The following is a 93,251-nucleotide window of genomic DNA, read 5'->3' on the forward strand; positions in this document are numbered from 1 at the left end:
AAGAAGGTGTTGGTCGCCAGCGTGAGCGCTGCGGCACTGGCGCTGACCCTCGCGGCCTGCGGCGGCGGCGACGACGACGGTGACAACGGGAACGAGAACTCGTTCACCGAGACCGACTCGTCCGCGGGTGGCAAGGACCCCGAGGCTCAGGGGCCCGCCCCCGAGGTCGAGGGTGCCAAGGCCGGCGGCGAGCTGAAGGTCCTCGCTCCGGACCCGGACGACGGCCCGGACACGCTCGACCCCGCCGCGCTGTGGTCGGTGACCGACAACGCCATCGCGCAGGACCTGCTGCTGCGCTCGCTGACGACGTTCCGCCAGAACGACGACGGCGCCTACGAGCTGGTCCCCGACCTCGCCACCGACCTCGGCACCCCCAACGAGGACTTCACCGAGTGGCGCTTCACCCTGAAGGACGGCATCAAGTGGGAGACCGGCCAGCCGGTCACCGCTGAGGAGGTCGCCTTCGGCATCAAGCGCACCTTCGACGCCGACACCTTCGCGACCGGCCCCGGCACGTCGTACTCCAAGCCCTACTTCGAGGGTGGCGAGGAGTACAACGGTCCCTACGTCGACGGCGACAACTACCCCGCGGTCACGACCGAGGGCAACGAGATCGTCATGAAGTTCAGCACCCCGTTCCCGGAGATGGACTACTACTCCATCTTCCCGGCCATCGGCCCGGTGCCGCTGAACGCCGACAAGACCGACTACGGCCAGAAGCCGCTGTCGACCGGCCCCTACAAGATCGAGAAGTTCGTCCCGAACCAGTCCCTCACGCTGGTCAAGAACGACCAGTGGGACCCGGCCACCGACCCGGCCCGTCGTCAGCTCGTCGACAAGTACACCTTCGAGTTCGACGTCCAGCCCCAGGTCGCGGGCGAGACCGTCCTCAGCGACGCCGGCACGAACACCGTCGTGACCGCACTGCAGGGCACGGACTACAACAAGGCGCGCCAGGAGGGCAAGGACGACAACATCCTCGTCGGTCCTCAGCCGTGCACGAGCTTCGTGATGCCCAACTACGAGAAGATCCCCGAGCTCGAGGTGCGTCAGGCGCTCGCCTTCGCCTACGACTACGAGAACGTCTGGTCGGCTGCCGGCGAGGTCGCCGGTGTCACCCGCGCCAACGGAGTCACGGACGAGTCGCTGGGCTACGGCCTGCTGCCCCCGGGCATGGCCGGACGCATCCCGTGGGAGGGTCCGATCGACGACGAGCAGATCACCTACGACCCCGAGCGGTCCAAGGAGCTCCTGAAGGAGGCCGGCTTCGAGCCGGGCGAGTACGAGGTCCAGTTCGTCTACGACGCCTCCACGCCTGAGGGCGAGGCCGGCGCCAACCAGCGCAAGCGCGGCTACGAGGAGTCCGGCTTCAAGGTGGAGATGTACCCCTACACGGGTGGCAGCCTCTACGACGTCTGGACCAACCCGGACAGCAAGCTGTACAAGCAGATCAACCTGCTCGGTACCGCCTGGTGCCAGGACTGGCCGTCTGCGGCGACGTTCCTGCCCCCGATCCTCGAGACCGGTGCCGCGTACAACACCGGCGCCTTCTCCGAGAAGGCCGTGGACGACCGCATGGAGGAGATCCGCAGGCTGCCCGTCGACGAGCAGGCCGACGCCTGGGGTGAGCTGGAGAACGAGGTGATGACGGAGTACATGCCCGTGATCAACTCCGGCTTCTACCAGAACATCTTCGGCATCGGCAGCACCGTCGGTGGGTTCGCCAACGACACCTCTGTCGGCGGCGCTCCCGACTACCGGTCCATCTACATCAAGTAGATCCGCGTAGCCCGGTAACACCACCCAGCGGGCCGGGTGGGGTCCACGGACCCCACCCGGCTCCCGCAAGTCATAGTTGGAGGAGCTCGATGCTCTCGTTCCTGGTCAGGCGGATCATCTCCGGATTCCTGATCGTCGTGATGGTCTCGATGTTGGTCTACCTGCTGTTCTGGTACGGCCCCAAGAGTCCCGCGCTCGAGCTCTGCCGCCGCGACACCAACGGCCGGTGCGGCGAGACCTCGCCCCGGCTCGCCGAGTACGAGGAGCGTCTCGGCTACAACAACCCCGTCTACGTCGAGTACGGCAAGTGGGTCAAGGGCCTGGTCACCGACCGGGAGATCCAGCTCGGCGCCGCCACCTACGACTGCGCGGCGCCCTGTCTCGGTCTCTCCTACCGCGACAAGAGCCAGGTCACCGAGCAGCTGAAGGAGCGGTTCCCGGTCACGGTGAGTCTCGCGATCGGCGCCGCGTCCCTCTATCTGCTCGTCGGCGTCACCATCGGGGTCCTGGCCGCGCGAAGACGCGGCACCGTGGCGGACAAGATGCTGGTGGCCTCGACCCTGGTCTTCAGCTCCATCCCGTACTACCTGGTCGCGTTGCTGAGCTTCCTGCTGCTCACGTTGAGCACGTCGCTGTTCCCCGAGGTGACCTATGTGTCGTTCTTCGACAACCCCCTGAAGTGGGCCTCGGGACTGCTCCTGGTGTGGCTGGTCATGGGCATCTACGGCGCCACCTCCTACACCCGCTACTCCCGAGGGGCCATGGTGGAGGCGCTCAACGAGGACTACGTCCGCACGGCGAGAGCCAAGGGTCTCAAAGGCCGCACGGTGGTCGGCAAACACGCGCTGAGGTCCGCCCTGGTGCCCGTGGTCACGATCTTCGGCCTGGACGTCGCGTTCCTGCTGTCCGGCACCGTGTTCACCGAGCAGATCTTCTCTCTCGAAGGCATCGGCAAGTGGGCGATCGACGCCACCTACATCAAGGACCTGCCCGTGGTGCAGGCCACGTCTTTGGTCCTGGCTGTTTCAGTGGTCATCATGAATATCGTGGTCGATATCGTCTACAGCTGGCTGGACCCGAGAGTGAGACTCGCATGACCGCGTTGGACACCGGCCTGGACTCGCGCGGACGCGCCACCGGCGCGCCGTACCTCCAGGTCGAGAACCTCACCGTGCGCTTCCCCACGGCCGACGGCCTGGTGCAGGCCGTCACCGACCTGTCCTACTCCGTCGAGCTTGGCAAGACGCTGGGCATCGTGGGGGAGTCGGGCTCGGGCAAGTCCGTCTCGAGCATGGCCGTGCTCGGCCTGCACGATCGCCGCTCGGCCCAGATCGAGGGCTCGATCCGGGTCGGTGGCACGGAGGTCGTCGGCCTCTCGGAGGACAAGCTCCGTGAGCTGCGCGGCAGCTCGGTGGCGATGATCTTCCAGGACGCGCTCGCCGCACTGCACCCGTTCTTCCGGATCGGCAAGCAGCTCAGCGAGGCCTACCTGGTCCACCACCCCCACGCCAGCAAGCGCGACGCCCGCCGGCAGGCCATCGAGATGCTCGACCGCGTGGGCATCCCGCAGCCCGACAAGCGCGTCGACGACTACCCGCACCAGTTCTCCGGCGGCATGCGTCAGCGCGCCATGATTGCGATGGGCCTGATCAACGACCCGTCGCTGCTGATCGCCGACGAGCCGACCACGGCGCTGGACGTGACGGTGCAGGCGCAGATCCTGGACCTCCTGCAGGACCTGCAGCGGGAGTTCAACTCCGCGGTCATCATCATCACCCACGACCTCGGGGTCGTGGCGGAGATGGCCGACGACGTGCTGGTGATGTACGCCGGCCGCGCGGTCGAGTACGGCAGCGCCAAGGACATCCTCACGCACCCGGAGATGCCCTACACCTGGGGGCTGCTCTCCAGCATCCCGGACGTCCACGCCGACACGAGCGCCCGGATGATCCCCATCCCGGGCAGCCCGCCCAGCCTGCTCGACCCGCCGAGCGGCTGCCCGTTCCACCCGCGCTGCACGCACGTGGACAAGGTGCCCGGCGACCTCTGCTTCACCACGACGCCCGAGCTGCTCCCGGGCCGCAGCCCGGCGCACCTCAAGCGCTGCCACCTGGTGGATCCGGACGAGATCTACGCACGCGAGGTCCTGACCGTGATCGCCCCCGACCTGGCCGAGGAGACCCCCGATGCCCGAGAGTGACGCCGTGACCGAGAGCCTCCCGGAGGACCCGGTCGCGCTCGAGGCCGAGCCCGAGGCCATCACCTTCGAGGAGCAGGCGGCGCTCGCGCACTCGGCCTCCGAGCTCGACGTCTCGCGGGGCTCGGTGCTCGAGGTGGACAACCTCAAGATGTACTTCCCGGTCCGCTCCAAGGGCCTCCTGCGCCGCAAGGTGGGCGACGTCCAGGCGGTCGACGGCATCTCCTTCGAGGTCCCGCGCGGCGGCTCGCTGGGACTCGTCGGCGAGTCCGGGTGCGGCAAGTCCACCACCGGGCTGCTCGTGACGCGGCTCTACGACCCCACCGGCGGCAAGATCCTCTTCGAGGGCCGCAACATGGCCGAGCTGAAGAAGCGTCAGCTCAAGCCGCTGCGCCGCGAGGTCCAGATGATCTTCCAGGACCCCTACAGCTCGCTGAACCCGCGCCACACGGTCGGCTCCATCATCGCCACGCCGCTGCAGGTGCACAACGTGCTGCCGCGCAACAAGATCCTGCCCCGTGTGCAGGAGCTCCTGGAGATCGTGGGGCTCAACCCCGAGCACTACAACCGCTACCCCAACGAGTTCTCCGGCGGCCAGCGTCAGCGCATCGGCATCGCGCGGGCGCTGACGCTCAACCCGAAGCTGCTCGTGGCCGACGAGCCCGTCTCCGCCCTGGACGTGTCCATCCAGGCGCAGGTCATCAACCTGCTCCAGGACATCCAGAAGGAGTTCGACGTCGCGTTCCTCTTCATCGCCCACGACCTCGCGGTCGTGCGGCACTTCTGCCCCGAGGTCGCGGTGATGTACCTCGGCAAGATCGTCGAGATCGGCGACCGCGACAGCATCTACGAGAACGCCCGCCACCCCTACACCCAGGCGCTCCTGTCCGCCGTGCCCGACGTCAAGCAGGCCGCCATCGGCGGTCGCCGCGAGCGGATCCGCCTGCAGGGCGACGTGCCGAGCCCGATCAACCCGCCCTCGGGCTGCCGGTTCCGCACCCGCTGTCCGATCGCCCAGGAGATCTGCGCCAAGCACGAGCCGCCGCTGCTTCAGATCGGCGCGCGCCACAAGGTCGCCTGCCACTTCCCCGGACGTATCGGGCAGCACCCGGACACGCCGATCACGGCGCGCCTGCTCGGCACCGACGACACGGGCAGCCCCGACCCGGGCGCCAGCCCGAGCCCGCTGATCACCAACAAGCCGGGCTACGACGACACGTGGTTCGACCTGGATGCGAAGGCGCTTGGACGAGCCTGAGGGACTGTTCGGACCGCCCGCGACCTCCTCGTCGGGAGGACAGCGCTCCGGGGCCGGCTCCCTGGCCGGCAACACGCATGCCTCCGCCCCCCTGGCGGTGCGCATGCGTCCCCGGACGCTGGACGAGCTGGTGGGTCAGGCCCAGCTTCGCGCCCCCGGCTCCCCCCTGCGTCAGCTGATCGAGGGCGACCAGTCGATGTCGCTGCTCCTGTGGGGGCCGCCGGGGACCGGCAAGACCACGATCGCGGCGATCCTCAGCCAGCAGACCGACCGGCGCTTCGTCGAGGTGTCGGCGGTCTCGGCCGGGGTGAAGGAGGTCCGTGCGGCCATCGACGCCGCCCGCGCCGAGCTGGTCAACGCCCAGCGGGAGACCGTGCTCTTCGTCGACGAGGTGCACCGCTTCAGCAAGGCGCAGCAGGACGCACTGCTGCCGGGGGTCGAGAACCGCTGGGTGACGCTGGTCGCGGCCACGACGGAGAACCCGTTCTTCTCGGTCATCTCGCCGCTGCTGTCGCGCAGCCTGCTGCTGCGGCTGGAGTCACTGACCGACGACGACGTACGCCGGGTGCTCGACCAGGCGATCACCGACGAGCGTGGCCTCGCCGGCCGGTTCAGCGTGGAGCCCGAGGCACTGGACCACCTGGTCCGCCTGGCCGGGGGCGACGCCCGCCGGTCGCTGACCTACCTGGAGGCCTCGGCCGGCGCCGCGGCGGCCCGCGGCTCCGACGTGGTCGACCTCAGCACCGCGGAGACGGCCGTCGACCAGGCCGCGGTGCGCTACGACCGGCAGGGAGACCAGCACTACGACGTCACCAGCGCCTTCATCAAGTCCATCCGCGGCTCCGACGCCGACGCCGCACTGCACTACCTCGCGCGGATGATGGAGGCGGGGGAGGACCCGCGCTTCATCGCGCGGCGCCTGGTCATCCTCGCCAGCGAGGACATCGGGCTCGCGGACCCGACCGCGCTGACCACGGCCGTGGCGGCGGCCCAGGCCGTCCAGCTGATCGGGATGCCGGAGGCCCGGCTCAATCTCGCCCAGGCCACGATCGCCCTCGCGGTGGCGCCGAAGTCCAACGCGGTCATCAAGGGCATCGACGCCGCCAGCGCCGACGTACGGGCCGGCAAGATCGGCCCCGTGCCCCCGCACCTGCGCGACGCGCACTACGCGGGCGCGAAGAAGATCGGGCACGGCAAGGCCTACAAGTACAGCCACGACGAGCCCTACGGGGTCGCCGAGCAGCAGTACGCTCCGGACGTCGTCAAGGACGCCGAGTACTACCGCCCGACCGGCCTGGGCGCCGAGGCGGCGGTCAAGGAGCGCTGGGACCGCATCCGCCGCCTCATCCGAGGTGGAGGCCCGACACCGTCGCGATAGGGTCGACGACTGTGAGCGAGGACTGGACCGTGCCGGCGTGGACCATCGTGTCCGCGCTCGTCGTCATGCTCCTGGTGGTCGGCGCCCTCGCCGTCGCCACCGTGCGCGGGCGTCGCCGCGCGCTCCGCGACCGGGCTGCGGCGCAGGCCGAGGCCGAGGCCCTTCGGACGCAGGTGGCGGAGATCGAGCGGCGCTTGGACACCGCGGTCGCCACCGCCCCGGTGACCGCCCCGGCGGACGACACCGACTACGTCATCACCCGGATCGGGGAGCCGGCGGCGCTCTCCACACCGGTGCCCGCCGTCGCCGCGCCGCTGTTCGCCGACCTGGTGCTGCGCGAGAGCGTCGTGCAGGCGGCGTCCCTGGTGTCGGGGCTGCGCCGAGCGCTCGCCCCCGAGGCACGCCACCGGATCCGCTTCGAGATGAAGCGCGAGGTCAAGCGCTCGCGCAAGCAGCGCCGCGCGGACCTCAAGGAGGCCAGGCGGGAGCGGGAGGCGCGTCAGCGCGCCGGCCTCGACACCGAGGACCCCGCCGCATGAGGCGCGGCCTCTGGTTCGTCGCGGGGGCCGGGGCCGGGGTCTACGCCATGGTGCGTGGGCGCCGCGCCGCCGAGGCCCTGACCGCCGACGGACTGCGCGACCGGGTCGGCGCCGCCGTCGTGGGCGCCCGGATGTTCCGCGACGAGGTCGCCCAGGGCAAGGCCGACGCGGAGTCGGACCTGCGCGAGCGACTCGGTCTCACCCCCCACGGGACCCCCGAGCTCACCGGCCCGGCACCGCACGACTCGACCACTCAGATCACCACCCAGGACAAGGAAGGCACCAGCTGATGGACACCGCGGAGATCCGCCGACGGTTCGTGGCTCACTTCGAGCGCAACCAGACCGTGGGGGCCCACCAGGCGGTGGCATCGGCGTCGCTCCTGCTCGACGACCCGAACCTGCTGTTCGTCAACGCCGGCATGGTGCCGTTCAAGCCGTACTTCCTCGGCCAGGAGACCCCGCCGTACGACCGCGCGGTCAGCGTCCAGAAGTGCGTGCGGACCCCGGACATCGAGGACGTCGGCAAGACCACGCGCCACGGCACCTTCTTCGAGATGTGCGGCAACTTCTCCTTCGGCGACTACTTCAAGGAGGGCGCCATCGAGCTCGCCTGGGACCTGGTCACCAAGTCCCAGGCCGACGGTGGCTTCGGCTTCGACGAGGGCGTGCTGTACCCCTCGGTGCTCGACGGCGACGAGGAGGCGGTGGCGCTGTGGAGGCGGATCACCGGCCTGCCCGACGACCGGATCGTGCGCCTGCCCCCCGCCGAGAACTACTGGAGCATGGGCGTGCCCGGGCCCGGCGGCCCGTGCAGCGAGATCCTCATCGACCGTGGCCCCGCCTACGGCGCGGAGCGCGACTGGGACGCCGGTGACCGCTACCTGGAGTTCTGGAACCTGGTCTTCATGCAGGACGAGCTCAGCGCCGTGCGCAGCAAGTCGGACTTCGACATCTCCGGCACCCTGCCGAAGAAGAACATCGACACCGGCATGGGCCTGGAGCGGGTCGCGTACCTGCTGCAGGGCAAGGACAACATGTACGAGATCGACGTCATGTTCCCGGTGATCGAGCGGGCCATGGCCCTGACCGGTCGCACCTACGGCACCAGCCACGAGGACGACGTCCGGTTCCGGGTCGTCGCCGACCATGTCCGCAGCTCGATGATGCTCATCGCCGACGGCGTCACGCCCGGCAACGAGGCGCGCGGCTACGTCCTGCGGCGACTGCTGCGCCGCGCCGTCCGGTCCATGCGCCTGCTCGGCTACGAGGACCCGGCGCTGCCCGAGCTGCTGCCGATCAGCCGGGACAAGATGGGGGAGACCTACACCGAGCTGCACCGGGACTGGGACCGCATCGCCCGCGTCGCGTACGCCGAGGAGGAGGCGTTCCGCAAGACGCTGCAGGCCGGCACCCAGATCTTCGACCTCGCCGCGGGTCAGGTGAAGGCCAGCGGCGCCACCACGCTGTCCGGAGACCGCGCCTTCGCGCTGCACGACACCTACGGGTTCCCGATCGACCTGACGCTGGAGATGGCCTCCGAGGCCGGGCTCAGCGTCGACGAGGCCGGCTTCCGCGCGCTCATGACCGAGCAGCGCGAGCGGGCCAAGGCCGACGCCCGTGCCAAGAAGGGCCAGCACGCGGACACGACGGTCTACCGCGGCATCCTCGACGCCCACGGCCCCACCGAGTGGCTCGCCTACGAGACCGACGAGACGGAGTCCAGCGCGCTGGCGCTGCTCACGGGCGGCGCTCCGGCCACCTCGCTGGCGCAGGGCGAGGTGGGCGAGCTCGTGCTCGACCGCACGCCGTTCTACGCCGAGTCCGGCGGTCAGGTCGCCGACGCGGGCACCATCGAGTTCGACGGCGGCCGGCTGGAGGTGCTCGACGTGCAGCGCCCGGTGCGCGGGCTCGTCGTTCACCAGGTGCGGGTCGTGGACGGGGAGTTCACCCCAGGCTCGCTGCTGCACGCCAAGGTCGACCGCGACTGGCGCGTCGGTGCGCGGCAGGCGCACTCGGGCACCCACGTCGTGCACGCCGCGCTGCGCCAGGTGCTCGGCCCCAGCGCGCTCCAGTCGGGCTCCTACAACCGTCCGGGCTACCTGCGGCTGGACTTCGGCTGGACCTCCGGTCTCTCGCCTGCGCAGGTTCATGACATCGAGCAGGTCTCCAACGAGGCGCTGCGCGCCGACCTGCCGGTGCACTGGCAGTACATGACCCTGCCCGAGGCCAAGGAGTGGGGCGCGATCGCCCTGTTCGGCGAGACCTACGACGACCAGAAGGTCCGCGTGGTCGAGATCGGCGGCCCCTGGTCGCGCGAGCTCTGCGGCGGCACCCACGTCTCGCACGCCTCGCAGATCGGCACCATCGTCGTCACCGGTGAGTCCTCGGTCGGCTCCGGCAACCGCCGCATCGAGGCCTTCACCGGCGTCGAGGGCTTCGCCTACCTCGCGCGTGAGCGCGACGTGGTCGACCAGCTGACCGGCCTGCTGAAGACCCAGCCCGACGACCTGGTGGGTCGCGTGAGCGACCTGGTCGAGCGCCTGCGCCAGGCCGAGAAGGAGCTGGAGCGGGGCCGGCTCGCCCAGCTGCTCGCCGGCGCCGGGCAGCTCGCGGCGTCCGCGACCAAGGTGGGCGACGTCAACGTCGTGGCGCAGCGCGCCGACGGTGCCGGCGGAGCGGACGTGCGCACGCTCGCCCTCGACGTCCGCAGCCGGATGAGCCCCTCGGAGCCCGGGGTCGTCGTGATCGTCGGCTCCACCGGCTCCGGGGCGGACGCCAAGGTCGCGGTCGTGGCCGCAGTCAACGACGAGGCCCGCGCGCGGGGGCTCTCGGCCAACGCGCTGGTGCGGGCCGTGGGGCCGCTGCTCGGCGGCCGGGGCGGCGGAAAGGACGACGTGGCCCAGGGCGGCGGCACCGATGCGTCGCGCATCGACGAGGCGCTGGCCCTGGTCCCGGTCGAGGTGGCTCGCAGCTGATGCGCTCCGGCGTACGGCTCGGCATCGACCCCGGGGACGCCCGGATCGGGGTGGCGCGCAGCGACCCCTCGGGCTTCCTGGCGACGCCGGTCGAGACGGTACGGCGCGGCAAGGGGGACCTGCGCCGGATCGCGCAGATCCTGGCCGAGGAGGAGGCCGTCGAGGTGGTCGTCGGCCTGCCCCGCTCGCTCTCCGGCGGGGAGGGCCCGGCGGCGGCCAAGGTGCGCGAGTTCGCGGCGCGGCTGGCCCGCGCGGTGGCGCCCGTCCCCGTGCGGCTGTGCGACGAGAGGCTGACCACCGTGTCGGCGGAGGCTATGCTGCGCGACCGTGGCCAGAAGGGCCGCAAACGGCGTGCCGTGGTGGACCAGGCGGCCGCCGTCCTGATCCTGCAGCACGCGCTCGACACCGAACGCGCCTCGGGGCTCGCACCGGGTGAGATCGTGGAGGAGACCCATGAGTGAGCCGATGAACCAGTCCGCGGCCGACCGGGCCGACGACCCCGACCTCGACGAGGGCTCCTTCGTGGACGACGTCTACGAGCCCCGGCCGGGCGGCCGGCGCCGCAAGCGACGCGGGGTCTCGGGCTGCCTGCCCGTGCTGATCGTCCTGGCCGTGCTCGGCGGTCTGCTCTACGTCGGAGTCACCCAGGGCGTGGACTTCGTCAAGGACCAGTTCGGCGAGGCCGAGGACTACCCCGGCCCGGGCTCCGGGCAGGTGAGCTTCGAGGTCAGCTCCGGCGACACCGCGACCGACATCGGCCGCAACCTCAAGGACCAGGGCGTCGTGGCGTCCGTGGACGCGTTCGTCAGCGCGGCCAACGGCGAGCCCAAGGCGGGCGGGATCCAGGTGGGCTTCTACTCGCTGAAGAAGGAGATGGCCGCCGAGGACGCGCTCGCGATCCTGATCGAGCCCGGCAACCTGGTCACCAATGCCATCACCATCCCCGAGGGCCTGCGAGTCGTCGACATCGTCGACATCCTCGCGGAGAAGACCGACTTCAAGCGCGGGGCGTTCGAGAAGGCGCTGGCCCAGCCGGGCAAGCTCGGCCTGCCCGGCTACGCCGAGGGCAACCCGGAGGGCTACCTCTTCCCCTCGACGTACTCCTTCGGTCCCAAGGACACCCCGGCGTCCATGCTCAAGGCCATGGTCGACCGCTGGAAGCAGGCTGCCGAGGACGCGAACCTCGAGGCCGCCGCTGCGGAGTTGGACCTGACCCCCCACGAGCTCATGACCGTGGCCAGCCTGGTTGAGGCCGAGGGCCGCGGCGACGACATGCCCAAGATCGCGCGCGTGATCTACAACCGGCTGGCCGACCCGAGCGGGCCGACGGTCGGCAAGCTGCAGATCGACGCGACGGTCAACTACGCCCTGGACCGCTCGCTCGTGGCCATCCCGACGTCGGAGGACCTGAAGGTCGACTCGCCGTACAACACCTACGAGGTGGTCGGCCTGCCGCCGGGGCCGATCGAGGCGCCCGGCGACGCGGCGATCCAGGCGGCCAGCAAGCCCGCCGACGGAGACTGGCTGTTCTACGTCACGGTCGACCTGGAGACCGGCGAGACCAAGTTCACCGAGAGCTACGACGAGTTCCTCGCCTACAAGCAGCAGCTGCGCGACTACTGCGCCAACGAGTCCGACCGCTGCTGAGCGGCCGCCGTCATGAGGTGTGCCGTCCTGGGCGACCCGATCGCCCACTCGCTGTCGCCGGTGCTGCACCGGGCCGGCTACGAGGCGCTGGGTCTCGACTGGACCTACGACGCGGTGCGGGTGGGGCTCGGCGAGCTCGCGGCGCAGCTGCGCCCGGAGGCGGGCTGGCGCGGGCTCTCGCTGACGATGCCGCTCAAGCGGGAGGCCATGGGACTGGCCGACGAGGTCACCGAGCGGGCGCGGCTGGTCGGTGCCGCCAACACGTTGGTGCTCGGTGACGGCCGGATCTCGGCGGACAACACCGACCTGCCCGGCGCCGTGGCCGCCGTCCGGGAGCGGTACGACGGTCCGGTACGGGCCGGCACCGTGCTCGGCGGCGGCGCGACGGCCGCGTCCACGGGCCTGGCCCTGTGTGAGCTGGGAGCCGGCACGGTGACGGTGCTCGCCCGGTCGCCGGAGCGGGCGCAGGAGACGCTCGACGCGATCGGCAGGCACCCGACCGCCCCCGAGGTGCGGGTCGGCTCGCTCGACGACGTACCGACCGGCGACGTGCTGGTCTCGACCATCCCCGCCGGGGCCCAGACGCCAGAGCTCGTGGGGCGAGCCGCGGGGATCCCGGTGTTGTTCGAGGTGCTCTACGACCCGTGGCCGACCCCGCTCGCGGCCAGCGCCGGGTCGCGACCGCTGGTCGGCGGCCTCGACCTGCTCGTGCACCAGGCGGCCGTGCAGTTCGAGCTCTTCACCGGACGGCCGGCCCCGCTCGACGCGATGCGCGCCGCGGGAGAGCGGGAGCTGGCCCAGCGGTCCAGCGCGTGAGCGAGGTCCCCGCGGGCCTGCTCCTGGCGATGGCCGCCTGCGGTGTCCTCGGGCTGCTCGTGCCGGAGCTGGTGCGCCGGGTGCCCGAGCCGGCCGTCGCCGACGACGCAGCGCCCAAGGAGACCTACGCGGCCATCGGGGACCGCCCCGGCCTGGCCGGCAGGGCCGCGCTCGCCTCCGCCGTCGCCGGCGCGGTGATCGGGGCAGCGGTGGGCGCGCAGTGGCCGCTGCTCTACCTGGTGCCGCTGGTCCCGATCGGCGTCGCGCTGGCGGTCATCGACTGGCGCACGCGGCTGCTGCCCACGCGGGTGATCGCGCCGGCGTACGTCCTCACCGTCGCGCTCGTGGCGGTGGCCACCGCCGTCACCGGGGACGTCGACGACCTGGCGCGGGCCGGCTGGGGGTGGGCCATCAGCGGCGGCTCGTTCCTGCTGCTGTGGTTCGTGCACCCGCGCGGGCTCGGCTACGGGGACGTGCGGCTCTCGGGCGTCCTCGGGATCGCGCTGGGCTACCTGGGCTGGGGCGAGCTGGTCGTCGGGATGTACGCCGGCTTCCTGCTCGGCGGGGTCGGCGGGGGTCTGCTGGCGCTGCTGCGGGTCGTGGAGCGCCGCGCCTTCCCGTTCGGGCCGTTCATGCTCGTGGGCGCCCTCGTCGGCGTCGCCGTGGGCGACCGGGTGCTCCGCAGTCTCGTCGGGGGGTGACCGGCGCGGGCGTCGGGGTCGTCAATGAAAGACTGACCCCATGCTGCGTTGGCTCACCGCGGGCGAGTCCCACGGCCCCTCCCTGGTCGCGATCCTCGAGGGGCTGCCCGCCCATGTCCGGGTGACCTCCGACGACATCGCCGACTCCCTGGCCCGGCGACGCCTCGGCTACGGCCGCGGCGCTCGGATGAAGTTCGAGCAGGACCAGGTCACGCTCACCGGAGGGGTGCGCCACGGGCTCACCCAGGGCGGTCCGGTCGCCCTGCAGGTGGGCAACACCGAGTGGCCCAAGTGGGAGAAGGTCATGTCCGCCGACCCGGTGGACCCCGTCGAGCTCGAGGCCATGGCCCGCAACGCCCCGCTGACCCGGCCCCGCCCGGGCCACGCCGACCTGGCCGGCATGCAGAAGTACGACTTCGACGACGCCCGCCCGATCCTGGAGCGGGCCTCCGCCCGCGAGACCGCGGCGCGCGTGGCGCTCGGTCGGGTCGCGAGCAACTTCCTCGAGCAGGCCACCGGAGCCCGCATCGTCTCGCACGTCATCGAGCTCGGCGGTGTCCGCGCTCCCGACGGGTTGTGGCCCGAGGCCGACGACGTGGCGCGCCTCGACGAGGACCCGGTGCGCTGCCTGGACCCCGAGACGTCCGCCGGCATGGTGGCCGCCATCGACCAGGCCCACAAGGACGGCGACACGCTCGGCGGGGTCGTCGAGGTCGTCGTGCACGGGCTGCCGCCGGGCCTCGGCTCGCACGTCCACTGGGACCGCCGTCTCGACTCCCGCCTGGCCGGGGCGCTCATGGGGATCCAGGCGATCAAGGGCGTCGAGGTCGGGGACGGCTTCGCGCTCGCGGCCACGCCGGGCTCGCTGGCCCACGACGAGATCGTGCCGACCGAGGAGGGCATCCGGCGTACGTCGGGCCGCTCCGGTGGCACCGAGGGCGGCATGACCACCGGCGAGGTGCTGCGCGTGCGCGCGGCGATGAAGCCGATCGCCACCGTGCCGCGTGCGCTGCGCACCGTCGACGTCGCGACCGGGGAGGCGTCCGTGGCGCACCACCAGCGCTCCGACGTGTGCGCGGTCCCCGCCGCGGGGATCGTCGCGGAGGCCATGGTGGCGCTGGTGCTGGCCGACGCCGTCGTGGAGAAGTTCGGCGGCGACTCGGTGCAGGAGACCCGCCGCAACGTCGCGAGCTACCTCGAGACGCTGAGGTTCCGGTGAGCGTCGTCCTGGTCGGGCCCATGGGGTCGGGCAAGTCGACTGTCGCGCCCCTGCTCGCCGAGGCGCTCGGGGTGACCGTCCGCGACGTCGACTCCGAGATCGAGGCCCGCGAAGGGCGCTCGATCTCCGACATCTTCGTCGACTCCGGCGAGGATCACTTCCGTGAGCTCGAGCGGGCCGCCGTCCGCGAGGTGCTGGCCGAGCACGACGGGGTCGTGTCGCTCGGCGGGGGAGCGGTGCTCGACCCCGAGACCCGCGAGCTCCTGGTCGACCACCGGGTCGTCTTCCTGCGGGTCGGGCTGGCCGAGGCCGTCAAACGTGTGGGCCTGGGCACCGGACGCCCGCTGCTGCTCGGCAACGTCCGCTCGCGGATCAAGGCGCTGCTCGACGAGCGCGCGCCGGTCTACGCCGCCGTCGCCGACCTCACCGTCGACACCGATGAGCGCACTCCCGAGGACATCGTCGCCGAGATCGAGAAGGCCCTGCCATGAGCGCCACCACCAGCGACCGCGTCCTCCACGTCGGCGGCGCCTCGCCGTACGACGTCGTGGTCGGCGCGGACCTCGCCGGACGGCTCCCCGCCATCCTGGGCGAGGAGGTGCAGCGGGTCGCCCTGCTCTGCGCCGGGGAGCTCGTCGAGCACGCGCAGCCGGTGCTCGACGCGCTGCGCGAGGAGTACGACGTGCTCGTGCTCGGCCTGCCGGAGGGGGAGCGCGCCAAGACCGCCTCGGTCGCCAACGACTGCTGGGAGGCGCTCGGCGAGGCCGGCTTCACCCGCTCGGACGCGGTGGTCACCTTCGGCGGCGGCGCCACGACCGACCTCGGCGGCTTCGTGGCCGCGAGCTGGCTGCGCGGAGTCCGCGTCGTCCACGTGCCCACCACGCTCCTGGCAATGGTCGACGCCGCCGTCGGCGGCAAGACCGGCATCAACACCGGCGCCGGCAAGAACCTCGTCGGTGCGTTCCACGAACCCGCCGGCGTCCTGTGCGACCTGCGGCTCCTGGAGTCGCTGCCGCGCGAGGAGCTCGTCGCCGGGCTGGGTGAGGTGGTCAAGTGCGGCTTCATCGCCGACCCCGAGATCCTGCGGCTGGTGGAGACGACCGATCCGGCGGCGCTGACGCCCGGCTCCGAGGTGCTGCGCGAGCTGGTCGAGCGGGCGATCGCGGTGAAGATCGACATCGTCGTCGCCGACCTGCGCGAGACCGGCGGGACCGAAGGCCACCCGGGGCGCGAGGCGCTCAACTACGGGCACACCCTCGCCCACGGCATCGAGCGCGCCGAGGACTACGCCATCCGGCACGGCGAGGCGGTCGCGATCGGCTGCGTCTACGTCGCCGAGCTCGCCCGCGCCGCGGGGATCCTGGCCCCCGAGGTCGCCGACCGCCACCACACCGCCTTCGCACGGGTCGGGCTGCCGACGACCTACGGTGGCGGCGACTTCGACGAGCTCCTGGCCACCATGGCGGTCGACAAGAAGGCGCGCGGCTCGCAGCTGCGGTTCGTCGTGCTCGAGGACATCGGGAGGCCGGTCGTCCTGGCCGGCCCCTCGGAGCAGGACCTGCGCGCGGCCTACGACGTGGTCACCGGCGGCCGGTCGTGAGGACGCTGGTGCTCAACGGCCCCAACCTGGGACGGCTGGGACGGCGCCAGCCCGAGATCTACGGCACCACCACGCACGCCCAGCTGGCCGAGCAGTGCCTGGCCTGGGGTGCGGCGCTGGGCCTCGAGGTCGAGGTCCGCCAGACCAACCACGAGGGCGTGATGCTCGACTGGCTCAACACCGCGGCCGACGACGGGGACGCCGTCGTCCTCAACGCCGCCGCGTGGACGCACTACTCCTACGCGCTCCTCGACGCGTGCGCCCAGCTCACCGCGCCGCTCGTCGAGGTGCACATCTCCGACCCGCTTCAGCGCCCGGAGGAGTTCCGGCACACCTCCGTGGTGACTCCCTACGCGGTGGAGGTCATCGCGGGGCACGGCATCGACGGCTATCGCCTCGCGCTCGAGGTCGTCGCGCGGGGCTGAGCGGGATGGACGGCGGGGCTCCGATAGGAGGGGTGACGGGGAACCACTAGACTCGTCGGCTGTTGCCCGCGAGATCTCCGGGCGGCGTACCGAACCCCCGAGCGAAGGCTGACACGCGCGCATGGCATCGACCAACGACCTCAAGAACGGCATGGTGCTCAACATCGACGGTCAGCTCTGGGCTGTCGTCGACTTCCAGCACGTGAAGCCGGGCAAGGGCCCCGCGTTCGTGCGGACCAAGCTCCGCAACGTCGAGTCGGGCAAGAACGTCGACAAGACCTTCAACGCCGGCACCAAGGTCGAGACCGCCACGGTCGACCGCCGCACGATGCAGTACCTCTACAACGACGGCACGTCGTTCGTGTTCATGGACACCGGCACCTACGACCAGATCGAGGTCCCGCCCGAGGTGCTGGGCGACGGCGCCAACTTCCTCCTGGAGAACCAGGAGGCCATCGTGGCGACCAACGAGGGCCGGGTGCTCTTCGTCGAGCTGCCCGCGTCGGTGGAGCTGGTCATCACGTTCACCGAGCCCGGCCTCGCCGGCGACAGCGCGACCGGCCGCACCAAGCCCGCGACGCTCGAGACCGGCCACGAGATCCAGGTCCCGCTCTTCATCAACCAGGGCGAGAAGGTCAAGGTCGACACCCGCGACTCGTCGTACCTGGGTCGCGTCAAGTCCTGATGGCGGTCGTCTGATGGGGGCCCGGTCCAAGGCCCGCAAGCGCGCTCTCGACCTGCTGTACGCCTCGGAGATGCGCGGGGAGTCGCCCACCGAGGCGCTCGACCGCGCCATCGCCGACGGCGAAGGCCCGACCAACGACTACACCGCCACCCTGGTGCGCGGCGTGGTGGCGCACCAGAGCGAGATCGACGAGCTGCTGGCGACCTACTCGGAGGCCTGGACGCTAGACCGGATGCCGGCCGTCGACCGCAACGTCCTGCGGCTGGGAGTCTGGGAGATGCTGTACGCCGAGGACGTGCCCGACACCGTCGCGGTCTCCGAGGCGATGGCGCTGGTCCGTGAGCTCTCGACCGACGAGTCGCCGCCGTTCGTCAACGGGATCCTGGGCGCTATTCAACGCAGCCGCTCGGCCTGACATGCTGCGGTCCATGAACGCCGACCGACACGACGCCATGGACACTGCGGGACGCATCGGGCTGGTGGCCTACGGGGTCGTCCACCTCATGGTCGGCTGGCTGGCGCTGCAGCTCGCCTTCGGTGACCGCTCGGGCGAGGCCTCGAGCAGCGGCGCCGTGCAGGAGCTGTCGGAGCAGCCGCTGGGCGGCTTCCTGGTCTGGGCGGTGGCGATCGGGATGTTCCTGCTGGCCATCTGGCGGATCCTCGACGGAATCCTCGGGCACGCCACCGACGACGACTCCGACCGCCTCAAGGCAGGGGCGGTGGGAGTCGGCAAGGCCATCCTGTACATCGCCGTGGGCATCAGCGCGGTGCGGGTGGCCACCGGCTCCGGCGGCGGCAAGGGCGGTGGGACCGACTCCACCACCGCCAAGGTCATGGATGTCACCGGAGGGCAGCTGCTCGTCGGCGCCGCCGGCCTCGCCGTCATCGGCTACGGCGCCTGGCTGATCTACACGGCCTGGTCGGAGCGCTTCTTGAAGAAGATCGACGGCGAGGACCAGACCGGCAACACCGGCACGGCGTTCAAGTGGTTCGGCAAGTCCGGCTACGCCGCCAAGGGGGTCGCGATCGGCGTGGTCGGCGGGCTCTTCGTCTACGCCGCCGCCACGCACGAGCCCCAGAAGTCCGGCGGCCTGGACCAGGCCCTGGTCGAGGTGCTGGACCAGCCGTTCGGGCCGGTGCTGCTCACGCTCGTGGCGCTCGGCATCGCCGCCTACGGGCTCTTCGCGTTCGCGCGGGCCAAGCAGGACTCGCCCAGCTGACGTTGACTCGCATGGCAGGCTGAGCGCATGGCTGCCACCGAGGTCGATGTCGTCGTGCTCGGGCTCGGGCCCGGCGGGGAGTACGCCGCCCAGAAGCTCGCCGAGGCCGGCCTGCGGGTCGTGGGCGTCGACAAGGGGCTGGTCGGTGGGGAGTGCCCGTTCTACGGCTGCATCCCCTCGAAGATGATGATCCGGGCCGCCGACTCGCTCGCCGAGGCGCGGCGTGCCGTCACCCTCGGGGGCGAGGTCGAGGTGACGCCGGACTGGCGGCTGGTCGCCGAGCGCATCGACAAGCAGGCCACCAACCACTGGGACGACAGCTCCCACGTCGAGCGCCTGACCGACGCCGGCGTCGAGATCCTGCGCGGCACCGGTCGGCTGGACGGCCCGGGCCGGGTGCTGGTCACGGGCACCGACGGGTCCACGCACGAGCTGGTGGCCGCGCGAGGCGTCATCCTGAACGTCGGCACGGTCCCCGCCACGCTGCCCATCGCCGGCCTCGAGGGTACGCCGTACTGGACCAACCGGGAGGTCGTGCGGCTCGCCGAGCTGCCGGAGTCGATCGTCGTCATCGGGGCCGGGCCGATCGGCTGCGAGCTGACGCAGGCGTTCGCGCGCTTCGGCGTGCGGGTCACCCTGCTGGAGGTGGCCGACCGGATCCTGGGTCCCGAGGAGCCCGAGAGCAGCGAGGTCGTGCACGGCGTCCTCACCGTCGAGGGCGTGGACGTGCGTGCGGGGGTGCGCATCGACAGCGTCGCCCACGACGGCGGCTTCCGGGTCGCGCTCGCCGGCGGCGAGGTCGTGAGCGCCGACCAGCTGCTCGTGGCCGCGGGCAGGCGCACCCAGCTCAGCGGGATCGGTCTGGAGACGGTCGGCCTCGCCGACGACCTCAAGGTCGTCGAGACCGACAAGCGGCTGCGGGCGGGGGAGCGACTGTGGGCGGTGGGCGACATCACCGGCAAGGGCCAGTTCACGCACGTGTCGATGTACCAGGCCGCCGTCGCCGTGCGCGACCTCCTCGGTGAGGACGGTCCCTGGGCCGACTACCGCGCCGTCAGCAGGGTGACGTTCACCGACCCCGAGGTCGGCTCCGTCGGGATGACCGAGCGACAGGCCCGCGAGGCAGGGCTGAACGTGGTCGTCAGCGTGGCCCAGATCCCCGAGTCCAGCCGCGGCTGGATCCACCAGGTCGGCAACGAGGGCATCATCAAGCTGGTCGGCGACGCCGACCGGCGGGTGCTCGTCGGCGCCTCCGCCGTGGCCCCGTCCGGTGGCGAGGTCCTGGGTCTCCTGGCGGCCGCCGTGCACGCCGAGATCCCCCTCGCGACGCTGCGGACGATGCACTTCGCCTACCCGACGTTCCACCGCGCCATCGAGGTCGCGCTCGCCGGGTTGGACAGCTGAGACCGATGTGGTTTGAGGGGCGGTCGGGTGGACACACTTCGCCCATGACCGTGACGTGGCGCGCCCTTGCCCTGGGCCTCGCCCTCGCGCTCTCCGTCAGCTCCTGCAGCAGCGACGCGGGGGAGCCCCAGGCCGCGCCCGAGACGCCGCAGCCGCCGACCCCGAGCAGCGAAGCCGTACCGTGCACGGTCGCGGGCTTCAGCCCCGAGGAGAAGACGGTGCTCCACCGGCGGAGCGCCGTCGTGCTCTACGCCGCGACCCACGAGATGTCGCCCGGCACCGCCGCCTCGGGCAAGGAGATGCTCAGCCGCTACGACCTGGCCCCCGTGCGGGTGACCTCCTCGTCGAGCGAGGTCCCCGAGGAGCTGCGCCGCGCGGTGCTCGGCGCGGCGGGTCCGGCCTGGCCGAGGTCCGGCCCGCCCCAGGAGTCGGGGCCGTTCTCCTACGACGTCAGCAACGACACGGCGAACCAGTTCCGACGGTTCGTGCGGTACCAGGGAGCCGGCGCGCTCCACGGCTCCTGGTCCGCGACGCGGTGCGGTGCGCCGTACAACGACGGCAGCCAGGTCGTGCGGCTGACCGGGAAGTTCAGCACCGTGTCGGTCCCTCAGCGGCCGCGCACCCACGTCTGCGGATCTGTGACGAGGGACGAGTACGACCGAGCCGCGACCCGTGCCTGCCGGCTCTGACCCCACCCAGCCTCACCCGAGACCCCTCGGCCCGAAACGGAGGAACCAGATGACCCAGCAGGACCCGCCGGTCCCGGAGGACTACGACATCTCCGACACCAGCGACCGTCTCTACACGCCCGAGGAGCTGAGCGCCTACACCGCGCAGCAGAACGCCGCGCCGGCGCCCGCGGTCCACGGCGACCCGCTGACGGACCCGCTGACCGACCCGCTGCCGGCGTACCAGGCCGGGCCTCCGGCCCCGTCGGCCCCGCCGGCCCCACCGGCCCCGCCTGCGCAGGCGGCACCGCCGGCACCGCCGGCACCGCCGCCGGCGTCCGCGCCCCTGGGCGCGCCCCCGATCGGACCGCCGCCCTCCGCGCCACCGCCCCCTGCGCCGTTCACCAGTGCGCCTCCGGCTCCTGCGCCTGCGCCGCCCACGGGACACCACAGCGCGCCTGCTGCTCCGCCCATCGGGGGCCCTGCCTCGGACCGCCCCGCCGGCACCAGCGCGCCGGAGCCCGACCTCAGCGACCCGGAGGTGCGCCGGTTCATGACGGCCACCGACTTCCTGGATCGCCGCGACAGCGAGAAGGAGCACGGCCCGGCCACGTGGGGCTGGCGCGGCCGCATGCGCCGGTGGACCGGCGGCCTGATCGCGCCGAAGATGGGCCCGGACGAGCTGGAGTATGAGGACAACCGCCGCGCCATCCAGCGCGACTTCGACGGCCCGCGCACGATCGCGTTCATCAACCCCAAGGGCGGTGCGGCCAAGACCACCGGCGTGCTGGCGGCCGGCTACACCTTCGGCACCGTGCGCGGTGGCGGCGTCGTGGCGTGGGACAACAACGAGACCCGCGGCACCCTGGGCATCCGCGGCACCCGCAGCTCGCACCGCAACACCACGCGTGAGCTGCTGGAGGACCTGGAGCGGTTCAGCGACGTCTACCAGTCGCGCATCGGCGACCTGGGAGCGTTCGTGCGCTCCCAGGGCGACGCGCACTTCGACGTGCTGGCCTCCGACGAGCGCCCCGACGTCACCGGGACGATCCGCGCGGACGACTTCAACGCCGTGCACCGCCTGCTGGAGCGGTTCTACCGCGTGATCCTGGTCGACACCGGCAACAACATGCGCGCCGAGAACTGGCTGGCCTCCGCCGACGCCGCGGACCTGCTCGTCGTCACCAGCACGGTGCGCGAGGACACCGGCTACAGCGGGCTGTGGATGCTCGACGCACTGCAGGACGCGGGCATGCAGAACCTGAAGTACAAGGCCGTCACGGTGCTCTCGGACCCCTCCCCGCAGGTCGACAGCAAGCTCGCGCACGACCTCGTGCAGGTCTACGAGCAGCGCACCCGCGCGGTCTACCGGGTGCCGTACGACTCCGCACTCGTCGCCGGCTCGATCGTCCCCTACGCCCAGCTCTCCGAGGCCACCAAGATGTCGTGGCTCAAGGCCTGCGCCGGCATGGCGGCCGCTCTCTGACGCCGACCCGTCAGAAACTTTCTGACGGGTCAGCGGGGACAGCGGGGAACATTGCGGGAGCTCGCGGACTTGGGGGTGAACATGCGCGCAGTCGTCTACACCGAGACCGGTCCCTCCTCCGTCCTGCACCTCGTCGATCGACCGGTGCCCGAGCCGGGACCGGGTGAGGTGCGGGTGCGTCTGGTCCGCGCCGGCGTCAACCCCACGGACTGGAAGTTCCGCACCGCTGCGTCGCTGGGCTTCGACGAGGTCGCGCCGGGGCAGGACGGGTCGGGCGTCGTCGATGCCGTGGGTGAGGGAGTCGAGGGGCTGGCGGTCGGGGACCGGGTCTGGCTGATCCTGGCCCAGTACGGCCGCCCCTACGGCACGGCCGTCGAGCTGACCGTCCAGCCGGCCGAGCTCGTCGTGCCCCTGCCCGACGGAGCGGGCTTCGACCTCGGCGCGAGCCTCGGCGTACCCGCCGTGACGGCGCACCGTGCGCTGACCTCGATGCAGTTCGGGCCGAGGCGGCTCGGGCCCGGGGCGCTCGAGGGACGCACGGTGCTGGTGGCCGGCGGAGCCGGCGCGGTGGGCAACGCGGCGATCCAGCTGGCCACGTGGTCGGGCGCGCGAGTCGTGACGACCGTCAGCAGCGACGAGAAGGCGGCGCTCGCGACCGCGGCGGGGGCCGACCACGTCGTCAACTACCGCACCGGTGACGCGGCGCGCGAGATCCTCGCGATCGCCCCCGACGGCGTCGACCTGGCCGTCGAGGTGGCCCCGGCTCAGAACAACGCCCTCGACCTGGCCGTCGTGCGCAACCACGGCACGGTGGCGATCTACGCCGACAACGGCGGGGAGACGTTCGACATCGAGATCCGCCCGACGTTCTCGCGCAACCTGAGCTACCAGTTCCTGCTGCTCTACACCCTGGACCGTGCGCTGGTCCGTGCCGCGGCCGAGGACATCGGGTCCGCGGTCGCCGCCGGTGCGCTGCGCGTCGGCGAGGACGCCGGGGTGCCCCTGCACCACTTCGCGCTGGAGGACACCGCGGCCGCGCACGACGCGGTCCAGGCCGGTGTGGTCGGCAAGGTGCTGATCGACGTCGGGTGAGGGTCATGTGCCCGGCGAGGGCTGGGTACCGGAAGTCATGACCGCAAACCTGACAGGCAAGAAGATCGCGTTCCTGCTGGACAACTCCGGTGTCGAGCAGCCCGAGCTGACCACCCCCTGGGAGGCGTTCCGCGCGGCCGGCGCCGAGACCACGCTCATCGCGCCCGAGGCAGGCAAGGTGCAGGCGTTCACCAACGACGTTGAGCAGGCCGACACCTTCGAGGCCGAGCTCGCGGTGAGCGACGCGGACGCCGACGACTACGACGCCCTGGTGCTGCCCGGCGGCACCACCAACGCCGACTCCCTGCGTCTGGACACCGACGCGGTCGCGTTCGTGAAGGCGTTCGCCGACGACGGCAAGCCGATCGCCGCCATCTGCCATGGGCCATGGGCCCTCGTCGAGGCCGACGTGCTCGACGGCAAGCGGCTGACGTCGTACCCCTCGCTGCAGACCGACATCCGCAACGCCGGCGGCTCCTGGGTCGACGAGGAGGCCGTGGTCTCGACCGAGAACGAGTGGACCCTCGTCACCAGCCGCAACCCCGACGATCTCGACGCCTTCGTCGAGGCGGCCTCCCAGGCGTTCACCGACTGACCCGTCCCCAACTCACCGCTCCGACCGCTGACCCGTCAGAAACTTTCTGACGGGTCAGCGGTGATTTCGTGCAGTTGGTGACGGGTCAGTCGGTGCGGGCGGCGCCCCAGCCGTGCCAGCGGTCGACCCGCATCCAGGCGCTGACGCGCGGGCTCTCGCGGTCGGGGTACGGCGAGCCGCCGTAGTGCGTGCTCAGCCGGTCGATGTCGGTCAGGTCCTCGTCGTCCTTGAACTCGACCACGGTGCCGAGCAGGGAGACGTGGGTGTACCAGTTGTCTGCGGCCAGGACCGTGAGCGAGACGCGGGGGTCGGCGCGCAGGTGGTTGAGGCGGACCCGGGTGTGGTCCATGTTGAGCAGCACCCGGTCGTCGTCCTCGAGCAGGTACCAGGTCGCCACCGAGACCGGCTGGCCGTCGGAACGGAGCGTGGCCACCACGGCCGGGTTGGGCTGTCGGAGCAGATCGCGTACGGCGTCGGGGAAGGGCAGGATTGCCACGAGAACCTCCTGAGGTGGGGAGGTCCAACGTAACCGCCGCTGACACGGTAGGGTGAAGCCCGATCGACATCCTTTAACGAGCCGTCCGGTGAGGCGGAGAAGGAGGTCAAGCGCAGCTCGTGTGTGCCCAGCCTGCAGGACAACCCGCCCCCGCCGAGACCACCGGCCGCGTGGTTCTCGACGCCCGTGACATCGCCCGGGCGCTGACCCGGATCTCGCATGAGATCCTCGAACGCAACAAGGGCGCGGGCGACCTCGTGCTCCTGGGGATCCCGCGCCGCGGTGTGCCCCTCGCCGTGCGGATCGCCGAGCGGATCTCGGCCGTCGAGGGCCTCGAGGTCCCCGTCGGCTCCCTCGACGTCACCATGTACCGCGACGACCTGCGGATGAAGCCCGCCCGGGCGCTGCTGCCCACCGAGATCCCCCAGGGCGGGATCGACGGCAAGGTCGTCGTCCTGGTCGACGACGTGCTGTTCTCCGGACGCACCATCCGCGCGGCCCTCGACGCGCTGAACGACGTGGGCCGCCCCGAGGCGGTCCGGCTCGCGGTCCTGGTCGACCGCGGCCACCGCGAGCTGCCGATCCGCGCCGACTTCGTCGGTAAGAACCTCCCCACCTCGCTGGTGGAGCGGGTGAGCGTCCGTCTGGCCGAGACCGACGAGGTCGACGCGGTCTCCATCGACGCCCCCACCGAAGGGAGCCCCGCATGAAGCGGCACCTGCTGAGCGCAGCCGATCTGACCCGCGACGACGCCGAGCTGGTCCTGCAGACGGCCGAGGAGATGCGCTCGCTCGCCAACCGCCCCATCAAGAAGCTCCCGGCGCTGCGCGGCCGCACCGTGGTCAACCTGTTCTTCGAGGACTCCACGCGCACCCGGATCTCCTTCGAGGCTGCGGCCAAGAGGCTCAGCGCGGATGTCATCAACTTCTCCGCCAAGGGCTCCAGCCTGTCGAAGGGCGAGAGCCTCAAGGACACCGCGCTGACCCTGGAGGCGATGGGCGCCGACGCCGTCGTCGTACGCCACGGCGCCAGCGGGGCACCGCACCGGCTCGCGCACTCGGGCTGGGTGCACTCCAGCGTCGTCAACGCCGGTGACGGCACCCACGAGCACCCCACGCAGGCCCTGCTGGACGCGTTCACCATGTGGCGCCACCTCGCCAAGGACGGCGGTGGCCTGGACGGGCGCCGGGTCGCGATCGTGGGCGACGTGCTGCACAGCCGGGTCGCGCGCTCCAACGCGCTGCTGCTGCAGACCCTCGGTGCCGAGGTCACGCTGGTCGCCCCGCCGACGCTGCTGCCGGTCGGCATCGAGACGTGGGGCGTCGAGACCTCCTACGACCTCGACGCGGTGATCCCCAAGGCCGACGTCGTGATGATGCTGCGCGTGCAGCGCGAGCGGATGAACGCCTCGTTCTTCCCGACGGCGCGCGAGTACTCCCGCCGCTATGGCCTCGACGGCAAGCGCATGCGCACGCTGCAGGACCACACGATCGTGATGCACCCCGGCCCCATGGTCCGCGGCATGGAGATCACCGCCGACGTGGCCGACTCCGACCGCTCGGTGATCGTCGAGCAGGTCACCAACGGCGTCGCCGTCCGCATGGCCGTCCTCTACCTCCTGCTCAGTGGCGCCGAGGGCGTCACGGGCGTCGACGAAAGCGAGAACGACGCGTGAGCGCGTACCTGATCCAGAACGTCTCCATCCTCGGGGCCGAGCCGACCGACCTGCTGCTGGACGGAGGCGTGGTCGCCGCCATCGGCGCCGAGGCGGCCTCGCCCGAGGCCGAGGTGATCGACGCCGCCGGGCTGATCGCGCTGCCCGGTCTCGTGGACCTGCACACGCACCTGCGCGAGCCTGGTCGCGAGGACGCGGAGACCGTCGAGTCCGGCACTCAGGCCGCGGCGCTGGGCGGCTTCACCGCCGTGCACGCGATGGCCAACACCGAGCCGGTCGCCGACACCGCCGGCGTCGTGGAGCAGGTGTGGCGGCTGGGCCGCGAGGCCGGCTACTGCGACGTCTACCCGATCGGCGCGGTCACCGTCGGCCTGGCGGGGGAGCAGCTCGCCGAGCTGGGAGCGATGGCCGACTCGGCCGCACGGGTCCGGGTCTTCTCCGACGACGGCAAGTGCGTCAGCGACGCGGTGCTGATGCGCCGGGCACTGGAGTACGTCAAGGCGTTCGACGGCGTCATCGCCCAGCACGCGCAGGAGCCGCGCCTGACCGAGGGCGCGCAGATGAACGAGGGCGAGCTGTCCGGGCGACTGGGCCTGACCGGCTGGCCGGCCGTCGCCGAGGAGGCGATCATCGCTCGCGACTGCCTGCTCGCCGCGCACGTCGGCTCCCGGCTGCACGTCTGCCACGTCTCCACCGCCGGCTCGGTCGAGATCGTGCGCGACGCCAAGCGCAAGGGCTGGGACGTCACCGCCGAGGCCTGCCCCCACCACCTGCTGCTGACCGACGACCTGGCCGAGACCTACGACCCGATCTACAAGGTCAACCCGCCGCTGCGCAGCACCGCCGACACCGAGGCGCTGCGCGCCGGACTGGCCGACGGCACGATCGACATCGTCGCCACCGACCACGCCCCACACCCCCACGAGGACAAGGACTGCGAGTGGGCGGCCGCGGCGTTCGGCATGCTCGGCCTCGAGACCGCGCTGTCGATCGTGCAGGAGACGATGGTCGACCCCGGCCTGCTCGACTGGGCCGGCGTCGCCGAGCGGATGTCCTACGCCCCGGCGCGCATCGGCCGGGTCGCCGACCACGGCCGCCCGATCGAGGTCGGCGCCCCGGCCAACGTGGTGCTGTACGACCCCGCCGCCCGCCGCACGATCGAGGCGTCGGAGTCGGCCTCGCTCAGCCGCAACACGCCGTACGCCGGCATGGAGCTGCCCGGCCGGGTGGTCGCGACCTTCCTGCGCGGCAAGGCCACGGTGCTGGACGGCAAGCTCGCCTGACATGGTGGGGTCCCGCCCCGACCGTAGGAGGAGCCATGCGCCGAGAGTCACTGCCCGAGCTGGTCCAGCAGCACCTCGCGACCGCGCGGGAGGCGTCCAGCGGCCGTAGCGCCCACACCATCCACGGCGGGCACGACCAGGTCTTGCGTCAGACCATGATCGCGCTCATCGCCGGCCAGCAGCTCGACGAGCACGAGAACCCCGGTGAGGCGACGCTGCAGGTGCTGCAGGGCCACGTGACCCTGGTCGCCGGCGACACGCGCAGCGAGGGAGAGGCGGGCGACCTGCTGCCGATCCCGGACTCGCGCCACTCGCTGGAGGCGCTCGAGGACTCGGTCGTCCTGCTCACCGTGGCCAAGCGGCTCTGACCTGGGCGCCGTCACGAGCTGCCGGCTGCCGGGTGGAGGAGTTTCACCGGGCACCCGGTGAAACTCACGCTTCCCGCATGAAGTTTCGTGGGGGAGGCGCCAGTTTCACCGGGGACCCGGTGAAACTGGCGCGCCCAGCCATACCCAGCGCAGGCCGACCGCTTGGCTGCTGGACGCGGTCGGGGAGGGGGGAGCGCCACTGATACGCTCGCGAGGATCCGACATCCTTTAACGATCCGTCCTGCGAGGCGGAGAAGGAGGTACGGCGTGCCAGTGCATGCCCAGACCCAGCCGCCACGTCCTGCGATGCTCGTCCTCGAGGACGGCCGCACCTTCCACGGGGACGCCTACGGCGCCGTGGGCGAGACGTTCGGCGAGGCCGTCTTCAACACCGGCATGACCGGCTACCAGGAGACCCTGACCGACCCGTCCTACCACCGCCAGGTCGTGGTGATGACGGCCCCGCACATCGGCAACACCGGGGTCAACGACGAGGACCAGGAGTCCTCCCGGATCTGGGTGGCCGGGTACGTCGTGCGCGACCCCGCGCGCATCCCCAGCAACCACCGCTCGCGCCGCAGCCTCGACGACGAGCTGCGCCAGCAGAGCGTCGTCGGCATCTCCGGCGTCGACACCCGCGCCCTGACCCGGCACCTGCGCGAGCGCGGCGCCATGCGGGTCGGGATCTCCTCGACCGAGACCGACCCGGCGGCCCTGCTCGAGCGGGTCAAGGGCGCCGAGCAGATGAGCGGCGCCGAGCTGGCCGGGGAGGTCTCGACGAAGGAGGCCTACGTCGTCCCCGCTCAGGGCGAGAGGCGGTTCACCGTGGCCGCCCTCGACCTCGGGATCAAGACCATGACGCCCTACCGCATGGCCGAGCGCGGCATCGAGGTGCACGTCCTGCCGGCGACCTCCACCCTCGATGACGTCCTCGCCGTGCGGCCCGACGGGCTCTTCTACTCCAACGGCCCCGGTGACCCGGCCGCGACGACCCACCAGATCGAGGTGCTGCAGGGGGCGCTGGCCCAGGACCTGCCCTACTTCGGGATCTGCTTCGGCAACCAGCTCTTCGGCCGGGCGCTCGGCTTCGACACCTACAAGCTGACCTACGGCCACCGTGGCATCAACCAGCCGGTCATGGACCGCACGACCGGCAAGGTCGAGGTCACCGCGCACAACCACGGGTTCGCCGTCGATGCCCCCCTGGAGGCGCCCACCGAGACGCCGTACGGAGTCGCGACGGTCAGCCACGTCTGCCTCAACGACGACGTCGTCGAGGGTCTCGAGCTGCGCACGCCCACCGGCGAGCTGAAGAGCTTCTCGGTCCAGTACCACCCGGAGGCGGCCGCCGGCCCGCACGACGCGGCGTACCTCTTCGACCGGTTCACGAGCCTGATGTCCGAGCCCCGTCGGACTGAGCCTGCGAAGGACGACGGAGACGCGAGGAGGTTGAGGAGCGTCGGCTCGGACCGCGAGCGAGCGAGCGGAGCGAGCGACGCGTCTCGAAACCCGGTGAGCCGAGAGGAAGCCTGAGCCATGCCGAAGCGCGAGGACATCAAGAGCGTCATGGTGATCGGCTCCGGGCCGATCATCATCGGCCAGGCGTGCGAGTTCGACTACTCCGGCACCCAGGCCTGCCGGGTGCTCAAGGAGGAGGGGATCCGGGTCATCCTGGTCAACTCCAACCCGGCCACGATCATGACCGACCCGGAGTTCGCCGACGCCACCTACGTCGAGCCGATCACCCCGGAGTTCGTGGAGAAGGTGATCGCCAAGGAGCGCCCCGACGCGCTGCTGGCCACCCTCGGCGGGCAGACGGCCCTCAACGCCGCGATGGCGCTGGACAAGGCGGGCGTGCTCGAGAAGTACGACGTCGAGCTGATCGGCGCCTCGATCGAGGCGATCGACCGCGGCGAGAACCGCCAGGTCTTCAAGAAGATCGTCGAGGAGCTGGGCGGCGAGTGCTCCCGCTCGGTCATCTGCCACACGATGGAGGACTGTCTCGGCGCGGCCGACGAGCTCGGCTACCCGATGGTGGTGCGCCCCAGCTTCACGATGGGCGGCACGGGCTCCGGCATGGCCTACGACGAGTCCGACCTGCGCCGCATCGCGGGCGCCGGGCTGGCGGCCAGCCCCACCACGGAGGTGCTCCTGGAGGAGTCGATCCTCGGCTGGAAGGAGTACGAGCTCGAGGTCATGCGCGACACCGCCGACAACGTGGTGATCGTCTGCTCCATCGAGAACCTCGACCCGATGGGCGTCCACACCGGCGACTCGATCACGGTCGCGCCCGCGATGACGCTGACCGACCGCGAGTACCAGGCGATGCGCGACCTCGCGATCGGGATCATCCGCTCGGTCGGCGTCGACACCGGCGGCTGCAACATCCAGTACGCCGTCAACCCGGCCGACGGCCGGCTGATCGTCATCGAGATGAACCCCCGCGTCTCGCGCTCGAGCGCGCTGGCCTCGAAGGCCACCGGCTTCCCGATCGCGAAGATCGCGGCCAAGGTCGCGATCGGCTACACCCTCGACGAGATCGCCAACGACATCACCCAGGAGACGCCGGCCAGCTTCGAGCCGACGCTCGACTACGTCGTCGTGAAGGTGCCGCGCTTCGCGTTCGAGAAGTTCCCCGGCGCCGACCCGACGCTGACCACGCACATGAAGTCGGTGGGCGAGGCGATGGCGATCGGGCGCAACTTCACCGAGGCGCTGCAGAAGGCGCTGCGCTCGCTGGAGAGCCCCGACGCGGTCTTCGACTGGCACCAGGAGTGGGTCCAGCTCGACAAGGACGCGCTGCTCGCTGAGATCGAGACCCCGCACGACGGCCGGCTGAAGAAGGTCATGGACGCGCTGCGCGCCGGCGCGACCCCCCAGGAGGTCTTCGACCACACGAAGATCGACCCGTGGTTCGTCGACCAGCTGCTGCTGATCAACGAGGTCGCCGAGGAGGTCACCGCGGCGCCCGAGCTCACGCCCGCCTTGCTGCGCAAGGCCAAGCGGCACGGCTTCTCCGACGCCCAGATCGGCAAGATCCGCGGCATGACCCCCGACGTCGTGCGCGGGGTGCGGCACGCGCTCGGGATCCGGCCGGTCTACAAGACCGTCGACACCTGCGCCGCCGAGTTCGCGGCCACCACGCCGTACCACTACTCCTCCTACGACGAGGAGAGCGAGGTCGCGCCGCGCGAGAAGCCGGCCGTGATCATCCTGGGCTCCGGGCCCAACCGCATCGGGCAGGGCATCGAGTTCGACTACTCCTGCGTCCACGCCAGCCTGGCGCTCAGCGAGGCCGGCTACGAGACCGTCATGGTCAACTGCAACCCCGAGACCGTCTCCACCGACTACGACACCTCCGACCGCCTGTACTTCGAGCCGCTCACCCTCGAGGACGTGCTCGAGATCGTGCACGCCGAGACCCTCGCCGGTCCCGTGGCCGGGGTGATCTGCCAGCTCGGCGGCCAGACCCCGCTGGGGCTGGCGCAGGGCCTGGAGGACAACGGCGTGACGATCGTCGGCACCTCGCCCGCGGCGATCCACCTCGCCGAGGAGCGCGGCGCCTTCGGCGACGTGCTGCGCGAGGCGGGGTTGCCGGCGCCCAAGTACGGCATGGCCACCAGCTTCGCCGACGCCGACCGCATCGCCGGCGAGATCGGCTACCCGGTCATGGTGCGACCGTCCTACGTCCTGGGCGGGCGCGGCATGGAGATCGTCTACGACGAGGCCGCGCTCGAGGACTACATCGGCCGCGCCACCGCCATCAGCACCGCCCACCCGGTGCTGGTCGACCGGTTCATCGACGACGCGGTCGAGATCGACGTCGACGCGCTGTACGACGGCCACGAGCTGTTCCTCGGCGGCGTCATGGAGCACATCGAGGAGGCCGGCATCCACTCCGGCGACTCGTCGTGCGCGCTCCCGCCGATCACGCTGGGCGCCGCCGAGATCCTGCGCATCCGCAAGGCCACCGAGGCCATCGCCGCCGGCGTAGGGGTGCGGGGGCTGCTCAACATCCAGTTCGCGCTCAGCTCCGACGTGCTCTACGTGCTCGAGGCCAACCCGCGCGCCAGCCGCACGGTGCCGTTCGTCTCCAAGGCGACGGCCACCCCGCTGGCGAAGGCGGCGGCCCGCGTGATGATGGGGGAGACCATCGCGGGGCTGCGCGCGGCCGGGCTGCTCCCGGCCGAGGGCGACGGCGGCACGCTGCCGGCCGACCAGCCGATCGCGGTCAAGGAGGCGGTGATGCCGTTCAACCGGTTCCGCACCCCCGACGGCGCGCAGGTCGACACCGTGCTGGGCCCGGAGATGAAGTCCACCGGCGAGGTCATGGGCTTCGACGCCGACTTCGGCACGGCGTTCGCCAAGGCACAGGCCGCGGCGTTCGGCTCGCTGCCGACCTCGGGCAGGGTGTTCGTCTCGATGGCCAACCGCGACAAGCGGCACATGATCTTCCCGATCAAGGTGCTCGCCGACCACGGCTTCGAGATCCTGGCCACCCAGGGCACCGCCGAGGTGCTGCGCCGCAACGGCGTCGACGCCACGATCGTGCGCAAGCACTTCCAGGGGCCCGGACCCGCAGGGGAGAAGACCACCGTCCAGCTGATCCTGGACGGCGAGATCCAGCTGGTCATCAACACCCCCAACGGCTCCGCCAGCGGCGGGGGCTCCGGCAGCTCGGCGCGCGTCGACGGCTACGAGATCCGCACGGCCGCGATCATGGCCAACATCCCCTGCATCACCACCGTGCAGGGCCTCGGCGCGGCCGTGCAGGGGATCGAGGCGCTGGAGCGCGGCGACATCGGGGTCCGCTCGCTGCAGGACTGGGCCCGCCGCTGATGGGGGCCTACTCGCTCCTGTTCGACCACGGCCTCACCCGAGTCGACCCCGAGCGGGCCCACCACCTCGGCTTTCGCGCGATCCGCGCGGGGCGACCGGTGCTGGGGGCGCTCGGGCGGCCGGGCGCCCCGGTCGAGGCGATGGGGCTGCGCTTCCCCAACGTGCTCGGTCTGGCGGCGGGCTTCGACAAGAACGCCGTCGGAATCGACGCGCTCGCCGCGCTCGGCTTCGGGCACGTCGAGGTCGGCACCGTCACCGGTGAGGCGCAGCCGGGCAACCCGAGGCCGCGGCTCTTCCGGCTGCCCGAGGACCGGGCCGTGGTCAACCGGATGGGCTTCAACAACGACGGCGCCGAGGTCGTCGCGCAGCGGCTGAGGCGACGCGCCTTGGCTCTGGCACGTCGGCAGCCCGACGACCGCCGCCCTGACTCCCGGCCACGCACCCAGCTGGGCGTCAACATCGGCAAGAGCAAGGTCGTGCCCGAGGACGAGGCGGTGCGCGACTACGAGAAGTCCGCACGGCTGCTGGCGCCGTACGCCGACTACCTGGTCGTCAACGTCAGCTCGCCCAACACCCCCGGTCTGCGCAACCTCCAGGCCGTCGAGAAGCTGGAGCCGATCCTCACCGCCGTCCAGGCCGTCTCCGACGGCGTGCCGCTGCTCGTGAAGATCGCCCCGGACCTCGCCGACGACGACGTGACGAGCGTCGCCGACCTGGCGCTGGCGATCGGGCTGGACGGCATCATCGCCACCAACACCACGATCTCCCGCGAGGGGCTGCGCAGCCCCGCCGCCCGTGTCGCAGCGATCGGAGCGGGCGGGCTGTCCGGCCGGCCGCTGACCGCGCGGGCGCTGGAGGTGACCCGGCTGCTGCGGCAGCGGGTCGGGCCGGACCTCACGCTGATCGGGGTCGGCGGGATCACCACGGTCGCCGACGCCCAGGCCAGGCTCGACGCCGGGGCCGACCTGCTGCAGGGTTACACCGCGTTCATCTACGAGGGGCCGGGGTGGCCTCGGCGCCTCGTCCGCGGCGTACAGGAGAAGAGATGAGCCAGTACGGCGACTACCAGAACGAGCTCTACCTCGCCGCACTCGGCGGGGTGCTGCCGCAGCACCCGTTCACCTACGACGACCTCGAACGCGGCGGGCTCGAGGTGCTGCCACCCGAGCTGCGCTCCTACGTGGCCGGCGGCAGCGGGAGCGAGGCGACGCAGCGTGCCAACGCGGAGGCCTTCGGCCGCTGGGCGCTGGTGCCGCGGATGCTGCGAGGGGCGGCCGAGCGCGACCTGTCGGTGGAGCTGTTCGGCAAGCGTCTGGCAAGCCCGCTGATGCTCGCCCCGGTCGGCGTGGTGGGGCTCTGCACGCCCGACGGCCACGGCGACATCGCCACCGCGCAGGTCGCCGCGCAGACCGGCGTACCGATGATCGCCTCGACGCTGATGAACGACCCGCTCGAGGACGTGGTGCCCCACTCCGGCGACACCCCGGCGTGGTTCCAGCTCTACACCCCCAAGAGCCGCGAGCTGGCCGCCAGCCTGGTGAGCCGTGCGGAGCGGGCCGGCTACGACGCCATCGTCGTCACCCTCGACACCTGGGTGCCCGGGTGGCGCCCGCGCGACCTGGCCAGCGGCAACTTCCCGCAGCTGCGCGGCAAGGTGCTGGCCAACTACACCTCGGACCCGGTCTTCCAGGAGATGACCGGCCCCGACCCCGACCTCGGCACCGTCGTGCTCACCTGGGTCAGCACGTTCGGCAACCCCCTCTCGTGGGACGACCTGCCGTGGCTGCGCTCGCTCACGACGCTCCCGATCGTGCTCAAGGGGATCTGCCACCCCGACGACGCCCGGCGCGCGCTCGACGCGGGCGTCGACGGCATCTACTGCTCCAACCACGGCGGTCGCCAGGCCGACGGCGGCGGGTCCGCGCTCGGGTGGCTGCCCGGCGTGGTGGACGCGGTCGCGGGGCAGGCGCCGGTGATCTTCGACTCCGGCGTGCGCACCGGCGCCGACGTGGTCAAGGCGATCGCGCTGGGCGCCACCGCCGTCGCGGTCGGCCGCCCCTACGTCTACGGCCTGGCCCTGGGCGGTGTCCCGGGTGCGGTCCACGTGCTCCGGTCGCTGCAGGCCGAGGCCGACCTGGTGATGGCCGTCGACGGCTACCCCACGCTCGCCGATCTCGACCGCGACGCCCTGGTGTGGCAAGGAGCGAACCGATGAGTCTCGACAGGCCGGACGGCAGCTCCTGCGTCGCTCCCGCGACCGCTCGACCTCCCCGTGTGAGCCACCCCCTCGCGAGCTCGGGGGTGGCGCGGTGACCTTCGGAGCGCGCCTGCACGCCGCCATGGCCGACCGCGGACCGTTCTGCGTCGGCATCGACCCGCACGCCGCCCTGCTGCGCGACTGGGGGCTCGACGACGACGTAGCCGGGCTGGAGCGGTTCGCACTCACCGTCGTGGAGGCGGTCGCACCCCACTGCTCGGTGGTGAAGCCGCAGTCGGCCTTCTACGAGCGTTTCGGCAGTCGTGGCGTGGCCGTCCTCGAGCGCGTCGTCGCCGAGTCCCGGGCCGCGGGCGCCCTGGTGCTGCTCGACGTCAAGCGCGGCGACATCGGCTCCACCTCCCAGGCCTACGCCGACGCCTACCTCGACCCGGCCTCGCCGCTCGCCGTCGACGCGATCACGGCCAGCCCCTACCTCGGCTTCGGCTCCCTCGCTCCGATGGTCGACACGGCTCGGGCCCACGGCGCCGGGGTGTTCGTCCTGGCGCTGACCTCCAACAAGGAGGGCCCCGAGGTGCAGGAGGCGCGCACCCAGGACGGCACCACCGTCGGCGCCCTGATGATCGAGCACCTGCGCCGGCTCAACGAGGGCGCCGAGCCCCTCGGCTCGTTCGGGGCGGTGGTGGGGGCCACGATCGGCGACACCGGGCTGGACTTCGCGTTCAACGGCCCGGTGCTCGCGCCGGGCTACGGCGCCCAGGGCGGCACGGCAGAGGACATCCGGCGGATCTTCGGTCCCGCGGCGGGCCGGGTCCTGGCCAGCTCCTCGCGCGAGGTGCTGCGCCTCGGTCCCGACCGGGCGGCCATGCGGGAGGCCGTGCGCGCGGCCAACGACGAGCTCCGGTCGTGACCCGCCGCTGCGGGATCGCGCTGGTGCTTCTGCTCACACTCCTGGCGGCCGGCTGCGGGGAGGACGACCCGTTCGCGGGCTACTGCGCGGAGGTCTCGGCCCAGCAGAAGTCGCTCTCGGAGGCCTTCGCCGGCCGCGGCCCCACGGCCCTGATCGACGCCCTGCCGAGCTTCGAGGCCCTGCGCGAGGAGGCGCCCCGCGACATCGAGGACGACTGGAAGGTGCTGGTCGCCAGCGTGGACACGCTCGTGGAGGCGCTGGAGGAGGCCGACGTCGACCCCGCGACGTACGACGCCACGAAGCCGCCTGCGGGCCTCAGCGCCGAGGAGAGGTCCGCGATCGAGGCGGCCGCGACGGAGCTCGCGGGCCCCGCGACGCGGGCGGCGCTCGCCGCGGTGGACCAGCAGTCGCGTGACGTATGCCAGACCCCGCTGTACCTGTGAGGGCGACGCCGCGAGCGCCGTTTCTAGAACACGCTCTCCTTGGCCGATTGCAGGCCCGTTGCCGACCTGACTAGATTGAGCCCCCAGTGGCACGTGCTCCCGTCGCCCTGACAACAGAAGGACCCAACTCGTGGCTCTGCCCCCACTGACACCTGAACAGCGCCAAGCCGCGCTGCAGAAGGCCGCCGCCTCCCGCCGCGAGCGGGCCGAGGTGAAGAACCGCCTCAAGAACTCCGGCGCGTCCATCACCGACGTCCTGCAGCAGGGCGCGACCAACGAGGTCATCGGCAAGATGCGGGTCATCGACCTGCTGCAGTCGATGCCCGGCCTCGGCAAGGTCCGGGCCCGCCAGACCATGGAGCGGCTCGGGATCGCCGAGAGCCGCCGGGTCCGGGGGCTGGGATCCAAGCAGGTGGCGGCACTGGAGCGCGAGTTCGCATCGGGCGAGTGATTCACCGGATACTGCCCCGGTGACCTCTGCTGCTGCGCACCACCGCCTCGTCGTGCTCGCCGGTCCCACGGCGGTCGGCAAGGGCACCGTGGCCGCCGCCGTACGCGAGCGGCACCCCGAGGTCTGGATCTCCGTCTCGGCGACCACCCGCGCGCCGCGGCCCGGCGAGGTCGACGGTGTCCACTACTGGTTCGTCGACGACGCGGAGTTCGACCGGCTCATCGCCGAGGACGCCCTCCTCGAGTGGGCCGTGGTCCACCAGGCCGCCCGCTACGGGACCCCCCGCGCGCCGGTCGAGGAGGCGCTGGCCGCCGGTCGGCCGGCGATGCTCGAGATCGACCTGCAGGGGGCGCGCCAGGTCCGCCGGACCATGCCCGAGGCGCTGTTCGTCTTCCTCAAGCCTCCCTCGTGGGAGGAGCTCGTCCGTCGCCTGGTCGGACGGGGCACCGAGTCCGAGGAGGAGCGGGAGCGCCGACTCGAGACCGCGCGGGCCGAGCTGGCCGCCGAGCCGGAGTTCGACGTCACCATCGTCAACCACGAAGTTCACGATGCAGCCGATGAGTTGGTATCCTGGATGGTGCCCGACTCCGAGCATTCCCATCGCGATGATCAGCACCGGGATCATCACCTGCCCAACGACTTGTGAGGCTTCACGCGTGTCTGCGCCCAACATCGACGCTCAGGGTGTCACCAACCCCTCGATCGACGACCTGCTCACCAAGACCGACAGCAAGTACAAGCTGGTGCTCTACAGCGCCAAGCGCGCCCGTCAGATCAACGCCTACTACTCCCAGCTGGGCGAGGGCCTGCTCGAGTACGTCGGCCCGCTGGTGGACACCCACGTCCAGGAGAAGCCGCTCTCGATCGCGCTGCGCGAGATCAACGAGGACCTGCTGACCTGCGAGGACGTCGACCCGGCCGAGCTCGCCGCCGAGGAGGCCGCCGCCAAGCAGGCCGCGATCGACGCCTCCTTCACGACGAGCGAGTGATCCGCTGAGCATCAGCGACTCCCACGTGGCCGCGCCCCCGACGGGGACGCGGCCGCGTGTCGTTCTGGGGGTCGCCGGCGGCATCGCGGCCTACAAGGCCTGCGAGCTGCTGCGGCGGCTGACCGAGTCGGGTCACGACGTGACCGTCGTGCCGACCGCCGCCGCGCTGGAGTTCGTCGGCGCGCCCACGTGGGCCGCGCTGTCGGGCAAGCCGGTCTCCACCTCGGTCTGGGACGAGGTGCACCAGGTGCCCCACGTGCGGATCGGGCAGAGCGCCGACCTGGTCGTGGTCGCACCGGCCACCGCGGACCTGCTGGCCAAGGCCGCCCACGGCCTGGCCGACGACCTGCTCACCAACACCCTGCTCACCGCTCGCTGCCCGGTCGTCTTCGCGCCCGCCATGCACACCGAGATGTGGGAGCACCCCGCGACCCAGGCCAACGTCGCCACGCTGCGCTCGCGGGGGGTCCTCGTCATCGAGCCCGCCGAGGGTCGCCTCACCGGCAAGGACACCGGCAAGGGCCGGCTGCCCGACCCCGACCAGATCTTCGACGTCTGCGTCGGCGTGCTTGCCCGCGGCGACGCCGCTGTCCCGCACGACCTGGCCGGTCGCCAGGTGGTGGTGTCGGCCGGCGGCACCCGCGAGTACCTCGACCCGGTCCGCTTCCTCGGCAACCGCTCCTCGGGGCTCCAGGGCTACGCCCTCGCCCGCACGGCGTACGCCCGTGGCGCCCAGGTCACGCTGGTCGCCGCCAACGTCGCGCTGCCCGACCCGGCCGGCGTCAAGGTCGTCCACGTCGGCACCACGGCCGAGCTGCGCACCGAGGTGCTGGCCGCGGCCGCCGCGGCCGACGCCGTGGTCATGGCCGCCGCGCCGGCCGACTTCCGCCCCGCGGAGGTGAGCGACGCCAAGATCAAGAAGGCCGACGACGGATCGGCCCCTCAGCTCGGCCTCGTGCAGAACCCCGACATCCTCCAGGAGCTCTCCCACCACCGCCCGCGCGCCGACGCGGTGATCGTCGGGTTCGCCGCGGAGACCGGTGACGCCACCGGCTCGGTGCGCGACCTGGCGGCCGCCAAGCTGGCCCGCAAGGGCTGCGACCTGCTCGTCGTCGACGACGTCAGCGGGGGAGCGGTGTTCGGCAGCCCGGACAACGAGGCGGTCATCCTGTCCGCCGACGGCGAGGCGACCGACGTGCCCCGCGGGTCCAAGGCCGCAGTGGCGGACGCGATCTGGGACCGGGTCGTGCGACGATTCGCTGACTGAGACGCCGGCCTAGCATGCTGGTGCCTCAAATACGCTGCACCGAGTCGAGTTTGCCTAACGGGAGTGAGTCGCACTGTGGCTGGACGTCTTTTCACCTCGGAGTCTGTGACCGAGGGGCACCCGGACAAGATCGCTGACCGCGTCAGCGACACCGTCCTGGACTACCTGATGGAGCACGACACCGACAAGGAGAACCTCCGCGTCGCCGTCGAGACGCTGCTGACCACCGGCCTCGTCGTCGTCGCCGGCGAGGTGCGCACCAACGCCTACGCCCCGGTCGCCGACCTGGTCCGCAGCGCCATTCTCGAGATCGGCTACGACTCCTCCGAGAAGGGCTTCGACGGCGCCTCCTGCGGCGTGCAGGTCGCCATCGGCGCGCAGTCCTCCGACATCGCCCAGGGCGTCGACCACGGCCACGAGTCGCGCGTGGGCTCCTCCGAGGACGAGCTCGACCAGCGCGGCGCCGGCGACCAGGGCCTGATGTTCGGCTACGCCTGCGACGACACCGACGTCCTGATGCCGCTGCCGATCGTCATCGCCCAGCGCCTGGCCGAGAAGCTCACCGAGGTGCGCAAGAACGGCACCATGAGCAACCTGCGCCCCGACGGCAAGACCCAGGTGACCATCGAGTACGACGAGGACGACCGCCCCGTGCGGATCGACACCGTCGTCCTGTCGACCCAGCACTCCGAGGACACCGACCTCACCAAGCTCGAGGCCGAGATCAAGCAGAACGTCATCGACCCGGTGCTCTCGACGTTCTCCCTGCCCTCCGAGGACTACCGTCTCCTGGTCAACCCGACCGGACGCTTCGTCGTCGGCGGCCCCATGGGCGACGCCGGCCTGACCGGCCGCAAGATCATCGTCGACACCTACGGCGGGATGGCCCGTCACGGTGGCGGCGCGTTCTCCGGCAAGGACCCCTCCAAGGTCGACCGCTCGGCCGCGTACGCCATGCGCTGGGTCGCCAAGAACGTCGTCGCGGCCGGCCTGGCCCGTCGCTGCGAGGCCCAGGTCGCCTACGCGATCGGGAAGGCCAAGCCGGTCGGGGTGTTCGTCCAGACCTTCGGCACCGGGATCGTCCCCGACGAGCAGATCCAGGCCGCGGTGCTCGAGGTCTTCGACCTGCGCCCCGCCGCGATCCTGCGCGACCTCGACCTGCTCCGCCCGATCTACGCCAAGACCTCGGCCTACGGCCACTTCGGCCGCGAGCTGCCCGAGTTCACCTGGGAGCGCACCGACCGCGCCGAGGCCCTCAAGGCCGCGATCAACGCCTGAGCCCCTGATCCACCGCTGACCCGTCAGAAACTTTCTGACGGGTCAGCGTCATTTCCGGGGTGTCGACGGGCGCTGGTAGAACTCTGGCCATGAGCGCACCCGACGAGCAGCCCGAGCTGCTGCCGGGCATGGTGCGGGCGACGGTGAAGGCGTCGCAGGCGAAGGCGCGGGCGACCCGGGCGCGGACCTCGGCCGCGGCGGCCGTGGCCGAGGTCGATCCTGTGGCCCGGGTGCTGGTGGACGTGCCGCTGGCCCATCTGGACCGGCCCTTCGACTACGCCGTCCCCGCGACGATGGACGAGGGGGTGCGGCCCGGCGTCCGGGTCAAGGTGCGCTTCGCCGGCCAGGACCTCGACGGGCTCGTCGTCGACCGGGGTGCCACCTCCGACCACCCGGGCACGCTGGCGCCGCTGCGGCGGCTGGTGAGCGCGGAGCGGGTGCTCTCGCCGGAGATCGCCGCGCTGGCCGACGACCTGGCGGAGCGCTACGCCGGCTCCCGGGCCGACGTGCTGCGGCTCGCCGTACCTCCCCGGCACGCGACCGCCGAGAAGGAGCCATCGCCACCGGCGCCCCCGCTGGGCGAGCTGCCGCCGGCCCCGGAGGGCTGGGCCGACCATCCCCTGGCGGCCGCGTACCTGCGTCACCTGCGCGAGGGGGGCTCGCCGCGGGCGGTCTGGGGCGCGGTGCCGGGCGCCGACTGGCCGGCGCTGGTGGCCCACGCGGCCGCCGAGACGTACGCCGGCGGCCGGGGCGTGCTCGTGTGCGTGCCCGACGGCAAGGACGTGGCGCGGCTCGAGCGGGCGCTGGTCGACCGGCTCGGCGAGGGCCACCATGTGGCGCTGACGGCAGGTCGGGGTCCGGCGGCCCGCTACCGCGAGTTCCTGGCCGTCAGCCGCGGGGCACGCCGGATCGTCGTCGGCACCCGCGCGGCGGCGTTCGCGCCGGTGCACGACCTGGGGCTGGTGGTCCTGTGGGACGACGGCGACGACCTGCACAGCGAGCCGCGGGCGCCCTACCCGCACGTGCGCGAGACGCTGCTGCTGCGCGCCGAGCGGGAGGGCACGGCGGTGCTGCTGGGCGGGTTCGCGCGCAGCGTCGAGGCCGCCTACCTCACCCGCACCGGCTGGGCCCACGACCTGGCCCCCGAGCGGGCGGCGCTGCGCCGGGCGGTGACCGTGGGCGTCGCCGGCGCCACGGAGTGGGAGCTCGACCGCGACCCGCACGCCCGCACCAGCCGGATGCCCCGCCGGCTGCACGAGTCGGTGGGCCGCGCGCTCGAGCGCGGGCCGGTGCTGGTGCAGACCCCGCGCCTGGGCTACGCCACCGCCCTCGCGTGCGAGCGCTGCCGGGAGCCGGCCCGGTGCGGCCGGTGCCGGGGCCCGCTGGCGATCGGGGGACCGACGTCGCCGCCGGCCTGCCGCTGGTGCGGTACGCCGGACGAAGCGTGGGCCTGCTCGGCGTGCGGCCACCGCGGCCTGCGTGCCCCGGTGCTCGGCGACGCCCGCACGGCCGAGGAGCTCGGACGTGCCTTCCCGGGCGTCCGGGTCCTGACCTCGTCGGGCGAGCGGGTCCTGGCCGAGGTCGACGGTGCGCCGGCGATCGTCGTCGCCACCCCGGGCGCCGAGCCCGTCGCGACCGATGGCTATGCCGCGGTCGTCCTGCTGGACACCTGGCTGCTGCTCGGCCGCACCGACCTGCGCACCGAGGAGGAGGCGCTGCGCCGCTGGTGCAACGCCGTGGGCCTGGTCCGTCCAGGAGGGGAGGCGCTGGTCGTCGGCGACCCCGCGCACCCGGCCGTCCAGGCGCTGGTGCGCTGGGACCCGGCCGGGTTCGCCGAGCGGGAGTCGGCCCAGCGCCAGGAGGCACACCTGCCGCCGGCCTCGCGCCTGGCCACGATCACCGGTGAGCCGGGGGCGGTCGACGACGCGGTGACCCTGCTGGCCGCGCCGGAGAGCGCGGAGGTCCTCGGGCCGGTCGACGTGGGTGAGGACGAGTGCCGGGTCGTGGTCCGGGTGCCGCGTGCGCAGGGTCCCGCCCTGTCCGCCGCTCTCGGCGAGCTGCAGCGGGTGCGCTCGGCCCGCAAGCTGGACGCCGTACGCATCCAGGTGGACCCCGTCGGTCTCTGAGCCCCCGAGCTCCTCACTAGACTGGCGGGCATGCCCATCCAGCCCATCCGGCTCTTCGGTGACCCCGTGCTGCGCAAGCCAGCGCTCGAGGTCGTCGACTTCGACAAGGAGCTGCGCAGGCTGGTGGAGGACCTCACCGAGACCATGCTCGCCGCGCCCGGCGCCGGGCTCGCCGCACCTCAGATCGGGGTGGGGCTGCGGGTCTTCACCTGGAACGTCGACGGCGAGGTGGGCCACCTGGTCAACCCCACGCTCGACCTGTCCAGCGAGCTGCAGGACGGTCCCGAGGGCTGCCTGTCGCTCCCGGAGCTGACCTACGACTGCAAGCGCGCGCTGTCGGTGGTGGCGCGCGGGTTCGACGTGCACGGCGAGCCGGTCGTCATCGAGGGCTCGGACCTCCTGGCGCGCGCCCTGCAGCACGAGACCGACCACCTCGACGGGGTCCTGTTCATCGACCGGCTGGACCGGGAGGCGCGCAAGGCCGCGATGCGTGAGATCCGGGAGTCGGAGTGGTTCGGGCTCGAGCAGCCCGTCGTCAAGGTCAGCCCGCACGCGACTCGCGGGCTCGGCCTCTGATGCGGCTGGTCTTCGCCGGCACCCCGGACGTCGCGCTGCCCTCGCTCGAGGCCCTCGCGGAGTCCGACCACGAGCTGGTCGGGGTCGTCACGCGTCCCGACGCCCCCTCCGGTCGCGGGCGCCGGCTAGTCGCCAGCCCCGTGGCGCAACGGGCGGAGGAGCTCGGCCTGCCGGTCCTCAAGCCCGACCACCCGCGAGACCCGGCGTTCCAGGAGTCGCTGCGCGCGCTGGAGCCGGACTGCTGCCCGGTCGTCGCGTACGGCGCGCTGCTGCCGCAGTCGGCCCTCGACATCCCGGTGCACGGCTGGGTCAACCTGCACTTCTCGTGCCTGCCCGCGTGGCGCGGGGCGGCCCCGGTGCAGCACGCGATCTGGGCCGGCGACGAGGTCACCGGCGCCACGACGTTCCGCATCGTCAAGGAGCTGGACGCCGGGCCGACGTTCGGGGTGATGACCGAGCGGATCCGCCCGCGCGACACCGCGGGGGACCTGCTCGCCCGCCTGGCCGAGGGCGGCGCCGGGCTGCTGGTCGCGACGCTCGACGGGCTCGCCGACGGCTCGATCGTGGCCCGCGAGCAGGAGGCCGACGGCGTCACCTTCGCCCCCAAGATCTCGGTCGAGGACGCCCGCGTCGACTGGCAGGTCCCCGGCCACCTGCTCGACCGCCAGATCCGTGCCTGCACGCCGGCGCCGGGAGCCTGGTCGACCTTCGAGGGCCAGCGGCTCAAGATCGGCCCGGTCCTGGTGGTCGACGAGCAGCTGCCGGCCGGCCGGCTCGAGGTCCGCAAGGACACCGTGCTGGTGGGGACGTCGACGCACGCCGTCGTGCTCGGGCAGGTCCAGCCGTTCGGCAAGAAGCAGATGCCGGCCGCCGACTGGGCGCGCGGAGCCCGCCTGGCCTCCGGTGCCCACCTGGGTGACAGCCCGGGGCAGGAAGCATGAGCCGCCCGGCGCGCCCCGAGGACGTCGACGACATCTGCCGCGGCCTGCCCGAGGTCGAGCTCGGGATCTCCTGGGGCGACCGCCCGACGTACAAAGTGCCGACCGGCGCCAAGGGCAAGGGCTTCGTGCTGTTCCGGGCGCCCCACCGCAGCGCGGTCGATCCGGAGACCGGAGAGATGTTCGACGACCTGCTGGTGATCATGACCGCCGACGCCGCTGAGAAGGAGGCGCTGGTCGCCGACACCTCGCTGCCGTTCTTCACGACCGACCACTTCCGCAGCTTCAACGCGGTGCTCGTGCAGCAGTCCCGGCTCGGTGAGATGAGCCGCGACGAGCTGGCCGAGGTCCTCACCGACGCCTGGGCCGCCAAGGCTCCCAAGGCGCTCGTCCGGAAGCACCTCGGCGATGGCTGACGCCGCGTCCGAGGCGCGGCGGCCGCCCTCGCGGGCCCCGCGGGCCGAGATCGACAACGCCCGGCTGGCGGCGTACGAGGTGCTGAAGGCGGTGCGCGTCGACGGCGCCTACGCCAACCTGGTGCTGCCGGCGGTGATCCGCCACTACCGGCTCGAGCAGCGCGATGCGGCCTTCGCGACCGAGCTGGCCTCTGGGACGCTGCGGCGCCGAGGCACCTACGACGCGATCATCGCCTCGTGCGCGGACCGGCCGCTGCGCAAGATCGAGGCCAAGGTGCTCGACGCCCTGCGCCTGGGCGCCCACCAGCTGCTGTCCATGCGCGTGCCCGACCACGCCGCGATCAGCACCTCGGTCAGCCTCGTGCGCACCAAGGGCAGCTCGGGGGCGGGCAACTTCGCCAACGCCGTCCTGCGCCGCGTCGCGGAGCACGACCTGGACACCTGGATCGGCAAGGTGGCTCCCGCCAAGCCGCCCAGCCGCTACGCCGAGGTCGCGTTCAGCCACCCCGCCTGGATCGTCGACGAGCTGCGCAAGGCGGTGGGGGAGGCCGAGCTGCACGCGGCGCTCGCCGCGGACAACGTGCCCCCGCGCGTGACCCTCGTGGCGCGCCCCGGCCGGGCCACCGTCGCCGAGCTGCCGGGCACCCCTACGGCGTACTCGCCGTACGGCGTGGTGCTCGAGGGCGGTGACCCCGGCGCGGTGCCGGCCGTGGCCGAGGGCCGGGCGGGCGTGCAGGACGAGGGCTCCCAGCTGGTCGCGGCGCTGCTGGCCGGGGCGCCCCTGGACGGGCCGGACCGCCGCTGGCTGGACCTGTGCGCGGGACCGGGCGGCAAGTCCGCGCTGCTCGCCGCGCTCGCGGCCGAGCGCGGCGCCGGGCTGGTCGCGGTGGAGCGCCAGCACCACCGCTCGCGGCTGGTGGCGCGCAACCTGGAGGGTGCGGCCGGGGTCGTGGGCGTCGTCACGGCCGACGGCACCGCCTCGCCCGTGCGTGCCGGCAGCGTCGACCGGGTCCTGGTCGACGCGCCCTGCACCGGCCTGGGCGCTCTGCGCCGCCGGCCGGAGGCGCGCTGGCGGCGCCGCGCCGACGACCTGTTCACGCTGGTGCTGCTGCAGCGGCAGCTGGTGGCGTCGGCCATCGACGCCGCGCGTAGCGGGGGACTGGTGCTCTATGCCACCTGCTCGCCCGTGCGTGCCGAGACCGACGACGTGGTCACCTCGGTCCTGCGCCAGCGCGACGACGTGGTCCTCGAGGACGCCCGGGCGCTGCTGCCCCAGGTGCCCGACTGCGACGGGCCGCTGCCCGGCACCGTGCAGCTGTGGCCGCACCGGCATGGCACCGACGCGATGTTCATGGCGCTGTTCCGTAAGGTCTGAGCCATGGCCAGCTCGCCGCCCGCGCTCGAGATCGAGGTCGACGACCGGGTCGTGCGCGTCAGCAACCCCGACCGCGTGTACTTCCCCGAGTCCGGCGCCACCAAGGCCGACCTCGTCGACTACTACCTCGCGGTGGGGCCGGGCATCGTCAACGCGCTCTTCGAGCGGCCGTGCATGCTGCACCGCTTCCCGAAGGGCCTCGCGGGGGAGAAGGTGCACCAGAAGCGGCTCCCGCAGGGGGCGCCGCCGTGGGTGGAGACCGTGCGGCTGCACTTCCCGCGGTGGAACCGCACCGCCGACGAGCTGTGCGTCACCGAGCTCGGCAGCGTGATCTGGGCGGTCCAGATGTCGACGGTGGAGTTCCACCCCTGGAACAGCCGCCGTGAGGACCCGGAGAGTCCCGACGAGTGGCGCATCGACCTCGACCCGGGTCCGCTGTCGGACTTCGCGCAGGTCCAGCGCGTCGCGCACGTCGCGCACGAGGTCCTCGACGAGCTGGGGGCGGTCGGCTACCCCAAGACCAGCGGCGGCTCGGGCATGCACGTCTACGTGCGCATCCGCCCCGACCACGGCCACAAGGCCGTACGCCGGGCCGCCCTGGCGTTCGCCCGGGAGGTCGAGCGACGCGCGCCGGACGACGTGACCACCACCTGGTGGCGCAAGGACCGCGATCCCCATCAGCTCTTCGTCGACTACAACCAGAACGCTCGCGACCACACCATCGCGGCGGCGTACTCGGTGCGCGGTCTGCCCGACGCCCGGGTCTCCGCGCCGATCCGCTGGGACGAGGTCGACGACTGCGACCCGCGCGACTTCACGATCTTCACCGTCCCCGCCCGCTTCGCCGAGCTCGGCGACCTCCATGACGGCATCGACGGGGACGTGTTCGACATCGCGCCGCTGCTGGAGTGGGCCGACCGCGACGAGCGGGAGGGTGCCGAGACTCCGGAGGAGCCGGAGTGAGCAGGGTTATCAGCAGACGCTGAAAAACCTGTGGTTACGGGCCGGAACAACGCCCCAGAACCACAGGCAAAGGCCCGGAAGCCGGCGCTGAGGCCGCGCGGGCCGACTAGGGCGGACACGACGCTTCGGGGTGAGGTTGGTGCGCCGGGCCCGGGGTATCGGGCGCTCGTGACCTCACTCGACCACGACCCGGCCACCCTCGCTGACACCGCGCGTGTCGCTGGAGGTCGTCGAGGAGCGAGGCCTCCTCGCGCCGGCGTAGCTCCGGGCCGGCGGGTCAGCGGCGCGCCTTCCGGACGACGTACGCCGCTCCGCCGCCGCGGCGGTCCGGCTCGGCGACCACCACGAGCCGGCCGCGGGGGCCGAAGCGGATCGCCGTCGCGGCGCCGATCTCGGAGGCGCTGGTCAGCCCGTCGCCCGACGGCACCAGGTCGTGGCCGTGGAGGTCCTCGAGGACGGCGCCGTAGGCCGCGATGAAGTCCGGCTCCGCGGTGACCGTCGCGGTGTTGCGCTGCGAGGCACGCGGGGCGGCGATGGCCTCTGGCAGCGACATGCCCCGGTCCAGGTGGTTGACCAGCATCTGCAGCACGGTGGTGATGATCGTGGAGCCGCCCGGAGAGCCGAGGGCGAGGTAGGGTCGGCCGTTCTTCAGCACGATCGTCGGCGACATCGAGGAGCGGGGCCGCTTGCCGGGCTGGATGCGGTTCGGGTCGTCGGCGGCGTAGACGGTGGAGAAGTCGGTCAGCTCGTTGTTGAGCAGGAAGCCGCGGCCGGGGACCACCATGCCCGAGCCGCCCGTCTGCTCGATGGTCAGCGTGTACTCCACGACGTCGCCCCACCGGTCAGTGACGGTGAGGTTCGTCGTCGAGATGTTCTCGGTGTCGGTCTCGGGCTGTCCGGCGCGGGCCGGTCCACACGCCCCGTCGTAGTCGCGCACGTCCCCGGGCGCGGTCGGCTTGGCGATCGCGGTGTCACCGATCGCGCAGGCGCGCTCGCGAGCGAACCGGTCGTCGAGCAGCCGGCGCAGCGGCACCCGCACCTTCGTCGGGTCGCCGACGTACTCGCCCCGGTCCGCGAACGCGAGGGCGCTGGCCTCGAGGTAGTGGTGCAGCGCCTCGCCGTCGTCCATCCCGCGCAGGTCGAAGCGCTCCAGGATGTTCAGCGCCTCGCCGACGGTCGAGCCGCCGCTCGAGGACGGCGCCATGCCGTAGACCTCGTAGCCGCGGTAGCGGATCTTGGTCGGGCGCTGCTCGCGGACCCGGTAGTCGCGCAGGTCGCGGGCGGTGAGGTAGCCCCGCGGCACCGGCAGCGTGGTGCTCTTGCTCGTGGGCGGGCGCTGGACGGTCTTGGCGATCTGGCGGGCGAGCGGGCCGCGGTAGAAGCCGTCGCGTACGCCGAGCCGCGCCAGGCGGGTCAGCGTGCGGGCCAGGTCGGGGTTGCGGAACGTCGAGCCGACCTTCGGCAGGCGGCCCTTCGGCAGGAACAATCGTCGCGTGGCGGGGAACGCCTCGAACCGCTCGCGGTTGTCCTCCGTCTGCTGGCGGAACGTGCGGTCCACCCGGAAACCCTCTCGGGCCAGCCGGATCGACGGGGCCAGCGCGTCGGGGAGCGACCAGGTGCCCCAGCGCCGCAGGGCCCGCTGCCAGGTCAGCGGGGTGCCCGGCGTGCCCACCGAGACGCCGCTGGTCACCAGGTCGGGCGTGAACGGGTACGGCTCGCCGGTGGCGGGGTCGATGAACGCGTCGCGCGGCATCCGGCGCGGTGCGGTCTCGCGCCCGTCGATGGTCTGCACCTTGCGGGTCTTCGCGTCGTAGTGGACGAAGTAGCCACCACCCCCGATGCCCGCGCTGTAGGGCTCGCTCACCCCGAGCGCCGAGGCCATGGCCACCGCCGCGTCCGTGGCGTTGCCGCCTCGGCGCAGGACCTGGATCCCGACCCGGCTGGCGTACGGGTCGACGCTCGACACCGCGCCGCCGTAGCCGACGCTGGTGGCCGTCTTGGGCGGGTTCGGCGTCGGCGGCTGGACGCTCGTGCGCCGGTCGCGGTGGTCCTCCTCGGCGCCGGCGGCGGACGTGCCGACGGCGGCGGTGAGGCCGCCGGCCAATCCGAGCGCGACCAGGGCGGCCAGCGGGCGCTGCGGCGTACGGTTCATCGAGGTGCCTCCCGAGCTGAGGTACGGCCCACGAGCGTCGGCCGTGGCGTCCGGTGCCCCAGCCTGCCGGGCCCATGCGGGCCTGTCGACCGGCCGGGCCCGGCTCGCCCCACGCCGAGCCCTAGGATCGGGCCGTGGGCATCCAGATCACTCCCAGCATCCTCAACGCGGACTTCGCCCGGCTGGGCGAGGAGGTCGCGCGCATCCCCGGGGCGGACTGGGTGCACGTCGACGTGATGGACAACCACTTCGTGCCGAACCTGACCTTCGGCCCGACGATGGTCGAGGCCGTCGCGCGCGTGAGCGACGTACCCGTCGATGCGCACCTGATGATCGAGGACGCCGACCGCCACGCGGTCACCTACGTCGAGGCCGGCGCCGGCTCGGTCACCTTCCACGTCGAGGCCGCGACGGCCCCGGTGCGCCTGGCCCGGGAGATCCGCGCCGCGGGCGCACGCGCCAGCATGGCCCTGCGGCCGGCGACGCCGATCGCGCCCTACGAGGACCTGCTGCCCGAGCTCGACATGCTGCTGATCATGACGGTGGAGCCGGGCTTCGGGGGCCAGAAGTTCCTCGACCTGTGCCTGCCCAAGATCCGCGCCGCCCGCGCGATGCTCGACCGCCACGGCATCGAGACCTGGCTGCAGGTCGACGGGGGAGTCTCCCTGGAGACCATCGAGCGCTGCGCCGAGGCCGGCGCCGACACCTTCGTCGCCGGCTCGGCCGTCTACTCCGCCGACGACCCCGACCGCATGGTCGCCGCGCTGCGTGCCGCCGCCGAGGCCGCCGCTCCGTCATCGACCCGTCACCAACTCGCGCCTTCTCCCGCTGACCCGTCAGAAAGTTTCTGACGGGTCAGCGGGAGGGCCGGGATGTGGGCACCTGTGTCGGGGCGCATCGGGCATGTGGCAGGCTGTTCCCGACGAGTTCTCAACTCGCGTGCTCTGGGGTCGGTGTAATTCCGAGCCGGCGGTGAAAGTCCGCGACCCGGTCACAGCCTGTGGCCGGTTGATCAGGTGAAACTCCTGGACCGACGGTGAAAGTCCGGATGGGAAGCGCACGCAGGCGACGTCGGTGCCCGTGAGGCGCCAGCGTGGCCGTCGGCCCCGGAGTCCGCGACCGGACACGAGGGGCCAGCCACATGAGCGTGACCGCAGCCGAGCGGACCGCGATGCTGCGCGCCCTCGAGCTGGCCGCGACGCCCGGTGTCCCGCTCGGCCCGAACCCGCGGGTCGGCTGCGTGCTGCTCGCCGACGACGGCCGCATGGTCGCCGAGGGCTTCCACCGCGGTGCCGGTACGCCGCACGCGGAGGCCGACGCCCTCGCCCGCGCCGGTGCCGCCGCCCGCGGCAGCACCGCCGTGGTGACGCTCGAGCCATGCAACCACACCGGCCGCACCGGACCCTGCGCCCAGGCGCTCGTCGCCGCCGGCGTACGGCGGGTGGTGTTCGCGCAGCCCGACCCCAACCCGGTCGCCGCCGGGGGAGCGGACACGCTGCTGGCCGCGGGCGTCGAGGTGGAGAGCGGGCTCCTGGAGGAGGAGAGCCGCGCCCTCAACCGGGTGTGGACCTTCGCCACGGAGCGCGGGCGCCCGTTCGTGACCTGGAAGTTCGCGACCACGCTGGACGGTCGCAGCGCGGCTCCCGACGGCACCTCTCGCTGGGTGTCCGGGCTCGCTGCCCGCCGCGACAGCCATCGCCTGCGCGCCCTGTGCGACGTGATGCTGGTCGGCACCAACACCGTGGCCGTGGACGACCCGCGGCTCACGGTCCGCGACGAGCACGACCGGCCGCTGCCGACCCAGCCGCTGCGCGTCGTGATGGGCGAGCGCGACGTGGAGCACGACCGCCGGATCTTCGACGAGACGCAGCCGGGCGGGAGCCTGCACCTGCGCACCCGCGACCCGCGGACCGCGCTCGCCGAGCTCCGGGCACGCGAGCGCCAGCACGTGTTCCTCGAGGGGGGCCCCACGCTGGCGGCGGCGTTCCTGCGGGCCGGACTGGTCGACGAGATCGTCGCCTACGTGGCGCCGATGCTGCTCGGGGCCGGCCGCAGCGCCGTGGGCGACCTCGGGATCACCACGATCGCCGACGCGTTGCGGCCCGTGGTCACCGACGTGACGGTCCTGCCGGGCCTCGACGGCGAGCAGCCCGACGTCCGTCTCACCATGACCCCCCAGGAGAGGGAGACCTGATGTTCACCGGAATCGTCGAGGAGCTCGGCACCGTCACCGCCGTCGAGGACCAGGGCGACGCCATCCGCCTCACGGTCAAGGCCGAGACCGTCCTGAGCGACGCGCAGCTCGGCGACTCGATCGCCGTCAACGGCTGCTGCCTCACCGTGGTCTCCCACGACGGCGTGGAGTGGACCGCCGACGTCATGCAGGAGACGCTCGACAAGACCAGCCTGCACGGTGTCCGGCCCGGCGACCGGGTCAACCTCGAGCGCGCGGTCACCGCGGAGAAGCGCCTCGGCGGCCACATCGTCCAGGGCCACGTCGACGGCGTCGGTCGCGTCGTACGCCGTATCCCCAGCGAGCACTGGGAGATCGTCGAGATCGAGATGCCCGCCGAGCTCGGCAGGTACCTCGTCGACAAGGGGTCCATCACCGTCGACGGGGTCAGCCTCACCGTCGTGGAGGCCCGCGACACCACGTTCACCGTCAGCCTCATCCCCGAGACCCTCGCCCGCACCACGCTCGGCTCCCGCCGACCCGGCGACCGGGTCAACCTCGAGGTCGACATCATCGCCAAGCACGTCGAGAAGCTGCTCGGCGCCTACCAGCAGCACCCCAGCAAGGAGCAGTCATGACCGAGCAACAGCACGCGTTGGTCCGCCTCGACAGCATCGAGCGCGCGATCGCCGACATCGCCGCGGGCAAGGCGGTGATCGTCGTCGACGACGAGACCCGTGAGAACGAGGGCGACATCATCTTCGCGGCCAGCAAGGCGACGCCCGAGCTGATGGCGTTCACCATCCGCTACTCCAGCGGCGTCATCTGCGTGCCGATGCCGGCGCAGATGCTCGACCGGCTCGAGATCCCGCTGATGACCCCGCACAACAAGGACAAGCTCCGCACGGCGTACACGATCTCCGTCGACGCCCGCGACGGCGTCAGCACCGGGATCTCCGCCGCCGACCGGGCCCACACCGTGCGCGTCCTGGCCGACTCGGCGACCGAGCCGTGGGAGATCACCCGACCGGGACACGTGTTCCCGCTGCGCTACCGCGAGGGCGGGGTGCTGGTGCGCCGCGGCCACACCGAGGCGGCGGTGGACCTGGCGACCCTGGCCGGCCTCACGCCTGCCGGGGTGCTGGTCGAGGTCGTCAACGACGACGGCACCATGAAGCGGGCCCCCGAGCTGCGCGAGTTCGCCGACGAGCACGACCTGGCGATGATCTCGATCGACGACCTGGTGCGCTACCGGCGTCGCCACGAGACCCTCGTCGAGCGGGTCGCGGAGACCCGGCTGCCCACGCGCCACGGCGACTTCACGGCCTACGGCTACCGGATCACCGTCGACGGCAGCGAGCACATCGCCCTGGTGCACGGCGACGTGAGCGGCCCGGAGCCCGTCCTGACCCGCGTGCACTCCGAGTGCCTGACCGGCGACGTGTTCGGCAGCAACCGCTGCGACTGCGGCCCGCAGCTGGACGAGGCGCTGGAGCGGATCGTGAAGGAGGGCCGCGGCGTGGTGGTCTACCTGCGCGGCCACGAGGGCCGGGGGATCGGCCTGGTGGCCAAGCTGCAGGCCTACCAGCTCCAGGACGGCGGGCGCGACACCGTCGACGCCAACCTCGACCTCGGTCTGCCCGCCGACGCGCGCCACTACGGCACCGCGACGCAGGTGCTGCGTGACCTCGGGATCGAGCGGGTGCGGCTGATGACGAACAACCCCGACAAGGTCGACAACCTCGAGGACTTCGGGATCGAGGTCGCCGAGCGCGTGCCGCTGACCCCGCACCCCAACGACCACAACCTCGCCTACCTGCTGACCAAGCGCGACCGGATGGGCCACCATCTTCCCGACCTCGAGCAAGGAGCGATGCGATGAGCGGCCACGGAGCCCCCACCCACGAGCCCGTCGACTGCCACGACCTGCGGGTCGCGGTCGTCGCCGCGAGCTGGCACACCCAGGTCATGGACGGGCTGATCGCGGGCGCCGAGCGCGCCCTGACGGCCCACCAGGTGGAGGCGCCGGTCGTCGTCCGGGTGCCTGGCACCTTCGAGCTGCCGGTGGTCGCCGGGGCGCTCGCCGCGCACGGGTACGACGCGGTGGTGGCGCTCGGCGTCGTCATCCGCGGCGGGACCCCCCACTTCGACTACGTCTGCAACGCCGCGACCGACGGCCTGGGCCGGGTGGCGCTCGACCACCAGACCGCCGTCGGCTTCGGCGTCCTCACCTGCGACACCGAGGAGCAGGCCCTCGATCGTGCCGGCCTCGAGGGGTCGGCCGAGGACAAGGGCTACGAGGCCACCGCCGCCGCGCTGGTGACCGCGCAGACGCTCAGGCGCGTCCGCCGCGGCTACGAGAGCTGAGCTCCGCCACCGGCCCGAGCCCGCGGGCCGTCTCGCCGCGGTGCCCGGGGACGGGGGCGAAGTCCGCTGACCGTAGGCTGAGGCCCGTGAAGACGTTCGACGAGCTCTGGGCCGAGCTGAGTGACAAGGCCCGGACCCGACCGGCAGGATCCGGCACCGTGCAGCAGCTCGACGCCGGCGTCCATGCCATCGGCAAGAAGCTGGTCGAGGAGGCCGCCGAGTCCTGGATGGCCGCCGAGCACGAGGGCAAGGAGCGCACGGCCGAGGAGATCAGCCAGCTGCTGTACCACGCCCAGGTGCTGATGCTCGCCAGCGGCATCGAGCTCGACGACGTCTACGCCCACCTCTGAAGGACTCCATGTCTCTGTTGCGAGTGGCGGTCCCCAACAAGGGGTCGCTGTCCCAGTCCGCGTCCGACATCCTGCGCGAGTCCGGCTACCGCCAGCGCTCGGACTCCAAGGAGCTGTCGCTCATCGACGTCGACAACGGCGTCGAGTTCTTCTACCTGCGCCCGCGCGACATCGCGCTGTACGTCGGCGAGGGCACCCTCGACGTCGGCATCACCGGGCGCGACCTGCTGCTCGACTCCGGCGCGCAGGCGGTCGAGTCGCTGACGCTCGGCTTCGGGCGCAGCACGTTCCGCTTCGCCGGACCGGCCGGTCGCTACTCCGACCTCGGCCAGCTCGAGGGCGCCCGCATCGCCACGTCGTACGTCGGGGTCGTCGAGGCGTTCCTGGCCGAGCGCGGCATCAAGGCCAGCGTCACCCGCCTCGACGGGGCCGTCGAGAGCAGCATCCAGCTCGGGGTCGCCGACGTGATCGCGGACGTGGTCGAGACTGGCAGCACGCTCAAGCACGCCGGCCTCGAGACCTTCGGCGAGGCCATCTTGGAGTCCGAGGCGGTGCTGGTCACGCGCAACGGCGACGTCCCCGACGGCTTCGAGGTCTTCAAGCGCCGCGTCGACGGGGTGCTGGTCGCGCGGAGCTACGTGATGATGGACTACGACATCGAGGAGCAGCACGTGACCGCAGCCGTCGCGATCACCCCCGGAATCGAGGGGCCGACGATCTCGCCGTTGCATCGCGAGGGGTGGGTCGCCGTGCGGGCCATGGTCCCGCGCGCCGGCGCCCAGCGCCTCATGGACGAGCTGTGGAGCATCGGTGCCCGCGGCATCCTCACGACGGACATCCATGCCTGCCGGCTCTGAGCCCGTCCAGGTGAGCGTGCCGCGCACCTGGCGACCCATGGGCCCCCGCATCGCCGGGCTGGTCGCCGGCGCGGTCCTCGTCTTGATGATGGTCTTCCTCTGGATCGGCTTCGACGACGCCACCCGCGAGTCCGTCACGCCGTTCCAGCGCGGGACGGTCATCGGACTGGGCGTCCTCATCGGCGTGGGCATCCACGCCCTGATCCGCTGCCGCGCCGTTGCCGACCAGGACGGGCTGACGGTGGTCAACGGCTACCGCTCGCGCCGCCTCGCCTGGGAGCAGATCGTCGGGGTGCACCTGCCACCGGGCGCTCCCTGGGTGACCCTGGACCTGGCCGACGGCACCACCGTGTCAGTCATGGGCATCCAGGGCTCCGACGGCCAGCGCGCGCGGACCGCCGTGCGTGAGCTGCGCTGGCTAGTCGACCGCCCGGATGCCCCACGAGACCGATAGCTCGTCGCCTGCCTCGCCCGCAGGCGCCAGCGTGACCAGGTCCTCCCCGGAGCGGAACGCGTCGGTGTCGGCGGTCATGGGCTCGACCGCCACCGAGCGGCGCGCCGTCGCGGGCACGTCGTCGGCGGTGTAGATCAGCAGCCACCGCACTCGCTCGTCGACCCACAGCGCGACCGCGTGCCCGGTCGCCGGGTCACGCAGCACGGTGGTCGCCACGCCGTCGTCGTTGCGGGCCAGGTCGGTGAACGTGGCGTTGAGGACGGTGCCGCCCACCGGGCGGGCGACCCGGAAGTCGTACGGCGTGCCGTCGACCGGCTCGCGCCCCACCGGCAGCAGCCGGTCGTCGGTCAGGCTGCGCGTGGCCGCCGGCAGGGTGAGCTCCCAGCTGTCGGCGGGGCCGGGGCCGACGGCGAGATAGGGATGGGCGCCGCACGCGTAGGGCGCCGGTTCGCGCGAGGTGTTGGTCGCGGTCTGGGTGACCGTGAGCCCGTCGGCCGACAGGTCGTAGACGACGCGCAGGTCCAGGGTCCACGGGTAGCCCTTCTGCGCCATCAGCCGGTAGTGCAGCGACACCGAGTGGGCCGTGTGCTCCTCCAGCGTCCACGCGACCCACCGGGCCAGGCCGTGCGAGGCGTTACTCCGTTGCGGCTCCGTGAGCGGGAGCTGGTGCTCGGCGCCTTCGAAGGCGTAGCGGCCGTCGCGGATCCGGTTCGGCCACGGCATCAGCAGCTGTCCGCGCCCACCGGGCGACATCTCGTCCTCGGCGAAGCCGTCGACGAGCTCGCGGGTGGCGTAGGACAGGGTGCGCAGGGCGGCCCCGCTCTCGGTCACGACCGCCCGGTAGCCGCCGGCCTCGATCTCGAACTGCTCCCCGCTCGGCGCCACCATGGGCTCACCCTAGGGGGCTCGGAACCCGTAGGCCGCCAGGACGCGGCGCCAGTAGCTGCGACCCAGGACGCGCTCGCGGCCAGCGCCCGCGCGGAGCTCGGGCGGCAGCGGGGCCAGGCACTCCTGACCATCGCAGTGGCGGGTCTGCCACCAGACCCGGCTCAGCGCTCGCTCGGCCTCGCGGTAGGCCCGCTGCCCGTGGACGTTGCGCATCTGGAGCGGGTCCCGGGCGAGGTCGTAGAGCTCGGTCTCACGGGTCCGGCTCCGGATGTAGGAGTAGCGGGCGGTGCGGATGCCGATCGAGGTGCGGGGTCCGCGGAAGCCGGGGGTCTTGCGGTACGACCCACCGGTGAAGGTGGCCTCGTTGAGGACCGGCGTCGTCCAGCCCTGATCCCCCTCGCGCATGGTCGGGACCCGGCTGATGCCGTCGGGCAGGCGAGGGGGCTCCGCGCTCGCCAGGTCGAGGATGGAGGCAGACACGTCGATCGTGGTGATCGGGTCGTAGCGCTTCGCCTTGGTCCGCATGCCCGGGCCGGTGACCAGGAACGGCACCCGCAGCGACGGCTCGTGGGCGCGGGCCTTGCCGCTGCGCTTGCGGTGCTCGCCGAGGTAGTAGCCGTTGTCCGAGGTGAACATGAAGACCGTGTTGCGCCACTCGCCGCTCCGCTTGAGCTCGCGCACCAGCCGGCGGACCTGGCGGTCCATGACGTAGATCGACTCCGCGCGCTGGCGGGTCAGCTCGGTCATCGCGCGCCTCTCGGCGGCGCTCGGCTCCGCGTTGCGGCGGTAGGCCTCGGGCTTGTCGGAGATGTTCGCCTCGCTGGGTCCGCCGTTCCTGGGCATGCCGGCGCCGCGCGTGATCAGCCGGTCGAAGCGCCCGCGGACCGAGCGCGGGACGGCCGGCGTGCGCAGGTCGTGTGTGTTGCCCGAGGCGTCGGTCATCTGCGCCGGCGGGTCGTCGGACTCGAAGGGTCCACCGAAGTGCGGAGCCACGTAGTTGACGTACATGAAGAAGGGCTTGCTGTCCCGGCCGAACCGGCGGGCCATGTCGACCGAGAAGTCGCCGATCACGTGGGTGTTGTAGCGACCGCGATAGCGGTTGTCGACCTTGCCGTTCACGTTGAACGGCGTGTCCAGGTAGTGGTAGGTGCCGCCGTGGATGCCGACCCCCTCGACGTGGTCGATCGAGCCGCGCCAGTCGGTCCAGCCGTTCGGCACGTGGCGGTAGGACGGCCCGCCACTCACCAGCGAGCGCGCCGGCCCGTAGCGGTTGAGGTACTTGCCGATGAAGCCGGTCGCGTAGCCCGCCTCCGACAGCGAGGTCGCCAGCGTGCGTGAGTCGTCGAAGGCGCCGTAGCCGTAGGGCTCCTCGTGCCACCACACGTGGTGGTTGTGGGCGTACTGGCCGGTGAGGAAGGACGCCCGCGCCGGACAGCAGAGCGGGTACGGGGAGAAGGAGTTCTGGAAGGTCAGGCCGTGGGCGCCGACGAGCTTGCGCAGCGAGGGCATGAACAGCAGGTCGTCGGCGCGCATGTCGTCGGCCATCACCATGACGATGTTGGGACTCGACGGAGCCGCCTCACGCGTGGGGCCGCTCACCACGGGCAGGGGAGCGGCGCTGGGCACGGCTGTCCCGGCGGGGCCCGACCCGGCCGGTCTCTCCGGCTCCTGGGCACCCGAGAGGACGGCCGTCATCACGGCGGCGAGGGCGACCCCGGCCACCACCAGGCGGAGCACTACCCGCGGGGTCACGTTCACACCTTAAGTGACGCTCCTGGGTCGAGTTAGGTTGCGACGCGCACGCAGATTTCTTGTCGCTGGTCAGGTGACCCGGCCGGGGGAGCGGGGCGGGGCGGCTGCGGTGCCGTCGACGATCACGTCCGCGCGGTCCCGGGTGCGCTGCTCGGCGAAGTGCTCGGCCTCGGTGCGCATCCAACGCCGCCACTGCTGCTCGACCTCCGGACCGTCGCGGGTCAGGCCGCGCTGCAGCCGCAGGTCGTCGGGGGCCTCCACCCAGGCCAGCACGGTGCAGCGCGCCGCGTGGGCCAAGGAGCCGGCGCCGACCCCTTCGAGCACCAGCAGCGGTGCGGGGGCGACGGTCACGGTCTCGGCGTACTCCTGCCGGCCCCAGTCGTAGCGCCGGTAGCTGCCGGCGACGCCCTCGGCCAGCGGCAGCAGCAGGCGGTCCAGCTGGTCGGTGACCCTCGGGAGCCCGTCCCAGCCGTCGTAGAGGTCGTCCATCTGCACCACGGGCGCCTCCGCGAGGCTCGCCACGGTGCGGGCGAGCGTGGTCTTGCCGGAGCCGGCGGGTCCGTCGATGCACACGAGTCGCCCCGCGCCGAGCGTCGGGGGCCGCGACCGCGCCAGGTCCAGCAGGTGGCGCGCTGGGTCAGAAGGCGAGCCCATGGCCACGGTAGGAGCGCACGCTCTCGACGATCCGGCTGCCCGAGAGCAGGTGGACCTGGTTGGTGTGCTCGAAGAGCTCGCCGGACTTGGCGTGGCGGAACCACACCAGGTCACCGATCTTCAGCAGCGCGGCGGGGTGGCCGGTGAGTGGGGTCTGGACCTCGCCGGCCCCCTCGAGCCCGGTCAGCTGCAGACCCGCGGGGGCCCACGGGGTCGGCAGCCGGTCCTGGCCGGCGGGCCCGGAGGCCACGAAGCCGCCGCCGTGCACCGTGGCCACCCCCGGGGACGGACGCCGCACCACCGGCAGGGCGTAGAAGGCCGCCGGGCGAGGCTCAAAGGACTGGTAGTGGTCGAAGAGGCCGGGGACCAGCAGCCCGGAACCCGCCGCGACCTCGGTCACCACCGGGTCCGCGACGGTGTCCTCGACCGAGCCCGAGCCGCCGGCGTTCCAGAACTCGAGCTCGACGAGGGCGCCGAGCGCGTCCGCGATCTCGCGCCGGCGGACCTCCAGCTGGCTCACCGACATGGTCTTCAGGCGGCGTACGACGAGCGAGCGGGCCTTCGCGGTCGGCACGTCGTCGGGCACGCCGGCGACCTGGCCCTCGTAGGTCATGGCGCCGACGAGGCGGAAGCCGGGGCGGTCGAGGATGGCACGGGCCAGCCGCGTGACCGAGCCCGCGTCATAGAGGGGCGACCGCTTGGGCCCGACGTGCTGGCGCCCCAGGCGCAGGCCGGCGTCGATCTCGATCGAGACCCGCACCGGTACGGCGTGCGAGGCCCGCACCGAGTCGACGAGGTCGAGGTGGGCCACGTCGTCGACCATGAGGGTGATCCGCCCGGCCGCCCGGGGCGACTGGACCAGCCGGGTGAGCGCGGCAGGGTCGACGGTGGGATAGGCGACGACGATGTCGTCGCTCAGTCCCTCCTCCTCGAGCCAGAGGGCCTCCGAGAGCGTGTAGGCGAGGATGCCCTGGAAGCCGTCCCGGGCGAGCGCCCGGCGGAGCAGGGCGGGCACCCGGATCGACTTCGACGCGACCCGGATGGGCTTGCCGGAGGCCCGGCGTACCAGGTCGTCGGCGTTGGCGTCGAAGGCGTCCAGGTCGACCACCGCGAGCGGGGAGCCCAACGGCTCGGGGTGGGCCGCCACGGCCTCGTTGAGCCGGGCCCAGAGCCGGTTGCGGTCCACGAAGGAGGAGGAGACCGAGAGGGCCGCCATCACTCGATGCCGCGCTTGCGCAGCAGCGCCTCGATCTCGGCCAGGTCGTCGTCGATGGCGGGCTTGCCGGGAGCCGCGGCTCCCGGGCTCTTCGGGAGCTCGCGGCGGCGGTCGCGACGAGGGGCCTGGTCACCGGAGCGCCGCTCCAGCGCCCGGCCGGCTCCGAAGAGGACCACGCCGAGCCCCGCCAGGACCACGCCCGCCCAGACGAGCGGGCTGAAGACCAGCGAGGTGGCCCAGTCGGCCACTGCGTCGCCGATCCGGGTGAGCATCTTCAGGGTCTTGGTCAGGTACGCCGCCAGGGGCAGCAGGGTCAGGCCGGCGCCCTTCAGGGCCGCGGGCAGGCCGCGGCGCTGGTAGGCGAACCAGGTCCAGACCGCGCCGAGCGCGGTCAACACCATGGCGAGGGCTGCCCAGGTCACGTCGTCCACGTCCCCAGCGTGGCACAAACCTCCACGCGGCCCCAGCACGGCCGGGCGCACCGGCTCGGAACGGCATCGAGGCCCGGCGCGTCGCGTCTTGGCCTGGGCTCGACGGGGCGGGTCCTGGGGCACAGCGGGCCGCCCGCCACAATGGCCTGGTGAGCGATCGACGCCTGCTCGGCCCCGGGTTCCCCGACGACGCCGGTGAGGCCGACCCGGCGCTGCGCGCCGCGCTGGCGGCGTACGACGACGCAGCGGCGCTGGCCGCGATCGCCCGGTCGCGGCTGCTGGTGCCGGTGGTCGCGGTGCTGGGGGAGGTCGAGGTGGGCGAGGACGGCCTGGCGCGCGACAAGACCAGCGACATGGCCGCGGTGCTCCTCGAGGGCGCCGACGGCCGGCTCGCGATGCTGGCCTTCACGGGCCTCGACAGCCTCGCCGCCTGGGACCCGGAGGCTCGCCCGGTTCCGGTCACGGCCCGTACGGCCGCGCAATCCGCCCTGCAGGAGGAGGCGGCGGCGCTCGTGGTCGACGTCGCCGGCCCGGCGACCTTCGTCCTCGAGGGCGACGACCTCCTCGGCGTCGCCTCGGGCTGGACGCTCACCACCGTCGGCGGGCGCTCGGCGTGGCTGCGCCCGTCGTGAGTGAGGGCGATTGGGCACGCGGCGGAATAGTCCGTTAGCATGCGGTGTTGACCGATCAGTCCGGGTGACCGGACCGATCACACAAGCGGAGTCAGCTTCATCGTCTCCCACCCGCATCGACCGCCAGGTCGTCGGGTCCGGTCCCGCAGGCTCCGGCCTTGCGCGAGCGCACGTCGCACGCGTGATCCCGAAGTCGGCGGAGTCGCAGAAGCCCGGACGGGTGGACGCGGTGCGACTGGCTTCCGCTTGAGACAAGCGGGAGCCGTTCTTCATTTCGGGCGGCTTCCGGGCCCCGAACACACTGGAGGACACATCAGCACCGAGCTTCGTATCAACGAGCGGATCCGGGTACCCGAGGTCCGCCTCGTCGGACCTAACGGCGAGACGGTCGGCATCGTGCCGACCGACCAGGCCCTCAAGCTGGCCCAGGAGGCCGACCTCGACCTCGTCGAGATCGCCCCCCAGGGCAAGCCGCCCGTGTGCAAGCTCATGGACTACGGGAAGTTCAAGTACGAGAACGCCCAGAAGGCCCGTGAGGCGCGCCGGAACCAGACGAACGTGATCATCAAGGAGATGAAGCTTCGTCCGAAGATCGACGCGCACGACTACGAGACCAAGAAGGGTCACGTGGTGCGGTTCCTGCGCGCCGGAGACAAGGTCAAGATCACGATCATGTTCCGTGGTCGCGAGCAGCACCGCCCCGAGCTGGGGTTCCGGCTGCTGCAGCGCCTCGCCGAGGACGTCTCGGACCTGGGCTTCGTGGAGTCCTCGCCCAAGCAGGACGGCCGCAACATGATCATGGTCCTCGGCCCGCACAAGAAGAAGGCCGACGCGAAGGTCGACCTGCAGGCCGACAAGGAGACCAAGATGGCCGAGCGTGCCGCCGTCGTGGACGCCGAGAAGGCCGAGCGCGACGCCGCGCACGCGGCGGGACCGGTCGCGCAGAAGAAGGAGCGCGGTCGCTCCGAGAACCTCGATCCCGAGATCGAGGCCTGAGACCCGGGCCGGCGCCACGCCGGCCAGCAGCCGATCGGGTCGCGCCCCGCGCGCGACCACGACCGAAAGAGAGAGACAGAGATGCCGAAGAACAAGAGCCACTCCGGTGCCGGCAAGCGCTTCCGCGTGACCGGCTCGGGCAAGATCCTTCGCGAGAAGGCGGGCAAGCGCCACAACCTGGAGAAGAAGGCCTCCAAGGTCACGCGCCGCCTGACCGGCACGGTGGAGGTCGCCAAGGCCGACACCAAGCGCGCCAAGAAGATGCTCGGCATCTGACCCTCGTCCACCCGTTCGTTGGTCGAGGACTCTCGATCTAGCAACTTCAGCACCAAGGAGTAACACCATGGCACGCGTCAAGCGGGCAGTGAACGCCCAGAAGAAGCGCCGTACCACCCTCGAGCGCGCCGCCGGCTACCGCGGCCAGCGCTCGCGCCTGTACCGCAAGGCCAAGGAGCAGGTCACCCACTCCCTGGTCTACAGCTACAACGACCGCCGCAAGAACAAGGGCAACTTCCGCAAGCTGTGGATCCAGCGCATCAACGCCGCCGCGCGTGCGCAGGGCATGACCTACAACCGCTTCATCCAGGGCCTGCACCTGGCCGGCATCGAGGTCGACCGCAAGATCCTCGCCGACCTGGCCGTCAACGACCCGGCCGCGTTCACCGCGATCCTCGAGGCCGCCCGCGCCGCCCTGCCCGAGGACGTCAACGCGCCCAAGGTCGAGGCGACTGTCTAACTCGATGGTGGATGACGGCGCCACGCGCCGGTCCGGTCACCCACCCCTGGCCGCGGGCAACACCCGGGTCAAGGATGCGCGTCGGCTCAGCCGCCGCTCGGAGCGATCCGAGCGGCGGCTGTTCCTTGCCGACGGCCCGAACGCGGTGGAGGCGGCCCTCGAGGTCCCCGGCTGCGTCGTCGAGGTCTTCGCGACCCCGGACGCCACCGAGCGGTACGCCGCCCTGGCGGATGCCGCACCCGCCTGGACGCTCGTCGACGACCGGGCGATGGCGGCGCTCAGCGACAGCGTGACGCCGGCCGGCGTCGTCGGCGTGTGCCGATTCCTGGACCGGCCGCTGACCCACCTGCTGGACCCGGCGCCGGCACTCGTGGCGATCTGCGCGGACGTGCGCGACCCCGGCAACGCCGGCACCGTGATCCGCTCGGCCGACGCGGCGGGAGCGGGGGCGGTCGTGCTCGCCGGCAGCTCGGTCGACGTCTACAACCCCAAGACCGTGCGCGCCAGCGTGGGCAGCGTCTTCCACCTGCCGGTGGCCGTCGTCGACGACGCCGAGCAGGCCGTCCGGGCCGCGCAGGCCGCTGGCTTGGTCGTGCTGGCCGCCGACGGCGGCGGAGACGTCGGCCTGTTCGACGCCGGCGACCTGCTGTCGCGCCCCACCGCGTGGCTGTTCGGCAACGAGGCGTGGGGTCTTCCGGCCGAGCTCGCCGCCCTTGCCGACCATCGGGTCGCGATCCCGATCCACGGCCGCGCCGAGAGCCTCAACCTCTCCACCGCGGCCGCGCTGTGCCTCTACGCGTCCGCGACCGCGCAGCGACGCTCCGCACCCTCGTAGGGTGCACGCATGACCGACGGCACCGCGAGCGCGCAGGCACTGGCCGACGCGCTGCCGGACGGTGTCGTCCTCGCCGACGGCGGCGGCACCGTCGTCCTGGTCAGCCGGCTGGCGGCCCGGATGCTGGGCGGCTCGGTCGCGGAGCTGGTGGGCCGCTCCCTGGCCGACGTGCTGGCCCTGCAGGACCGCGACGGCACGAGCTGGCACGCCGCCAACACGCCGTACGGCGGTCTGGTCACCCGCACAGCCGTCCCCGAGCAGTCGTGGCTGCTGCCCGACGGGACCGAGGTGCTCGTGGCCGCGCGCATCGAGCGGCCGTCGCTGCGTGAGCCGGTCTCCCAGGTGGCGGTGACGATCCGCTCGGGGCGCGGGCGCGCGCGCCTGGACCGCGAGCGCTCCGATCTGGTCGCGACCGTCGCGCACGAGCTCCGCTCGCCGCTGACCGGGGTGAAGGGGTTCGTCCAGGCGCTGCTCAACCGCTGGGACCGGCTCAACGACGAGCAGAAGAAGCTGATGCTCACCACGGTCCATGCCGACTCCGACCGGCTCAGCCGGCTGATTGCCGAGCTCCTCGACGTCGCCCGCATCGACACCGGCCGCCTCCAGCTGCACCCGCGGCCCTCCGATGCGGCCGTGCTGGTGCGGCGGATCGCGGACTCCGTCGGCGCCGGCACGTCGCGTGAGATCAATCTGGACATCGTGGGCGACCTGCCGCAGGTCAACGTCGACCCGGACAAGTTCACCCAGGTGGTGACGAACCTGATCGAGAACGCCGTGCGCCACGGGGAGGGTCGCGTCTGCGTGCGCCTGAGTGCCCTGCCGCAGTCCGCGGAGGCGCCCGGGGTGGAGCTGACCGTGGACGACGAGGGGGACGGCATCCCCGTGGAGCTCCGGCGCCGGGTGTTCACCAAGTTCTGGCGCGGGGGAGTCAGCGGAGGCTCGGGCCTGGGCCTGTACCTCGTCAACGGGCTGGTCCGTGCCCACGGCGGCACCGTGGTGATCACCGACGCCCCCGGGGGGGGTGCCCGGGTCGTGCTCACCTGGCCGTCGGGCAGCATGCTCTGACGGGGAGCTGGGCGACGGGGAGCGGGAGCGCTCAGCCGGTGCGCACGTAGCCGTCGCCGGCCGGGCGGTAGGGAGCGATCACCAGGTCGGCGCCCGACTCGCCGATCATGGTGCGGGCCTCCTCGGACAGACCCTCGTCACTGACCACCACATCGGCCTGGTCCAGAGGCACGATCGTGCTGATGCCGACGATGCCCCACTTGGTGTGGTCGGCGAGCACGACCACGCGCTGGCCGGCGGCGACCAGGGCCTGGTCGGTGTCCGCCTCATGCAGGTTCGGGGTGGTGAACCCGGCCCGGGCGTTCATGCCGTGCACCCCGAGGAAGACCAGGTCGAGGTGGAGCAGGCGCAGCGACGAGACCGCCACCGGCCCCACCAGCGCATCCGAGGGGGTGCGGACGCCGCCGGTCAGGACGACGTTGGGTGCGGCTGCTCCGGCGCCGTGGAGGACGTCGGCGATCCGCATGGAGTTGGTGACCACCGTCAGCCCCGGCACATCGCGGAGGTGGTGGGCCAGCGTCCAGGTGGTCGTTCCGGCGCTGAGGCCGATGGCGGAGCCGGGCCGCACCAGGGCGGCGGCCGCGGCGGCGATGGCCTCCTTCTCGGCGGTCTGCTGGGCGGCCTTGGCCTCGAAGCCGGGCTCGTCGGTGCTCGCCCTGCCCCCACCGGTGACCGTGGCGCCGCCGTGCACCTTCGCCAGCCCCCCTTGGGCGGCCAGGGTGTCGAGGTCGCGCCGGATGGTCATGTCGGAGACGTTCAGCAGCCGCGCCAGCTCGCTGACCCGGACGGCACCACGGTGCTCGACCTCTCGCTGGATCCGGGCCTGCCGCTCGGCTGCGAGCATGTGCGACTCCTGAGGCTGGGGGGCCGTCGGGTGGCCGGCGGCGGACGGCGCTCATCGTAGGGCGTGGCGAGCGCCTGTGAGGACGTGTGCGAATTTGGGCGAGCGTGTTGACATCTCCCATTCTGACCTGTGAGATGACTCACAGGCAACGGCGACGGGTGCGCGACCCAGCGAGAGCCGGCCGAGCCTGCGGCGGGGAGTCCGCCGACGCCGTTCACTCTCGGAGGCGCCCCATGTCGTTGCGTTCCTCGCTCTCGGGTCGGATCGGGCGGCGCCGCGGCGCCCTGGTCTTGGTGGCCGCACTGGCCCTCGGCCCCGCCGTCGTCGCGCAGGCCGGGGAGCCCGCCTCGGGCGCCCAGCAGGAGGGCCGGTGGACGCCGGGGACCCCTCGGCTCACCACCCCATGGACATCGCGGGTCTCACCGCGCAACGCCCTGCCGGAGTACCCGCGCCCTCAGATGCGCCGCTCCGAGTGGCGCAACCTCAACGGGCTCTGGCAGTTCTCGGGGGCGGTGGCCGGCGAGCGGCCGCCGCTGGGCCAACGGCTGCGCGAGCAGGTGCTGGTTCCCTACCCGATCGAGTCGGCGCTCTCGGGGGTGCAGCGCCACGAGGACTACATGTGGTACCGCCGCCTGGTCCGGGTGCCCCAGAGCTGGCGGGTCGGCGAGCCGGGCCGCCGTCTCCAGCTGCACTTCGGCGCCGTGGACTACCGGGCGCGGGTCTTCGTCAACGGGGTCCGGGTGGCGACCCACCAAGGCGGATACGGCGCCTTCAGCGCGGACGTCACCCGCGCCCTGCGCCCGCGCGGACAGCAGGAGATCATCGTCGGCGTCGAGGACCGCACCGACGCGACCTGGCAGCCGGTCGGCAAGCAGCGGCGGGTCCCGGACCGCGGGATCTTCTACGAAGGTGCCTCCGGTATCTGGCAGACGGTGTGGATGGAGCCGGTCGCGGCGCGCCGCATCGCGCACCTCGACATGGTCCCGGACCTCGACACCAGCTCGCTGCGCCTGCATGCCGACGTGTCCGGGTCACCCCCGGGGCTCCAGGTCGAGGCGACGGTGCTCAACGGCGACAGGGTCGTCAGTCGCACGCGTGGACCGGCCAGCCGGCGGCTGCGACTCCCGGTCCCGCGCGCTCGGCTGTGGAGCCCCGACGACCCGCACCTCTACCGCCTCACGGTGCGGCTCAAGGACGGCCGGCGCACGCTCGACCGGGTCGGCTCCTACTTCGGGATGCGCGAGATCGCCACGGCCCGGGGCGCCGACGGGAGGCGCCGGATCACGCTGAACGGCAAGCCGCTGTTCCTGCTCTCCACCCTCGACCAGGGCTACTGGCCCGACGGCATCTACACCGCTCCGACCGACCAGGCGCTGCGCTTCGACCTGGTGGAGCACAAGCGCCTCGGGTTCAATACGGTGCGCAAGCACATCAAGACCGAGCCCGACCGCTGGTACTACCACGCCGACCGGCTGGGGCTGCTGGTCTGGCAGGACATGCCCGCCATGCGCACGGGCAGCCATCAGGTCCCGCCTCAAGCGCAGGCGCAGTTCGAGCGCGAGCTGCACGAGATGGTCGACGAGAAGTCCAGCTGGACCTCGATCATCGGGTGGGTGCCCTTCAACGAGGGCTGGGGCGAGTGGGATCGCGAGGCCACCGGCCGGATCGCCCGCAGCGTCAAGGCCCAGGACCCCAGCCGGCTGGTCAACGCCCACAGCGGCGTCAACTGCTGCGACTCCCTCGGTGACTCCGGTCGAGGCGACGTCCTCGACTGGCACCAGTACGTCGGCCCCGCGCAGCCGGTCCCGGACGCGCGGCGGGTCTCGATCGACGGTGAGCACGGAGGCTTCGGGCTCGAGGTGCCGGACCACATGTGGTTCGAGGACGGTCACGCCTACGAGATGACCCCGGACTCCGCGACCCTGACTCGGCGCTACGTCGAGAACCAGCGCCAGGTGCTCGCGAGCGCCCGGGAGTGCGGCATCAGCGGCTCGGTCTACACCCAGCTGACCGACGTGGAGCACGAGGTCAACGGCTTCCTGACCTACGACCGGCGGGTGCGCAAGATGGACTACGCGCAGGTGCGCGCGGTCAACGAGTCGATCATCGCCGGCGCGGACGGGACCGGCACCGGCGGGCCGCCCCCGGACCCGGGGACGCCGGGCACCCAGGGAGCCCATGCCTACCCCTTCGACGAGGGGAGCGGGACGACCGCGACCGACAGCGTCGGCGACGCCGACGCGACGCTGACCGGGGTCACCTGGACGCCCGGGGTGAGCGGCAGCGCCGCCTCCTTCGAGGGCGGCGGGGAGGCCGACACCGGCGCCGCGCTGCTCGACACGGCCGGCAGCTACAGCGTCTCCGCCTACGCCCGCCTCGACGAGGCCGGCGGCGCCTTCCAGACCGTCGTCAGCCAGGACTCCGAGTCGAGCAGCGCCTTCTTCCTCCAGTACTCCGGGCAGGACCAGCGGTGGGCGTTCAGCTTCGTCGGGCTGCGGGCCCTGTCCCCGGCCCGGCCCGAGGTGGGCCGCTGGTACCACCTCACCGGGGTGCGCGACGCGACCGCCGGGACGATCCACCTCTACCTGGACGGGCAGCTCGTGGCCACCCGCAGCGCCTGCACCGCCGCGGGATCCAGCGGTCACACGGTCATCGGACGCGGGCAGTTCGGGGGCAACAAAGTGGACTACCTGCGTGGCGACGTCGACGACGTCCGGCTCTTCGACCGGGCCCTCACGGCAGCGGAGGTGGCCTCCCTCAGCCGCCGGTGAGAGGACCCTTGTGGGTGATTGCGCAGATCTGTTCGATCCTGTTTTGTTGACAACCTCGGTGTGACGGCTGTCTCACCCTCGACATCCTTCGCAAGGAGCACTTCATGACGAGCACCACCGTGACGGGCTGGAAGCTGGTGACCGCCGCGGCGGCCGCTGCCCTGGCCCTGGCAGGCTGCACCAACTCCGGCGACGAGGATGCGAGCGACCGCCCCGCCGGCGACGACGAGCAGGTCGTGAAGGAGAGCGAGTCCGGCGGGCCGGGGTGCACTCTCGAGAAGTACGGCGCCAAGAAGCTCGACCTGAAGAACGCCGTGGTGGGCTTCTCGCAGTCCGAGCCCGACACCGCGGCGTTCCGGGCGGCCGAGACCGCCTCGATCCGCGAGGCCGCCGAGCAGGCCGGCGTCAAGAAGCTGATCGTCACCAACGCCAACGCCGAGCTGCCCAAGCAGATCGCCGACGTCCAGGACATGCTCAACCAGGGCGTGCAGATGCTGATCGTGGCTCCGGTCAACTCCGACGGCCTGGACCCGGCCCTCGACGCGGCCAAGCAGAAGGGCGTGCCCGTCCTCACCATCGACCGCAAGGTCACCAACCAGCCCTGCTCGGACTACGTCGCGTTCCTCGGCTCGGACTTCTACGACCAGGGCCAGCGGGCGGCCGACGCCCTGGCCGACGCCACCGGCGGCGAGGGCACGGTCGCGATCCTGCTGGGCTCCTCGGGCAACAACGTCACCGACGAGCGCAACGCCGGCTTCAAGGACCGGGTCGCGGAGGAGTACCCCGACCTCGACATCGCGGAGGAGCAGACCGCGAACTTCGCCCGCGACGAGGGCCAGTCGGTGACCGAGCAGCTGCTGCAGTCCAACCCCGACATCACCGCGATCTACGCCCACAACGACGAGATGGCGCTCGGTGCGGTCACCGCCGTCGCCGCGGCCGGCAAGGACGCCGGCGAGGACATCAAGATCGTCTCGATCGACGGGACCCGCAACGCCGTGCAGGCCATCGTCGACGGCGACATCAACGCCGTGATCGAGTCCAACCCGCGCTTCGGCCCCCTGGCCTTCGAGACCATGACGAAGTTCTACGCCGGCGAGGAGATCCCCGAGGACGTCATCATCGAGGACGACGAGTACAACTCCGACAACGCCGAGCAGGACCTCGGGAAGGCGTTCTGAGGCCTGGCGTGAGCATCTCCGAGCAGACCGCGTCACAGGACGGCACCACACCGGTCCTGGAGACGGTGGGTGTCACCAAGACCTTCGGTGGCGTGCACGCCCTGCAGGGCGTGGACTTCCGGCTCTCGCCTGGGGAGATCCACGCCCTCGTCGGGGAGAACGGCGCCGGCAAGTCGACGCTGATCAAGGTCCTGACCGGCGTCTACACCCCCGACGCGGGGGAGGTCCGCTACGTGGGGGAGACCCAGCACTTCCGTCGTCCCTCCGACGCGCAGGACGTCGGCATCTCCACGATCTACCAGGAGGTCAACCTGGTCCCGTTGCTGAGCGTGGCGCGCAACATCTTCCTGGGCCGGGAGCCGCGCAACCGGGTGGGGCTGATCGACGTCCGCGCGATGAACCAGCGGGCCCGCGAGCTGATGCGGGAGCTGACCATCGACCTCGACGTCACCACCGAGCTCGGCCGCCTCGGTCTCGGCGCCCAGCAGATGGTCGCGCTGGCCCGTGCCATGTCGGTGGAGAGCCGGGTCGTGATCATGGACGAGCCCACCTCCTCCCTGGAGGCCAAGGAGGTCGCGACGCTCTTCGCCGTGGCGCGGCGGCTGCGCGAGCGGGGGGTCGGGCTGGTCTTCGTCTCGCACCGGCTCGACGAGCTCTGGGAGCTGTGCGACCGGGTCACGATCCTGCGCGACGGTAGCTGGGTGCACACCGGGCCGATGGCCGCCCTGAGCCGGCTCGAGCTCGTCTCGCAGATGCTGGGGCGCGACGTCGAGGAGGTGGCCTCCGAGGGCGCCACCGAGTTCGGCGCGTCGCACCGGCGCACCGGGGAGCCGGCCCTGGTCGTCTCGGGGATCGAGGTGCGCAACCGCCTGCACGGCATCGACCTGTCCGTGCGACCCGGCGAGGTCGTCGGGCTCGCCGGGCTCCTCGGCTCCGGGCGCAGCGAGACGGTCAAGGCCGTCTACGGCGCCCTGCACACCGACGGCGGCCAGGTGACGGTCTCGGGCAACAAGGTGCGACCCAACTCCGTACGCCGGGCGCTCAAGGCCGGGATCGCGCTGCTGTCCGAGGACCGCAAGGCGGAGGGGATCGTCCCGGACCTCTCCGTGCGCGACAACATCGCGCTGGCCGTCCTGCCCCGGGTCTCCCGCGGCGGCGTGGTCTCCGAGGCGCAGATCGACCGGCTGGTCGAGACGTTCATGCGGCGCCTGAAGATCAAGGCGTCGAGCCCGCAGCAGAAGGTGCGCGAGCTCTCCGGGGGCAACCAGCAGAAGGTGCTGATCGCCCGCTGGCTGTGCACCGAGCCGATCGTGTTCCTCCTCGACGAGCCCACCCGCGGCATCGACGTGGGGGCCAAGAGCGAGGTCCAGGCGCTCATCGACGAGCTCGCCCAGCAGGGCCTGGCCGTGGTGCTGATCTCCAGCGAGATGGAGGAGCTGGTGGAGGGAGCCGACCGGATCGTCGTGCTGCACGACGGCTCGGCGCGGGCCGAGCTGGACAGCAGTGACCTCAGCAGCTCCGAGCTGCTCCGGGCCCTCGCCGGGGACCGAGTGACTGCGAGCGAAGGAGAGGCATCGTGACCGACACCGCGAGCCCCGCCACCACCGGGGCGAGCACGCCGGAGCCGGCGGGCCGCAGCGGGGGCAGCGCCCCGCGCCGCCGCATCGACAGCGACTGGGTGCGCCGCAACGGCGTCTTCGTCGCGCTGCTGCTGCTGCTGGTCTTCAACCTGTTCTTCACCGACAACTTCGCCACGGAGGGCACGCTGCGGCTCCAGCTGGTGCAGGTGGCCCCGGTCCTGATCGTGGCGCTCGGCATGGCGCTGGTGATCGGCACGGAGGGCATCGACCTGTCCGTCGGCGCCGTCATGGCCCTCGCCGCGGCCCTGATCCCGCTCTACATCGGCTACGGCACCGGCATCTCGATCGGCATCTCGCTCCTGGCCGGCGTCGTCGTGGGGCTGATCGCCGGGGTCCTGGTCGCCCACGTCGGCGTCCAGCCGATCGTGGCGACGCTCGGGCTCATGGTGGCCGGGCGTGGCGTGGCCAACCTGTTCGGCGGGCAGATCAAGAGCATCCGCGACGAGGGCTTCCGCGAGCTCGGCACGGGCAGCGTCCTCGGGATCCCCTACGTCGTGGCCATCGCGGCGGTCGTCGCGGTCGTCGTCGGTCTGGTCGTACGCCGCTCGACCTACGGCCGTCAGCTGGTCGCCATCGGCGGCAACAAGCTCGCCGCCGAGCTGGCCGGGCTGCCGGTCAAGCGCGTGCTGGTGACGACGTACGTCGTCTCGGGCCTGCTCGCCGCCATGGCCGGCATCCTGCTGGCCGCGCGCTCGCAGGCCAGCGACCCGACCAAGCTCGGACTGCTCATGGAGCTCTCCGCGATCACGGCGGTGGTCATCGGCGGCACCCCGCTCTCGGGCGGGCAGGTGCGGATCCTCGGCACGGTCGCGGGGGCGCTGCTGATGCAGCTGATCACGGCCACGCTGATCTTCCACAACATCCCGGACTCCTCGGCACAGATCGTGCAGGCGGTGATCGTCATCGCGGCCGTCTACGTCCAGCTGGGGCGGGGCACGAGCAGGAAGCCGAGGAAGACATGAGCCTCACCGAGGCCGACCCCGCCACCGGCAACTCGCCCGAGGCTGCCATGGCCTCCCGGGCGCGCTTCGCGGCGCTGGTCCAGCGTCAGGGCGCCCTGGCGATCTTCGTCCTGGTGATGGTCGTGGCGAGCTTCAGCTTCGACACGTTCCTGAGCCGCGGCAACCTCACCGGCATCGCGGTGCAGGCGTCGTTCCTGGCGATGCTGGCCCTCGGGATGACGTTCGTGATCATGACCGGCGGCATCGACCTGTCGGTCGGCAGCGTCTTCGCCCTGGGCGGGGTGCTGGCGGCCTGGGGCTCCCAGCACGGCACCCTCGTGGCGTTCGCGCTGCCGCTCGGCGTGTGCGGGCTGATCGGGCTGGTGCAGGGGGTGGTCATCGCCCGAGGCGGGCTGCCGCCGTTCATCGTGACGCTGGCGGGCCTGCTCTTCGCCCGCGGGCTGCTGCTCCTGCTCACCGACGAGGGCGCCACCACCTACAAGGTCCCGGCCGGCTCGGCGTTCCGCAAGCTGGCGCAGAGCGAGCTCCTCGGGATCCCCTACCCGGTCCTGCTGGTGGTGCTCTTCTTCGCCATCGGCGCGCTGATCCTGCACCGCACCTCGTACGGCGCGACGGTGCTGGCGATCGGGGGACAGGAGGACGCCGCCGAGCTGATGGGGCTCCCGGTCCAGCGCACCAAGGTCGTCACCTACGTCGCCTCGGCCCTGCTGGCCGGCTTCGGCGGGATCATGATCGCCTCCTACACCTCCTCGGGGGTGACCATCCTGGGCGTCGGCCTGGAGCTGGAGGCCATCGCCGCCGTGGTGGTGGGCGGCACGCTGCTCACCGGCGGGGCCGGCACGATCCTGGGCACCCTGATCGGCGTCCTGCTGCTGCAGGTGATCAAGAACGTCATCAACCAGGTGGGCTCGCTCGACTCCGACTGGCAGGCCGTCGTCAGCGGCACCATCCTGCTCGGCGTCGTCACCCTCCAGCGCTGGCTGACCCGCGCCGAGCGCACCTAGCGAGCCGAGGGAGGGTCAGGCCTCGCCCATCACCAGGCCCTCGATCGTGTGCTTCTGGGTGATCGGGGTGAGCTCCTCGACCACCGGACACGACAGGTGTCGGCGCACCCGCTCGGGCAGCGCGTCCCAGAACCCCCGGGTCACGGCCAGATCGTGCTTCTCGTCGTTGCCGGCGCCCGGGGCGTCGACGCCGAGCACCAGGACCGGGCGGGACTTCTCCGAGTGGTTCTGCGTGCCCCGGTGCACCGTCAGCGCGGATCGCGCGGAGATGTCACCCCGCTGCGGGTACTTGCGCACGGCCAGCTCCTCGTAGCGGGAGTAGGCCGACGTCGGCGGGAACATGCCGTGCTCGAAGTCCTCCCCGGTGTCCCAGTGGGTCCCGGGCGCCACCTCGAAGGGGCCCATGTCCTCCGCGGTGTCGACGCAGGTGACGTTGAAGGCCAGCGAGGTGAGTCGCCTCTCCTCGCGCGTCTCGCGGGGACTGGGGAAGTCGCGGTGCCAGGGCTGGTTGACGGCGCCGGCGAACGGGATGTCGAAGCCGACCTCCACGATCGTGTAGTCCGGTCCGAGGACGGTCTCGCAGACCGCGCGCACCCACGGGTGGTCGACCAGGTCGACGAAGCCGCGCAGGGCCTCGGGATGGACCTCGACGTAGTAGCGGTGCGGGCCGCGCCCCACGGCGCCGCCCTCGCGGGAGCGGGCCTCCTCGAAGGCGGCCTCCACGTCCTCGCGGAGCTGCTCGACCCACTCCTGTGAGAACGCGGACTTGCAGCCGACGATGCCGTCGGTCTGGATGGTGGATGAGATGACGTCCGGGTCGATCGGGACGTCGAGTGCTGCGGTGGTCGTCATCGAAACTCCTGCCGAGTCGGGTGTCGGGATCAAGTTTGCAACGTTGCAATGCCACGTTGCAATACCCTGTGCCCGGGAGGTCCGGATTCATGCCAGCCAAGCTCAAGGACGTGGCCGTCCGCGCCGGGGTCTCGGTGCGCACGGTGTCGAACGTCGTCAACACCCCCGAGGTCGTGGCCGAGGACACCCGGCGGCGGGTGCTCCTGGCCATCGAGGAGCTCGGCTACCGCCCCAACGTGGCCGCCCGCCAGCTGCGCCGCGGCCGCTCGGAGGTGATCGGCCTGGTCGTCCCGGAGATCGACTCGCCGTACTTCGCGGAGCTGGCCGCCTACGTCGTCCGTGCCGCCGAGGCCCGGGGCTGGACGGTGCACATCGAGCAGACCGACGGCAGCGGCCCGCGCGAGCGCGAGCTCCTCGACGGGGCGCGGGGTCAGGGCGTCGACGGGGTGATCTTCAGCCCGTGGTCGATGACCGCCGACGAGATCTCGCGCCGCACCGCCGCGCCGCCGGTGGTGATGCTGGGCGAGCAGCCCGGCGTGGGCGCCGTGGACCACGTCGCGGTCGACAACCGGGTGGCCGCCGCGAGCGCCACCCGGCACCTGCTCGCCTCCGGGCGCCGCAGGATCGCCGCCGTCGGGCTGCAGCCGCACTTGCGCAACCAGACGGCCCAGCACCGGCTGGCCGGCTACCGCGACGCGCTGGCCGAGGCCGGCGTACCGGACGACGAGCGCCTGCACGTCGCGGTCGAGCGGCTGCACCACGAGGACGGGGTCCGCGCGATGCGGCGCCTCGCCGAGCTCGACGAGCTGCCGGACGCGCTGTTCTGCTTCACCGACCAGCTGGCACTGGGCGCGCTGCGGGCCTGTGCGAACCTGGGCCTGCGGGTCCCCGAGGACGTCGCCCTCGTGGGCTTCGACGACATCGAGGCCGGTCGCTACGCCGTCCCGAGCCTCACCACCGTCGGCCCCGACAAGCAGCGACTCGCCGAGGTGGTCCTGCGCTGCCTGGAGGAGCGGATGCGCGACCACGCGCTGCCCGGACGCGACCTCGTGGTGCCGCACCGGCTGCTCGTGCGGGAGAGTGCGCCCGCCCCGGCGGACCCCGCGCCACGGGCAGAGTGACAACCGGTTCGCGCGGCGTCGAGCAACGTTCCTAGACTTCACCCCGTGTCCGGACCCAACAGCGACTACGACCCCGTGGAGGTCAGTGCCTTGCAGCCCGAAGAGGTGGCCGCCGCCCGAGACGCCGCGCTGGCGGCGTTCGCCGCGGCCCGCGACCTCGAAGAGCTCAAGGCGGCCCGCCTCGAGCACGCGGGGGACCGCTCGCCGCTGGCCCTGGCCAACCGCGAGATCGGGGCGCTGCCGCCGCAGGCGCGCAAGGAGGCCGGGCAGCGCGTCGGGCAGGCCCGGGGTGCGGTCAACCAGGCGCTCGCCGCGCGCCAGGAGGTGCTGGAGGCCGAGCACGAGGAGCGGATGCTGGCCGACGAGGCCGTGGACGTCACGGTCCCGACCGACCGCCTGCCCGCGGGAGCCCGCCACCCGCTGACCACCGGCTCGGAGCTGATCGCCGACATCTTCGTGGCCATGGGGTGGGAGGTCGCGGAGGGCCCGGTCATCGAAGCCGAGTGGCTCAACTTCGACGCGCTCAACCTCGGTCCGGACCACCCGGCGCGCACCATGCAGGACACGTTCTGGACCGCGCCCGCCGAGGACCACCTGGTGCTGCGCACCCACACCTCGCCGGTCCAGGCGCGCACCATGCTCACCCGCGAGCCCCCGATCTACGTCGTGTGTCCCGGCCGGGTGTTCCGCACCGACGAGTACGACGCCACGCACAGCCCGATGTTCCACCAGGTCGAGGGGCTGGCCATCGACGAGGGCATCACGATGGCCCACCTCAAGGGCACGCTCGACCACTTCGCCGCCGCGATGTTCGGCGAGGGCATCACGACCCGCTTCCGGCCGTCGTACTTCCCCTTCACCGAGCCCAGCGCCGAGGTGGACCTGGTCTGCTTCGTCTGCCGGGGCGTCGACGCCGACGCCTGCCGGACCTGCCGCGGCGAGGGCTGGATCGAGTGGGGCGGCTGCGGCGTGGTCAACCCGCGCGTGCTCACCGCCTGCGGCGTCGACCCGGAGCGCTACTCCGGCTTCGCCTTCGGCATGGGCATCGACCGCACCTTGATGTTCCGGCATGGACTCGAGGACCTGCGCGCGCTCTTCGAGGGCGACGTCCGCTTCACCACCGCCTTCGGAAGCGAGCTGTAGATGAAGACCCCCGTCTCCTGGATCCGGGAGTACGTCGACCTGCCCGCCGAGGTCACCACCGACGAGCTGACCGCGCGCCTGACCGCGCTCGGGCTCAAGCTCGAGGCGATCGAGCGACCCGGCGAGGCGATCACCGGCCCGCTCGTGGTCGGCCGGGTGCTCACCATGGAGCCCGAGCCGCAGAAGAACGGCAAGACCATCAACTGGTGCACCGTCGACGTCGGCGACGCCAACGGCACCGGCGAGCCGCAGGGGATCGTCTGCGGGGCGCACAACTTCGCCCCCGGAGATCTCGTCGTGGTCGTCCTGCCCGGCGGCGTCCTGCCCGGCGACTTCGCCATCTCCGCGCGCAAGACTTACGGCCACGTGTCGGCCGGGATGATCTGCTCGGCTGCGGAGCTCGGTCTCGGCGAGGACCACGACGGCATCATCGTGCTGCCGCCCGACGCCGGCGCTCCCGGCGAGAGCGCCTTCGGGCTGCTCGGGCTCGACGAGGAGATCATCGAGTTCGAGATCAACCCCGACCGCGCCTACGCGCTCTCGCTGCGCGGCGTCGCCCGCGAGGCGGCCCTGGCCTACGGCGTGCCGTTCCACGACCCGGCCGCGCGCGAGGTGCCCGCGCCGGACGCCGACGGCTACCCCGTCATCATCGAGGACCCCGCCGGCTGCCCGGTCTTCGCCGCGAGGCGGGTCACCGGCTTCGACCCCACCGCGCCGACCCCGGCCTGGATGGCCCGGCGCCTCCAGCAGGCGGGCATGCGCCCGATCTCGCTGGGCGTCGACGTGACCAACTACGTCATGCTCGAGCTCGGCCAGCCCATCCACGGCTACGACGGCGACCGGCTCGACGGCGCGCTGCACGTGCGCCGAGCCGTCGAGGGGGAGCGGCTCACCACCCTCGACGGCGTCCGGCGGGTCCTGTCGGAGGAGGACCTGGTCATCGTCGACGGATCCGGCCCCATCGGCCTGGCCGGCGTGATGGGCGGGGCCACCACCGAGCTCTCCGAGGCCACCACGCACGTGGTGATCGAGGCCGCCCACTGGGACGCCGTCTCGATGTTCCGCACCGGCAAGCGCCACAAGCTCTCCTCGGAGGCCGGCAAGCGCAACGAGCGCGGCGTCGACCCGCTGCTCCCGGCCGTCGCCGCCGACCGGGTCGCCGAGCTGCTGACGACGTACGGCGGCGGCACGATCGAGCCCGGCGCCACCCTGGTCGGGGTGGTCCCGGAGTCGCCGGCCATCCAGATCGACGCGGATCTGCCGGCGCGGATCACGGGCATGCCGATCACCCCCGAGACCACCGTCGCGCACCTCGAGGCGGTCGGCTGCGTCGTGCGGGCCGACGGCGGGCGCCTCACCGTCACCCCGCCGACCTGGCGACCCGACGTCAGCGACCCCTACGACCTCGTCGAGGAGGTCGCGCGGATCGTCGGCTACGACCAGGTGCCGTCGGTGCTGCCCCGCGAGGCGGCGGGCCGCGGGCTCAGCCGGACCCAGCGGCTGCGCCGTAGGGTCGGGCGGCTCCTGGCCGGCGCCGGCTGCGTCGAGGTCGTGAGCTTCCCGTTCGTCGGCGAGGCGACCTTCGACGCGCTCGGGCTGGCGGGCGACGACGTATTGCGGCGCACGATCCGGCTGGCCAACCCGATCTCGTCGGAGGAGCCGTCCTACACGACGACCCTGCTGCCCGGGCTGCTGAAGGCCGCGGCGCGCAACCTCGGGCGCGGGGCCACCGGCGTCGCGCTCTTCGAGACCGGCACGGTCGCCTTCCCGGTCGACCGCGGCCCGGCGCCGATCTACGGCGTCGACCGCCGCCCCGACGACGCCGACCTGGCCAAGCTTCTCGAGGCGCTGCCCGAGCAGCCGCTGCACCTCGGGCTCGTGCTGGCCGGCGAGGGCGAGCGGTCCGGCTGGTGGGGCCCGGGCCGGGAGAGCGGCTGGGCCGACAGCCTGGCCCTGGTGCGCCGGCTGGCCCGTGACCTGGGCGTCGAGCTCACGGTCTCCTCGGACTCGCGCGCGCCCTGGCATCCCGGGCGGTGCGCCCGGCTCGAGGTCGGCGGGGTCGAGTTCGGCCACGCCGGCGAGCTGCACCCCAAGGTCTGCAAGGCGTTCGGCCTGCCGGCGCGCAGTGCGGCGGTCGAGCTCGACCTGGACTTCCTGATGAGCCGTGCGGTCGAGGTGGTGACGGGGCCCGAGCTGTCCTCGTTCCCGCTGGCGAAGGAGGACGTCGCGCTGGTCGTCGACGCCGACACCACGGTGGCCGAGGTCGAGTCTGCCCTGCGGGAGGGAGCGGGCGACCTGCTGGAGTCGATCCGGCTCTTCGACGTCTTCACCGGCGACCAGGTCGGCGAGGGGCGCAAGTCGCTCGCGTTCGCGCTGCGCTTCCGCGCCCCCGACCGCACCCTCACCGAGGAGGACACGGGTGCGGCGCGCGACGCGGCCGTCGCGGTGGCCGCCGAGCGTTGCGGCGCGGTGCAGCGCTAGCGGATGAGCCAGCTCGCGCTCCTCGACGACGTGGCGTGGAGGGGCGCGCCCGTCCGGGGGGCGCGGGCGCACGCCCTGCTCGCGGCGCTGGTCGCCGCCGGCGGGCGCGCGGTCGGCGAGGCGAGACTCGTCGAGGAGGTCTGGGGTGAGGACCGCCCCGCGAGCGCGGCCAAGGCCCTGCAGGTCGTGGTGTCGCGAGTCCGTGCCCAGACCGACCCCGGCGCCGTACGCCGCTCGGAGCAGGGCTACGCGCTGGGCGTGGCGCCCGACGAGGTCGATGCGCTGGCGCTGGGCGCACTGGTCGACCGGGCCTGCCGTGCGGAGGCTTCCGGGGACACGGTCGCCGCGCGAGACCTGGCCACAGCTGCACTGGCCGTGGCCGTGGCCGGCCCGGGGGAGCCGGGCCCGCTCGAGGAGCTGCGCGCACGGGCTCGCGAGCGCCTGGGCGTCGCGAGGGCCGTGCTGGGGCGCGTCTGCTCGGCGCGGGGCGAGCACCCCGAGGCCCTGCGGCACCTGAGCGCCGTACCGCACCCGGACGAGGCGACGCTGGCCGCGCTGCTGCGCAGCGAGCTGGCCGTCCACGGCGCGCCCGCGGCGCTGCTGCACTACGAGGCCCACCGCAGGGCGTTGGCCGAGGAGCTGGGCGTCGACCCCGGGCCCGTGCTGCAGGCCGTGCACGGCGAGCTGCTCGCCGCGGACAACCCCGTGCGATCGGGGCTGCACTACGACTCCACCTCCCTGGTCGGGCGCGACGACGACCTCCGGGCGCTGCGGGCGGCGATGCGCGACTCGCGGGTGACCTCGATCCTCGGGCCGGGCGGGCTCGGCAAGACCCGCCTCGCGCATCTGCTGGGGCGCGAGGCCGAGCAGCAGGTGGTGCACTTCGTCGAGCTCGTCGGCGTGTCCTCGCCCGAGGACGTGGTCGTCGAGGTGGGCTCCGCCCTCGGCGTGCGCGACTCGGTGAGCGGGCGCCGGGTGCTGAGCGCCGAGCGGCTGCACGACGTACGCAGCCGCATCGCCGCCCAGCTCGACCAGGCGCCCACCCTGCTCATCCTCGACAACTGCGAGCACGTGATCGCGGCCGTCACGGACCTGGTCGCCCACCTCGTCGCCGTGTGCGGGCGGCTCCGGGTGCTGACCACCACGAGGGCGCCGCTCGGGATCGCGGCGGAGCGGGTGTTCGCCCTCGCCCAGCTCGACGAGGCGGCCGCCGGCGAGCTCTTCGTCGAGCGCGCCACCGGGGCGCGCCCGGGGGTCGCCCTGGACGAGGGCGCCGTACGGCGCGTGGTCGCGCGCCTCGACGGCCTGCCGCTCACCATCGAGCTGGCCGCCGCCAAGGTGCGGGTCATGTCGGTCGAGGAGGTCGCCCGGCGCCTCGACGACCGGTTCCGGCTGCTCAGGGGGGCCGACCGCAGCAAGCCCGACCGGCATCAGACGCTGCTCAGCGTCATCGACTGGTCGTGGAACCTGCTGGACGAGGCCGAGCGCGAGGCCCTCGCGCGGCTCTCGGTGTTCCACGACGGCTTCACCCTCGACACCGCCGAGGCGGTGCTGCCCGGCGACGCGCTCTCGGCGGTGCAGTCGCTGGTCGACCAGTCCCTGCTGGCGGTGGGTGAGTCGGGCGCCACGGTGCGCTACCGGATGCTCGAGACGGTCCGCGAGTTCGGCCGACAGCGGCTCGCCGCCTCCGGGCGCGAGGAGGACGCGCTGACCGCGCAGCTGGCCTGGGCCCGGGACTTCACCGAGGGGGTGATCGACGACCTCTACTCGGTGCGCCAGTTCGAGGTCATGGACGAGCTGACCCGCGAGGAGGGCAACCTCGCCGACGTGCTGCGACTTGCGCTGGCCCGCGCCGAGCGGACGACCGCCCTTCGGGTGTTCGCCGGCCTGGCCAACTACTGGAACATCAAGGGCGAGCATCCCCGCGTCTTCGCCCTCGGCGCCGCGATGGAGGACCTGGTCGCGGGCTGGACGCCGTCCGCGGAGGAGGTGGACGACGCGCTGGACGCGGCCGCGATCCTGACCATCAACACCGTGATCGCGCAGGCCGAGACCCCGGCGGCCTGCCGCGCACTGCTCGAGGACTACGGCGACCTGGCGCGGCGCCCCGCCACGACCGCCCTGGTCACCGTGCTGCGGGCCTTCGACCCGCACGAGCCCGAGCCGTCGCCGCAGGCGCTCGCAGAGCTCCTGGAGTCCTCCGACCGTGGCGTCGCCATGTCGGCGCGGGAGTGGGGCATGCGCGCTCGCGAGGCGGCGGGGGACCTGCTGGGCGCGGTCGCGATGGCCGACCGCGCGCTGGAGCTGTGGCGCGAGGAGGACGGGCCCTGGAGCCGGGCCCTGGTGCGCACCCAGCTCGCCGGCCTGCACGCGCAGCTCGGCAACACCGAGGAGGCTGCCACCCATGCCCTGGCCGCGATCCCGGTGCTCGACCGGCTGGAGGCGTGGGACGACGCGATCTCCACCCGCGCGATCCTGGCCGGCGCCGCGATCGAGGCCGGGCGTCTCGACGAGGCGCAGCAGCTCGTGGACCGGGTGATCGAGCTCAACAGCCGCAACACCGCGGGCTTCGGCTCCGGCGTGGTCATCACCGCCTGCCGTGCCGAGCTCGCCCTCCGGCGCGAAGACACCGCCGAGGGACTGGCGCTGTTCCGGCTCGGGATGGAGCAGCTGCGCGACCTCTGGTTCCCGGGGCTGGGCAAGACCACCGGGCTGGAGAGCTGGACGCTGTTCGGCGAGGCGGCGGCCACGACGGCGTACGCGCTGCACGCCCGCGGCGACGAGGGCCGCGACCTGTACGACACCTTGCGGATCAAGGCCGCCCTGGTGCTGGACCCGGCCCGGCAGCCGCTGGAGTACCCGACCGCGGGCATGGTCCTCTATGCCCTCGGCGCCTGGGGCCTGGTCCGTGAGGAGGTGCCCCTGCGCGACGCGGCGCGCCTGCTGGCGCTGGCGCGGCGCTTCTCCTACAGCCGGTTCACGCCGATCCTCGCCTGGGAGCGCACCGCGGAGCTCGTCGAGCGGACCGCCCCCGGCGAGCTGGAGCGCCTCCACGCCGAGTACGCCGACCGCACCGGACCCGACCTCCTCGACGAAGCCCGCGCCCTCGTCGCCACCCTCTGACCACCGACCCGTCAGAAACTCGCCGCACCCCCCGCTGACCCGTCAGAAACTTTCTGACAGGTCAGCGGGGATTCGGTGCAGTTGGTGACGGGTCGGTCACATGCGGCGGGAGTAGGAGCGGACGGTCAGGGGGGCGAAGACGGCCACGACGACGGCGAGACCGAGGAAGGCCCAGCCCACGTGGGCGGTGACGGCGCCGTCGTTGGCGAGGTCGCGGATCGCGGTGATCACCAGCGAGACCGGGTTGGCGTCGGCGAAGGCGCGTAGCCAGCTCGGCATGGTGTCGGTCGGGACGAACGCGTTGGACAGGAACGTCAGCGGGAACATCACCATGAGGGAGATCCCCTGCACGCCCTGGGCGTTGCGCCCGACGGTCCCGAACCACGCGAAGATCCAGGCCAGCGACCAGCCGGCGAGGACGGCCAGCACGATGGCGCCGGCCACGCCGAGCGGCCCGCCGCCGGGGCGGTAGCCCATCGCGATGCCCACGCCGAACGTCAGCACCGAGGCGATGAGGTAGCGCAGCATGTCGGCCAGCATCGGTCCGGCCAGCGGTGCGATGCGGGCGATCGGCAGCGACTTGAAGCGGTCGAAGACCCCCTTGTCCATGTCCTCTCGGAGCTGTACGCCGGTGGCGATGCAGGCCGTCAGCACGGTCTGACCGATGAGGCCGGTGATGATGAGGGGGAGGTAGGCGTCGACGTCGCCGGAGATGGCACCGCCGAAGATGTAGGCGAACATCGCCGTGAACAGCAGCGGCTGGATCGTCACGTCGAACATCTGCTCGAAGTTGCGCCGCATCTTCATGGTGGCGCGCCAGGCCAGGGTCATGATCTGGCTCAGGGTCTCGGCGAGCGAGGGGTGCGCGGGCAGGTCGTCCAGGCCGGCGAGGGTCTGCGCCACGGCACGGGGCTCCAGGGTGGTGGTCATCGGACGGCCTCCATGCCTCGGTGGGAGTCGGGGTCGGTGGTGTTGTCGTCCTCGGCGCCGTGCCCGGTCAGTGCCAGGAACACCTCGTCGAGGGTCGGCTTCTGGACCGTGGCGCTGGTGATCAGCAGGTCCTCGCTGCGCAGGCCGATGAGCACGTCCGCGGCCAGGTTGGCGTCGCGCATGGCGACGTTGATCCCGCCCGCCTCGGGGGTGAGGACCGGCTCGTCGCCGGCCACCCGGCGTACGACGTCCACCGCGGCAGCGGTCCGGCTGGGGTCGGCCAGGCGCAGCTGGAGGGTCGAGCTGCCGACCTGGCTCTTGAGCTCGTCGGGCGTCCCCTGCGCGACCTTGCGGCCGCGGTCGATGACCGCGATCCGGTGTGCCAGCTGGTCGGCCTCGTCGAGGTACTGCGTGGTGAGCAGCACGGTGGAGCCCTCGGCGACCAGGCCGCGGATCGTCTCCCACATCTGTCCCCGGGTGCGCGGGTCGAGCCCCGTGGTGGGCTCGTCGAGGAAGATCAGCGGCGGGCGGGTGATGAGGCTGACCGCGAGGTCCAGCCGGCGCCGCATGCCGCCGGAGAACTGCGAGATCGGGCGGTCGGCGGCGTCCTCCAGCCCGAACTGTCCGAGCAGCTCGGCGCCGACGAGGCGCGCGCGCCGGGAGCCGAGCCCGTGCAGGCGGCCGAAGAGCAGGAGGTTCTCCGAGGCGGTGAGGTTCTCGTCGACCGAGGCGTACTGCCCGGTCAGGCCGATGAGGCGGCGTACGACGTGCGCCTCGCGCCGCACGTCCTTGCCGAAGATCCTGGCCTCGCCGGCGTCGATGGTCAGCAGCGTCGCCAGCATCTGCAGCATGGTGGTCTTGCCGGCGCCGTTGGGGCCGAGCACGCCGAAGACCTCGCCGCGGACGACCTCGAGGTCGATGCCGTCGACGGCGCGGTTGGCGCCGAACGTCTTGACCAGGCCCGTGGCCTGGACGGCCGGCTGCTCGGAGCCGGCTCGGGAGGTGCGTGTGGTCATGTGACCATCCTGGCTCCTCGCGGTTTCACCGCGCCTTCACGCCGGTTTCGCCCCCCCGAGGCGCTAGGACTTCGAGGATGCCGCCCACAGGTTGATGCCGGAGTCCACCGCGTCCTGCTCGATGGCGTCGAGCTCCGCGTCGGAGAGCTCCAGGCGGTCGAGCACCGCGAGGTTGTCGTCGAGCTGGGCCACGCTGCTGGCCCCGATCAGGACCGACGTCACCCGTGGGTCACGCAGCACCCAGGCCAGCGCGAGCTGGGCCAGCGACTGGCCACGGTCGCGCGCGAGCTCGTTGAGCCGGCGTACGTGGGCGAGCGCCTCCTCGGTCAGCAGCGACGGGTCGAGCGACTTGCCCTGCGCGGCGCGCGAGCCCTCGGGGATGCCGTCGAGGTAGCGGTCGGTGAGCATGCCCTGGGCCAGGGGCGAGAACGCGATGCACCCGACCCCCTCCTGGTCCAGCACGTCGAGCAGCGACGGGTCGCCGTCCTCGACCCACCGGTTGAGCATCGAGTACGACGGCTGGTGGATCAGCAGCGGCACGCCCATCTCGCGCAGCAGCCCGGCCGCCTCGCGCGTGCGCTCGGCGGAGTACGACGAGATGCCGGCGTACGTCGCCCGGCCCGACTGCACCGCGGTCGCCAACGCCCCCATGGTCTCCTCCAGCGGGGTCTCCGGGTCGTAGCGGTGGCTGTAGAAGATGTCGACGTGGTCCAGGCCCATCCGCGCCAGGCTCTGGTCGAGCGAGCCGAGCAGGTACTTGCGCGAGCCCCACTCGCCGTAGGGCCCGGGCCACATGTCGTAGCCGGCCTTGGTGGAGATCACCAGCTCGTCGCGGTAGGGCCGGAAGTCGTCGGCGAAGATGCGTCCGAAGTTGGTCTCCGCCGAGCCGTAGGGTGGCCCGTAGTTGTTGGCGAGGTCGAAGTGGGTCACGCCGCGGTCGAAGGCGCGTCGCAGGATCGCCCGCTGGGTCTCGACCGGCTTGTCGTCGCCGAAGTTGTGCCACAGGCCCAGGGAGACGGCCGGCAGCTTGAGGCCGGACCGGCCGCAGCGGCGGTAGGCGTGGGAGTCGTAGCGGTCGTCGGCGGCGCGGTAGGGCTCGGGCGTGGTCATGGCCTCGATCCTGCCGCACGGCTCCAGGGCGGTCAGTCCAGCGGCTCGCTGACCGCCCGCATCAGGGCGTCGTACGCCGTCCGGTCGCCGCTCACCTCGATGCCGGTGTCGTCGCGGCGCCGCCACAGCCAGGCGTCGAGGTCGGACGCGCGGCCGCGGACGGTGGCGGCGGCGTCTCCTGGCTCGTCCAGGGCGAGGTGCGGGCCGTCGTGGACCTTTCCGGACTCCGGATCGGTGCCGTAGAACATCCCCGGCCTGACATAGAGAGACCGGGCGACGTCGGTCAGGTCGATGCGGACCAGCGCCTCGCCGAGCTCGGTGCGCCCCCACGGCGGCGCCTCGCCGCCGTACATGACCTCCATCAGCTCGGCGACGCCGTCCGCAGCCAGGCGCGGGTCCAGGTATGTGACGCACCCTGCGGTCTGCTCGGCGTCGAGGCGGTGGATCAGGGCCTCCTGGGCCTGGCGGCGGAACGTGAACCCCACCGTCTGCTCCGCCGCCCAGGACCACGCGGCGTCAGCGGGGTCGGCGACCTCGAGCTGGGCCAGGAGCGCGGCGGACTGCTCGTCGAAGTAGGCGAGGAGGTCACCGTAGGAGTCGGGGCGCTCCGGCTCGGCGAAGTCCGCCTCGGACGGGGCGGCCGGCCGCGAGCGGATGCGGCCCGCCCAGAAGCGCTGCACCCCGGCGAGGTGCCACAGCAGGTCGCCGGCGTCCCACTCCGGGCAGGCCGGCACGCGAGCCGCCGGGTCACAGGTCGCCAGCACGTCGCGGAAGCGCGCCGAGTCGCGGCGCAGGTGCTCGAGGTACTGCGGGAAGTCGAGTCGGGTCATGCTCGCTACCGTAGAACCGGATCCGGACGGGCGGCGTCCGGTTTTCCGGTGGCAGGGCGACCGCCGCACATGAACATGCAGAGATCTGTATAGTCATGCACATGACGTTCACGGTAGCCGTGGCCGGCGCCTCCGGGTACGCCGGCGGCGAGGTCCTGCGCCTCCTGCTCGCCCATCCCGAGGCGGAGATCGGCGCGCTCACCGCGGGCAGCAATGCGGGGGAGCCGCTGGGCTCGCTGCAGCCGCACCTGGTCCCCCTGGCCGACCGCGTCCTGGAGGCCACGACGCTCGAGACCCTGGCCGGACACGATGTCGTGTTCCTGGCGCTGCCCCATGGGCAGTCCGGCGAGCTCGCCGCCCAGCTGCCCGACAGCACCGTGGTCATCGACTGCGGCGCTGACTTCCGGCTGCGCGACGCGGGGGAGTGGGAGCGCTTCTACGGCGGCACCCACGCCGGGACCTGGCCCTACGGGCTGCCCGAGCTGCCCGGCCAGCGCGAGGTGCTCGCCGCCGCGACCCGGATCGCCGTCCCCGGCTGCTACCCGACGGTCTCCACCCTGTCGCTGGCCCCGGCCGTCGCCGCCGGGCTGGTCGAGCCGGACGTCGTGGTCGTGGCCGCCTCGGGGACCAGCGGCGCCGGCAAGGCGGCCAAGCCGCACCTGCTCGGCAGCGAGATCATGGGCAACGCCAGCGCCTACGGCGTCGGCGGCGGCCACCGGCACACGCCCGAGATCACCCAGAACCTCGCCGCCCTCACGGCCGACCGGGTGCGGGTCAGCTTCACTCCGCTGCTGGTCCCGATGCCGCGCGGCATCCTCGCCACCTGCTCCGCGCCGCTGCGCGGCGACGTCTCGGCGCAGGACGCGTACGCCGTCTACGCCAAGGCCTACGCCGACGAGCCGTTCGTGCACGTGCTGCCGGCGGGTCAGTGGCCGCAGACCAAGTCGGTCGTCGGCTCCAACGCCGTCCATCTCCAGGTGACCGTCGACCCCGTCGCGGGCCGCCTGATCGCCGTCGGAGCCGTCGACAACCTCGCCAAGGGCACGGGCGGCGCCGCCGTCCAGTGCATGAACCTCGCGCTCGGGCTCGACGAGAGCCTCGGCCTGACCACCGTAGGGATCGCACCATGACCGACGAACAGACCCCAGCCGACCCCGCCGAGCCGGCGGTCTACACGCTTCAGCAGTTCCCCGAGAAGCTCGCGGTGGTCAAGCTGCCGCCGGGCGCGGAGATCCCGGAGTGGGCGGAGTCGTCCTCGCTGTTCTCGATCACGGCCACGGCCACCGAGACCTCGCTGGTCTGCGCCGGGCGCAGCGTGCCGACCAAGCAGGTCGCCCACAAGGGCATGACCGCCTTCGCCGTCATGGGGCCCCTCGACCTCGCCCTCACCGGGGTGCTGGCGTCGCTGCTGGTGCCGCTGGCCGAGGCGGAGATCAGCGTGTTCACGATCTCGACGTACGACACCGACTGGATCCTGGTCCCGGTGGCCAAGGCGGAGGACGCCGCGGAGGCGTGGCGACGACGGGGGCACACCGTCAACCTCGCCGTCCCCGTCGAACCCGCCCGGAAGAAGAAGAAATGACCGTCACCACCCCCGCCGGATTCCGCGCCGCCGGCGTCGCCGCCGGCCTGAAGTCCACCGGCGCGCAGGACCTCGCGCTCGTCGTCAACGACGGGCCGACGTACGACTCGGCCAGCGTCTTTACGGCCAACCGCTGCAAGGCCAACCCGATCCTGTGGAGCCAGGAGGTCGTCAAGGACGGGGTCGTGCGTGCCGTCGTCCTCAACTCCGGCGGGGCCAACTGCTACACCGGCCCCGACGGCTTCCAGACCACGCACGCCGTGGCCGAGAAGGTCGGCACCCTCGTCGGGGTCGGCGCCGGCGACGTCGTCGTCTGCTCGACCGGCCTCATCGGCCTGGCCAACGACCGCGACGCGCTGCTCGCCGGCGTCGACGCGGCGTACGGCGCACTGTCGCGGGCGGGCGGCGCCGACGCGGCGGCCGCGATCATGACCACCGACTCGGTGAGCAAGCAGGTCGTCGTCGAGGGCGCCGGCTGGTCCATCGGCGCGATGGCGAAGGGCGCCGGCATGCTGGCGCCGCAGCTCGCGACGATGCTGGTCGTGCTGACCACCGACGCCGTCGTGCCCGCCGCCGACCTGGACACCGCGCTGCGCGCCGCGACCCGGGTCACGTTCGACCGCCTCGACTCCGACGGGTGCATGTCCACCAACGACACCGTGACCGTGATGGCAAGCGGCGCCAGCGGCATCACCCCGACGCTGCCCGACTTCACCGACGCGCTGACCCAGGCCTGCTCCGACCTCGCGATGCAGCTGCTTCGTGACGCAGAAGGGGCCGAGCACGAGATCGCGATCACCGTGCTCAACGCGGCGTCCGAGGACGACGCCGTCGAGGCGGCCCGCAGCGTGGCCCGCAGCAACCTCTTCAAGGCCGCGGTGTTCGGCAACGACCCCAACTGGGGGCGGGTGCTCGCCAGCATCGGCACGACGCAGGCGGCGTTCGACCCGGCCGACCTCGACGTCGCCATGAACGGCGTCTGGGTCTGCCGCCGCTCCACGCCCGCCGCCGACCCCGCCGAGGTCGACCTGAAGCCCCGCGAGGTCAGCGTGACCATCGACCTCAAGTCCGGCGACGCCCGTGCGACCGTCTGGACCAGCGACCTCACCCACGCGTACGTCCACGAGAACAGTGCCTACTCCTCATGACCCAGTCTTTCGGCAAGCCCGACCCCGCCAAGGCCGCCGTCCTGGCCGGCGCCCTCCCGTGGCTGAAGGCCTACCACGGCAAGATCGTCGTGGTGAAGTACGGCGGCAACGCCATGACCGACGACGGCCTCAAGCGCGCCTTCGCCGAGGACATCGCCTTTTTGCGCTTCGCCGGCTTCAAGCCGGTCGTCGTGCACGGTGGCGGCCCGCAGATCTCCCGGATGCTCGACAAGCTCGGCATCGAGTCGGAGTTCCGTGGCGGCCTGCGGGTCACCACGCCCGAGGCGATGGAGGTCGTGCGGATGGTCCTCGTCGGCCAGGTCCAGCGCGAGCTCGTGGGGCTGATCAACGAGCACGGCCCGCTCGCCGTCGGCCTCTCCGGTGAGGACGCCGGGCTGTTCACCGCCGAGCAGACCAACACCATCGTCGACGGCGAGGAGGTCGACCTCGGGCTCGTCGGCGAGGTCACCAGCGTGCGGCCCGAGTCGGTCCTCGACCTCATCGAGGCCGGGCGGATCCCGGTCGTGTCCAGCGTGGCTCCCGACGTCCTCGGTCAGGTGCACAACGTCAACGCCGATCTCGCGGCAGCCTCGCTGGCGGTTGCGCTGAGCGCGGAGAAGCTGCTCGTCCTCACCGACGTCGAGGGCCTCTACCTCGACTGGCCGAGCTCCGACGACGTGATCGGCGAGATCAGCCCCGACGCGCTCGCCGAGCTGATGCCGAGCCTGGCCAGCGGCATGGTGCCCAAGATGGGCGCCTGCCTCCAGGCCGTGCGGGGCGGGGTCAGCCGCGCGACCGTGGTCGACGGCCGTCAGGAGCACGCCGTCCTGCTCGAGCTCTTCACCGACGAGGGCGTCGGCACGCAGGTGCTGCCCGGCGTCGAGACCAAGACGCGCAAGGCGAGGGACACCCCGGGATGACCGACACGACCTGGGGCGAGCGGTACGCCGCCTCGCTCATGAACACCTTCGGCCCGCCCAAGCTCACCTTGGTGCGCGGCTCGGGCGCCCACGTCTGGGACGCCGACGGCAAGGAGTACGTCGACCTGCTCGGCGGCATCGCCGTCAACGCGCTCGGTCATGCCCACCCGGCGCTGGTCGAGGCGGTCGCCGCACAGCTGTCCACGCTCGGCCACGTCTCCAACTTCTTCACCTCCCCGCCGCAGGTCGAGCTCGCCGAGAGGCTGCTCGCGCTGCTGGACGCCGGCCCCGGCAAGGTCTTCCTCACCAACTCCGGCACCGAGGCCAACGAGGCCGCCTTCAAGCTCACCCGCCGCACCGGCCGCACCCACGTCGTCGCCACCGAGGGCGGCTTCCACGGCCGGACCATGGGCGCCCTCGCGCTGACCTCCAAAGAGGCCTACCGCGCGCCGTTCGAGCCACTGCCCGGTGAGGTCACCTTCGTGCCCTACGGCGACGCCGAGGCGCTCGCCGCGGCCGTCACCGATCGGACCGCCGCGATCCTGCTCGAGCCCCTGCAGGGGGAGGCGGGCGTCGTGGTGCCGCCCGACGGCTACCTCGCTGCCGCCCGTGCCGTGGCAGACGAGCACGGGGCGCTGCTGTGGCTCGACGAGGTGCAGACCGGGATGGGCCGCACCGGTGCGTGGTTCGCGCACGCCGCCTGCGGCGTACGGCCCGACATCGTGACGCTCGCCAAGGGCCTGGGCGGCGGCTTCCCGATCGGCGCCTGCATCGGCGTGGGGCAGGCCGGCACGCTGCTGGAGCCCGGCAACCACGGGACCACGTTCGGCGGCAACCCCGTCGCCTGCGCGGCCGCCCTCGCGGTCATCGCCACCATCGAGTCCGAGGGCCTGCTCGAGCACGCCACCGCGCTCGGACAGCGGCTCCGCGACGGGCTGGCGGCCGACCCCCGCGTCACCGAGGTGCGCGGCGAGGGCCTGCTGGTCGGGCTCGACCTGGCCGCGGAGGTGTCGGCCGAGGTCGCCGCCGCCGCGCTCGCCCGCGGCTTCATCGTCAACAACCCGACGCCGAGCCGGATCCGCCTGGCGCCGCCGCTGGTGCTCACCCAGGACGACGCCGACGCGTTCCTGGCCGTGTGGCCACAGCTCCTGGACGAGGTGATGGGCGCATGAGGCACTTCCTCGCCGACGACGACCTCCGCCCCGACGAGCAGGCGCGGGTCCTGAACCTGGCCGCCGAGCTCAAGGCGGCGCCGTACGACGCGAAGCCGCTGGCCGGACCGCGCACCGTGGCGATGATCTTCGACAAGCCGACCCTGCGCACGCAGGCGTCCTTCGCGGCCGGCATCGCCGAGCTCGGCGGGCACCCCATGCTCGTGGACGGGGCGCTGGCGGGGATCGGCGTGCGAGAGTCGGTGCCCGACGTCGCGCGGGTGCTGGGGCGACAGGCCTCCGCGATCGTGTGGCGCACCTTCGAGCAGTCCGCGCTGGAGCAGATGGCCGAGCACGCCGGAGTCCCCGTCGTCAACGCGCTGACCGACCTGTTCCACCCCTGCCAGCTGCTCGCCGACCTGCTCACCGTGCAGGAGCACCGCGGCGAGCTGGCCGGGCTGCGCGTGGCGTTCCTGGGCGACGCGGCCTGCAACATGGGCAACTCCTGGCTGCTCGCCGGCGCGACCGCCGGCATGCACGTCGTCCTGGCCGCCCCCGAGGGCTACCTGCCGGGCGAGGAGATGTTCGCCCGCGCCACCTCGATCACCTTGCACACCGGCGGCTCGGTCGCCGGCACCCACGACGCGGTCGCGGCCGTCACCGGCGCCGACGTGGTCGTCACCGACACCTGGGTGTCGATGGGCAAGGAGGGGGAGTCGGCGGCCAGGGAGCGCGTGCTCGCCGACTACCGCCTGACCTCGGAGCTGCTGGCGAACGCCGGCCCGGACGCCCTCGTCCTGCACTGCCTGCCGGCCTACCGCGGCAAGGAGATCGCCGCCGAGGTGCTCGACGGCCCGCAGAGCGTGGTCTGGGACGAGGCGGAGAACCGCCGTCACGCCCAGAAGGCCGTCCTCGCCTACCTGCTCGGTGCCGCCGGAGACAGCCGTGGATGACGTGTTGCGCCCGGCGACCAAGAACGCCCGGCACCAGCTGATCATCGACCTGGTCACCCACCGTGAGGTGCGCTCCCAGGGGGAGCTCGCCGATCTGCTGGCCGCCGAGGGCGTCCACGTCACCCAGGCGACGCTCTCGCGCGACCTGGTGGAGCTCGAGGCGGTGAAGGTGCGCGACGGGTCCGGCGCCCTCGTCTACGCCGTGCCGGGGGAGGGCGGCGACCGCCGCGCCCTGCCGCCTCGCGAGACGCACGCCTCGATCCAGCGCCTCGCGAAGCTGTGCGCCGACCTGCTGGTCAGCGCCGACTCCTCGGCCAACCTGGTCGTGCTGCGCACTCCTCCCGGCGCCGCCCAGTTCCTGGCGTCGGCCTTCGACAAGACCGAGTTCCCCGACGTCCTCGGCACCATCGCCGGCGACGACACCGTCCTCGTCATCGGCCGCGACCCCACCGGCGGCGACGACCTGGCCCGCCGGTTCCTGGCGCTCGCCGAGGTCCCCGCACCCCCATCCACCACCGCACTGCAAGCAGAGGAACCCACGTGAGCAAGGTCCTGACCACCCTCCCCGTCGGCGAACGGGTCGGCATCGCCTTCTCCGGCGGCCTCGACACCTCGGTCGCGGTCGCGTGGATGCGCGCCAAGGGGGCGGTCCCCTGCACCTACACCGCCGACATCGGCCAGTACGACGAGCCCGACATCTCCGGGGTGCCCCTGCGCGCCCTGGAGTACGGCGCCGAGCTCTCGCGCGCCGTCGACTGCCGCCCGCAGCTCGTCGAGGAGGGGCTGGCCGCCCTGGCCTGCGGCGCCTTCCACATCCGGTCCGGGGGGCGCGCCTACTTCAACACCACGCCGCTGGGCCGTGCCGTCACCGGGACGATGCTGGTGCGCGCGATGCACGAGGACGGGGTCGACATCTGGGGCGACGGGTCGACCTTCAAGGGCAACGACATCGAGCGGTTCTACCGCTACGGCCTGCTCGCCAACCCCGACCTGCGCATCTACAAGCCGTGGCTCGACGCCGACTTCGTGCACGAGCTCGGCGGCCGCACCGAGATGAGCCAGTGGCTCACCGAGCGCGGCCTGCCCTACCGCGACAGCCAGGAGAAGGCCTACTCCACCGACGCCAACATCTGGGGCGCCACCCACGAGGCCAAGACCCTCGAGCACCTCGACGTCTCGCTCGAGACGGTCCAGCCGATCATGGGCGTGCGCTTCTGGGACCCCGCCGTGGAGATCCCCACCGAGGACGTCACGATCCGCTTCGAGGCCGGCCGCCCGGTCGCCATCGACGGCACGACGTACGACGACGCGGTGGCGCTGGTCCACGAGGCCAACACCATCGGCGGCCGCCACGGGCTGGGCATGAGCGACCAGATCGAGAACCGCATCATCGAGGCCAAGTCCCGCGGCATCTATGAGGCGCCCGGCATGGCGCTGCTCTGGGCCGCCTACGAGCGGCTGCTCAACGCCGTCCACAACGAGGACACGATCGCCAACTACCACGCGCAGGGACGCCAGCTCGGCCGGCTGCTCTACGAGGGCCGCTGGCTGGACCCCCAGGCGCTGATGCTGCGGGAGGGCATCCAGCGCTGGATCGCCTCCCTGGTCACCGGCGAGGTGACGCTGCGGCTGCGCCGCGGCGAGGACTACACGGTCCTGCGCACCGACGGCCCGGCGTTCTCCTACCACCCGGAGAAGCTGTCCATGGAGCGCACCGACAACGCCGTCTTCGGCCCGACCGACCGCATCGGCCAGCTGACCATGCGCAACCTCGACATCGCCGACTCGCGCGCCAAGCTGGAGCTGTACGCCGGCCAGCCGCTCGACCAGGGCCAGGTGCTGGTCGAGCACGGCACCCTCTTCGGGGAGCTGCCCGCGGGCGGCGCGGAGCGGATCACCTACAACCCCGAGGCGGCCACCGCCGAGGACGAGGCGCTCGACCGCGCCGCCATGGAGGCAGGGACCGACTGATGGCCGGGGAGAGCACGACCAACGAGGGCAAGCTCTGGGGCGGCCGCTTCGCCGGTGGTCCCTCTCCCGAGCTCGACGCACTGTCGCGCTCGACCCACTTCGACTGGCGGCTGACGCCCTACGACCTTGCGGGCTCGCGCGCCCATGCGCGCGCCCTGCACCGTGCCGGGCTGCTCAGCGACGCCGAGCTGGCGGAGCTGCTGCGCGGCTGCGACGTGCTCGGGGAGCGCTACGCCGCCGGCGAGCTGCACCCGGACCCCAGCGACGAGGACGTCCACGGCGCCCTCGAGCGCCTGCTCCTGGACGAGGTGGGGGCAGACGTCGGCGGCCGCATCCGTGCCGGTCGCAGCCGCAACGACCAGATCGCCACGCTGTTCAAGGTGTTCCTGCGCGACCACGGGCGGATCGTAGCGGGCCTCGTGCTCGACCTCGTCGACGTGCTGGCCGGCCAGGCGCGCGACCACCTCGACGTCGTGATGCCGGGGCGCACCCACCTCCAGCACGCCCAGCCGGTGCTGTTGGCCCACCACCTGCTGGCCCACGCCTGGCCGCTGCTGCGCGACGTCGACCGGCTGCTCGACTGGGACGCGCGGGTCGCCGCCGACTCGCCGTACGGCTCGGGTGCGCTGGCCGGCTCCAGCCTGGGCCTCGACCCGGTCGCGGTCG

Annotated in this window: 90 protein-coding genes and 1 riboswitch (2 of these 91 only partly in view); of the genes, 77 read left to right on the forward strand and 13 right to left on the reverse strand. The window is 72.4% G+C overall.

The features are described from left to right. The 24 genes from LQ940_RS09550 to LQ940_RS09665 all read left to right on the forward strand — a co-directional run. Positions 1–1,779: the 3' portion of an ABC transporter substrate-binding protein gene (locus tag LQ940_RS09550; RefSeq protein ID WP_231243775.1), read on the forward strand. Its footprint begins 9 nt before the window's first position; the window shows 1,779 of its 1,788 coding nt (coding positions 10–1,788); its start codon lies off the left edge, out of view; the stop codon is at positions 1,777–1,779. Positions 1,780–1,868: 89 nt separating this feature from the next. Beyond that, positions 1,869–2,876 (forward strand): ABC transporter permease, encoded by a 1,008-nt coding sequence (locus LQ940_RS09555; RefSeq protein ID WP_231243776.1) that lies wholly within the window; start codon positions 1,869–1,871, stop codon positions 2,874–2,876. Further along, positions 2,873–3,979, forward strand: a complete 1,107-nt coding sequence (locus tag LQ940_RS09560; protein ID WP_231243777.1) for an ABC transporter ATP-binding protein — start codon at positions 2,873–2,875, stop codon at positions 3,977–3,979. The genes LQ940_RS09555 and LQ940_RS09560 overlap by 4 nt, the downstream gene beginning before the upstream one ends. Then, positions 3,966–5,234, forward strand: a complete 1,269-nt coding sequence (locus LQ940_RS09565) for an ABC transporter ATP-binding protein (protein ID WP_269214826.1) — start codon at positions 3,966–3,968, stop codon at positions 5,232–5,234. Before LQ940_RS09560 ends, LQ940_RS09565 begins: the two co-directional genes overlap by 14 nt. After that, positions 5,221–6,612, forward strand: a complete 1,392-nt coding sequence (locus LQ940_RS09570; RefSeq protein WP_374229532.1) for a replication-associated recombination protein A — start codon at positions 5,221–5,223, stop codon at positions 6,610–6,612. The genes LQ940_RS09565 and LQ940_RS09570 overlap by 14 nt, the downstream gene beginning before the upstream one ends. 11 nt (positions 6,613–6,623) lie before the next feature. Further along, the gene (locus LQ940_RS09575; RefSeq protein ID WP_231243778.1) at positions 6,624–7,151 is read left to right on the forward strand and encodes a hypothetical protein; all 528 of its coding nucleotides are present in this window, start codon (positions 6,624–6,626) and stop codon (positions 7,149–7,151) included. Further along, a complete protein-coding gene (locus LQ940_RS09580) occupies positions 7,148–7,441 on the forward strand; it encodes a DUF6167 family protein (RefSeq protein WP_231243779.1) in 294 nt (97 codons plus the stop codon). Before LQ940_RS09575 ends, LQ940_RS09580 begins: the two co-directional genes overlap by 4 nt. Next, positions 7,441–10,128, forward strand: a complete 2,688-nt coding sequence (gene alaS, locus LQ940_RS09585) for an alanine--tRNA ligase (protein ID WP_231243780.1) — start codon at positions 7,441–7,443, stop codon at positions 10,126–10,128. Before LQ940_RS09580 ends, alaS begins: the two co-directional genes overlap by 1 nt. Next, positions 10,128–10,589: a Holliday junction resolvase RuvX gene (ruvX, locus tag LQ940_RS09590; RefSeq protein ID WP_231243781.1), complete on the forward strand. Its 462-nt coding sequence runs from the start codon at positions 10,128–10,130 to the stop codon at positions 10,587–10,589. Before alaS ends, ruvX begins: the two co-directional genes overlap by 1 nt. Next, positions 10,582–11,775, forward strand: a complete 1,194-nt coding sequence (mltG, locus tag LQ940_RS09595) for an endolytic transglycosylase MltG (RefSeq protein WP_231243782.1) — start codon at positions 10,582–10,584, stop codon at positions 11,773–11,775. Before ruvX ends, mltG begins: the two co-directional genes overlap by 8 nt. 12 nt (positions 11,776–11,787) lie before the next feature. Beyond that, positions 11,788–12,591 carry a shikimate dehydrogenase gene (locus tag LQ940_RS09600; RefSeq protein WP_231243783.1) on the forward strand — a complete coding sequence of 268 codons (804 nt, stop codon included), beginning with the start codon at positions 11,788–11,790 and terminating at the stop codon, positions 12,589–12,591. Then, complete coding sequence (locus LQ940_RS09605; protein WP_231243784.1) at positions 12,588–13,292, forward strand: prepilin peptidase; 705 nt, start codon at positions 12,588–12,590, stop codon at positions 13,290–13,292. The genes LQ940_RS09600 and LQ940_RS09605 overlap by 4 nt, the downstream gene beginning before the upstream one ends. A 40-nt stretch (positions 13,293–13,332) precedes the next feature. Beyond that, positions 13,333–14,511, forward strand: coding sequence for a chorismate synthase (aroC, locus tag LQ940_RS09610; protein WP_231243785.1), 1,179 nt, complete (start codon positions 13,333–13,335; stop codon positions 14,509–14,511). Next, entirely contained in the window at positions 14,508–15,002 is a 495-nt protein-coding gene (locus LQ940_RS09615) for a shikimate kinase (RefSeq protein ID WP_442939784.1), read from the forward strand. The genes aroC and LQ940_RS09615 overlap by 4 nt, the downstream gene beginning before the upstream one ends. After that, positions 14,999–16,111 (forward strand): 3-dehydroquinate synthase, encoded by a 1,113-nt coding sequence (gene aroB, locus LQ940_RS09620; RefSeq protein ID WP_231243786.1) that lies wholly within the window; start codon positions 14,999–15,001, stop codon positions 16,109–16,111. Before LQ940_RS09615 ends, aroB begins: the two co-directional genes overlap by 4 nt. Continuing rightward, positions 16,108–16,536, forward strand: coding sequence for a type II 3-dehydroquinate dehydratase (locus LQ940_RS09625; RefSeq protein WP_231243787.1), 429 nt, complete (start codon positions 16,108–16,110; stop codon positions 16,534–16,536). The genes aroB and LQ940_RS09625 overlap by 4 nt, the downstream gene beginning before the upstream one ends. Before the next feature lie 121 nt (positions 16,537–16,657). After that, a complete protein-coding gene (gene efp, locus LQ940_RS09630; protein ID WP_231243788.1) occupies positions 16,658–17,221 on the forward strand; it encodes an elongation factor P in 564 nt (187 codons plus the stop codon). Between the two features lie 13 nt (positions 17,222–17,234). Further along, a complete protein-coding gene (gene nusB / locus LQ940_RS09635) occupies positions 17,235–17,636 on the forward strand; it encodes a transcription antitermination factor NusB (protein WP_231243789.1) in 402 nt (133 codons plus the stop codon). 13 nt (positions 17,637–17,649) lie between these two features. Continuing rightward, positions 17,650–18,441, forward strand: a complete 792-nt coding sequence (locus LQ940_RS09640; protein ID WP_231243790.1) for a DUF1206 domain-containing protein — start codon at positions 17,650–17,652, stop codon at positions 18,439–18,441. A 27-nt stretch (positions 18,442–18,468) separates the two neighbouring features. Next, positions 18,469–19,845 carry a dihydrolipoyl dehydrogenase family protein gene (locus tag LQ940_RS09645; protein WP_231243791.1) on the forward strand — a complete coding sequence of 459 codons (1,377 nt, stop codon included), beginning with the start codon at positions 18,469–18,471 and terminating at the stop codon, positions 19,843–19,845. Positions 19,846–19,889: 44 nt separating this feature from the next. Continuing rightward, the gene (locus LQ940_RS09650; protein ID WP_231243792.1) at positions 19,890–20,534 is read left to right on the forward strand and encodes a hypothetical protein; all 645 of its coding nucleotides are present in this window, start codon (positions 19,890–19,892) and stop codon (positions 20,532–20,534) included. Positions 20,535–20,583: 49 nt separating this feature from the next. Beyond that, entirely contained in the window at positions 20,584–21,999 is a 1,416-nt protein-coding gene (locus LQ940_RS09655) for a MinD/ParA family ATP-binding protein (protein ID WP_231243793.1), read from the forward strand. A gap of 81 nt (positions 22,000–22,080) precedes the next feature. Next, positions 22,081–23,091, forward strand: coding sequence for an NADPH:quinone reductase (locus LQ940_RS09660; RefSeq protein WP_231243794.1), 1,011 nt, complete (start codon positions 22,081–22,083; stop codon positions 23,089–23,091). Positions 23,092–23,128: 37 nt separating this feature from the next. After that, on the forward strand, positions 23,129–23,686 hold the full coding sequence (locus LQ940_RS09665; protein WP_231243795.1) for a type 1 glutamine amidotransferase domain-containing protein: 558 nt from the start codon (positions 23,129–23,131) through the stop codon (positions 23,684–23,686). Positions 23,687–23,771: 85 nt separating this feature from the next. Here LQ940_RS09665 and LQ940_RS09670 read toward each other — a convergent pair whose 3' ends face one another. Then, positions 23,772–24,182 (reverse strand): PPOX class F420-dependent oxidoreductase, encoded by a 411-nt coding sequence (locus LQ940_RS09670; RefSeq protein WP_231243796.1) that lies wholly within the window; start codon positions 24,180–24,182, stop codon positions 23,772–23,774. A gap of 119 nt (positions 24,183–24,301) precedes the next feature. Between LQ940_RS09670 and pyrR the strand changes: the two genes are divergently transcribed. The 21 genes from pyrR (at position 24,302) to ligD (ending at position 46,294) form a co-directional block, all read left to right on the forward strand. Then, positions 24,302–24,892 (forward strand): bifunctional pyr operon transcriptional regulator/uracil phosphoribosyltransferase PyrR, encoded by a 591-nt coding sequence (pyrR, locus tag LQ940_RS09675; RefSeq protein ID WP_269217242.1) that lies wholly within the window; start codon positions 24,302–24,304, stop codon positions 24,890–24,892. Beyond that, positions 24,889–25,857, forward strand: a complete 969-nt coding sequence (locus tag LQ940_RS09680) for an aspartate carbamoyltransferase catalytic subunit (protein WP_231243798.1) — start codon at positions 24,889–24,891, stop codon at positions 25,855–25,857. The genes pyrR and LQ940_RS09680 overlap by 4 nt, the downstream gene beginning before the upstream one ends. Continuing rightward, positions 25,854–27,140: a dihydroorotase gene (locus LQ940_RS09685; RefSeq protein ID WP_231243799.1), complete on the forward strand. Its 1,287-nt coding sequence runs from the start codon at positions 25,854–25,856 to the stop codon at positions 27,138–27,140. The genes LQ940_RS09680 and LQ940_RS09685 overlap by 4 nt, the downstream gene beginning before the upstream one ends. A 35-nt stretch (positions 27,141–27,175) precedes the next feature. Then, the gene (locus tag LQ940_RS09690; RefSeq protein WP_231243800.1) at positions 27,176–27,508 is read left to right on the forward strand and encodes a cupin domain-containing protein; all 333 of its coding nucleotides are present in this window, start codon (positions 27,176–27,178) and stop codon (positions 27,506–27,508) included. 306 nt (positions 27,509–27,814) lie between these two features. After that, positions 27,815–29,041, forward strand: a complete 1,227-nt coding sequence (gene carA, locus LQ940_RS09695) for a glutamine-hydrolyzing carbamoyl-phosphate synthase small subunit (protein ID WP_231243862.1) — start codon at positions 27,815–27,817, stop codon at positions 29,039–29,041. Between the two features lie 3 nt (positions 29,042–29,044). After that, positions 29,045–32,347 (forward strand): carbamoyl-phosphate synthase large subunit, encoded by a 3,303-nt coding sequence (carB, locus tag LQ940_RS09700; RefSeq protein ID WP_231243801.1) that lies wholly within the window; start codon positions 29,045–29,047, stop codon positions 32,345–32,347. Further along, positions 32,347–33,396, forward strand: a complete 1,050-nt coding sequence (locus LQ940_RS09705; RefSeq protein WP_231243802.1) for a quinone-dependent dihydroorotate dehydrogenase — start codon at positions 32,347–32,349, stop codon at positions 33,394–33,396. The genes carB and LQ940_RS09705 overlap by 1 nt, the downstream gene beginning before the upstream one ends. After that, positions 33,393–34,562 (forward strand): alpha-hydroxy-acid oxidizing protein, encoded by a 1,170-nt coding sequence (locus LQ940_RS09710; RefSeq protein ID WP_231243803.1) that lies wholly within the window; start codon positions 33,393–33,395, stop codon positions 34,560–34,562. Before LQ940_RS09705 ends, LQ940_RS09710 begins: the two co-directional genes overlap by 4 nt. Positions 34,563–34,656: 94 nt before the next feature. After that, positions 34,657–35,472 carry an orotidine-5'-phosphate decarboxylase gene (gene pyrF, locus LQ940_RS09715; protein ID WP_269217243.1) on the forward strand — a complete coding sequence of 272 codons (816 nt, stop codon included), beginning with the start codon at positions 34,657–34,659 and terminating at the stop codon, positions 35,470–35,472. Beyond that, positions 35,469–35,915 carry a hypothetical protein gene (locus tag LQ940_RS09720; RefSeq protein ID WP_231243804.1) on the forward strand — a complete coding sequence of 149 codons (447 nt, stop codon included), beginning with the start codon at positions 35,469–35,471 and terminating at the stop codon, positions 35,913–35,915. Before pyrF ends, LQ940_RS09720 begins: the two co-directional genes overlap by 4 nt. Positions 35,916–36,045: 130 nt before the next feature. Beyond that, entirely contained in the window at positions 36,046–36,366 is a 321-nt protein-coding gene (gene mihF / locus LQ940_RS09725) for an integration host factor, actinobacterial type (RefSeq protein ID WP_231243805.1), read from the forward strand. Between the two features lie 19 nt (positions 36,367–36,385). Next, entirely contained in the window at positions 36,386–37,012 is a 627-nt protein-coding gene (gmk, locus tag LQ940_RS09730; protein ID WP_231243806.1) for a guanylate kinase, read from the forward strand. Positions 37,013–37,022: 10 nt separating this feature from the next. Next, on the forward strand, positions 37,023–37,355 hold the full coding sequence (gene rpoZ / locus LQ940_RS09735) for a DNA-directed RNA polymerase subunit omega (RefSeq protein ID WP_269217244.1): 333 nt from the start codon (positions 37,023–37,025) through the stop codon (positions 37,353–37,355). 25 nt (positions 37,356–37,380) lie between these two features. Further along, a complete protein-coding gene (gene coaBC, locus LQ940_RS09740) occupies positions 37,381–38,622 on the forward strand; it encodes a bifunctional phosphopantothenoylcysteine decarboxylase/phosphopantothenate--cysteine ligase CoaBC (RefSeq protein WP_231243808.1) in 1,242 nt (413 codons plus the stop codon). A 75-nt stretch (positions 38,623–38,697) separates the two neighbouring features. Continuing rightward, positions 38,698–39,900, forward strand: coding sequence for a methionine adenosyltransferase (gene metK / locus LQ940_RS09745; RefSeq protein WP_231243809.1), 1,203 nt, complete (start codon positions 38,698–38,700; stop codon positions 39,898–39,900). An 89-nt stretch (positions 39,901–39,989) separates the two neighbouring features. Continuing rightward, positions 39,990–42,026, forward strand: coding sequence for a primosomal protein N' (locus tag LQ940_RS09750; protein WP_231243810.1), 2,037 nt, complete (start codon positions 39,990–39,992; stop codon positions 42,024–42,026). Between the two features lie 30 nt (positions 42,027–42,056). Beyond that, positions 42,057–42,602: a peptide deformylase gene (def, locus tag LQ940_RS09755; RefSeq protein WP_231243811.1), complete on the forward strand. Its 546-nt coding sequence runs from the start codon at positions 42,057–42,059 to the stop codon at positions 42,600–42,602. Beyond that, positions 42,602–43,543 (forward strand): methionyl-tRNA formyltransferase, encoded by a 942-nt coding sequence (fmt, locus tag LQ940_RS09760; RefSeq protein WP_231243812.1) that lies wholly within the window; start codon positions 42,602–42,604, stop codon positions 43,541–43,543. The genes def and fmt overlap by 1 nt, the downstream gene beginning before the upstream one ends. Then, positions 43,540–43,956, forward strand: coding sequence for an MmcQ/YjbR family DNA-binding protein (locus tag LQ940_RS09765; protein ID WP_231243813.1), 417 nt, complete (start codon positions 43,540–43,542; stop codon positions 43,954–43,956). Before fmt ends, LQ940_RS09765 begins: the two co-directional genes overlap by 4 nt. After that, complete coding sequence (locus LQ940_RS09770) at positions 43,949–45,331, forward strand: RsmB/NOP family class I SAM-dependent RNA methyltransferase (protein ID WP_231243814.1); 1,383 nt, start codon at positions 43,949–43,951, stop codon at positions 45,329–45,331. Before LQ940_RS09765 ends, LQ940_RS09770 begins: the two co-directional genes overlap by 8 nt. A gap of 3 nt (positions 45,332–45,334) precedes the next feature. Then, positions 45,335–46,294 carry a non-homologous end-joining DNA ligase gene (gene ligD / locus LQ940_RS09775; protein ID WP_231243815.1) on the forward strand — a complete coding sequence of 320 codons (960 nt, stop codon included), beginning with the start codon at positions 45,335–45,337 and terminating at the stop codon, positions 46,292–46,294. Positions 46,295–46,571: 277 nt separating this feature from the next. Here ligD and ggt read toward each other — a convergent pair whose 3' ends face one another. Further along, positions 46,572–48,446, reverse strand: a complete 1,875-nt coding sequence (gene ggt / locus LQ940_RS09780; protein WP_231243816.1) for a gamma-glutamyltransferase — start codon at positions 48,444–48,446, stop codon at positions 46,572–46,574. A 134-nt stretch (positions 48,447–48,580) separates the two neighbouring features. On the opposite strand from ggt, the gene rpe reads away from it, so the two are divergent. The 8 genes from rpe (at position 48,581) to LQ940_RS09820 (ending at position 54,647) form a co-directional block, all read left to right on the forward strand. Further along, on the forward strand, positions 48,581–49,297 hold the full coding sequence (gene rpe, locus LQ940_RS09785; protein WP_231243817.1) for a ribulose-phosphate 3-epimerase: 717 nt from the start codon (positions 48,581–48,583) through the stop codon (positions 49,295–49,297). A gap of 84 nt (positions 49,298–49,381) precedes the next feature. Further along, a riboswitch (FMN riboswitch) is annotated at positions 49,382–49,511 on the forward strand. A gap of 76 nt (positions 49,512–49,587) precedes the next feature. Then, a complete protein-coding gene (gene ribD / locus LQ940_RS09790; RefSeq protein WP_231243818.1) occupies positions 49,588–50,640 on the forward strand; it encodes a bifunctional diaminohydroxyphosphoribosylaminopyrimidine deaminase/5-amino-6-(5-phosphoribosylamino)uracil reductase RibD in 1,053 nt (350 codons plus the stop codon). Next, positions 50,640–51,257 (forward strand): riboflavin synthase, encoded by a 618-nt coding sequence (locus tag LQ940_RS09795; protein WP_231243819.1) that lies wholly within the window; start codon positions 50,640–50,642, stop codon positions 51,255–51,257. The genes ribD and LQ940_RS09795 overlap by 1 nt, the downstream gene beginning before the upstream one ends. Then, a complete protein-coding gene (locus LQ940_RS09800; RefSeq protein ID WP_231243820.1) occupies positions 51,254–52,501 on the forward strand; it encodes a bifunctional 3,4-dihydroxy-2-butanone-4-phosphate synthase/GTP cyclohydrolase II in 1,248 nt (415 codons plus the stop codon). The genes LQ940_RS09795 and LQ940_RS09800 overlap by 4 nt, the downstream gene beginning before the upstream one ends. Further along, positions 52,498–52,986 (forward strand): 6,7-dimethyl-8-ribityllumazine synthase, encoded by a 489-nt coding sequence (ribH, locus tag LQ940_RS09805; protein ID WP_231243821.1) that lies wholly within the window; start codon positions 52,498–52,500, stop codon positions 52,984–52,986. Before LQ940_RS09800 ends, ribH begins: the two co-directional genes overlap by 4 nt. Positions 52,987–53,072: 86 nt before the next feature. Beyond that, a complete protein-coding gene (locus tag LQ940_RS09810) occupies positions 53,073–53,336 on the forward strand; it encodes a phosphoribosyl-ATP diphosphatase (RefSeq protein WP_231243822.1) in 264 nt (87 codons plus the stop codon). Between the two features lie 8 nt (positions 53,337–53,344). Further along, positions 53,345–54,193, forward strand: coding sequence for an ATP phosphoribosyltransferase (gene hisG / locus LQ940_RS09815; protein WP_231243823.1), 849 nt, complete (start codon positions 53,345–53,347; stop codon positions 54,191–54,193). Continuing rightward, positions 54,177–54,647, forward strand: coding sequence for a PH domain-containing protein (locus LQ940_RS09820; protein ID WP_231243824.1), 471 nt, complete (start codon positions 54,177–54,179; stop codon positions 54,645–54,647). Before hisG ends, LQ940_RS09820 begins: the two co-directional genes overlap by 17 nt. Here the strand turns inward: LQ940_RS09820 and LQ940_RS09825 are convergent. The 5 genes from LQ940_RS09825 to LQ940_RS09845 form a co-directional block, all read right to left on the reverse strand. After that, the gene (locus LQ940_RS09825) at positions 54,612–55,535 is read right to left on the reverse strand and encodes an aldose 1-epimerase family protein (protein WP_231243825.1); all 924 of its coding nucleotides are present in this window, start codon (positions 55,533–55,535) and stop codon (positions 54,612–54,614) included. The two genes, LQ940_RS09820 and LQ940_RS09825, sit on opposite strands and share 36 nt — an antisense overlap. A gap of 9 nt (positions 55,536–55,544) precedes the next feature. Beyond that, positions 55,545–57,287, reverse strand: a complete 1,743-nt coding sequence (locus LQ940_RS09830) for a sulfatase family protein (RefSeq protein WP_231243826.1) — start codon at positions 57,285–57,287, stop codon at positions 55,545–55,547. A gap of 69 nt (positions 57,288–57,356) precedes the next feature. Next, entirely contained in the window at positions 57,357–57,860 is a 504-nt protein-coding gene (locus tag LQ940_RS09835) for a uridine kinase family protein (RefSeq protein ID WP_231243827.1), read from the reverse strand. Between the two features lie 64 nt (positions 57,861–57,924). After that, a complete protein-coding gene (locus LQ940_RS09840) occupies positions 57,925–59,157 on the reverse strand; it encodes an amino acid deaminase/aldolase (RefSeq protein ID WP_231243828.1) in 1,233 nt (410 codons plus the stop codon). Further along, positions 59,157–59,588 carry a hypothetical protein gene (locus tag LQ940_RS09845; RefSeq protein ID WP_231243829.1) on the reverse strand — a complete coding sequence of 144 codons (432 nt, stop codon included), beginning with the start codon at positions 59,586–59,588 and terminating at the stop codon, positions 59,157–59,159. Before LQ940_RS09845 ends, LQ940_RS09840 begins: the two co-directional genes overlap by 1 nt. A gap of 149 nt (positions 59,589–59,737) precedes the next feature. Between LQ940_RS09845 and LQ940_RS09850 the strand changes: the two genes are divergently transcribed. The 6 genes from LQ940_RS09850 to LQ940_RS09875 all read left to right on the forward strand — a co-directional run bounded on the left by LQ940_RS09850 (position 59,738) and on the right by LQ940_RS09875 (position 63,852). Further along, entirely contained in the window at positions 59,738–60,220 is a 483-nt protein-coding gene (locus tag LQ940_RS09850; RefSeq protein ID WP_231243830.1) for an SseB family protein, read from the forward strand. Positions 60,221–60,466: 246 nt separating this feature from the next. Further along, the gene (gene infC, locus LQ940_RS09855) at positions 60,467–61,216 is read left to right on the forward strand and encodes a translation initiation factor IF-3 (RefSeq protein ID WP_269214828.1); all 750 of its coding nucleotides are present in this window, start codon (positions 60,467–60,469) and stop codon (positions 61,214–61,216) included. 81 nt (positions 61,217–61,297) lie between these two features. After that, on the forward strand, positions 61,298–61,492 hold the full coding sequence (gene rpmI / locus LQ940_RS09860) for a 50S ribosomal protein L35 (RefSeq protein ID WP_193609946.1): 195 nt from the start codon (positions 61,298–61,300) through the stop codon (positions 61,490–61,492). A 67-nt stretch (positions 61,493–61,559) separates the two neighbouring features. Continuing rightward, on the forward strand, positions 61,560–61,952 hold the full coding sequence (gene rplT / locus LQ940_RS09865) for a 50S ribosomal protein L20 (protein WP_231243831.1): 393 nt from the start codon (positions 61,560–61,562) through the stop codon (positions 61,950–61,952). A 4-nt stretch (positions 61,953–61,956) separates the two neighbouring features. After that, positions 61,957–62,787, forward strand: a complete 831-nt coding sequence (locus LQ940_RS09870) for a TrmH family RNA methyltransferase (RefSeq protein ID WP_231243832.1) — start codon at positions 61,957–61,959, stop codon at positions 62,785–62,787. A 9-nt stretch (positions 62,788–62,796) separates the two neighbouring features. Continuing rightward, positions 62,797–63,852 carry a sensor histidine kinase gene (locus tag LQ940_RS09875; RefSeq protein ID WP_231243833.1) on the forward strand — a complete coding sequence of 352 codons (1,056 nt, stop codon included), beginning with the start codon at positions 62,797–62,799 and terminating at the stop codon, positions 63,850–63,852. A 31-nt stretch (positions 63,853–63,883) separates the two neighbouring features. On the opposite strand, the gene LQ940_RS09880 is transcribed toward LQ940_RS09875, so the two are convergent. Continuing rightward, positions 63,884–64,696: a DeoR/GlpR family DNA-binding transcription regulator gene (locus LQ940_RS09880; RefSeq protein WP_231243834.1), complete on the reverse strand. Its 813-nt coding sequence runs from the start codon at positions 64,694–64,696 to the stop codon at positions 63,884–63,886. 233 nt (positions 64,697–64,929) lie between these two features. Between LQ940_RS09880 and LQ940_RS09885 the strand changes: the two genes are divergently transcribed. The 5 genes from LQ940_RS09885 (at position 64,930) to LQ940_RS09905 (ending at position 72,254) form a co-directional block, all read left to right on the forward strand. After that, positions 64,930–67,467: a LamG-like jellyroll fold domain-containing protein gene (locus tag LQ940_RS09885; protein WP_231243835.1), complete on the forward strand. Its 2,538-nt coding sequence runs from the start codon at positions 64,930–64,932 to the stop codon at positions 67,465–67,467. A gap of 104 nt (positions 67,468–67,571) precedes the next feature. Further along, positions 67,572–68,648: an ABC transporter substrate-binding protein gene (locus LQ940_RS09890; RefSeq protein WP_231243836.1), complete on the forward strand. Its 1,077-nt coding sequence runs from the start codon at positions 67,572–67,574 to the stop codon at positions 68,646–68,648. A gap of 8 nt (positions 68,649–68,656) precedes the next feature. Next, positions 68,657–70,228 (forward strand): sugar ABC transporter ATP-binding protein, encoded by a 1,572-nt coding sequence (locus tag LQ940_RS09895; RefSeq protein ID WP_231243837.1) that lies wholly within the window; start codon positions 68,657–68,659, stop codon positions 70,226–70,228. Beyond that, complete coding sequence (locus tag LQ940_RS09900; RefSeq protein ID WP_231243838.1) at positions 70,225–71,250, forward strand: ABC transporter permease; 1,026 nt, start codon at positions 70,225–70,227, stop codon at positions 71,248–71,250. Before LQ940_RS09895 ends, LQ940_RS09900 begins: the two co-directional genes overlap by 4 nt. Further along, complete coding sequence (locus LQ940_RS09905; protein ID WP_231243839.1) at positions 71,247–72,254, forward strand: ABC transporter permease; 1,008 nt, start codon at positions 71,247–71,249, stop codon at positions 72,252–72,254. Before LQ940_RS09900 ends, LQ940_RS09905 begins: the two co-directional genes overlap by 4 nt. A 15-nt stretch (positions 72,255–72,269) precedes the next feature. On the opposite strand, the gene LQ940_RS09910 is transcribed toward LQ940_RS09905, so the two are convergent. Further along, a complete protein-coding gene (locus tag LQ940_RS09910; RefSeq protein WP_231243840.1) occupies positions 72,270–73,106 on the reverse strand; it encodes a phytanoyl-CoA dioxygenase family protein in 837 nt (278 codons plus the stop codon). An 89-nt stretch (positions 73,107–73,195) separates the two neighbouring features. Between LQ940_RS09910 and LQ940_RS09915 the strand changes: the two genes are divergently transcribed. The 4 genes from LQ940_RS09915 to LQ940_RS09930 are packed head-to-tail and all read left to right on the forward strand — an operon-like array spanning position 73,196 to position 80,974. Beyond that, positions 73,196–74,227: a LacI family DNA-binding transcriptional regulator gene (locus LQ940_RS09915; protein ID WP_231243841.1), complete on the forward strand. Its 1,032-nt coding sequence runs from the start codon at positions 73,196–73,198 to the stop codon at positions 74,225–74,227. A 45-nt stretch (positions 74,228–74,272) separates the two neighbouring features. After that, positions 74,273–75,370, forward strand: coding sequence for a phenylalanine--tRNA ligase subunit alpha (gene pheS / locus LQ940_RS09920; RefSeq protein WP_231243842.1), 1,098 nt, complete (start codon positions 74,273–74,275; stop codon positions 75,368–75,370). Beyond that, positions 75,371–77,851 (forward strand): phenylalanine--tRNA ligase subunit beta, encoded by a 2,481-nt coding sequence (pheT, locus tag LQ940_RS09925; RefSeq protein WP_231243843.1) that lies wholly within the window; start codon positions 75,371–75,373, stop codon positions 77,849–77,851. 3 nt (positions 77,852–77,854) lie between these two features. Further along, positions 77,855–80,974 (forward strand): ATP-binding protein, encoded by a 3,120-nt coding sequence (locus LQ940_RS09930; protein WP_231243844.1) that lies wholly within the window; start codon positions 77,855–77,857, stop codon positions 80,972–80,974. Between the two features lie 96 nt (positions 80,975–81,070). Here LQ940_RS09930 and LQ940_RS09935 read toward each other — a convergent pair whose 3' ends face one another. The 4 genes from LQ940_RS09935 to LQ940_RS09950 all read right to left on the reverse strand — a co-directional run bounded on the left by LQ940_RS09935 (position 81,071) and on the right by LQ940_RS09950 (position 84,860). Further along, the gene (locus LQ940_RS09935; RefSeq protein WP_231243845.1) at positions 81,071–81,904 is read right to left on the reverse strand and encodes an ABC transporter permease; all 834 of its coding nucleotides are present in this window, start codon (positions 81,902–81,904) and stop codon (positions 81,071–81,073) included. Continuing rightward, entirely contained in the window at positions 81,901–82,920 is a 1,020-nt protein-coding gene (locus LQ940_RS09940) for an ATP-binding cassette domain-containing protein (protein ID WP_231243846.1), read from the reverse strand. Before LQ940_RS09940 ends, LQ940_RS09935 begins: the two co-directional genes overlap by 4 nt. A 63-nt stretch (positions 82,921–82,983) precedes the next feature. Next, complete coding sequence (gene mgrA, locus LQ940_RS09945) at positions 82,984–84,030, reverse strand: L-glyceraldehyde 3-phosphate reductase (protein ID WP_231243847.1); 1,047 nt, start codon at positions 84,028–84,030, stop codon at positions 82,984–82,986. Positions 84,031–84,062: 32 nt separating this feature from the next. Then, complete coding sequence (locus LQ940_RS09950; RefSeq protein WP_231243848.1) at positions 84,063–84,860, reverse strand: maleylpyruvate isomerase family mycothiol-dependent enzyme; 798 nt, start codon at positions 84,858–84,860, stop codon at positions 84,063–84,065. 95 nt (positions 84,861–84,955) lie between these two features. On the opposite strand from LQ940_RS09950, the gene argC reads away from it, so the two are divergent. The 9 genes in view from argC to argH are tightly spaced (each overlapping or abutting the next) and all read left to right on the forward strand, a layout consistent with a single transcriptional unit that may run on beyond the window. Beyond that, on the forward strand, positions 84,956–85,990 hold the full coding sequence (argC, locus tag LQ940_RS09955; protein WP_269214829.1) for an N-acetyl-gamma-glutamyl-phosphate reductase: 1,035 nt from the start codon (positions 84,956–84,958) through the stop codon (positions 85,988–85,990). Next, positions 85,987–86,442 (forward strand): ACT domain-containing protein, encoded by a 456-nt coding sequence (locus tag LQ940_RS09960; RefSeq protein WP_231243850.1) that lies wholly within the window; start codon positions 85,987–85,989, stop codon positions 86,440–86,442. The genes argC and LQ940_RS09960 overlap by 4 nt, the downstream gene beginning before the upstream one ends. Then, a complete protein-coding gene (gene argJ, locus LQ940_RS09965) occupies positions 86,439–87,590 on the forward strand; it encodes a bifunctional glutamate N-acetyltransferase/amino-acid acetyltransferase ArgJ (protein WP_231243851.1) in 1,152 nt (383 codons plus the stop codon). The genes LQ940_RS09960 and argJ overlap by 4 nt, the downstream gene beginning before the upstream one ends. Next, positions 87,587–88,510, forward strand: coding sequence for an acetylglutamate kinase (gene argB / locus LQ940_RS09970; protein WP_231243852.1), 924 nt, complete (start codon positions 87,587–87,589; stop codon positions 88,508–88,510). Before argJ ends, argB begins: the two co-directional genes overlap by 4 nt. Further along, positions 88,507–89,682: an acetylornithine transaminase gene (locus LQ940_RS09975; protein ID WP_231243853.1), complete on the forward strand. Its 1,176-nt coding sequence runs from the start codon at positions 88,507–88,509 to the stop codon at positions 89,680–89,682. The genes argB and LQ940_RS09975 overlap by 4 nt, the downstream gene beginning before the upstream one ends. Beyond that, positions 89,679–90,614 (forward strand): ornithine carbamoyltransferase, encoded by a 936-nt coding sequence (gene argF, locus LQ940_RS09980; RefSeq protein WP_231243854.1) that lies wholly within the window; start codon positions 89,679–89,681, stop codon positions 90,612–90,614. The genes LQ940_RS09975 and argF overlap by 4 nt, the downstream gene beginning before the upstream one ends. Continuing rightward, positions 90,607–91,158, forward strand: coding sequence for an arginine repressor (locus LQ940_RS09985; protein ID WP_231270641.1), 552 nt, complete (start codon positions 90,607–90,609; stop codon positions 91,156–91,158). Before argF ends, LQ940_RS09985 begins: the two co-directional genes overlap by 8 nt. Beyond that, complete coding sequence (gene argG / locus LQ940_RS09990; RefSeq protein ID WP_231243855.1) at positions 91,155–92,585, forward strand: argininosuccinate synthase; 1,431 nt, start codon at positions 91,155–91,157, stop codon at positions 92,583–92,585. Before LQ940_RS09985 ends, argG begins: the two co-directional genes overlap by 4 nt. After that, positions 92,585–93,251 carry the beginning of an argininosuccinate lyase gene (gene argH / locus LQ940_RS09995; protein WP_231243856.1) on the forward strand. Its footprint extends 758 nt past the window's final position, so only the first 667 of its 1,425 coding nucleotides appear in the window; its start codon is at positions 92,585–92,587; the stop codon falls past the right edge of the window. The genes argG and argH overlap by 1 nt, the downstream gene beginning before the upstream one ends.

The organism is Nocardioides sp. cx-173, from assembly GCF_021117365.1.
GTDB lineage: Bacteria > Actinomycetota > Actinomycetes > Propionibacteriales > Nocardioidaceae > Nocardioides.

Excerpts from the sequence above, each read along its gene's own strand:
- LQ940_RS09555 (WP_231243776.1), top strand. The coding sequence starts at position 1,869 with ATGCTCTCGTTCCTGGTCAGGCGGATCATCTCCGGATTCCTGATCGTC.
- LQ940_RS09560 (WP_231243777.1), top strand. The coding sequence starts at position 2,873 with ATGACCGCGTTGGACACCGGCCTGGACTCGCGCGGACGCGCCACCGGC.
- LQ940_RS09565 (WP_269214826.1), top strand. The coding sequence starts at position 3,966 with ATGCCCGAGAGTGACGCCGTGACCGAGAGCCTCCCGGAGGACCCGGTC.
- LQ940_RS09580 (WP_231243779.1), top strand. The coding sequence starts at position 7,148 with ATGAGGCGCGGCCTCTGGTTCGTCGCGGGGGCCGGGGCCGGGGTCTAC.
- alaS (WP_231243780.1), top strand. The coding sequence starts at position 7,441 with ATGGACACCGCGGAGATCCGCCGACGGTTCGTGGCTCACTTCGAGCGC.
- ruvX (WP_231243781.1), top strand. The coding sequence starts at position 10,128 with ATGCGCTCCGGCGTACGGCTCGGCATCGACCCCGGGGACGCCCGGATC.
- mltG (WP_231243782.1), top strand. The coding sequence starts at position 10,582 with ATGAGTGAGCCGATGAACCAGTCCGCGGCCGACCGGGCCGACGACCCC.
- LQ940_RS09600 (WP_231243783.1), top strand. The coding sequence starts at position 11,788 with ATGAGGTGTGCCGTCCTGGGCGACCCGATCGCCCACTCGCTGTCGCCG.
- aroC (WP_231243785.1), top strand. The coding sequence starts at position 13,333 with ATGCTGCGTTGGCTCACCGCGGGCGAGTCCCACGGCCCCTCCCTGGTC.
- aroB (WP_231243786.1), top strand. The coding sequence starts at position 14,999 with ATGAGCGCCACCACCAGCGACCGCGTCCTCCACGTCGGCGGCGCCTCG.
- efp (WP_231243788.1), top strand. The coding sequence starts at position 16,658 with ATGGCATCGACCAACGACCTCAAGAACGGCATGGTGCTCAACATCGAC.
- nusB (WP_231243789.1), top strand. The coding sequence starts at position 17,235 with ATGGGGGCCCGGTCCAAGGCCCGCAAGCGCGCTCTCGACCTGCTGTAC.
- LQ940_RS09640 (WP_231243790.1), top strand. The coding sequence starts at position 17,650 with ATGAACGCCGACCGACACGACGCCATGGACACTGCGGGACGCATCGGG.
- LQ940_RS09645 (WP_231243791.1), top strand. The coding sequence starts at position 18,469 with ATGGCTGCCACCGAGGTCGATGTCGTCGTGCTCGGGCTCGGGCCCGGC.
- LQ940_RS09650 (WP_231243792.1), top strand. The coding sequence starts at position 19,890 with ATGACCGTGACGTGGCGCGCCCTTGCCCTGGGCCTCGCCCTCGCGCTC.
- LQ940_RS09655 (WP_231243793.1), top strand. The coding sequence starts at position 20,584 with ATGACCCAGCAGGACCCGCCGGTCCCGGAGGACTACGACATCTCCGAC.
- LQ940_RS09660 (WP_231243794.1), top strand. The coding sequence starts at position 22,081 with ATGCGCGCAGTCGTCTACACCGAGACCGGTCCCTCCTCCGTCCTGCAC.
- LQ940_RS09665 (WP_231243795.1), top strand. The coding sequence starts at position 23,129 with ATGACCGCAAACCTGACAGGCAAGAAGATCGCGTTCCTGCTGGACAAC.
- LQ940_RS09680 (WP_231243798.1), top strand. The coding sequence starts at position 24,889 with ATGAAGCGGCACCTGCTGAGCGCAGCCGATCTGACCCGCGACGACGCC.
- LQ940_RS09690 (WP_231243800.1), top strand. The coding sequence starts at position 27,176 with ATGCGCCGAGAGTCACTGCCCGAGCTGGTCCAGCAGCACCTCGCGACC.
- carA (WP_231243862.1), top strand. The coding sequence starts at position 27,815 with ATGCTCGTCCTCGAGGACGGCCGCACCTTCCACGGGGACGCCTACGGC.
- carB (WP_231243801.1), top strand. The coding sequence starts at position 29,045 with ATGCCGAAGCGCGAGGACATCAAGAGCGTCATGGTGATCGGCTCCGGG.
- LQ940_RS09705 (WP_231243802.1), top strand. The coding sequence starts at position 32,347 with ATGGGGGCCTACTCGCTCCTGTTCGACCACGGCCTCACCCGAGTCGAC.
- LQ940_RS09710 (WP_231243803.1), top strand. The coding sequence starts at position 33,393 with ATGAGCCAGTACGGCGACTACCAGAACGAGCTCTACCTCGCCGCACTC.
- LQ940_RS09750 (WP_231243810.1), top strand. The coding sequence starts at position 39,990 with ATGAGCGCACCCGACGAGCAGCCCGAGCTGCTGCCGGGCATGGTGCGG.
- def (WP_231243811.1), top strand. The coding sequence starts at position 42,057 with ATGCCCATCCAGCCCATCCGGCTCTTCGGTGACCCCGTGCTGCGCAAG.
- fmt (WP_231243812.1), top strand. The coding sequence starts at position 42,602 with ATGCGGCTGGTCTTCGCCGGCACCCCGGACGTCGCGCTGCCCTCGCTC.
- LQ940_RS09765 (WP_231243813.1), top strand. The coding sequence starts at position 43,540 with ATGAGCCGCCCGGCGCGCCCCGAGGACGTCGACGACATCTGCCGCGGC.
- LQ940_RS09770 (WP_231243814.1), top strand. The coding sequence starts at position 43,949 with ATGGCTGACGCCGCGTCCGAGGCGCGGCGGCCGCCCTCGCGGGCCCCG.
- ligD (WP_231243815.1), top strand. The coding sequence starts at position 45,335 with ATGGCCAGCTCGCCGCCCGCGCTCGAGATCGAGGTCGACGACCGGGTC.
- ggt (WP_231243816.1), bottom strand. The coding sequence starts at position 48,446 with ATGAACCGTACGCCGCAGCGCCCGCTGGCCGCCCTGGTCGCGCTCGGA.
- ribD (WP_231243818.1), top strand. The coding sequence starts at position 49,588 with ATGAGCGTGACCGCAGCCGAGCGGACCGCGATGCTGCGCGCCCTCGAG.
- LQ940_RS09795 (WP_231243819.1), top strand. The coding sequence starts at position 50,640 with ATGTTCACCGGAATCGTCGAGGAGCTCGGCACCGTCACCGCCGTCGAG.
- LQ940_RS09800 (WP_231243820.1), top strand. The coding sequence starts at position 51,254 with ATGACCGAGCAACAGCACGCGTTGGTCCGCCTCGACAGCATCGAGCGC.
- ribH (WP_231243821.1), top strand. The coding sequence starts at position 52,498 with ATGAGCGGCCACGGAGCCCCCACCCACGAGCCCGTCGACTGCCACGAC.
- hisG (WP_231243823.1), top strand. The coding sequence starts at position 53,345 with ATGTCTCTGTTGCGAGTGGCGGTCCCCAACAAGGGGTCGCTGTCCCAG.
- LQ940_RS09820 (WP_231243824.1), top strand. The coding sequence starts at position 54,177 with ATGCCTGCCGGCTCTGAGCCCGTCCAGGTGAGCGTGCCGCGCACCTGG.
- LQ940_RS09825 (WP_231243825.1), bottom strand. The coding sequence starts at position 55,535 with ATGGTGGCGCCGAGCGGGGAGCAGTTCGAGATCGAGGCCGGCGGCTAC.
- LQ940_RS09840 (WP_231243828.1), bottom strand. The coding sequence starts at position 59,157 with ATGGCGGCCCTCTCGGTCTCCTCCTCCTTCGTGGACCGCAACCGGCTC.
- rpmI (WP_193609946.1), top strand. The coding sequence starts at position 61,298 with ATGCCGAAGAACAAGAGCCACTCCGGTGCCGGCAAGCGCTTCCGCGTG.
- rplT (WP_231243831.1), top strand. The coding sequence starts at position 61,560 with ATGGCACGCGTCAAGCGGGCAGTGAACGCCCAGAAGAAGCGCCGTACC.
- LQ940_RS09870 (WP_231243832.1), top strand. The coding sequence starts at position 61,957 with ATGGTGGATGACGGCGCCACGCGCCGGTCCGGTCACCCACCCCTGGCC.
- LQ940_RS09875 (WP_231243833.1), top strand. The coding sequence starts at position 62,797 with ATGACCGACGGCACCGCGAGCGCGCAGGCACTGGCCGACGCGCTGCCG.
- LQ940_RS09880 (WP_231243834.1), bottom strand. The coding sequence starts at position 64,696 with ATGCTCGCAGCCGAGCGGCAGGCCCGGATCCAGCGAGAGGTCGAGCAC.
- LQ940_RS09885 (WP_231243835.1), top strand. The coding sequence starts at position 64,930 with ATGTCGTTGCGTTCCTCGCTCTCGGGTCGGATCGGGCGGCGCCGCGGC.
- LQ940_RS09890 (WP_231243836.1), top strand. The coding sequence starts at position 67,572 with ATGACGAGCACCACCGTGACGGGCTGGAAGCTGGTGACCGCCGCGGCG.
- LQ940_RS09905 (WP_231243839.1), top strand. The coding sequence starts at position 71,247 with ATGAGCCTCACCGAGGCCGACCCCGCCACCGGCAACTCGCCCGAGGCT.
- LQ940_RS09910 (WP_231243840.1), bottom strand. The coding sequence starts at position 73,106 with ATGACGACCACCGCAGCACTCGACGTCCCGATCGACCCGGACGTCATC.
- LQ940_RS09915 (WP_231243841.1), top strand. The coding sequence starts at position 73,196 with ATGCCAGCCAAGCTCAAGGACGTGGCCGTCCGCGCCGGGGTCTCGGTG.
- pheT (WP_231243843.1), top strand. The coding sequence starts at position 75,371 with ATGAAGACCCCCGTCTCCTGGATCCGGGAGTACGTCGACCTGCCCGCC.
- LQ940_RS09930 (WP_231243844.1), top strand. The coding sequence starts at position 77,855 with ATGAGCCAGCTCGCGCTCCTCGACGACGTGGCGTGGAGGGGCGCGCCC.
- LQ940_RS09935 (WP_231243845.1), bottom strand. The coding sequence starts at position 81,904 with ATGACCACCACCCTGGAGCCCCGTGCCGTGGCGCAGACCCTCGCCGGC.
- LQ940_RS09940 (WP_231243846.1), bottom strand. The coding sequence starts at position 82,920 with ATGACCACACGCACCTCCCGAGCCGGCTCCGAGCAGCCGGCCGTCCAG.
- mgrA (WP_231243847.1), bottom strand. The coding sequence starts at position 84,030 with ATGACCACGCCCGAGCCCTACCGCGCCGCCGACGACCGCTACGACTCC.
- LQ940_RS09950 (WP_231243848.1), bottom strand. The coding sequence starts at position 84,860 with ATGACCCGACTCGACTTCCCGCAGTACCTCGAGCACCTGCGCCGCGAC.
- argC (WP_269214829.1), top strand. The coding sequence starts at position 84,956 with ATGCACATGACGTTCACGGTAGCCGTGGCCGGCGCCTCCGGGTACGCC.
- LQ940_RS09960 (WP_231243850.1), top strand. The coding sequence starts at position 85,987 with ATGACCGACGAACAGACCCCAGCCGACCCCGCCGAGCCGGCGGTCTAC.
- argJ (WP_231243851.1), top strand. The coding sequence starts at position 86,439 with ATGACCGTCACCACCCCCGCCGGATTCCGCGCCGCCGGCGTCGCCGCC.
- argB (WP_231243852.1), top strand. The coding sequence starts at position 87,587 with ATGACCCAGTCTTTCGGCAAGCCCGACCCCGCCAAGGCCGCCGTCCTG.
- LQ940_RS09975 (WP_231243853.1), top strand. The coding sequence starts at position 88,507 with ATGACCGACACGACCTGGGGCGAGCGGTACGCCGCCTCGCTCATGAAC.
- argF (WP_231243854.1), top strand. The coding sequence starts at position 89,679 with ATGAGGCACTTCCTCGCCGACGACGACCTCCGCCCCGACGAGCAGGCG.